Raw genomic sequence first — 111,862 nt, forward strand, 5'->3', positions numbered from 1 at the left:
CAATGATGTAATTTGGGCAATTACAACAAGAGCTGATGCAGCAAGAGATACTACAATAATCAATAATGTCCCAACAGATACACTTGATCCAGCATCACCACTTGTTAATTTAGGTTCTAAGATGGGAATTGACGCAACACAGAAAACAAAAGAGGAAGGATACGAAAGAGAAATTCAACAACAAGTAAAAGTGGATGAAGAAACAAAGAACTTAGTTGATTCGAAATGGTCTGACTATGGGCTATGATACAGATATAGGATTATAGAAATTATCTCTCTCTTCAACTGAGTAACCAATTTGATGAATTGCATCTACAATTATTTTATCAGTAAGTTCAGTTGAGCGTGCACCAGTGCAAGAAACCACTTCTTCTCCAATCAAAGTTCCACCAAAATCATCAGCGCCATACTGTAAAGCTAATTGTGCCATACCTATACCATTTGTCAACCATGAGGATTGAATATGAGGAATAAGTCCATCAAAGATCAATCTAGATATTGCAATCATTTTCAAAAGTTGAATTCCACCAGTACCATATTCAACTAAACCTTCTTCATGCATCAAAGTATTGTTTGGCTCAAAGTTCCATGGAATAAATGCCATAAATCCTTTAGTTTTTTCTTGTAATTTTACTAGTTTGTAAAAGTGTTCAACAATATCATTTTTGTTTTCCACATGACCATACATCATCGTTGCAGAAGATGGGATTCCAAGAGAATGAGCTTCATCCATAATTCGAATCCAAGCATCACTGGAGATTTTCTTTGGACTAATAATTTCCTTAACTGAATCAGTTAAAATTTCAGCTCCTGCACCAGGCATTGATTGTAAGCCAGCATCTTTGAGTCTTGATAAAATTTCTTTTGTGGAGGATTTTTCAACTCTTGCAATCATATCTATTTCGGATGTAGATAATCCATGAACCCCAACTTTAGGGAATTTTTCTCTAATCATTCTAAAGGCATCTTCATAATATTCAATTTTCAAATTTGGGTTATGGCCACCTTGAATCAAGACTTGACGGATCTTAAACATATCCCATGCAGCTTTGACTCGAGATTCAATTTGGTCCAGGGTTAACGTATAAGAATCATCAGCGCCAGGAGATCTGTAAAAGGCGCAAAACTTGCAATCAGTAATACAGACATTAGTATAATTCAAAATAATATTATTTACAAAAGATGCTTTTTTTCCAAATTGCTTTCGTGTCAAATGGCTAGATACTAGTCCCATCAGATGAACATCATCAGATTCCAATAACCTAATACAGTCTTCAGGTCCAGGCCTTTTTCCATTAAGAGAGTTTTCTAGAATATCTTTAATGTCACTTTTTTGGAGTTGTTCAGTTGTCTGACTCAATTGCCTTTCATCCTTTGGAATTTCTATTTAATCCTTGATAGAAAAAGCAATTGAGAGTTTGTGCTCAAATCTTAATGAATTTGAGATTAGGGGTTCACGTTATTTTTAAGTAGGGCACAAAAAGCAGATCCACTCATGGTATCAGGTAACCAAATTAGACTTAATCGAATTCTTAGAAAGGGAAGAATGTTATGTATTCCAATGGATCATGGGATTTCAAATGGTCCTATTGAGGGTCTTGAAGACCCAGCATCAACAATTTACAAATGTGAAGGTCACGGCCTTACAAGTGTAATAATTAACAAAGGAATTATCAAATCATTACCAAAACCACCTAAAGTTGGAGTTTTAGTTCATTTTTCAAGTAGCACCGCATTGTCATTATCACCTAATCGAAAAATGCTTACAGGTACTGTAAAAGAAGCAGTTGCATTAGGAGCAGATGGAGTTTCATTACATATCAACATTGGAGGAAAAGAAGAACCAGAGATGTTAGAGCAGTTAGGATTAACTGCAGATCAATGTCATAGATGGGGAATGCCACTCTTAGCAATGATGTATCCAAGAGGAGAGAACGTCAAAGATCCACATGATCCGGAAATTGTTGCACATGTTGCAAGAATTGGAGCAGAATGCGGAGCAGATATTGTTAAGACATTATACACAGGAGATATTGATTCATTTTCAAAAGTCGTAAAGAGTACACCGGTTCCAATTGTAATTGCAGGTGGGCCAAAAGCAAAAACAGATTTAGATATTCTTCAAATGACTGAAGATGCCATGACAGCAGGAGCAAAAGGTGTCACATATGGTAGAAACATCTTTGCACATAAAGCACCTGAAAAAATGGTAGAAGCATTAGCTGAAATAATTTTCAGAAAAGGCACAGCAAAGGAAGCAATGAAGAAAATTGAGTAAAAGTAGAGAATTAATTATTTCACCTAAAGGTTCACAGGCACAATTATCCAAGCTTTTGCCACAATTAGAAGAAGAAGGTATCAAAATGATATACCTTGATCCAAAAAAAATAGGTAAGAAAAAAACAAAATTGCAAACAGTCTATCCATCAAACAATGCCAATTATGTAATTCTTGAAAAAGAAAATGCAACAAAACCAAAGGGCAAAAAAGTTGGAAGAAAATTCCAAGTATTATCAAATACAGATATTGAAGATATCTTAACTATTGCAAAAAAAGGATTAGATTTTGTAGTTGTTGAAGTTAAAGACTGGAAGATAATTCCATTAGAAAATATAATTGCAAAACTACACAAGATACATACCAAAATTTTTGCAATTGCAAGAACACCTGAAGAAGTTCGAAAAATGTTTTCAATCCTAGAAGTAGGAGTGGATGGGGTTATTTTCAGCACATCATCAATTAATGAAGTTAGAGAAGCAATGGTTTACTTGGGAACTAGAAGTTTCGATATGAAACCTGCAAAAATTATCGATATTAAAGAAGTGGGAGATGGAGAAAGAGTCTGCGTAGATACTGCATCAATGCTTCACAAAGGAGAAGGAATGTTAATTGGAAGCAGATCAAACTTTTTGTTTTTAGTTCATAATGAATCAGTGGGTTCATCATTTACATCACCAAGACCATTTAGAGTAAATGCAGGAGCAGTACATTGTTACACATTATCTCCAGATGGAACAACCAACTATTTGTCAGAAGTAGAAACAGGTTCAGAGGTATTAATTCTAAATTCCAAAGGAAAAGCAAGAAGAGCAACTGTAGGAAGATCAAAGATTGAAAGAAGACCAATGTTAATGATTAAAGCAAAAGCCGGAGGAGAAATCGGAGGAATAATTGCACAAGATGCAGAGACAATTCGTTTTGTGAAACCAAACGGACAACTAGTATCAGTTACACATCTCAAGAAAGGGGATACAGTAATGGTTCACTCAAAACCAGCAACGGGCAGACATTTTGGTATGGAAGTTTCAGATGAGTATATTCTAGAAAAATAAAATGAAATACAAAACTTGTGTATCCATTGCAGAAAAGACACCTAACAAAGTAAAACAGACATTAAAAATTGCTTTAAAGAAATCAGATTTTGTCGAGATAAGATTTGATTTTCTAAAAATCGAACAAATTCCAGAGACATTAGAACTAGTCAAAAAAGATTTGAAAAAATCGGTTTGCACATTAAGACCAAAAACAGAGGGAGGACAATTTCCAGGAAATGAGAAAGAGAGAATTGCAATAATTAAATTGATTGCAGAATACAACCCATTCTTACTAGACGTGGAGTTTAACACCCTGAAAAAAAATGCATTATTAGCAAAGTACCTAAAATCAACAAAAACAAAATTACTTGTGTCTTGGCATGATTTTAAAAAAACTCCAAGTTCTGTGGAATTAAAAAAGAAAATGAGTCAAATGAGTAAATTCTCAAACTTTGTGAAAATTGTCAGCAGTGCAAAATCAACTGATGATTCAACAAGAATGCTCGAATTATACAGTAAAAGGGGGAAGAATAATCTAATTTCATTTGCCATGGGAGATCTTGGTAGAATTTCAAGAATTTTGTGCCTGTATTTAGGCAGTCCATACACTTACGTCTCCCTAGGAAAACCAGTTGCACCAGGTCAGTTCAGTGTTGATGAGGCAAATAAAATCATCAACTTAAAAAAATAATCATCACATCAATTGAGAGTTTAAATCAATCATATTACGCGGAGATGTTATGGGAAAAACATTTGCAGTGATTGGAGATCCAATTAACCACTCTTTATCTCCAAATATCCACAGCGCAGCATTCAGGGAATTGAATCTTGATTGTTCATACATTGCATATAGAATTCCAAAAGATGAATTAGAAGAGGGAATAGAAGGTTTGAAAAAAATCAAAATTGATGGATTTAATGTTACCATTCCTCATAAAGTTGAGATGATGAAATATTTGGATAAAATTGACGAATCATGCAGTCTAATTGGGGCAGTAAATACTGTTGTGAATAATGACGGGGTGTTAAAAGGATACAATACTGACATGGATGGTTTTCTAGAACCATTAAAGAAAAGAAACATAGACATTGCAAATTCAAATGTTCTTTTACTAGGTGCAGGAGGAGCTGCAAGAGCTATCATTGCAGGTTTTGCAAAAGAAAAAGCAAAAAGCATTACAATTGCAAATAGAACAATAGAAAAGGCAAATAATCTAGCAGAATTTGCAAAAAAGATCAGCCTTAATGCAAATACCATAACGATTGATGAGGTAAATGAATCAGCAAAAAATTACAATATCATTGTCAATGCAACGTCAATAGGATTACAAAATGAATCGAGCCCAATATCACTTGAAGGGATTAACGAAAACACAGTTGTCTACGATATTGTATACATGCCAATGAATACAGATTTTCTAAAAAAAGCAAAAGAAAAAAACGCCATTATTATTTTTGGATATGAGATGTTACTAGGTCAAGCAGTAAGAGCGTTTGAGATTTGGCACAATATGGAAGCACCTTATAATGCCATGAAAAAAGCACTTTTAGGAGGATTTTGATGGCAAAAGCAAAGGCTACCGTTCATGGAGCAGTTTCAATAGTAAATGCGATTGCAAACCAAAAAGGAGCAACATTAGGAATAGATCTAAAGGTTGAAGCAATTGTTGAAACATCTCCTGGAAAAGGCATAATCATTCAATCAGAAAATAAAACTCTTAGTTCGCGCCTAATTAACAAGACAGTTGAAAAAATTGTTTCAAAAAAAGATCTTGATGAAAACAAGATTACAATTACATTAGAATCAGAAATTCCTACAGGATACGGATTGAAAAGTTCTAGTGCAATATCATCAGCAGTTGCACTAGGATGTGCAAAAATTTTCAAATCAAAATTTACTGATCAACAAATTTTACTTGCAGGTGTTGAGGCATCAATTGAATCAAAAGTAAGCATCACAGGGGCGTATGACGATGCATGTTCATGTTACTACGGAGGGTTTAACGTTACAGATAATGCAAAGAAGAAAAGAATGAGTTTTGAAAAAGGGCCATCGAATTTAATTGCAGTAATTTTTATTCCAAAAAACAGAAAACGAGGAAATCTAAAAAAACTCAAAGTACTATCGTCAGTTTTTGATCATGCTTGGAATTTAGCAAAAAAATCTAACTATTGGGAAGCGATGATAATTAACGGATTAGCTACAGCATCAATTCTCAGTTCAAGTCCAGAAATAATTACAGGATTAATTGAAAAAGGAGCTTTAGGAGCATCGGTTTCAGGAAATGGTCCAGCAATTGCAGCAATTACAAAAAAAGAAAATGAATCTAACATCAAAAAAGTATTTTCAACATTAGAGGGAAACATCATAGTTTCAAAAATCAGTAACAAAAAGGCTGAAGTTCATGAAGTGTAAAATAGAAAAATCTACAATTTCAGGACAAATAGTTTGTCCCCCAAACAAAAGCTATACACATAGAGCAATATTTCTTGCATCACTTGCAGGAGATAATAGTAAGGTGGAAAACGTATTGTTATCAGCAGACACTCTTGCAACAATTGAAGCATGTAAGAAATTTGGTGCAGTTATAGAGATAGAGAATTCATCAATAATTGTCAAAAATCCCATAAATTTTGATAAAATCGTGCCTGAAATCAATACCGAGAATTCAGGAACAACAATTAGAATTGCCTCAGGAATTGCAGGTTTATTTTCTGAAGAGATTACTTTGACAGGGGATGAGAGTTTACAAAAAAGACCCATGCAGCCCCTATTAGATGCATTATCAAGCATAGGAGCACAATGTCAATCAACAAATGGTAAACCACCAATCAAAATCAAGGGGAAGATTTCAGGAGGAGATGTAACAATTCCAGGGAATTTCTCCAGTCAGTTTATTTCTGCATTATTAATTACTGCACCACTGACTGAAAAAGGAATCAATCTTTCGATAAAAGATAATCTAGTATCAAAACCATATCTGGATGCAACAATTGCAACAATGAGAAAATTTGGAGTTAGCGTACAAACACTAATCCCATACAAAAGATACAATATTTCACCACAGATTTACAATCCAACAACTTTTACAGTTCCAATTGATTTTTCTAGTCTTGCATTATTATTATCTGCAGCAGTTCTTAACGGAGATGAAACAACAATCAAAGGAAATATTGGGAATTTACCTCAAGGAGACGAGGTCTTTATCGACATACTAGAGCAGTTAGGAGTTACAGTAAGTATTGATGAAGATGAAATTAAAATTAAATCACCTGAAACACTAAAGGGAGGAAGATTCGATTTGAGTAACTCTCCAGATCTTTTGCCACCATTGGCAATACTTGCATTAAATTCAGAGAGTCCAATTGAAATTGTCAATGTAAAACATGCAAGATTAAAAGAAACAGATAGAATTGCAATAACATCAAGAGAATTAGTGAAACTTGGAATTAAAGTTCAGGAGAAAGAAGATGGTTTAGTTTTAGAATCAACTGGAAATCCTAATGGTGCAGAATTAAATTCCGAGAATGATCACAGACTTTTCATGGCATTTTGTATTGCAGGAATGTATGTTGGAGACTGTATTGTAACAGATCCAGAATCAGTTCAAGTTTCGTATCCAAACTTCATCGAAGAGATGAACAAAATTGGAGCAAAAATTCAATCAGAATAAGTTTTCAAAAAAAATCAACTAAAAGGGATAAAGGCGCGACCTTGTATAGGGTGAAAAGCATTCTCCACACCCTCAACGCTTTTGCGTAGATAACATGTATTTTTCGCAAGGCCGCGCAAATTATGCAGTAAAAATTGCACGTTTTTCCATGTATTCTATATGTTATTATTATATTTAAGAATATATTAAAATAATTTCATAAAAATAGGCTATATTTTATAAATTATAATCATACCAGAATTAATTGTAAAAAAGAATCCAAAACAGTAGGAATTTTTCTAAAGAATCCGAATGAGGAATTATAAGCATCATTTAGCTTTGATATTATGTTGCCGGGAAGTTCTATTGGTCAGCGTCTTGTGTTGACAAGTTTTGGGGAGAGTCATGGAAAATCTATTGGAGCCGTTTTAGATGGTTGTCCTGCAGGATTAGAAATTGATGAAAAAGATATTCAAAAAATGTTAGATCAAAGAAAACCAGGGCAAAATATAATTTCAACTCAAAGAAAAGAAGGAGACATAGTAGAGATCATCTCAGGAATTTTCAGGGGGTACACAACAGGTGCACCAATAACAATGGTAATTTGGAACAGTGATCAAAAATCAAAAGATTATGAAAATTTGAAAACAAAACTCAGACCAGGGCATTCGGATTATCCAGCCATGATGAAATACAATCAATATAATGATCACAGAGGAGGAGGAAGATTTTCAGGAAGATTAACTGCAACACATGTGATGGGAGGTGCAATTGCAAGGAAACTTCTAAAAGTAACTTTAGGAATTGAAACAAATTCTTTCACATCACAAATTGGAAAAATAAAGATGGAAAGAGAATTTAATGAAAAAATGATTAATTCAATTTATAAAAACGAAGTAAGATGTCCTGAAGATAAAACAGCAAAAATAATGAGAGCGAGTATTTTGGATGCAAGAAAGAGAGGAGATTCACTAGGAGGAATAATTGAATCAGTTACGACAAACGTTCCAGTCGGATTAGGGGAACCAATTTTTAGTTCATTAGAATCAGATTTGAGTAAAGCAATGTTTTCTATTCCATCAGTTAAAGGAGTAGAATTTGGGTCAGGATTCAAAGGGTCGGAACTTTTCGGTTCTGAAAATAATGACCTGTATACTGTAAAAAGAGGTAAAATTGTAACCAAGACAAATAATTCAGGAGGAATTCTAGGAGGAATTTCAAATGGTATGCCAATTACAATGAGAATTGCATTCAAACCAGCATCATCAATTTCACAAAAACAAAGTACAGTAGACATCAAGACCAAAAAAGAGACCACACTCCAAGTGAAGGGAAGACATGACCCATGTGTTGTTCCAAGAGCCCCACCTGTAGTAGATTCTCTTGTAGCATTAACAATTGCAGATCATGCACTAATTTCAGGTCAAATCAAGCCTGTTTTGTAAGAAAATGTCAGATATTAACGATTTACGGAATAAGATGGACGAAGTAACTCTTCAGATGGTAAAGTTACTAAAAACTAGAACAGATATCGCAAAGGAGATTGGTGAAGTAAAGAAAAACATCGGCAAGGGGGTCACTGATGAAACACGTGAAGACAATCTTCGCGGAAAAGTGATTTCAGTATGTCAAGAGATAGGATTGGATGAAGAAATCGCTACAAAGTTTTTGAATTTTCTATTAAACGAATCAATCAAGGTTCAATCATCAAATAAACAAACTCATCTTTCAATATTTCTTAAAGCAAAGGAATTGGAACAACAAGGAAAACACATTATCCATATGGAAGTAGGAGAACCAGACTTTTTGCCACCAACAATTGTAAAAGATGCATTAGAAGAAGTGTTTGAGAAAGGATTTCTAAAATACGGACAAGCAAAAGGAATGCCAATATTTAGAGAAGCATTAGCAAAGCATGCAAATAAAAAATTTAATGCAAATGTAACTCTAGAAAACATCATAGTTAGTCCAGGTGCAAGATTCTCCATATTTACTGCAATAACAACTCTACTAAATCCAGGAGACGAGATGATTGTAATTGAACCCGCATGGCCCGCATACAAAGATTGTGCATTAAATTCAGGAATCAAAGTCAGAACGATAAACACATCTTTTGAAAACAAGTGGGAGCCATCCACAGAACAAATAGAAAATACAATTAATTCAAATACAAAAATGATAGTCTTGAACTATCCTAACAATCCAACAGGAAAAATTCTTCCAGAAAAATTACAAGATCAAATTATTGAAATTGCAAAGAAAAATAATCTGTATGTATTAAGTGATGAGATTTATTCTGAATATGTAAAATCAGAATGGAAAAGTGTTTTGAGTTATAATTATGAAAAAAGTATTGTAACACAATCATTTTCGAAATCCCATGCCATGACAGGTTTTAGAATAGGATATGCAATTGCAGATACAGAGATTATTGAAAAAATGGCAAAATTAGAAGCATTATGTCTAACTAATGTATCAGAACCAATTCAATACATTGCCATGAAAGCATTGGAAGCAGATACGTCCAACAATAATAAAACAGTCCAAAGTAGACTAGATGTGTTGATTCAAAAAGCAAATGAGATGAATCTAGATATTGTTGTTCCAGAGGGGGCAATGTACATCTTTGCTCGAGTCAATAAAGAAGGGTTTGATGGAGTACAATTTGCAAATAATACACTTGAAAGAGGTTTAGCAGTAGCTCCAGGAGAAGGATTTGGAGATTACAAAAATTTCATAAGAATTTCAGCATGTCAGGACGAGAAGACACTAATTGAGGGAATGAATATACTAAAGGATATCATGAGTGAAGATCAATGAAGAAAGTTACAGTTATTGGAGCAGGAGGGCAAATGGGTCAATGGTTTGCCAAATATTTTGCAGACAAAGGATTTGAGGTAACAGGTTTTGATTCAGAAAACAAAATTCCCGGCAAGGGAATAATACCATCAGATTCTCTAGTAGGAGCAATTCTCAAGGCAGATTATGTAGTCTTATGTACTCCAACAAGAAGAACACCAGAAATCATTAGACTAATTGCAAAAGAAATGAAAAGAGGAACATACCTTATTGAGATTTCATCTGAGAAATCCAAAGTTGTTTCATCATTATCAAAAATGCCTGCAAAGATCAATCCAATTTGCATTCACCCAATGTTTGGACCAGGAGTAAAAACAATAAAAGGTCAAAACATAATTTCAGTCCCAATCAAAGATGCAAAAAAAGAATTAACCGTAGCAAAATCATTGTTTGAAGGAGCTAATTTTGTTACAATTGATGCAGTTGAACATGACAAAAAGATTGCAGTCATTTTAGGATTAACTCATTTAATGAATTTGGTTTTTGCAAACATTGTTTCAAAAGATGAAAAAATGTTACTTACAGAAAAAATGTCAGGTACAACTTTCAGAGTTCAGAAAACATTAGCAGAAAGCATCATGACGGAATCCCCGGAATTAATTGAAACTATAATTGCAAATCCTGAAATCCGTAGAGTTGCAGAAGAGCTTTGGAAAGACATTGGAAGGTTACTAACAGCAGTTCAAGAATCTAAAACGGAAGAAGTTGTAAATTACATTAAAGATTGCCAAGATAGATTAGCAAAACATACAGACATCAATGAGTCTTACAAGAAACTAACAAAGATGGTCAAAGCCGTTGAAAAATAACGGGCATGCGCTCAACAAAGATAGTTACTTCTTTCATCAGAGACAATGAGAAATTATTAATTCTAAAACGAAGTCAAGAAGTCAAAACTATGAAGGGATTGTGGGCAGGGATAAGTGGAATTATAGAAAAAAATGAAGAGCCACTCAATAGAGCAAAAATTGAAATTTTCGAAGAGGTCGGAATTACAGAAAATCAAATAACTTTAGTAAAATCTGCTGAAGAGATGAGAATTAACTCACCACAATATCAAAATCATGAGTGGGAAATTTTTCCGTTTTTATTTGAAGCAAAAAACCCAACCATCAAACTCAATTGGGAAAATTCGGATTTTAAATGGATTAAGGTTGAGGAATTGAAAGATTATGAAACAGTTCCCAGTCTTGAAAAAGTATTATTCAATTTGTTGTAGATTTTCGTTTTCTTTTTCATATTTTTTTTGTTGAGGCAGCATCATGTAAACACATGCACCTCCGCACATAGTACAAGGAACATTATTACCAGGATGTTGTCCGGTTCTGCTGTGAATTTTTGCAGCTTCCTCAGGGTCAATAGATAATGCAAGTTGTTTTTCCCAGTCCAAAGTACGACGAGCTTCAGTCATCTCCATATCCCATTTAATCGCTTTATCACGAATTTTCACAAGATCACCTGCATGTGCTGCAATCCTATATGCAATTAATCCAGCCTTTACTTCATCAGCATTAGGTAATGCAAGATGTTCTGAAGGAGTAAGATAACATAGAAGATCAACACCTTCGCTTGCAGATACAGCTGCACCAATTGCACTTGCAATGTGATCATGTCCAGATGCAACATCAGTTACTAATGGACCAAGAACATAGTATGGGACATCTCCAATCAAAGATTTTGCAAGTCTGACATTTGCTGCAACTTCATTTAGAGGAACATGTCCTGGACCTTCAACCATCACTTGAACATCTTGTTCATGTGCACGCTTAGTCAATTGTGAAATATTGATCATTTCTTGAACTTGTAATTCATCATGGGAATCCAAGATAGAGCCAGGTCGAAGTGCATCGCCAAGGCTAAAAGTAACATCATATTTCTTAGCCATTTCTACAAGATAATCATAATGAGTCAAGTATGGGTTTTCTTTGTCGTGTTTTAGCATCCATGCAGCAGTAATAGTACCACCTTTGCTGACAACACCACCATATCTTTGAACTTTTAGAATTCTTTTTGCGATGTCTTTAGTAATGCCACAATGTATAGTCGTATAATCAACACCGTCCTTTGCATTATTTTCAAATGCATTTAGATAATCATCTTCAGTAAGGTTCAAAGGATTTTTGTGTACTTCAACACCATAATTGTATGCTTCATAAATTGGAACAGTACCAAAAGTTATTGGTGCAGTTTCTAACAAAGTTTTTCTAATATGCTTTACATCACCACCATCACTAAGATCCATCATAGTATCTGCGTGATATTTTACTGCAACCTTTGCTTTTTCAATCTCTTCTTCAAGATTAACATTTAATGTAGAAGTCCCAATGTTTACATTAACTTTAGTTTTCAAGCCTTTGCCAATTCCAACATTATGAATTTTTTGAGGTCGGCAATTATTACTTGGAATAATAATAGAACCCTTTGCAATTTTTGGAATTAGCCAGTCAAGAGTGACATCTTCATCTTTTGCAACTTGTTTCATTTCATCAGTTGCAACACCGCGTCGTGCGGCAGTCATTTGAGTTGCCATAGAATAATCTATACTTTTGCCTGATTTAAACAATCATAAAGTTACAGAACTTTATTAATCGCTTGAGATTTTATTTACAATATATTAAAAAACAGATCGACTTTAAATGGAATAATACGACATTATATCTTGTGAGAACTATCAGAGAATGCAGGCATTGTGGGAGAGAATTTTACAGTATAAAAGATGAATTTTGCTCATTTGATTGTGTGACCCAATCATCAGCATGAATTCAGTTCAGATTTAGTTCTTTTTGAAGTAAAGATTTCTCAGATCGGATTTTTGAAATTCTATCTAAAATAGGCTTGATTATACGCTCAGAATCAGGAGAATTTACAAAATTTTGTTTTATATCATAAACTCTTTGTGATAATTCCAGTTCAGCATTTATCAACGAAATGTATTCTCGTAGTTTTTGATTTTCAGATTTTAAAGAATTTATTTCAACCATATCATCTCGGAGGACTCCAGCTTTCCTCTACAGAATCAGCAGTGTTTCCAGTAACAAGATATTGTTTTCCACATTTGAAACATTGCCACAAAAATTTTCCTTCTTTTTTTGTTTGATATTGCATGGGCAATAAACATACAGTACAACGTAATTCTTCTGGAGGAGAATCATCAATCATTGGAATTTCAGTCATCAGTACAAAATAAACTTCAGACTATAAAACACATATGATAAAAATTGAAGAGTAAAACAAATCAAAAAGAAAAATAGATTAGTGTTCGAAATAAGAAAACAGTGTGAACATACTTTCTATTGGAGGATCTGATCCATCATCAGGGGCAGGAATTCAAAGTGACATTAGAGTATTTTCAAAATTAGGAGTACATCCGTTAACTGCAATAACTGCAATTACAAGTCAGAATACGTCAAAATTTGGAATTGTTGAACCAGTATCACCCAACATGTTAAAAAAACAACTAGATTCAATATTTTCAGATTTTAAAATTGATGGAATAAAAATTGGAATGGTGTATAACTCAAAAATTATTAAAATAATATATCATCAATTAAAAAAATTAAAAATTCCCATTGTAGTGGATCCAGTGATAAGATCAACAACAGGAGGATACCTAATAGAAAACAATGCAACAAAAGATTTTCAAAAATACATCATACCTCTTGCTACAATAATCACGCCAAACAAATCAGAAGCAGAATTTCTTACAAAAATAAAAATTTCAACAAAAAATACGCCTGAAAAAGTAGCAAAAATAATCCAAGGTATGGGAGCAAAAAATGTTGTAATTACAGGATTTGAAGAAAAGAAAAACAAGGTTTCAGATTTTGTGCTAGAGAAAAATAGAAAATATATCATTTCAGGAGAGAAAATTCCAAAAACCAACCATGGAAGTGGATGCATTCATTCAGCAGTGATAATACATTCACTTGCAAAAAAGAAAAGTGTCAAAGAATCACTATATTTTGCAAAGAAATTTACACAAAATTCAATAAAAAATGCAAAAAAAATTGGAAAAGGAATTGTAATTACAGATATACAAAGTAAGAAAGGGATTGAAGAAGATCTATCATCAGCAATTAACAAATTTACAGCCATGAAAGAAATTTACAAAAATATTCCAGAGTGTCAAACAAACTTTGTATTCTCAAAACAAAAACCAAGATCTACAAAAGATGTTTTGGGCATTTCAGGTAGAATTGTAAAAGCAGGAAAAAACGTGCTTGTTGCAGGAGATTTGAAATATGGAGGTTCAAAACATGTTGCAACTGCGTTATTATCAATGAATAAAAAATATCCAGAGATTTGTTCTGCAATTAATTTAAAATATCAAAATACAACGCTATCAAAAATTAAAAAATTAAAACTAACAGTTAGTAGTTACGATCGTAGTAAAGAACCCAAGAATGTAAAAATTCAAGGCTCTACAATTAGATGGGGAATAAATTCTGCAATCAAAAATTCAAAAACAATTCCAGATGTTATTTATCATAAAGGAGATTTTGGAAAAGAACCGATGATCATTGTTTTTGGAAAAACACCAAAGGATGTTTTAGAAAAAATATCAAAAATTAAAGGATGAAATTCCAGTATCAAATCATCCTTGAACATAAATACTCAAATACGAAATGATACTTGTGAAGGCAGTAATTTTAGCAGGAGGTTTAGGTACAAGATTACGTCCACTAACACTTAAAACTCCAAAACCTATGTTGCCATTAGGGAAAAAACCAATTCTAGAGCATCTAATTGACTGGAATAAAAAAAATGGTGTAAAGTCAATAGTGCTGTGTGTAAGTTATCGTAAAGAAAAAATTCAAGATTATTTCAAAGATGGAAAAAAATTTGGGGTCAATATAGAATATGCAGTTTCAAAAAAACCACTAGCAACTGCAGGTCAACTCAAAACAGCTGAAGAATTTATCGATGATACTTTTGTTTGTGTGTATGGGGATTCAATTTTTGATTTTAGTCTTAGAAACATGATAAAACAACACAAAGCAAAGAAAGCATTTACAACTATGAGCCTATATGAATACAAAACCAATTTGGAATATGGAGTAATCAATACTTCAAAGACAGGTAAAGTAACAAGTTGGGAAGAAAAACCAGAGATTAAAGCAAATATCAACATGGGATGTTATGTCATGGAACCAGGCATTTTGAAATACATTCCAAAAAACAAACCATACGGAATGGATGATGTAATCAAAAAAGCAATGAAGAATAAAAAATTAGTTAGTAGTTTTGTTACAAAAAAAGGATTTATGGATATTGGAAATAAAGAATCATACAAACAGGCAAATGAAGAATTTGCAAAGAAATCTAAAAAGAGGTAAAAAATGAGTGAACCAATAATAAGAAAATTAGGAATTGATGATTTGCAAAATGGATTTCTCACTACATTGGATTCATTAAGAAAGGCAAGTCATATTGACAAAGATAAGGCAGAAAAAATTTTCAAGAAAATTGATTCAAATCCAGATTATACAATAGCAGTTGCAGAGATAGATGGAAAGATAGTTGGATCTACCACACTATTGATTGAACAGAAATTCATTCACAATGGAGGATTAGTAGGTCATATCGAGGATGTAGTTGTGGACAAAAATTTCCAAGGGCAAAAAATTGGAGAGAAAATTATGAAATATCTTCTTGAAATTGCCAAAAACCAAGGCTGCTACAAGACAATTTTAGATTGCACTGAGGATGTCAAACCATTTTATGAAAAATTAGGATTTAAACAAGTTGCAAATGAATTAAGATTTGATCACGTTTAGAAATATTCTTTTTTTGGACGAGGTTTTCTGACTTTCATCAAACGTATTCCAAAATAAATTACAGGTGCAGATAATGCCATAAACAAAGGCGGCATAATCAAAACAGTATCTGTAATGTATGGTTCAGCAATTTTATCAATTAGAGTTTGAGAAAATGCCATTCCAGTAAGTAAGATAAGTCCATCTGCAATAAGCATGGCACCTATTTTTTTAGAACCATAATACTTTGACAAAATGAATGCAACTGCAGCTAAAATTCCTCCAGGTGCAATGGTTATTGAAATGAATTGAAGAAGTTTTGGATTTGCAAAATTATCAGGATCAATTGGAAGATCAGAAGTGTTAGGATCATCAAACATGAACATGTAAAGTGAACTAACTACTAGAACAAATAGTACAAAAAACGCAATACTTCCAAGTCCTAACCATTTTTCAAGTTGCATAATACATCAGATATTTAGTTGAATAATAAACTATTCAGAATCATACAATTCCAACTAGATTAGCTAGTTCTTTTCTACAGGCAGCACCAAGTTTTTCTGCAGCCTCTTCAGGAGAAACATCATTTAAGAAAATTCCATATCCACGTTCTAAGCCAGACCAGGATTTTGTGATTGGGTAAATTTCAATATGCCAATGAATCTGTCTACTATTTTTCTTCTCAGGAGAAAGGTGAAAGACTAGGTTGTATGATACATTTTTGATAGTTTGAGATAATCCCCCAAGAGTTGCCCTTAGAATTAGGGATAAATCATTGATTTCTTTTTGAGTGATTTTTGAGAAACTTGTTGTGTGTTTCTTTGGTGCAATCCAAAACTCATAAGGATAGGATGGAGACCAAGGGCAAAATGCGATAAAGCCTTCAGTTTGAAGAACCTGTCTAGGACCACTAATTTCCTCATTAACAGTCTGACACATTGGGCACACACCCTTTTCATTTAGAATTTTGTGGGATGCCTCTGCCTCCTCTTCAATGATTGGAGGTATTGTAGAGAATGTCAATATGTTAAGATGAGGATGAGGTGTGGTGCTACCAGAGAGTTCTCCTTGATCAGCATAAATTGAAACGTATGTTACTCCTTTTTGAGTATAAAGCCATCTTAATCGGTCTTGAACAACTACTAAAATGTTGGACCACTGTTCAGTATCAATTGTTGCAAAAGTATCTTTTTGGTTTGGAGAAGCAACAACAATGTAATGATATCCATATGCAGGTTCACTGTAAAATGGCCTATCACTGTAGGAGTTTTCAGTGTCAATTGATACAATTGGATTTTTGCTTTCAAAAACTCGGATTGACCATCCTTCAACAAATTCATCATCACTATCTTGTAATCTTTGTAGCATTCCATCTTTTGCAACAAGAGACAAAACAGAAGGATTTGTCATGGATTCATTTCCAGGAGCAAAAGGAGATTTTTTTGAATCTTTAACTTTGTCATCTTTTTTTGAGACAATCATGAAACGCTCAGAAACATAATCTTTGCGCATATCTCCCATAATTGTAATTAGAAGTAAATGTCTGTTAAAACGTTTACTAAGATCCAATGACATCTCAAATTAGAAAATATTTTTGTAAAAAATTTCTAAAAAATAATAAAATACGAATTTCATCAAAAAATACTTCTTTTCAGAAATTAAAAAAATAATGTTCATATTGTTTTGATCGCAAAATTTGTTGCAAGCTTTAAAGGAGAGCACTAGGTCTGGATTAAACAGAGGGAGATCATGGATAATTCTGATATTCATATGATTTACGTTCTTTTAGATGGTGTAGGAGACCTTCCACATCCAGATTTAGATGGAAAAACACCATTAGAGGCGGCAAATACCCCAATTTTAGACAAAATTGCAAGTAATGGGGCAATTGGCGAAGTGATTTCTGTAGGAAAAGGCATTGCACCTGAATCAGATATTGCAGTATTCAACATGTTAGGATACAAATTCAAACATGAAGATTATGCAGGTAGAGGAGTAATTGAGGCAATAGGAATTGGCATTGATTTTAAAGATGGAGATCTTGCATTAAGAGGAAATTATTCGACCTTAGATGAACAGGGAGTCATCATTGATAGAAGAGCAGGACGACATATTGAAAAAGAAGATGCAGATGGAATAGCAAAAGAGATTGAAGAGAAGATAAAGTTCTCAAATCCAGATACATCAGTGGTAGTGTCACCAACAATTGGTCATAGAGTGACGGTTAGAATTAGAAACAATTCAAAGAAATTATCATCAAAAATTACAAACACGGATCCAGCATATAGTAACATTGGAGGTATGGGAGTAGCAAAAGCTGTTGGGGATTTTTTGAAGATTGAAAAATGTTTACCTTTAGAAGATATTGAAGATGCAAAATCAACTGCAAATACAGTAAATGAATTCTCAGAACAAACAATAAAAATTTGTAAAGAAAGTCAAATTAACAAAAAACGAGAGGAGCAAGGAAAAAAGAAGCTCAGTTGTATTTTACTTAGAGATGCAGGAAACAAGTATCCAGATGTAATACCAATTAATGAAAAATATGGTATGAATTTTTCATGCATTGTAGATATGCCAGTAGAGTTAGGAATTTCAGAAGTACTAAAAATGAAAGCTTTTGAAGCCGGAGGATTAACTGATTATGAAGAAAAAGCAAGAGTTGCCGCTAAAGCAATGGAGACTCAAAATTCAATCTATGTTCATCTTAAAGGTCCTGATGAGTTCGGACATGATGGCGATGCCATAGGTAAAATGAAAAATATTGAGGAGATTGACCAAAGATTTTTCAAAACACTTGTTGAAAACATAGATACTAACAAAGTAGCAATAGTAATTTCAGCAGACCATTCAACGCCATGTATTAACAAAGGACATAGTGACGACCCAGTTCCAGTATTAGTGTCAGGAGACTTTATTAAAAAAGACGGAACAACAAGAATGACCGAAGAGCAAGCAAAGAAAGGAAGTATTGGTCTTCTTCAAGGTGCAGAAGTTGTCACAAAATCTTTAGAATTAATCAAATCTCAAACGTAGTTAACTTATTTTTTTGTTGCATTTCCATTGCTTTAGTTCTGATCATATCTACATCAATAGAATGATATGTAGAGGGAGAAGTTCCTAATTTCTCTAGTACCCTTCGAAGCATTCCAATTCCAATGCTCAATTCATCCTTTTGAGCATGTGCAAAAGCAACAGCCATTAGAATAATTCCTTGAACAATTTCTTTTTCTCGCCCAAAACATTTTTTCCAAACACCTTCAAATGCTTCATGACTTTCCCAGAATCTTTCATTGTTAAAATAGAATATTCCATCAGTGATTCCTTTTTCTTTATCTATTTCTTCTTCAAAGACATGGCGAATATTATCAATAGGACCAATTGGAGATAGTTTTTCAATTAATTTATCAAGATCTTCTTTTTCAACAGACACATCTAATTCAACAAATTTTTTGGCAATTCTGGCAACTCTGATTGAAGCATTCATGTCAGATGCCAGATCTCTTGCTTTGTAAACGACTTCGCGTGAATGTTCAGGACCATAACGAGTATTTTTTAAATGCAGCATGTATCGTTCCATAGTAGGATTTACCTCAGATTTTCTTAAATTTCTTATCTATTTCAATCAAGGTTTATATGAAATATCTAAAGGATTTTGGGTACATGTCCATAATTGAGACCGTTACAGACGTAGATAACACCTTCCTATCCAGAAGAGAGCTTACATGTAATTTTGCAGGATTGGCAGGAAAACTCAAAAAACTTGAGGCAGTAGACATGATTACTAAAGAATTCAAACTTGATGGTAAAGTAGTGATCCCAATGAGATTACAAACTCATGTTGGAAAGCCAATTGTAACAGGAACTTTCTTTGTTTATGAAGATGAGGGATTGGCTAAAAAACACGTAAACCCAACAATTTTCTCAAGATTAGAAAAATCAAAAGCAAAACTTGCAGAAGCCGAAGCAGCAGCACAAGAAGCTCCTGCTGAAGAAGCTCCTGCTGAAGAAGCTCCTGCTGAAGAAGCTCCTGCTGAAGAATCCAAAGAAGAGGAGAAAACTGAATAATGGCAGGTAAGAAAGGTTCCAGTCCAAATGTATATTCATACTACAAAGTAGACGGAGACAAAGTTTCAAGAATTAAAAAAATTTGTTCAAGATGTGGTAAAGGAGTTTTCATGTCTGAACACAAAGATAGACACACATGCGGAAAATGTGGATTAACAGAATTTAATCAATAAAATATTTTCAAATCAATATAATTTCTTTTTACGTATCTTAGAACTCTTTTCTTCTAATTGTTCAATTTTAGAAACAAATGCAGGATCAAGTTTAATTTTTGAAAGAGCATCTGCAGGTAATTTTACAGTGTTTGAATCTAAAGAAATGTTAGTTTTAGGAAGATTTCGATCAATCCAAAATTTTGTAACCTTATCTTCAAGTTTATAATCACGGAACCCAGCTGGAAATTTTTTTGTTATGTGATTTAACAATGTACGATCTTTGAATACAACTCTAGGTTCAAACAACCTAGTTTCGTCACTGTATACGTTTTCAAATAGATTTCCAGAGATTTCATCGGATAGCAACTCCATCTTTGAAATTTTTCTTATTAATTCTAAAAAATGTAGAAACTCATGTGCCAAAATTGCATGTATTGTACCTTTGAGACCATATGCCACCAGAGGTGCAGAAATTTGAATGACAACCTGAAATTTATCCTCAAATACAACAGGAATAGTTCTTGCAAATAAAATTCCATATTCATAAGAATTTGGATTAGGAGAAGAGATTACCAGAGAGGGTTCCACATATGCTACAGGATAACGTATTCCAGATGCTTTTTCAATTCTGTTAATTCCTGCAATAGTAATTGGAAAACGTTTGAGTGTAAGATCATACACATCATCAGGAATAATTCCTTTAGAATGTGCATCTTTGAAGCGTACTAGTGGATCCAATATCATCCCTCGACAATTTTGAATGTAAAAAGGTTGATTTGATTAAGATCTAGGTTTTCCAGATTTTGCTTTCTTTTTTCTTCGTGTTTCTGCTCTTTGATCAGCATGTCTTTGATGTTTACCTTTTTTTCTTATCGGCATGACATTTTGAAATATTCAGAGCTAGTTAATTGTTATCATTTTACTTCAACGTCATGAAAATCAAATTCAAGGCATTTACAGGGAATATTAAGAGTCTGACTTATTCCAGGAGAAACATCATCGCCAGTAACAAACCGTTTTACAGGTAAGCCGCCTTCAAACTTGAAAAATAATGTAAAAGAAGTATCGTCATGTTTCTTGTGTTTTATGGAAAATATTTTTTTCTCAGAGCGTTTTCCAGATTTCTCATAAACAACAATAGGGTTTTGAGTGAGATTTTTTAATTTCTGCAAAAGTTTCGAATCAATCTTTGAAGAAGTGGAAATTTTTGCCTCAACTGATGAATTAAATTTCAGAGGTTTTTTTGGAGAGTCAAGAACAATTTTCAGATTATTAACTTTGGTATGTTTTAGATTTACAGAAGATACTCTCAGATTTCGTTTGTGAGGGTTTTGAATTTTGACAAAAAATGGTCGTCCCGTACCCAAAACTAAGCTTGATTTATCCTCACCACCAATCCAGGTGAATTTAGCAGTGGTTCCACCTAATTTTTTAAAAAGAAATTGGGATATTTCTCCTTCAACACTATCATACTCAGTGATTCCATGAAAATCACAAATTCTACATCCTTTACCAGAACAATTTGAACAAGATTTTTGTTTTTGCAAAAAACCTCGTATCGATTTAACATATCTTCCAGATAGAGTCAAAGATTTGGATCTTATATCACAAGACTCATCTTTTAGATTGACAGTAAAAACAATTTCAGGATCCAAATAATCAAATGTTTTCTGGGTTTTTTTAGAAAACAGTTTTCCTAATTCTTTTGTGATATCAGTCTTTATTCCATCAATTCCTTTTAGTTTGTATTTAGACCGTACAATATCATCTCTGTCTATAATTGAGGGTTTTATTATTGCACCAACACTAAATGAAGAATAAGAGTAGGAAGATGCAGAATCAAGCATCATATTCAAAAAATAATTCAAATTATCAAATAGATTTTTACAAATGTAACATCTTTGAGCAGATTTTAAATTTTTCTTTAGTTTTTTTCCAAGAAGTTTGTTTGATGAAAGATGGAGTTGTTTTGAAAACAACCGTCCTAGACAATGTTCACATAAATCATATTTTTTTAATATTTGGTTTGCGATGGGAATAATTTTCTGATAAGTAGTCATTTTAGAGGGAAGATCGTTTTTACGGTTAGCCCAATCCCATTCTTCTAAGAGTGCCTTGCATCTGTCTACCTTTTGAGGCCTTCATCATATTCTTAGAATTTTTATAATTTTTCATCAATTCTTTAACTTCACCCTCAGGCCAACCTGAACCACGTGCAATCCTTTTGATTCTAGAGGAATTCAACAATCCTTCTGGGTCTGCCTTTTCTTGAGTAGTCATACTTTGAATAATGTATCTCCATTTTGAAACTCTATCTTCCATTTGATTTACTTGGTCATCTTTTACCATTCCAGAAAGACCAGGCATACTTTCAAGAATTCCCTGCAACGAACCCATTTTAGTTACTTCTTCTAACTGAGAAAGAAAATCTTCCATGTTCATTTTTCCACTAGAAATTCTTTTCATTCTATCATCATCACTTTCACTTTCCAAACGTTTTGCCAAATCCAAAACAGCTTGAATATCACCCATCCCTAACAGACGTCCAACAAACCTTGTTGGAGAGAATTTTTCTAAATCATCAATTCGTTCACCAGTACCAATGTACATAATTTGTGCACCAGTTGCAGCAGATGCAGCTAATGCACCACCGCCCTTTGCAGAACTATCTAGTTTTGTAATTATTACCCCACCGACAGGAATTGTTTTATGAAATGCTTCAGCTTGATTGAAACATTGTTGTCCAATTGTTCCATCAATTACAAGCAGTGCTAAATCAGGATCTGCAACTTTGTTAATTCTATCCATCTCTTCAAGAAGATCTTTTTCTTCTTTGTGACGTCCAGCTGTATCAATCAGAATAACATCCAATGGTTGCCCTTCAAAATGTTTTAGACCATTTTTTACAATACTAGGAGAGTCTTTGTTATTTTCTTCACCGTATACTTCGACGTTTGATTTTTCACACATTGTTTTTAGTTGTACTAATGCACCAGGGCGGTAGGTATCAGCTCCAATAACACCAACTTTGTATCCTTGCCTAGTCAAGAATTTAGCAAGTTTGGATGCAACAGTGGTTTTACCACTCCCTTGAATTCCAAGCAAAATGATTTTGTTTTGTTTTCCAGGTTTAAAATCAAATTCAGATTCGTTTCCAAGTAGATTTGCAAGTTCATCATATAGAATTTTGACAATGTGATCTTTTCGAGACAGGCCTGGAGGGGGAGTCTCATTGAGAGCACGTTCTTCCAAGTGTTTTGTGATTTCAAGTACCAATCTCACGTTAACGTCAGATTGTAATAGGGCTCTTTGAACATCCTTTGAGAGTTCTTTTATTAATTCCTCATCTATTCCTGAGGATTTTACAATCTTCTTGATTGCGTCACCTAAACTACTCTTAAGTCCATCAAGCATTGTAATTCAATTCCGCATCCACTATTTCAAACCTTCCTCTATAACCATCCCATTTTTTTTCTGCACGATTAATTTTGATCGAGTTAGAAAATAAAGGGCAATCAATTACAAATGTTTCAGCTTCACCACCTTCAAAATTTAAATTAAATCCAAACTTGTCAGAAAGTTTTCTTAAAGTTTCAATTTCAGAATGTCCAATTGTTTTTCCCAACCACGAATCATCCAATCCATCAGAAGACACAGTGATCATAATGAAAACAAAGTTTGCATCAAGTAAATCATTCATGTATTGTTCAGGCTCTAAACCCCACAAAGGTGCAACTACAGTCAAACCATATTTTGAGCAAACTTTTTCAAATTTTTCTTTTTGAAAATTACTTTTGATTCCACCATGTACTATTCCTTCAATATCATACTTATTTTTGGCAGTTTTTAGTAAATTTTCCAATAAAGAAAGTTCATCTTTTGTATCATTAGAATTAGAATCAATTGTAATTTGTGGAATTTGCATTGATTTTGCTTGTAGTTTTGTCCATTGTATATTTGGGTGATGAAGTAAGTGACTTTCGTCAGATTTTGTAAATACACTTAGAAGACATTTAATTTCATGCCCTTGTTTTTGTGCCAAATGTATAGCATAAGTGCTGTCTTTTCCACCAGAAAACAGAGAAGCAAGTTTCATTTTATAAAAAAATCAATCCAACAATTGTTTAAGTTTATTCAAAGGACGCTTCAACACTCATAATCGTCATCATAAATCAGACGGCTTTTCCGATAATCATCAGCATCCAGACTATGTCTTAATGCGCATGATTTTAGTTTTGTCCATTACAACCCAGTATTCTACATTTTGTCCGTTTTCTAGTTTTCCTTTAACTTCATCATCAATCAATGTAACATCAATTGTTTCAAAAGTTTCAGAATCCATTAGTTGAACAGTATCACCAGTCATGGAGATAATTTGTCCTACTTTTTTGTTAATCATAGGTACATGGATTTGCATGCTGACAGGTCCTACGTGTGGTCTTTTTTGACCATCAAAAATACCCTCAGCAACAATTCTGGCTTTTGCTGCACCGTGTTTTCCTGGTTTTGATGTATCATATTCTACGATTCTACATGGTTCGCCACTTGGTTGATCTGAATGTGGCAGTAAAATGTAAGACCCAATCTTTAATGAACCAAGATCAGAAGGTTTGCTCATGCAAAAATAGTTTTTGGTCGAATATTTAACTTTTCTACTTTAGTTGTTCTAAAATTGAAAGGCTCATCAAATTTGTCATTGCAAGGCCTTTTCTGTTAGCATCACGTCTTGTTTGATCACAGTATTTTTTAACACTTTGATGACTCTTTTCACTGGCAACTTCAATAACAATGATATTTTCAGAATAAGGGAATGTGAATTTGGAGGGATTTTTACAAAATGTTTCCATGTTTCCCATTCCTGCAGACTCGATTTGGTCTTTTTTTACCAATAAATGAGCAATTTCAGAAACATCGTCATCTTCACCATATTCCAAATAATAGACAGATACAAAATTGACATCCCCTAGAACTTCATGTTGGAATAGATCGTCTTTTACATTAAAGACAAAAGATGTTTTTTCTTGATTATTTTCAACAAGATCATCTGTAATTTTTGCACTGTCTTTGAATTTAGCTAAAAGATAATGGTTAGTAGAATCTGAAAAATAGGGTTTGCTTTCAGATGAAAATGTACCAGTAACAAAATACAATCTTTCAATATTTTTTGAGTTCAACCATAATTCTTTTAGTTCAATTGACTCATGGGTATGAAGATAAGGGGCACAAACATAACCAGAATAAGATAGTTTTAGTTCAGACATTAAACAATCAACATTTTTGAAGAGTATTTATGCTTATATTGATAAGTCGATCAAATCGCTACGATAGTTTTTTAATAGCAGTAAACTTCGTTTTTCTTGTCCCGTGGTAGCTCAGCCTGGTAGAGCTTCCGGCTGTAGTTGTTGGCTTTAGATGGCTGACCGAATAACAGCATATCAGGCATACAGAAACCGGGTTGTCGGTGGTTCAACTCCGCCCCGCGGGACCACATAATATTCTATAAAAAAATAATTGTAAAAATAATAAAAAGATAGACTAGGTTAAGAAAACATAAGATGAAATCTTAAATTAAAAATTCATTGTCTACTCTGTTTTTTTGACTTTTTGTGCTGCTGGGCCTTTTTTGCCTTCACCGATTTCAAACTCGACTTTATCGCCTTCGTTGATGAATCCGTCTACATCTGTTTTGTGAACAAATAGATCGTCTCCACCTTCTCTTTCAATAAAACCAAAGCCCTTAGTACGGTTAAACCATTTTACGGTACCTTGTTCCATTTAGTTTTGAAATGATTTCCTCACTATATTAACTAAGGTATTTAATTAGAAATCTTTTGGAATATGTCCATTTTCCTTTAGCCATTCAACTTGTGGAAGTGTAAATCTCCAAACAATGTCGCCTTTTTCAGCTTCGTTAAAGTCCCATGGTGCAATAATTACAATATCATTATCTCTTATCCAAACTCTTCTCTTTAATTTTCCTCGAATTCTACCGCGTCTTGTAACATTGTCGGTACATTTGATTAAGACATTTTCACCACCAAGCATCTTGAGAACTCTGCCAAAGAGTTCACCTTCTTCAGGAAGACGGATTTCTTTTAATGCACTTTCACTTTTAACTTGGCGCTTACCCATGATAGTAATTTACATTATTAGCATATAACTGATAGGTTTTTGATTTTCACAATAAGTTTTATGCGTTAAAATCAGAAAGAAATTATGGAATTCCATTGTATTGATGAGTGTTCTCAATGCTGCATTGAAAGAGAATACTATCCCAGTAAAAAATTTGGAAAGATTGGAGTGCTCATATTACCAGATGAAAAAGAAAGAATGGAAAAATTAGCAAAGGAAAATAATGTAGATGTCAAAATTTTACCTAGAATAGGAATTTCAAATGATAGAGACACAATTCCAACTAAAATTTTAGCATATCAAATGATGGGAATTGAAAAAAATGGAAATACTTGTCCGTTCTTAGATACAAAAAGTGGAAACAAATCACCCCATAATGGATTCCCATGTAAAATTTATGAGGATAGACCTCTTGCATGTAGAACATACCCACTAATTGAATCAGAACCAATCACACTTGATGAAAAATGTAAATTTTGTAAAGAGTTCAAAACAGCAAATGAGAATCTAAATTCTGAAATTGAGTCTTTGTTAAAAATCAAAGAACATATGAATACAGAGATGCCGTTTATTTGGAGATTTGCAACAGAGGTTGGAGAAGACCAAGATAGCAATCTGTTTGAAACTGGTTGGTTCTTAGAAGAATAGACATTCATGGCACAGGTATAGAATTAGCCAAAAATACAAAAGGCATGAGAATTCATAACAAGTATGAGTGAAGATGCTTGGTCTAATTTAGACAAAGTAGATCAAAAAATCATTGAAATTCTTAACAACAATGCAAGAACGCCATCAAAGGAAATTGCTTCAGAATTAGAAAAGTCAGGACATGATGTTTCGGACAGAACGATTAGAAAAAGAATAGAGCGTTTGGAGAAAAGTGGAATCATCAAAGGATACAAAGCAGTTCTAACAGATGTTTCTGGAATTAACAAGTATCAATCAGTTATGATGAAACTAAAACCATCAAAATCACTTGAAACAGTTAGAGATTCCATTATAGAATTTGTTAAAAAATTAAACAATTACGTTCTTGTTGCAAATATGGAAGGAGAGTGGAATATGCAAGTAATTGTACAAATTGAATCTGAAAAAGATAACACATCAGAAAAAATTGTAGAGAAGTTTTCTGAAGAGTTAATTGATTATAGAATTAATGAAATAGACATCAGAGAGGTAAACATTCTCAATATGTCACTTTTATTATTGTAGTAGAGCATATTCAGTTTCGGCTACATCTATTGCCTTTTTGACTTCATCAAGAGTGAAAGGTTTCTGTATAAATGCAGATACACCAGAACTAAGTGTTTTGTTTACACGTTCAGTAGTTTTTTCATCAGCAGTAATTACTACAATTTGCAAATCTAATTTTTCCTTAAGTAATTTTTCTGCAACAGCATCACCTTCTAGATCAGGTAACCCCATATCTAAAAGAAGTATAGGATGTTTTCCTTCAGAGAATAAATTTTTACATCCTTTAACACCAGTCTTGCCATTTTCAAAAACATGAATATCAGAGTAACCTAATTTTTCAACATAAGTTTGTAATTTTAGTGCTATAGCTTTACTGTCATCAATAATTACAATAGGTCTTGTAATTTGAAGAGGTTCTGAAAACATTGTTTTTGCCTTTTGATAAGTATCTCTTGCTTTGTCAAATTTTCCCAAACTCAAAAAACATTTAGAAGCACAAAGTAATGCACCCTTTACATTATCTGCATCTTTTTGTGTAGAATATTTCAAAAATAAATTTCCAGCTTCTGTGATTTCATTTTCAGATTCTTTTCCATGTTGTTTTTTACATTCAGCAGCTAACAAATACAGTAATGCAGACTTTACAGGTTCTGATTTTTTTACAGATTCAGCTTGATTGGTAAATAAAGTATGAGCAGTAATGAATTGTTTATTTTTTAGATGAGCTAATGCAACTTCACTGCCAGTTTTAACATCCAATATTCATCATAGTGTTTTTTGATTTAATAAGATTTACAATAATCAATTATGGGTTAATAACTGCACGTCCAAGGATCTTACGTGCTTTAAGATCTTCTAATGCAGTATTTGCTTCATCAAGAGAATATCTTTTTGAGATAACTGGATTGATGGTTCCTTTTCTTGCAAGCGCAAGTAATTCCACCATATCATTATAGTTTCCAGTGTATGCACCTTGAATTGTAATTGATTTGAGTGGAACAGTAACAAGAGACAACTCCAAAGAACCACCAAACAATCCAACTAAAACAAGATTTCCTCTTTTTCTCAATACTGTCAAACCAGTTTTTACTGTAGGAGGAGCATTAACAAAATCAACAACACTGTCTGCGCCCTTATCATTACATATTGACATTATTTTTTGAACAGTATCAGGATCTTTAGAATTTACAGTAAAGTGAGCACCCATTTCTTTGGCAGTTTCTAATTTTGCATCATCTAAATCAACACAAATAATTTTTGCATCAGTGATCTCACTAGCAATTTGAACACCCATCAATCCTAATCCACCAGCTCCAACAATTACAATAAATTCTGGAGAATTTTGGTTTGCTTTTTTGATAGCAGTGTATGCAGTAAGTCCAGAACATGCAAGAGAAGTTGCAGAATCAGGATCAACACCATCAAGTTTTGCTAAATATTTAGAATTAGGAACTAAAACATAATCAGAATAACCACCATTTTGAAATAATCCCATTGATTTTGGAGTATCACATAGATTTTCATTTCCAACTTTACATGCAGGACATTCACCACAACCCATCCATGGAAAAACTAGTACATCATCACCTACAGAAACATTAGAAACATTTTCTCCAATTTCTTCAATAGTTCCAACAATTTCATGACCAGGTGTTACAGGATACTTTACACCTCGATCAGTAACTTTCAAAAATTGACCATCCCCAAGATCATATCCACCCTCCCACAGATGCAAATCACTATGACATACACCCTCAGATTTTACCTTAAGTAAAACTTGAGTTCCAGAAGGTTTTGGGTTTTCAGATTCAGATATCGTAAGAGGTTCATTTGGACCTGGAATTCGAGCAGATTTCATGAAATGACTTTTGTGATTAACAATATAAGAGTTGACTGGAAATGAGAAAAAAATAGAGCCCTTAGATATTATTGAATAGGAAGAGAATATTTGTGTGAGTGAGTCACCTACACCCGATAGTATTTCTCAAGAACCAGTAAACATTCTCTTTAGTCCTCAATCAGTTGTTAAAAAAGACGTGTGGGAGATTGATTTAATCCAAATTTTGAATTTATTAATAAAAATTCTTGAAAAATCAGGTAAGAAAGATCTCAAAGTAGCAGGAATGGCAGCTTTATCATCATCACTGATTTACAGAATGAAAGTTGAAAGTATTTTTGCATTACAACGAGCAGCAATGCAGAAAAAACCAATGCACCAAAGAACAGATGTAGATATTGATTTAATCGACATGCCATACAGACACGAATCAACATATCCAGTATCATTAGATGATTTGTTAGGATTATTACAAAATCTGATTGGTACAATTGCAAACCCTCAATCAAGAAGAAATAGACAGGTGGAGATCGAGCCAATCGAAGCACCAGACTTTCAAGAATATTTTATTTCACTTGAGAGTATAATTGGAAAATACGAAGACTTGGTTATGAAAAAAATTGCAAGTACAGGATTTGGATTACTCCAAAATATAATTGCAGAATTAGACGCAGTAGATTCAATCAGATGTTTCTTTGCAATATTGTTTTTGGCAAGAGATCAAAAAGTGGATTTAGAGCAAGTTGAAGATGATATTAAAATCACAATGATAAAAGAAGAATTAACAAACTGATCAAAAATGAAGAAAGGGTTTCTTTAACTATATTTTCAAGGATGGACAAATAATTGGCTAAAATCGAAAACATGGATGAGGCAACAGCTAGGGTAGAAGCTGCACTTTATTCAGCAGGCAGACCTCTACGAGTAGAAGATATTATTAGAGCCTCAGGCACAGAGTCAAGAACAAAGACATTAGAAATTCTTCAAAACATTATGAAAAAGACAAAGTCTGCCTTTAAAGCACTTGAAGTAGTCATACTTCCGGATGGATCCTATGTAATGCAACTAAAACCAGAATATAGCGCCACAGTCAAAAGATATGCTTCAAAACCAGTTCTTCCAAATGCCACCCTTAAGACATTATCATATATTGCATATCAACAACCAATATCATCAAAACAACTTGTAGAAGTTAGAGGTTCTGGAGTTTATGCACATTTGAAAGAACTAAGACAACTAGATTACATAAGTCATCAAAATGTTGGCAGAATCAAAATTTACACTACAACAGAAAAATTCCAAAAATATTTTGGAATTCAAGGAGATGTTGAAGATCTAAAACAGAGATTATTCTCAAAGGTAAGAAAAACTGCAAGTGCAAGACATACAAATCCTGTACCTCAAATAGCATCAGAAGTAAACTAAGCAAATTTTTTAGTTTAAGGCTAATTTTTTGCGTTTTGTATAAATTAGAGTGATTCAGACAAGTTTTCGTGAGAAAATCAGTAGAGAATTTAGCAACCAGTAAAACAACTGGAGGAAGAAGACATCCACTTAGAATTAGACGAAAGTATGAAACTGATAGATATCCAAATGAAGCTGTAACAGGAGCTCAAGTAACAGTAACAAGACATGTTCGTGGAAAGAATAGAAAAACAGCTGTTAAAACAATTGATTTTGTTAACCTTGCAACAGGAGATGCAAAAGTAAAGAAAACAAAAATTCTCAAAGTATTAGACAATGCAACAAACAATGATTACAAAAGAAGAGGCATCATTACAAAAGGTGCAATACTTGAAACACAAGAAGGTAAATGCAGAGTTGTTTCAAAACCAGGACAAAACGGAATCGTTAACGCAATTTTAGTTAAGGAATAAAATGAAGGATTACGAACACATCGTAATCTGGTTGGATTATTTCAACAAGAATTTAAAAAAATCAAAAGGTAGAAGATTAGGATTAGAGAGATGTGTTTTTGATCCTTCATTGAAAGAATTGATGGATGCAGCAAAATCGGCAGGGTTTGAAATCACAGAATCAGATGACAAAGTAAGATTTCCTAAAAGACCATTTGTCAGGTCAGGATACATTGTTTTACCAAAAGGATCCTCCAAGACAAAAATTCTTAACAAAATTTCCGAAAAACTTGTTGCAAAAAGGTCCAAACAATCAAAATAAAATCAAATCTAGCTCTTAGCTAAAGTAAAGTTGACAGAAGTCTATGATAAGAATATCATGATTAGTGTTTTTAATTGCAGGAGGTAGGCGAAATAATGCACCTAGCCGGTAGTGGCAGGGTAATCATTCAACTATCTAACAAATTAGTTGAAGGACAGATACTCTGCGACGAAAAGGGAACTAGAGTTGCAAAAGTAATGGAATTGATTGGTCCAGTAAGGAGACCATTTGCATCCGCAACTCCGTTAACAAACAACATCAAAAAATACATTGGCAAAAGTGTTTTCGCAACAGAACATTCTCCTGACAATTCAAAGAAAAAATTTAGGAGAAGAAGAAAATGAACATACTAGAAAAACAAAACTGTCCTGAATGTCAGGCAACAGTAGTTAATGACATGCAGAACGGTGAAATAATCTGCTCTGGTTGTGGCGTAGTAGTCGATGATCAAGTAGCAGATTATGGTCCAGAAACAATAAGTTCGAATCTCGAAGACAAAATGAAGTTAGCAAGAGCAACCGGACAAACAACTTATTCCCAACACGATTTGGGAATTACAACTGAGATAGCAATTAGTACAAAGGACTTTAGTGGAAAAACAATCAACCACGAAGTTGCAAACCAAATGCACAATCTCAGAAAGTGGCAACAAAGAGTAAGAGTGTCCACACCAAAAGAAAGACGACTTGCAAATGTTTTAACAAAAATGGGAGAAACATGTGATGGTCTAGGTCTTTCAAAGAATGTGTTGGAGACTGCTTCTATGATATACAGAAACTTGGATGGACATGTTGATGTGAAGGGAAAGTCAGTAGTAAGCATTACAGCAGCTACAATTTACATGGCATGCAAACAATGTGATGTAGTAAGATCACTAGAAGAAATTATTCGTGGAATATGTCCACCAAAAGATGTTAAATCAAAAACAAAACTTGCAGCAAGATACTATAGAACCATGGTAATGGAAATGGGACAATTAACTGCCCCAGTTGTAACCATGGACAAATACATCTCAAAGATAGCAAACATGACACAAACTGAGGTCAGAGTTGAGAGACTAGCCTTAGAAATAGCAGAGAAAACAAAAGACAGTAGCATTGCAGATGGAAAAGCTCCAAATGGAATTGCTGCAGCATATCTCTATGTGTCATCAGTCCTACTTGGTCAAAACGTGCTCCAAAGAGACGTTTCAAGTATTGCAGGAGTAACTGAAGTTACTATCAGAAATAGATGTAAAGAGATTCTAACAAATTACAAACTCAAAATTACTTTGAGACCATCTCTGGCCAAATATTAACACCCCCCCCTCTTTTCATTTTATTATCAAAACTACACGTTAGGATTAGCTAAATTTCGTCGGTATTATATATAGAAACAAAACATTGCGCAACATGGCAGTTCTTGAAATCAAAGACCTTCATGTAACAAGAGAAGGAAAAGAAATTCTCAAAGGAGTTAATTTGAAAACAGGACCTGGAGAAGTTCATGCCATTATGGGACCTAACGGTTCAGGAAAAAGTACATTAGCTTACACATTACTAGCACATCCAAAATACGAAGTAACACAAGGAGATATTTTATTGGACGGAGAGAGTATTTTAGAATTAACTGCTGATGAAAGAGCAAAGAAAGGATTATTCTTAGGATTTCAATATCCAACAGAAGTTTCAGGTGTAGGATTTTCTCATTTTCTCAGAACAGCTTACAACTCTCTAAGTAAAGCACTTGAAGGTGATGATAGAGAAGTGTTTATCACAGTAAGAGAATTTCAAAAATATCTTAAAGAGAATTTAGAAAAAGTTGGATTAAAAGAAGAATTTCTTTCAAGATATCTTAACGAGGGTTTCTCAGGAGGAGAGAAAAAAAGAGCAGAAGTATTACAAATGGCAGTACTGAAACCAAAAATTTCAATTTTAGATGAACCTGACTCGGGCTTAGATATTGACGCAGTTCAAGCAGTTGCAAAAGCAATTAGTCAAGTTTCAGGCAAAGACGCAACAGTGATTGTCATTACACACTATGCAAGAATTCTAAAATTCCTAGACAAACTTGACTTTGTTCACGTATTTGCAAGAGGTAAAGTTCTCAAAACAGGAGATGCATCTCTTGCAGACAAACTCGAATCAGAAGGGTATGATTGGGTTTTAGAACAAACTGCATGATTAAATTGTAAAAAAAATTCATTATCAAATTGATTTACAAAGTTCAAGTAGTGTTTTCTAAAGAATTTTTTCAAGTCGAGGATGGAGAAATAACTATTGGAATAAAATCAAAACCAATCAAAGGGGAAGCAAACAAAGAAGTCATCAAAAAAATCGCAAAACATTTTGGAGTTACTACATCACAAGTTAAAATAAAGTCAGGGCATAAATCAAAAGAAAAAATCATAGAAATCTCACAGTAGAAAATCTAGTTTTTGTTTAAATAGGGTTTTCAAATTGTACAGAACATGTCAGAGAATAATGAGCAATATTATTTCAATTTCTCATTTTTCAAAGTTGATCCAAAATGGAGATGGATGGCAGATTTAGCAAAAGAAGAATCTGCAAAAGAAGTAGAGAACATTTTAAAAAACTCAGGAATAAGATATAGGGCATATTCTAATTTAGGATTAAGAGATGATGCAGACTTTCTACTATGGTTTGTTGGAAATTCATTAGAAGAAATTCAAAAGGCCATCGAAAAATTATACAAAACTGTTTTTGGAAAATATATCATTCCATCTAGAACATATCTATCATGTTCAAGGCCATCAATCTATGTAAAAGGACAAGGGAAAGAACATGGATTCGTTACAGGAATGGAGCCAAAAAAACATGTGATAGTATATCCATTTACAAAAACTCGAGAATGGTATCTCTTACCTCAAGAAAAAAGACAAGAGATAATGGATGAACATATTGAAGTTAGTAAAAAATATCCACAAGTAATTCTAAACACAACATACTCGTTTGGAATTCATGATGAAGATTTTATGTTAGCATTTGAAGTTGACAATGTTAGGGACTTTCAAGACTTGATAATGGATTTGAGGGAAACCCAAGTTTCATCATACGTAAAAAATGACATTCCCATGATTGTTTGTATCAAAAAGGATATTGTGCCACTAATTTCCAGTTTAGGATAGAATTTCAAAGGTGCAAATAGCGGATAAACATAAATGAAGAAATTTTAAACATCTCTTAAAATCAAGGTGTGAAAGATGAAATACAAAAAACTAGGTAAGAGTGGAATCGAAGTTTCTGAGATAGGATTTGGTGCATGGAGTATTGCTTTAGATTGGTGGGGAAAAAAAGTTGAAGAAGATGAAGCTAAAAGAATGCTAAAAAAAGCATATGATTTAGGAATTAATTATTTTGAAACTGCAGATATGTATGGGAAAGGAAAAAGTGAGAAATTAATCGGCGAAGTTTTCAAAGGAATGAGAGATGAGGTTGTTATTTCAACAAAATATGGTTATGATTTTTCAAATGTTGAGCAAATCGGACATGCAGAATTACCACAAAACTATAGTCCAGAATATACAAGAAAAGCAGTTGATGCATGTTTAGAAAGATTGCAAACAGATTATCTTGATTCATTAGGATTGCACAATCCAAAATTACATCATGTGAGAAATGATGAGACCTTCAAGACTATTGATGAATTAATGGATGAAGGAAAGATCAGAGCAGCTCAAGTTGCATTGGGTCCAGCAATAGGATGGACACAAGAAGGGCTTGAAGCAATGGATAGAAAAAGCATATCATCAATTCAAACAGTTTACAATATCTTAGAACAGACTCCAGGAAATGAGTTAATTCAAAAAGCTGAAAAAGAAGACGTCGGAATTCTTGTTAGAGTTCCAGATGCATCAGGAATTCTAACTGGAAAAGTAAAAGCAGATACTGTAATTCCAGCAAATGATCATAGAAAAGATAGAAAGATGGAATGGAGAAAATCAGCATTAGAAAAAGTAGAACAATTCAGACCAATTGCAGAACGTAACGGATTAAACATTACAGAATTTGCAATTAAATTCATTTTATCAAAGAATAAGATTGCATCAGTGTTACCTACTGTTGTAAGTGAAGAAGAAATCGAAATGTTTGCAGCAATTTCTGATGGAAAATATTTGAGTTCTTCAGATATGAAAGAAATTGATGATTTGTACAACACATGGCCAGAATACGAATTAAAAGCAACACCACAAGCAAGTTAATTTGCAAATGGATTTTTCAATAGATTCTCAAAAAACTCTAGAAGTTATAGAAAGAATGAAGCTTGCCAAAATAGGAGAATACAAAAAATGGGAAGCAATAATTAAAAAAATAAAAAAAGACATTCCTCTAAACCAAGGAGAATTAGAATATTATACTAATTTAACACGAATTTACAAAGATTCCACTATTACAAGTAGAAGTAAGATTTACCACACGAAATTATCAGAACATGATGAAAAACCTCCATGTAAAGAGTGTGGGGAAAGTTCATTATTTTATTGCAATATGAACGACCAATATTTTTGTACAATTCATGTCGTAGGACATGATGAAAATGAGATTTAGGAAGCAGGGACTTTTTCTTCTAAAGAGAAAGAGTTTTCAACAAAATACTCCACACGAGTTTTTTTGAATTCACGTGAACTAAAGAGAATTTTATAATCATCAACATGAATTTGATCCTGAATTGTCTTTGCCATTTCATTTGCCTCATCATGAGTTTTACAATGAATCATTGAAAAAACATTGTAAGGCCAGTCGGGATATGTAGGACGTTCATAGCAATGACTAACTTGAGGAAAAGCACCAAGTTGTGCACCAACATCAGAAATTTTATCTTCAGGAACTTTCCATACAATCATCCCATTTGCAGTAAATCCAACTTGTCTGTGTCTTAATATGGCAGCAAATCTTCTCATCACTCCAATTTCTTCATAGTGTTTCATCTTTTCAAATAATTCATTTTCAGTTATTCCAAGATTATTTGCTGCTTTGACAAAGGGTTCATCGACGATATCCATATCTTTTTGCAATTCACGGATGAAGTTTTTGTCTTCTTCAGTTGGTTCAAATTTTACATTTTTGATTTCTTTCTTTTCTTCAGTTGGAGCAACATCATGTTTTTTTTCATCAACCATGTCTAATTTTACACCAATTTTGAAGAGTTGTAAAGTAGGAAGCATTCGTACTTTTTTAATTCCTTTTAACACATTGAATTTATCAAGTTCTGTTTTCAAATCAGAGCCGGGTGGAACAGCTAAAGTAAACCAAAGATTGAATTGGTGATCACGTTCATAATTATGACTAACGCCAGGATGTCGATTAATTTGACTTGCAACAGATTCTAGTTTATCATGTTCAATTTCCATAGCAACCAAAGAGCTGGTATAACCAAGTTTTCTAGTATCAAAAATTGCACTGAGTTGTCGTAAAACACCAATTTCTTTAAGTTGTTTAAGACGCCTTTTTACAATTTCAGGAGTAGTATCAAACTTCTTTGCAATTTCGTCAAAAGGTCTAGTAACAAGAGGAAATGTCCATTGAATTTCATTAAGAAGTTCTTTGTCTAGTTCATCCATAGATGTCATATGACAAGGACTCCCTCATTCAATTAAAAATGTAGCTGGTAGTACATGTAGAAATTTTAATACATAAATAGAAATCGAAGGGTTTTTGATCGATGATAGTAGACCTAAACCTTCAAGACAAATCAGTAGTTGTGATTGGGGGCGGAAATGAAGCGCAAAAAAGAATCAATTCTTTGATTAGACAGGGGTGTGACATTACAATAATTAGCGATAAAATCATTCCACAAATTACAAAACTTGTCAAATCAAAAAAAATTCAATTAATAAAACAAAAAATCCAAGATACTAAATTCATTTCAGAATTGAACCCAGATATCATAATTACAACAACTAATGATAAAAAATTAAATCAAAAAATCATCAATGCGGGAAAAAAGAAAAAAATCATTACATATAGTTCAGATAATCCTGAAGAAAGTGATTTCTCAAATCCTGCCATAATTGATTTTGAAAAAATGATTCAAATTGCAATTTTCACAGGAGGGCGAAGTCCTGCAATGTCAAAAAAACTCAAAAAAAAATCAGAAGAGGTGTTTAAAAAAATCATTACAAAAGAAGACATTGGACAAATCAAAATTCAAAAGATCGCAAGAGATATTGCAAAAGAGAAAATTGCAACTATAACAGAAAGAAAAGCATGCCTTCGCAGTATCATGACTGATAATGAGATTGATCAGTTAATAAAAGACGGTCAGATGAAAAAAGCTGAAAAGAGAGCCATTACAATAGTGAGGAATTGGAAATGAATCAAAATATCATTAATGCACGTGTGACTTTTCGTAATTCACCAATCCATATTTTAGAACAATTTACAATAAAAGACATTGAAGAGGCATATGAGCAATTCAAGAGACATTCAGGATTAGATGAATGTGTCATAATTCAAACATGTAACAGAATTGAATTGTTTGGAAAATCAAAAAATCAAGAAATAGACAAGATAAAGAAAACATGGGCATCATTAACAGAATTGGAAGAACAAGTTTTTGATGAAAACATGGAAGTAGAAGAAAATCAAAATGCTTTGCATCATTTATTGAAACTAACTTCAGGCTTGGATTCCATGGTATTAGGAGAAGAGCAAATTCTAGGTCAAATAAAAAACTCCATTACTTCTGCAAGAGAGAAAAAAGCATCAGGTCAACATCTTAACACATTATTTGACAAGGCAATCAAGATAGGTACCAGAATCAGAAACTCCAGTGGAATTGGTAAAGGTGGGATATCAGTAGGTTCAATGGCAGTAAAACTTGCAGAAGAAAACATTGATGAGTTAAAAACAAAAAAAACATTATTGATTGGAACGGGTGAAGTTTCCACACTAGTTGCAAAATCATTACAAAGACGAGGTTATGCATTTGATGTTACCAGTAGAACACTTAGCAGATCAGAAACATTTTGTGAGACCATGGGAGGAAATCCAGTCAAATTTGAAGAAGTTCTTTCAGGATTTGATAATTATGATGTGATATTTGTTGCAACAACTGCCCCATATTTTCTTGTAACATATGAACGAATTACAGAGGCAATGAAAGATAAAAACAAAGGAATGATGATTTTGGATTTATCAAATCCAAGAACAGTGGATGAAAAAGTTGCAACTATTGGAGGAGTAAAATTGATGAATCTTGATCAAATTGCAGAAATGGTTGAAAAGAACATGAATGCAAGATTAAACAAGGTAAAAACCGTTGAAAATATAATTAACGAAGAAGTATCTGTATTAGAAGCCTCAATGAAAAGACTGGAAGCAGAACCACTGGTAAAAGATGTGTTCAAGAACATTGAATCACTTAGAGCAAAAGAGTTGCAAAAGGCACTTCAGATGTTAGACGAAAAAGATGAGAAAAAAATCAAAATTATCGATGAGTTAACTAAAGCAGTAGTTGAGAGCATTGTTTCAACACCGATGAACAATATCAGAAAAGCTTCTGAGCAAGGCAATCCAGAGGTAGTAGATTTAGCAAGCAAACTCTTTGACTATAAAAAAGAAGAACAGACTGACTAGGATTATATTTTACCCAAAGAGAATTTCTAATATGTCATTTCCAACCAGACGTCTACGTAGATTAAGAACATCAGGTAAAATGAGAGAGTTGGTTCAGCAGACCACACTTTCTCCAAAAGATTTCATTTGTCCAGTATTTGTTCAAGAAGATCTAAAGACAAGAACCAAAGTTGAATCAATGACAGCAATTGAAAGACTACCATTAGAGGATGTTAACGATGAAGTTGGAACCATTAGTGATTTAGGTATTCCTGCAATAATGTTATTTGGAATTCCAACTCAGAAAGATGATGCAGGTTCTTCTGCATTTGATGACAATGGGATTGTACAAAAAGCAATTTCTCAGATTCGAGAAAACTTTGGAGATAAGATGGTAATTATGGCAGATGTATGTTTATGTCAATTTACATCCACAGGACATTGTGGAATTATTCAAGGAAATAAAATTGATAACGATACAAGTTTAGAAACACTTTCAAAGATTGCAGTAAGTCAAGCAAAAGCAGGAGTTGACACAGTTTCACCTTCTGCAATGATGGATGGTCAAGTTGCAGCGATTAGAAAAGCACTTGATGATGAAGGATTTTCAGATGTCTCAATAATGTCTCATTCTGCAAAACATCGTTCAAACTTTTATGCACCATTTAGAGATGCAGCTGAATGTGCACCAAAGTTCGGAGACAGAAAAACATACCAGGTTCCATATACAAATGCAAGAGAAGCAATGATGGAGGTAGAAACAGACATCAATGAAGGAGTAGACATTGTTATGATAAAACCTGCATTATCATATTTGGATTTAATTGCAGAAACAAGAAGAAAATTCAATGTTCCAGTTGCAGCATACAGTGTTTCTGGAGAATACGCGCTGGTAAAGGCCGCTTCACAGTTAGGATATGTCAATGAAAAAGACATGACAGAAGAAATACTGTATTCAATAAAGAGAGCGGGGGCAGATATGATAGTAACTTATTTTGCAAAATCTGCTTCAAAATTTCTTCAAGAATCATGAGAAACGACGAACGTTACGAGATTCAAAGGGCATTTGATTTACTTCCACATGTCATTGGTGCAAGTTGGGCTTCAGTTGAATTCAGAATGAAAGGTATCAAAAAACCTACAAGAGAAGAATTCCGTGAAAAAACTCTAGAGTACCTAAAGATGGTCGAACCAGTCTTTGAATCATATCCTAATGATGAGGAATTTGATGCAATTCGAAAATATATCGATTTTAGAAAAAATGAGGAATATGAAAAGATAGTTTCAGGATTGAATAAAGAGATTGAGAAGAGATACGATAGATATGTCGATTATGGTTAAACTTCTTGTTTTAGTTGTTTAAGATAGTCTTTTAGAATTCTTGTTCTTCTTTTTGCCTCAATCTTTCCAGATTTTGTATTCATGAGAGATTCTAGTTTAAGCAGTTTCTGAAAGAAATGGTCCACAGTCCATGTGTTGTCATCAGGACTTCTTTTTTTACAAAATGGGTCATTGATGTTGTAAAAAGGTCTCTTTAAAGAGCCACCTGTAGCAAAAACCCGAGCAATACCAATTGCGCCTAAGGCATCTAATCTATCTGAATCTTGGAGAATTTTTCCTTCAATAGTTTCAGGGGTTTTCTTTTGAGAGAAACTATGATCACGAATAGCATCTGAAATTATTGTAATTTCATTTTCATCAAAGTCATATTTTTTTAGGATTTGTTTTGACTTTTTTGCACTCTCAATTGAAGACATTTTTGAGCGCTTATCAGATTTCGGATAAGAGATAATATCATGTAATAATACAGCACTTAAAACTAATTTCTCATTTGCGTTTTCTTTTTTGCAGATTTTTTGTGCAGTTTTGTATACTCTCATAATATGCTCAAAGTCATGAGCAGGATCATTTACCATAATTTTTTTTATATCTTGTTTAAGTAATTCAAGAACGTTCATTTAGAATCTCCATATTTTTGGTTTGACAAATTTAATTTTTCTCTGAGTAATTAATACTGTCCAATTAATAGATGCAAATAGAACAATGACTCCGATTCCCACACCATCAATTAATAAAATTCCAGTTAAGCGATCCTCAAAGATTTCCAAGAAAGGTTGTAAAACAGCATTCCCAAAGTAAATCATTATGATGTATGAAATAGTTCTTCCAAACCAAAATCCAACATAGATACCAATACTTTTTGCACGCATCAATCCATAAGTGATAAACAACATATTGCTTGGCAGAGGGGTTGCGCCAAAAAGAAATGATGCAAGCAAATAACCATATTTTTTGTGATTAAGATAATCACCAATTATGTCAAGATTTGATTTTTGTTCTTCCCCAACGAATTTTCTAAATAATCCACTAATCTTTTTGAGAAAGAACCTACCAATAGTGGCACCCGTTGCGCCAACCATAGCAAGAAAAACTACATTCAAGCTAGGATCAAGAAGGTAAAATGAGGTCAATACAATCCAGCTTGGAGGCATTAAGATTGGAGATGCATTTACAAGAATTAATGCAAGAAAAATTCCAAGATATGATAATTCTCCAAAAATTTCAAAAATATCTACCATCTTTCAAAGAATATGCTAGTTTTTTTGCTTCTAAACCCTTGGATCAGTATGCAGTCACAAAAAAATTTCATTATGATCTAAAAAATTAAAAAAATTACATGTTTTTCAAAACAATGATCAGGTATTGTAAAAAATTGGATCAATCATGCAATATCTTTATAAGCAAATTATGCCTATAGTTAGGCATGTCCGAGATTGTTTGGAAGTGTTTTAGATGCAATCTATCTTTCAAGGACGAAGATGTGGCAGAAATGCACAAACAAATTTCAGAACATTCTGTAAGCAAAGTTAAAGCAATTGTAGCATAATTTCAAAAATTTACAATTTTGTAGAAAATATAGTGCAGAGAGTGGGATTTGAACCCACGAACTCCTAAAAGAAGGGATTTCCTATTTTGGAAGATCTTGAGTCCCTCTCGGTTGACCGGGCTTCGATATCTCTGCAATGAGAATGGACAAAGAGCAGTATTTTTCGATTACTATTTTGACAGATTTGAAAAATGATCTATTAATTTGAAGAAATTTTAACAAAGCTTATAATCGTGCGCAGTAGACTCAAAAACACATGGCAGAATTCATACCAATTTCACAAGTAAAAAAAATGCGAAGTGGAATAAATGCTAAGGCAGAAGTAAAAAGCAAAGGAGATCCAAGAACTGTTAATCTAAAAAGTGGAGGAACAGTAGATGTCTGTGATGCTGTTATAGCTGATGGTGAAACTGAAGATGACCAAATGAAATTGACATTATGGGGAGATGACATCAAAGCAGTGAATGTTGGGGATGTTGTTGTAATCACAAATGGATACACCAATGAATTCAAAGGTGAAGTCTCTTTAACAAAGGGCAAATTTGGTCAGATGGAAGTAAATCCTCAATAATTTCTTTTATTATCATAATTATTTTTCAGATCAACTAGAATTACTATAATGCCAATTATCAAAACAATAACACCCAAAATTAACAAAAAACCAGACACCATCAAAGGTAGAACCATATTCATAACAGGAGAATCAGGATTTGTAAAAGATTCAGAATTTTCTGGATCCTCAGAAAACATGACAATTACAGTGACATCATCAGTACCAAGATTTTGGATTTCAAGATTTAATGTGTCAGATTGAGATATTTCTAATACTTCAAAAAGAATGGGTTCATCTTGTACAAATGTTCCATAGTCATCACCAAAAATATTTGTGATTGTTATAGATAATTTATCCCCAGCCTGATAATCAAGAATTTGAATACCCCACAAAATAGGAATGTCAGAAGAATAAGTGGAGTAAGAAAAATAGGCTGAATCATCAGGCATGATTTGAATTTCATTAGAAATTTCATCAAACATACCTTCAAACAATGAAGATACAAACAAATCACCAGGACCAGTAACATTAGTTGGGATAGCAGACACAGCAATTGAAAGAGAAATAATTACCAAAACTATTCCAGAGACGGCAATTACAGGTCCATGTTTTTTCATCACTGAAATTCAGATAAAACCTGCTTTAATATCATAGGAAATTAAACGAAGAAATATTTTTTCTAACGTTTTCGTTTCTTTTTAGCTGCAGTTTTTCTTGCTGGTTTCTTTTTAGCTGCAGTTTTTCTTGCTGGTTTCTTTTTAGCTGCAGTTTTTCTTGCTGGTTTCTTTTTAGCTGCAGTTTTTCTTGCTGGTTTCTTTTTAGCTGCAGTTTTTCTTGCTGGTTTCTTTTTAGCTGCAGTTTTTCTTGCTGGTTTCTTTTTAGCTGCAGTTTTTCTTGCTGGTTTCTTTTTAGCTGCAGTTTTTCTTGCTGGTTTCTTTTTAGCTGCAGTTTTTCTTGCTGGTTTCTTTTTAGCTGCAGTTTTTCTTGCTGGTTTCTTTTTAGCTGCAGTTTTTCTTGCTGGTTTCTTTTTAGCTGCAGTTTTTCTTGCTGGTTTCTTTTTAGCTGCAGTTTTTCTTGCTGGTTTCTTTTTAGCTGCAGTTTTTCTTGCTGGTTTCTTTTTAGATGCAGTTTTTTTCTTATCTAGAATTTCTTTTAATTTTGAGGATGCTTTCTCTAATGCTTTCTTTGCAGATTCTTCAGATTTTTTTCTGATTTCCAATTCTTTAACAAATTTTTCAGCTGCTTTCTTACTAGACATCATTGTCTCACGCAGAGAGGGTTTTGATTGAGATTGTTTTTGAATTTTAGTAGAAAGTTTTGATTGTATGCTATCGAATTTGGCAACATCATCAGTGATTTTTTTTGCAGTTTTTTGTCTGCTTTTAATTTCAGAAGTTAACTCCTCAACACGGTCTGTTAGTGAGCGTAATCGAGATTCAGCAAGTTGTTTTTCTTCAGGATTTTCAGAAAATTCAATTTCCTGTTCAGTTTGCTCAATGGCTTCTTTTTCCCTAGTTAGACGCTCTTCAGCAGTCTGAATTAGTCTTTGGATACTTTCCAATTGGGAATTTTTTTGATTTAAAACGCTAGAAACATCTGAAGCATCTTCTTTCTCAGATTCTATTTTTCTGTCAATAGAGTTAAGACCTGATGAAGAACGTCTATGAGCTGAAAGAACTTCTTTGAGTTGTTTTTCTGCTTTTTTTCTTAGTTTAGTTGCTTCTTGTTGTTTTTTACGCAGTTGCAAAACTGTTTTTTCTAATGATGCCAATAATTCAAACAAACCAAAAGAGTCGATTAAGTTGTTAATATAATCATGATTTGACTTACCAGTTAAGAAAATTAACTAATAATGATCGCAAATATCATTTTTTAAAAAATATTAGTCAAGATATCTGACTATTACTATGGATTTTCATCCAAAAGACTTGCCAGTAACAAAAACATATGATCTCAAAGACGAAAAAGATGCATCAAATGCGGTTGAAGACATGGTGAGTGTTGGATTTCAAGGTAAAAAAGAAGGATTTCGAGTTTTAATGCCAAAAGAATCCAAACTTGCAAAAAGAATCGGATATACAGTAACCACTGGAGTCACTCATGGATTAAGACAAAAAAATGAAATTCGAGATATCAGATATTGGACATATCATCATGATGATGAACATTATGCAATAGTTTTGATTAGTAATTCAGCATTAACAGAGTTAGGTTTTTGATTTGTCAAAAATTTTGTATAGTTTTGTTCTATTTGCCATAACGCCGGCAAGCATGATTCCAATAACTGTTCCACCTATCACATCCATCGGATAATGCTGTAAAACATAGATTCGACTCAAAGAGATCATTACAGGATATAAGAACAGTAAATACGCACCCCTGGGGAATCGTTCAGATAATGCATACCCCAAGATAATTCCAAATATCATAGCTCTGGCAGCATGCCCAGATGGGTAAGAGGCATCAAATCCACCCTCACAGAAGAGGGCAAAAGTGTCACGACTGATTTCTACAGGGAACTCTACACCCTCATAATCAAAATCAGGTCTATCACGATCAATTCCACATTTTATGTATCCAGTAAGGAGAGTAGACAATACAATCAATATCATCAGGGTAATTCCTATCCTTCTGGTTTTTGGAATAATTAACATCACAATTCCAAAGACCAACATGTTAAAAACATCGCCACTTTCTGTAACATACTGCATTATGATGTCAAGTGTAGGATTTCCAACATTTTGAGAGAAAAACGAAACTATACTTTGATCAAAACTTTCAGTAATTCCAGAGTACACTAATCCAGTTAAAATCAAAAATAAAATTGTCAGCAATACAAATGAACGAGACCTAATATCAAAAAGCCAGTTTTGCAATCAATCAAACTCCATATACGCATCTTTTAATTTTTGTCAATAGATAAGTTTTGGAAATCATTATTTTTGAAAATAAAGTTTACAGAATAATTCTGATCGGCTCAAAGAATTTAACCAAGTGCATAATAGAAAAGTCGTGAAGGTACTCACACTTGATGATTTTGACTTAAAAGGTAAGACCATTTTTTTGAGAGTGGACATGAACTGTCCAATAGACCCAGAAACTATGGAAATTTCAGGTACCAAAAGAATTGAAGAAGCCATAGAAACACTACAATCACTAAAAGAAGCCAAAGTAGTTGTTGCATCACACCAAGGAAGAGTTGGGAATAATGATTATACTGGAATGGACAAACATGCAAAAGTTCTTGAAAAATTAATGAATAGAGAAATAAAATATGTTGAAGACGTTATTGGTGAAGCTGCACAAAATGCAATTAAAAATTTAGAGAATGGAGACATTCTACTTTTGGATAATCTGAGATTATGTGCTGAAGAAAATTATGAATTTACTCCAGAGAATGCAGCAAAAACAATCATGGTAACTAGATTAGCAAAACTATTTGATCTCTGTGTGTTGGATTCATTTCCTAGTGCACACAGATCACATCCGTCAATTGTCGGATTTCCACAAGTATTACCTGCATGTGCAGGAAGAATAGTTGAAAGAGAAGTTAGAAATCTTGATGAAATCATGACTGTTGCAAAGGCTCCTCATGTCATAGTTTTAGGAGGATCTAAAGTTCCAGATAGGCTTGAGGCAATCAAATTACTTATTCAAAACGGCAGAGCAGATCATGTCTTACTAACAGGATTGATTGGAAATGTATTCATGCGTGCACAAGCCAGGATCAAATCATCACTTGGAATTAAAAGAGAAGAAGAAGTCGTTGCAAAAGCCCACACATTGATAGGAGAGTATCCAGACGTCTTTGCAACACCAGTAGACATTGCAATTGACAAAGATGGTGAAAGAGTAGAGATGGATGTAAGAGAGATGGGCAAAGGTGATAAGATTTTTGATTTAGGTCCAAAAACTGTAGAATATTATTCAAAATTAATTGCAGGTGCAGGAACAGTATTCATTAGTGGTCCAGCAGGATTTTTTGAAAAAGAAAATTTTAGTTTTGGAACGAAAGCATTACTAACTGCAGTAGCAAATTCAATGGCAACAACAATTGTTAGTGGAGGTCACTTAACAACAGCATTGAAACAACAAGGATTAGCAGATAAAATTAATCACATTAGTACTGCAGGAGGAGCACTTGTTCTATATCTCACGGGAGAGAAATTACCAATGATAAAAGCATTAGAAGATGCTAGAGTAAAACACCAATCTAAATAGTAGATTTACACGAAGAGTTTGGACAAACTCGTTCTTCAGATTTTCCAAGAAAGACGTCCTGATCACAAGCATTGCAATGTAATTTTTCAACGGTATCAAATAGTTTCAGATGAATGGTAGTAAAATTCTGAGCAACATTTCTTGCAAGACCAGAATCACAAAGATCATTGACAAAAGTTTCGATATCATCAATTATCCATGAAGGATCAATGTCACCATTTGCTTTGAGAATTTCAAATATGGAGTCATTTGTAAAAATAGTATCAATTTCATTGAATTTCTCAAATATTATTTTCCTTATTTGAATTTCAATTGGAGTTGTAGGCGTAAAACTCATACTAGTACAGGTTTGCTGCCTCTTCTTTTAATTTATCTACATCTTCTGAATTTTCAAGATGTTTTCCAATGTAGGTATAAAGAGCAGATTTGAGTACCTTTAGAGAAAGCAAAGCACATTTGATTCTAACTGCTTGCAAGTGTTCTAATCCCAATTCACTTAGGACATCATTTTTTTCAATATTTCTTACATCATCAAGACTTTTGCCTTTAGTGATTTCAGTCAAAACTGAAGAACATGCCATACAAATTGCGCATCCCTTACCATGAAATTTGATATCAGTCACTTTATTGTCGTCAATTTTCATATCAATGTCAATACTGTCACCACATAACGGATTTGAATCATGGAAGGTTACATCATGGTTTTCTATTTCACCATAATTTACAGGATTTCTTGAATAATCTACAATCATTTCATGGTAAATGTCAGCATTACTACTCATAACTTAAACACCTTTGCCACCGTATTTAATGAATTAACAAGTACATCAATATCTTCTTTAGTGTTGTAAATGTAAAAACTTGCTCTTGAAGTAGCTGCAACATTTAGTCTCTCCATCAAAACTTGTGCACAGTGATGACCAGAACGTACTGCAATTCCTTCTTCATCAATAATTTGTGCAACATCATGAGGATGCACATCTGCAAAATTAAATGAGATCACACCTCCACGTTTAGACATATCTTTTGTTCCATAGATATGAAGTCCTTTAACATTAGATAATTTTTCAATAGCATATTTTGTTAGTTCAATTTCATGTTCGCGGATATTATCCATTCCAATTTTAGTTAGATAGTCAACTGCTGCACCCAATCCTACAACATCAGCAATATTAGGAGTTCCAGCTTCAAATTTGTAAGGCAAGTCATTCCAAGTAGTCTCATATTTGTGAACTTCACGAATCATATCACCGCCACCGTGGAAAGGGCTCATTGTATTGAGCACAGATTTTCTAACCCATAGAACACCAATTCCAGTCGGACCCAGCATCTTATGGCCAGAAAATGCAAAAAAGTCACAGCCTAAATCTTCAAGGTCAACTTTCATGTGAGGAACTGCCTGAGCTCCATCTATCAAAGTAGGAACACCTGCTGCCTTACATTTTTCAATAATTTTTTTAGCATCAGTAATGGTACCAAGTACGTTAGACATTAGGCTAAATGTAACAAGTTTCACTTTACCGGTTGCAAGATGTTTGTCAAGATCATCTAGAATTAATTCACCATTGTCATCCATTCCAATGTATTCTAGTTTGGCACGTTTTTCTTGGGTAAGAAGTTGCCATGGAACAATGTTACTATGATGCTCATATTCAGTAGTGACAATAATATCGCCCTCATTGATGTGAGGTCTTCCCCACGCATATGCAACTAGGTTAATTGCTTCAGTGGTACCTCTAACAAAGATTATTTCTTGTCTATCTTTGATGTTAACAAATTTTGCAATTTTATCTCTGGTGTTCTCATAAGCTTCTGTTGCTTCTTCAGCTAATGCATAAACTGCTCTATGGATATTTGCGTTATGATTTTGATAATAGTCAGTAATAGCATCAATTACTTGATTTGGTTTTTGTGTAGTAGATGCATTATCAAGATAAACTAGATGTTTGTTATCGCGTACAGTCCTTTCAAGTATCGGAAAGTCTTTTCTTAAATTTTCAAATGAGGATTGAGTGCTTTGCAAATTTTAATTTCTCCTGTTATCGGTATTTGTAGTGTTGTTCAATTTCAGAATCTTCGTTATATCTTGTCTCTTCAATTTCAACGAATTTTGCTAGTTCTTCATCAGTGTTGATTGTTAATTCACGGTTTTCCCACTTTGATTCAATAAGATATGCAATCCATGCCCTCACTTGAAAAGACATTTTTCTTGATAATGGCTCCAAAAAGCCTTCAACAATAGTTCTTTCAGCCTCCTCATGACTCAAACATCTGGTTTTAAGGTAGAATATTTGCTCTTCATCAATTTGTGCTACAGATGCAGAGTGGGTTGCTTTAACATCATTTGTTAGAATTTCAAGTCCAGGAATTGCATCAGATTTTGCATTTTTGTCTAAGAGGATAGAGCGACCAGACAAAAAGGAATTTGATTTTGCAGCATTTTCTTTAATTCTAATCATTCCTTTGAAAAGAGATTTTGATCTGTTTCTTAGAATAGATTTTTCTACAACTCTAGCTTCAGTTGCAGGACTTTGATGGTTCATGTTTGTCTGAATATCAAAGTGTTGATCATTGTTTCCAAACACAACTTCAGATTCATTAGAAGATGCGCCAGTGCCATTAAGATAGTAATCAATTTTGTATCGAGATAATACAGAGCCAAATAATCCAGAATACCAATTTACCTTAGAATCTTGTGCCAAATCAGTTCTTCTAGTAGAGAAATTAACAGAGTTTTGGTCCATCATCTGTAAAGTTGTAATATTTAATTCGGCATTTGCTGCAACATTTGTGTTAAGTAATTCAAGGTATGCTTGCTGAGAATCAGCCTTTGGAGAGTATAATTCTTGAACAATAGATGCTTTACTACTTTCATCTGCAAAGATGACATTTCTAGATATTATGGATAATCCATCATCAGACAAGCAAGATAAGAAGTGAATTGGTTTTTCCACAACCAAGTTTTTTGGAATGTGAATAAACACACCAGAGTTGAATGCAGCATTGTTTAAGGCAGTAAATTTGTCATCATTGGAATTGGATGCCTCTAGTGCTTTTTTCACAAGTTCAAAATTGTTTTGAATTGCATCAGAGATAGAGGAAATAACCAAGCCCTGAGATTTTAGATCATCAGGAAGATTAATTCTGTGAATGTTAGTTCCTATTTGAATAATACAAATTTCATTTTCTAATTCTCCAAGTCTCCTTTGAAGAAAATCAGGAATTGTATCTCTTGTTGAAGAAGCAATTGAAATTTTTTCAGGGTTTAGTCTTTTTGCATCAGTATATTTATTGTAAAGAGGAGACATCTCAATTGGAAGTGTACTGTAAATTGAAAGAGAGTCCTTTCTGTAGTCTTTTAACCAGTCAGGTTCATTTCTGGATGAAGAAATTTCATTGATGTGAGATTCATCAATTTTAGATAGTGTTTCTTGAGACATTTTACCACAACCAATAGGATTATCCTACAGAATCATCCATCTCAAGTTTTATCAGACGGTTCAACTCTACTGCATATTCCATTGGAAGTTCTTTTGTAAATGGTTCCATGAAACCATTAACAATTAGAGACAATGCTTCTTCTTCTGTAAATCCTCTAGTCATAAGATAGAAGATTTGTTCATCTCCAATTTTTCCAACTGTTGCTTCATGAGTAATTGTTGCATCTTCCTGATTGATTTCCATGTACGGATAAGTGTCAGTCTTGGATGTATCATCAAGTAATAGTGCATCACATCTTACAGTAGATTTTACATTGGTAGCTCCTTTTGCCACATTGAGTAATCCTCTGTAAGTGGAACGACCATCCAATCTACTTACAGATTTGGATGTAATTTTAGAGGTAGTATTTGGTGCCAAATGAACCATTTTTGCGCCAGTGTCTTGGTGTTGACCCTTGCCTGCAAATGCAATAGAGAGTGTTTCACCATAAGCACGTTCACCCATAAGATACACTCCAGGATATTTCATGGTAAGTTTACTTCCAATGTTTCCATCAATCCATTCAACTGTTGCACCTTCATATGCATAAGCTCGTTTTGTTACAAGATTGTAAACATCGTTACTCCAGTTCTGGATTGTAGTATATCTTAGATGTGCGTCTTTATGTGCAACTAGTTCAACAACTGCAGAGTGTAATGACTCTGAAGAGTAAACAGGAGCAGTACAACCTTCGATATAGTGTACGTCTGCACCTTCATCTACAATGATCAATGTTCTTTCAAACTGACCAATGTTTTCAGCATTGATTCTAAAGTATGCTTGAAGTGGCATGTCAACTTTGACACCAGGTGGAACATAGATGAATGAACCACCACTCCAAACTGCACTGTTTAGTGCTGCAAATTTATTATCTTCAGGAGGAATGATTTTTCCAAAGTATTTTTTGAAAATCTCTGGATGTTCTTTTAATGCAGCATCAGTGTCTAAAAACAAAACACCTTGTTTTGCCAAGTCTTCTCTTAAACTGTGATACACAACTTCAGATTCATATTGTGCACCAACACCTGCCAAGAATTTCTTTTCAGCTTCTGGAATTCCTAATTTGTCAAAGGTATTTTTGACATCTTCAGGTACATCATCCCAGTTCTTTTCTGCTTTCTCAGATGCTTTTGCATAATAGTAGATATTTTGAAAATCAATGACACTGAGATCTCCACCCCAAGTTGGCATTGGTTTTTTCATAAAGATTTCAAAAGAACGTAATCTAAAATCAAGCATCCATTGAGGTTCATCTTTCATTTTACTGATGCCAATTACAGTATCCTTAGTCAGGCCTTTCTTGCTAAGGTGGACATACATTTCTGTAGAGTCCTTAAAATCATATTTTGAATAATCCATGTCAAGGTTTTCAGTTGCCATGAGCAAAATAACCCCGTTATATTATAAATACATGAGGAAAAGTAGGCAGAGCTAAATAGGTAGAGCTAAAGTCATCAGGTTTAGATTATTTTTTGATTTCATATTCAATGGTTTGTAAAAGATTTCAAAAGATTTGAGTTGATCATAAGACTTGCTAAAAAATCAAAATTAAGATTGTTTAGCAGATGCTGTTGCTTCTGGAGGAGAGTTGATTGGATCAACAGTTATCTTTACTGTATCAGTAGCTTGTCTTCCATTATCATCAAATACCTTTAATTCAAAGACCAGAACTTTGATTTCATTATTTGCAACTGTGGGGCTAGTAAATGATGGAGTCAAACTAGAGCTAGAAGATAAATTTACTTTTTCACCAGAAATTTGAGTCCAAGTAAATTTCAATGGTTGATTTTCAGGATCACTACCAGTTCCATCAAGAGAAACTCTTACATTTTCATTTACAATTCTATCATTTCCAGCATCAGCAATAATGTCTTGATTCAAAGTATTCTTTACAGTCAATACAAGACTATCAGATGCACTAAGTGTGCCATCACTGACAGTACAAGTTAAAGTGATTTTAGAGTCTTTTACAACACTTGGAGCAGTAACTGTAGTTTTTCCTGATGATGAATCAGTGAATTTAGCATTAGATTGAGTAGACCAAGTAAATGTTAAACTATCACCATCAGGATCTACTCCACTACACATGATATCAACTAGTGTATTTTCATAAACAGTTCTATCATCACTAGCAGTTGCAATAGGGGCACCATTTTCTGGAGATACGAATACTACAACTTGATCAAAGCCTTTTTGATCAGTAGTGTCAGTGACAGTCAATTGGAAAGAGAGACGTTTTGATTCAGAAGGTAGTACTTCTGGAGCTTTAAAGTTTAGAGATTTGCCAGATTTATTGAAATCCACCATATCACCAGATAGTTGTTTCCAAGAGAATGTGAGTTCATCACCATCAGCGTCGGCACCAGAACCAACAATGGTTACATCACTACCGCTAACTACTCTTTTGTCAGGTCCGGCTAAAGCACTTGGGGGAGAATTTCTATCAGTAACAAAGACAGTCATAGAATCTGAATCTGAATTTCCATGAGTATCAGTTACAGTAAGTTCGAAGACTAGTTTCTCAGACTCGGCAACTTTTGGTGTGAAAAAGTAAATTGAAAATGAAGCTCTTTCATAGAAGTCCACAGGGGTTCCAGATTTTTGAATCCAAGAATATTTTATTCTGTCACCATCTGGATCAGTTCCAGTTCCATCTATCTTTACAAGAACATTTTCAGTTTTAGTTTGATCAGGTCCTGCATTTGCAACAGGAGAGCCATTTGATGGTAATACCTTAACCATTGCTAAAGCATTTGCCCATCCATTTCCAGGAGAATAGCCGGTTACTTGGAATGACAAGATTTTTTCAGTATCACCAACTTGGGGGGCAATAAAACTTACTTCTTGACCACTGTAAGAACTAAGAGTTACAGAAGGGCCAATTAATTGAACCCATGTATATCGTATATCTGAACCATCTAATGTCTTACCAGTAGCACTAAGTGTAACATCATCTCCCTCATAGACAGTCTGAATTGGTCCAACATCTACAGAAATTCGTTTGTTATCAATAAGATTAGAAAACAAGAATACATTTACACTATCAGTTGCAGTTCCACCAAATCCATCATTAACAGTTACCTCAAAAGTTAGTGGTTCAAAATTTGAAAAATCCAGATAAATTGGTTGAAGTGTGATATGTTTTTCATTGGTGCTAACTAGATTAACGTCCTGACCAGCAGTTTGTTTCCATTTGTAAGTTAACACATCCCCATCAGCGTCAGAGGCAGTAGGAAATATGCTCATTGCATTGATGTTTTGTAATACAACTTTATCACGTCCAGCATCAATTACTGGAATGTGATTTTCAGGATTAACTATGACTTCAACAGTATCAGAGCTGCTTGCGCCAAGTGGATCAGTAATTGTTAGTTCAAATGTTAAAACTTTGATTTCACCATTTTTCACATCAGGTGCCATGAATGTTGGTTCAGGGACAGAATAGGAAGATAGTTTGACAGGTTCGCCATAAATTTGGGTCCATTTGAAGATGAGATCTTCATCATCTGCATCATAACCTTCACCTACCAGAGTCACCATTTTGTTTTCAATGACATCAACTGATTCTGCATGAACAAAATGATTTGAGACACTACCTACAGCAATCAATGTAAAAATCAAAGGTAGTAAAATAAGTAATTTCAACAGAAGTTGTAGATCTTTGAAGTATTTAACGAATATGGTGTTTTTTAATTAAAACAATTTAAAGACACAAAGTTCCACAAATGGAAATTAATTTGAAATTACGGATTTTAGTGAATCAAAAGAACCCTGAACAGTATGTACTTGAGACACAGTGTTTTGTACATTAAATTTTTTTAATTCATCAGCGGTGAAAGGTCCAATTGAGACAACAGATAATTTTTCCAACATTTGAACTAAAGCAGATTCATCAAAGTCCTTAGTCATTATTTCAAAAAAGCCTCTAACAGAAGATGCACTTGTAAACACTACACCATCAACCTTGTTTTGTGAGAACAATTCTCTAAATTCATTCCATTGTGTTGTGTCTCTAAATGCACATACATCATACAGATGAATTTCAAAAACATCAATTCCAATTTTGTTTAGTAATTCTTTGAGAAATGGGGTAGATGCGCCACTCCTAGGAACTATGACTTTTTTTCCAACAGCGTTGAGCTGTGTGAATAATTCTCCCACGCCAACTGACGAAAACGTTTCTGAAGGTTGATGATTTACTTTGATTCCCTGTTCCTCAAGGGCAATAGTGGTTTTTGGTCCAACTGAAATTACAATTGTGTTTGCAATTGCCAGTTGAAGAGTTTCAAGTTTTCCCAAGTCTTTTGCAGTATCAAAAAGTAATTTGACAGCTTTTGAACTCATAAAAACAGAGTAATCAGGATTGTATGATTTTACAGAATCTAAAAATTCATCGACAATTTTCTCCCCCTTGCTAACAAGTTCAATTGTTGGTAGTGCTATCGGAATTGCATTATTTTGTTTAGCAAGTGAAATGAATTCGGCAGCATCATCATGTGAACGAGTGATTGCTATAGTTTTTCCATCAAGCATTATTTCCACCCAATAGTTTCTGATAAATCAACAACATTTCCAATTATAATATTAGCAGGAGGAGTTATTTTATTTTCTTTAACTTTTTTTGCAATGTTTGTGACGGTTCCTTTGATCATTTTTTGTTTAGGAGTAGTACCGTTTTGAATTACTGCAACGGGGGTTTTTTTATCCATACCACCTGCAATGAGTTGTTTACAAATAATATTGATTCTAGACAAGCCCATCATTATTACTATGGTGTCAACAGACTTTGCAAGTCGTTTCCATTTTACAATCTCTTGTTTCTTTTCAGGATCTTCATGGCCAGTTACAAAGACTACAGATGAGGCATATTTTCTATGAGTAAGAGGAATTCCAGCATAAGTGGCAGAGCCGATTCCAGAAGTAATACCTGGAACAATTTCGTATTTTACTTTATTTTCTTTAAGGAATTCAGCTTCTTCGCCACCACGTCCAAAGATGATAGGATCTCCTCCCTTTAGTCTAACAACATTCTTTTTTGATTTTGCATATTTTACCATCAAATCATTTGTGGTGTTTTGATGAGTAGTGTCATCACCTACTGCTCTACCAACATAGACTTTTTCAGCTTTTTTTGGAATCATTGAGATGATTTTTTTGCTTACCAGTCTATCATACAAAACGACATCTGCCTTTTGCAATAATTCAACTGCACGAAGTGTAATCAGCTTACTGTCTCCAGGTCCTGCTCCAACAAGATACACTTTTCCTGTCATGCCTTATTCCACTCCTCTACTTTTTCTCTCCAATTTAATGCAAGATCATTTACACCCTTCTCACGTAATTCTTCTCCTGCACTTTGACCAAGAGATTTGGGGTTGTTCTTATCTCCAGTTTTACTTACGTGAAGAGATTGTTTTCCATCAACAGAAAAAGCTGTCACAGTTAAAGTCATCTCAGACCCATTAGACCTTGCATATGCCCCAACAGGGAATCGGCATCCAGAATCAACAAAGTCAGATAATGCACGCTCTGCCTCTATTTCTAAACGAGAATCAGAATCTTCAATTTTTTTTAGCATCTCAATTGTTTTTGAATCATCTGCTCTTGCAACAATGGCTATTGCACCCTGGCCAGGAGATGGTGAAAAATCATCAGTGGACAATTCTGTATATTTTACATTTACATCTAATCTAGAAATTCCTGCCTTTGCAAGAACTATTGCATCATAGTTTTCCCCAGACGCTTTTTTGATTCGAGTTTCAATGTTTCCACGAATTGGTTTTACTATAACATCAGGTCTTTTTCGAGATACTTGTACTGCTCGTCTAAGTGAACTTGTTCCAATTACTGCTCCAGATTTGATGGAATCAAGAGTAGAACCATCTGAGGAGATAAACACATCATTTACAGTTTCTCTTTTAGGAATACAAGCTAGAATCAGATTTTCATCTAATTGAGAAGGAACATCCTTTAGACTGTGAACTGCAAAATCGACTTCTTTTTGCGCAACCGCCCTGTCAATTTCTTTTTCAAAAATTCCTTTTTGATCTATTGTAAATAGAGGTCTACTGTCAATATCACCTTTTGTTGTAATTGTTTTAATTTCATATTCAGTATCAGGATTTACTTTTTTTAATTCCTCTATTACCAAGTTCGTTTGAGCAATTGATAATTGACTTCCTCTTGCACCTACAACATACTTCAATTTTTCACCGATTTTAGAGCCAAATGATATGCATCAAGTGTTTTGTTTAGATCATTTTCTGTATGTGCATCAGACAAGAAAACTACTTCAAACTGAGAAGGCGCAATGAATATTCCTTTTTTGAGTAGAGTGTTGAACATCTTTTGGAATTTCTTTGCGTTTGCTTTCTTTGATGTTTCATAGTTTGTAACAGGTTTATTTGTAAAAAAAATCTGGAACATTGATGCTGTAAAATTAATTTGGTGAGGAATGCCCATATCAGTTGCCATATCATCTAAAGCAGTAGAAAATAGAAGGTTGAATCTTTCAAGTTTAGAGTATAGTTTGTTTTTGAGTTTGTTTATGGTCTTAATTGATGCAATTGCAGCACTTACTGATATAGGATTTCCAGCAAAGGTACTTGCCTGATAGACCTTACCACCGGGGGAGAGTAAATCCATTATCTCTTTTTTGCCACCCACTGCAGAAATGGTAAATCCATTGCTTAGAGATTTGGCCATGGTAGTAATGTCAGGTTTTATTCCAAAGTGCTCTTGCGCACCACCAGGTGCAACTCTAAATCCAGTAACTACTTCATCAAAGATTAATGGAATGTTGTTTTCTTTTGTAATCTTTCTCAAATCAGATAGAAAATTTTTCTCAGGCAGAATCAACCCCATGTTAGCTAGGATTGGTTCAACAATTACACCGGCAATGTCTTTATTTTTTTGAATTGTTTTTTGTAAATCTTCAATGTTATTGTATTGAACTACCAAAGTATTCTTTGATACTTCATCCAACCCACCATCAGAAACAGAAATGCCATTATGGGCAGAACCAGAACCAGCTTTTACTAAAACAGAATCATGAGCTCCATGATAACATCCTTCAAACTTGATTATCTTTTTCTTTTTTGTAAATCCACGTGCAAGTCTAATTGCAGTCATTGTTGCTTCACCGCCGGTGTTCATTAACCGAACTTTGTCAATTGAAGGAAAATTAGCAATGATTAGTTTTGCAAGTTCAGTTTCTGCTTCTGTGGGAGTACAGTAAAGAGTACCTTTTGCAAGTTGTTTTGAAACAGAATTAATAATCTCTTTTCTTCTGTGTCCCAAAAGTAATGCCCCATAGCCATTACAAAAATCGATTAGTTTTCTATTATCAGCATCCCAAATGTATGCGCCATCTGCCTTTTTTGTGAAAAATGGATATGGCTCAAAATATCTAACAGGACTGTTGACACCTGAGGGAGTTACTTTTTTGGCATCTGAGAATAGTTTAGAATTACTCAATACAAGGTGATGATTTTGGTCATTATTATTCGTAATTTGAGGTTCTTTGGGCTTGAAATTTGCCCCGAAATAGAAACGCCACAATAATGGTCCCCACAAAAGGAGCAGTCCAATATAACCACAAATCACTCAGAGTTCCAGATAATAAAGCAGGAGCAAGTGCTCTTGCAGGATTCATAGAAGCACCAGAGATGAATGCTAAAAACAAAATATCCAATCCAACAATACCTCCAATTGCAACACCACTAAATCCTCTCAATCCTTTTGTGTATACAACATAGAAAATCACTCCCATAAGCAATGCAGATGCCAATACTTCAACTGGAAAAATCAAAGATAATGAAAAATCATAGTTGGGTGCATTTGCACCAAGATTTGCTTTCTCACCAATTACTTTGAGAACAAACAACGAACCTAACAATGCACCAATAATTTCTGCTGCAAAATAATATAGAATCTGAATTTTTGTAATGTGGCCTGTGATATAATATCCAATAGTTACTGCAGGATTAAAGTGAGCTAGAGAGATTTTTCCAAAAGAATAGACACCAATTAGCAATGCAACAAATGGTGCAACTGCTGCAAAAGGAATTCCTAATTGTCCATCAAAAAATTCTGCATCATAAACAATAGATCCTGTTGCAAATACAACAAGAATGAATGTTCCAATTAACTCTACAGTAAAAATTTGTAAATTAGAATAAGCCATTTTTTATTTCTCAAGAGATTCAATTAATTGTAAAACTTTTTTTAAAATTTGATCACGAATCTCCCTAACATCATCAATTGGTTTTTCTTTAGGGTCAGAGATATTCCAATCAAGGACCTCATTTACAAATAACGCAGGGCATGATTCTTTATCCATACACCCCATGTTGATTGTTTTTAACGAAGTCTCAATCATTTCATTAGAAAGATTCTTTGGAGATTGTTGCATCATGTCAATTCCAATTTCTTTCATCACCTCAACAACTATTGGATTTAGTTGAGAAGAAGGGGCAGTACCTGCACTAATTACATCATATTTTGAGGGAGCATATTTTCGAAAAAATGCCTCAGCCATCTGGCTTCTACCGGCATTTTCTACGCATACAAACAGCACATTTTCCACACTATCACATAAATACAAGTTTATATAAATTTAAATTGATATGAATGGTGTTAGTCTCTTAAAGTGTATTTGTGATGAAACAAGATTTGAGATTCTAGAATTATTACAAAAAAACAAGGAATTATGCGTTAATGATTTTGTAGAAAAATTAGAAAAAGATCAACCACTAGTTTCACATCATCTCAAGACACTCAAAATATGCGGAATTGTAAAATCAAGAGATGAAGGAAAAAAGGCAATGTATGCAATTTCAAATAATCAGTTATCAGAATTAATATCAAATGTCACAAATGCAAGCAAAAAGATGCCAGTTTTGTGTTCAGATGATTTTTGTTGTTAGAATTTTTCAGGTCGTAGTACACCAACATCACTAACATAAAGAACAATAGCAAAATTTGCAAACAGAGTTCGGGATATTTCTTCTACGACATCTTGTAATTTTTCTTCTCTTAGAATTACTTCAACTTTGACATTCTTTTCATTTTTTAATCCCTGTCCACGCAAACCACGGGCACCATTTCCATCAACCTCATAAGTGGTGTATCCAGTAATTTCATGTTTTTTTAGAATTTCAATAATATTTTCTTGGGCTAAAATCTCACAGGTAATTGTTAATAGTTTGACATCGTATAGTTTCATCATAATCCCCCGTAATGAAATTGAATAAGTCTATCGCTCCTTCACCAGAGTGAACAAGTGTAGATATGGTAAACAGGATTGGTAATGTGACAATGATGTTAAATGGAAATGTGATTCCTAAAGCAGATGTGATATACAAACTTGGTTTTGCTTGAGGAATGGCATGACGTAAAACTGCAGGAGCAGCAATAAAAGAAGCACTAGCCATGAGCAAACCAAACATGACTGCACCTCCCACGCTCAATCCTAGTGCAGTTGATACTAAAACACCAATTATGCCATTGAATAGAGGAATAATTATAGCAAATGCAGTAAGAAAAATACCCACTTTTTTGATATCATCTAATCTTTGACCAGCAATTATTCCCATTTCAATCATGAAAATCACTATTGCACCAGTAAACATATCATCAAATACAATTTTGATTGGTTCAAATCCATCCTTGCCGATAATGTAACCAATCACAATACTACCAAGAAGAATAACAATTGCCTTTCCGGTAATGGAATCGTGTAGGACTTTGGAGAGTTTTGTCTTTGTTTGGGTTAACCCAATATCGATTTCGGAGGGATCAGTATCTGAAAAAGACTGTTTCTTTGCCCTGATCTGTTTTGCTACTGCCATATTTGTCATAAATATTGCTAGAATGAATGCAAGAGGTTCCAGTACTGCAAGAATTGCTGCAATGTATCCTTCAGACGACACTCCTTGATTTTTCAAAAACGACAATCCAACAGAAAAGTGTACTGCACCTACTGCACCATAAGTTGATGCTAGTGCGTAAGAATCAAAGAGATTGAATTTTCCTAATCGTCTAAGAATTTGATAGTGATTTAACGTAAACAACAATGACAATCCAATTGCAACAAACATTGGAATCAACATATTTTCAAATCCAGTGTTGCGCATCTCAATTCCTCCATGAAGACCAATTGCAGCTAAAAGATAGATAGGTAAGAATTCAGAAATCGCTTCAGGAATCTTCAAGTCAGATTTTATTCGAGCTGCAATAATTCCAAACAAGAAGAAAAGAATTATCGGAGTAAGAAGATTAGCTTGTATTAATTCTAGAATTTCCATGAAGATATTTCAGCCAAATTGTGCTTGAATAAAAATGAAAAGAATTAGACAGAGATGAAAAGATGAATCAAGTAAGTGAATCCAATTCCAAATGCTGCAGCACCAGGAATAGTGATTATCCATGCATAAATGATTTGTTTGCCTACTTTCCATCGTACAGCACGTTTTCTTCTAGCAGCTGCTGAGCCCATAATAGTTCCAGTAATTGCATGAGTAGTACTTGCAGGAATTCCAAAATATGCAAATATTGCAAGCATTAGACCTCCACCAGTTTCAGCACAAAATCCCTGATATGGTCTTAATCTTGCAACTTTGACACCAAGTGTTTTGATAACTTTGTATCCACCAAAGAAGGTTCCCAATCCCATAGCTGTAGCAGCAGCAAGAATTACCCAAATAGGCATTTCAAATTCTTCCATAAATCCTGTTGAGACTAAAATTAAAACAATTATTCCCATAGTCTTTTGTCCATCATTTGCACCATGAGTTAAAGCAAACCAACCTGAAGAAATTATTTGTAATTTACCAAAAGTTTTGTTTACAATAGCCGGCCGTCTGCTTGCAAAAATAGTAATTATTAATCCAGTTAAAAGTAAACCAAAAATTATCCCACCTATTGGCGCAATGACAATTCCTGCAAAAACTTTGGTCAATCCACCATAAACTAGTTTTTCAAAACCTAATCCAGCTATTCCTGCACCCATTATTCCACCAACAAGAGAGTGACTATTTGATATGGGCAATCCAAAGTAAGTACAAACTGTACTCCAAGTAATCGCACCTGCAAGTCCTCCAATTATCATATAGATTGTAATGTCATCCATGCTGACAATTCCTTTTGCAATGGTAGATGCTACTGCAACACCAAAAATAAAAGGTCCAACAAAATTTGCAACAGCGGACAAAGTAACTGCATGTAGAGGTTTGAGAACACGGGTTCCAATTACAGTTGCAACAGAGTTAGCAGAATCGTTGAATCCGTTAACAAAATCAAAGATTAAGGCGACAATTATTGCACCAATTGCTAACTCTAACATCTCATCACCTAGGTATATTTCAAAACAATATCTTCAACCACATCAGCTACATCAACACATCTGTCTGATGCAGTTTCTATGGATTCATAGATATCTTTAAGTTTGATAATATGGATTGCATCATTGCTTTCAAATAATTCTTTAATTGCATCTCTATACAAATCATCAACTTTATGTTCAATATCACTGGTGTTTCTACAGTGATCAATCATATCTTGTGGATTTTTTATGCGTTTTAGTTTTGATACCATATACTGAACCTCCTTTGTAGCTTTGTTAAGTTCTTCAACCATTGTTTGAGTAAAGGGTGGAGGAGATTCTATTTTGTAGCTGTACAACCTAGCAGCAATTCCATCGACAAAATCAATAACATCATCTATTTTTGACGCTATTCTTTGCATATCTTCCCGATCTAAAGGAGTGATGAAAGTTTTGTTTAGTGCTGCAAAAATTTCACGAGTATAAACGTCGCCTTCACTTTCTAGTCGACGAACTTTTTCCATTTTTTCTAGGTTTCCTAAATCATTTAGATATTCAATCAATGCTTCAGAGGTTTCTACGGCCTTTGATGCCAAATCATTTAGAATTGTTAGAATTTCATTTTCATTGGATTTTACCCAAGATAACCATTGTCCCATAGTTTTGCAGATGTAATATTGGAATTAAGACTAGTGAACATACAAACTATTGTTCTATATAGAAACATGATTCAAGACAGATCATAAAATGATCGTAAACATAGAAACTTTTCAATAGAAAAATAAAAGAAAAAAAGAGTGAGATTACTCTACGTAAAATCCACGTTCCCAACGATCAGTGTTTCTAAGATCGTTTGAACTTATGTTGTCTGCTTTTTGTACTTCAAACATTGCATCATAGACTGGATTGTTTGGGGTGTATCCTTGGCATTCAAAGTCAAAAATATTCTCTAATGCAAATTTGTTTTTGACATAGCTTTCCTCAGTATTTGGATCTGTTTCAACAACATAATCTGTTACTCTACAGTTAGAATAGTTGAATCCACGAATTACTTCACCATCAGATACAATTTCAACATCAATATCTGCAAGGTCTTTTAATGCAGTTCCCTTAACAGTTTGATATTTGATATTTTTATCTACGTAATTATACAGCATTGGATAATCACCTACAATTCCTCTCAATTCCAGTGTTGGAGCAACAGTTTTTCGTGTGAATTTTTGAGCAGCAACATCTTTGTCACCGTTTTCATTATCAACGTTTTCAGTTGTAGTCAACACTTCATTTTGTTTGAACATTGAGAATTCTATTGTTTCAATGCCATTAGGGAAAGTAAATGTTGTAATTACATCTAAGCCTTGATCAGTGTTTTGCATAGATTCCATATAGACATTTGAGAGTTGGGTGACTTTCCAAATAGGAGTGTCACCACGTAGTTCATCATAGTACATGTTAATTGGAGTTAGTCCAGAACATGTGAACCTCATGGTATTGACTACTACAAATCCACTCTTTCCAGTAAAGCCTTCTTCTTTGTCAGAAACAGTATTAATTTGAGCATCACTGACAATACATTCTCTGAAATTAAATCCTCTTAGAGTTTCATCACCATTTGAAAATTCTACCTTAGCGTCAAAATCTTCATTTGATGCATAAGAGGTTCCAGAGATTGCTCGTGCATTATCAATTACATCGAAAAGTAATGGATAGTATTCCAAAATACCTTCAACTTCAAATTCTGCAACAACATTTTCAGATGAATCTTCATATGCTGAAACTAGATTAAACACAGGGAATTCAATTTTTTCTGCACCATCATCAAACATGAAAGTTACAGAAGTGCTTGTATCTTTTGCAAATGTAAATCCAGAGTCACCAAAATCAGTTAATGATTCTGTGGGCATTACAAATTCATTATTTGAATTTACACCACTACATACAAAGTCTATCTTATCAACAACTGCAAATCCAACTTCTTTGAAATAGCTCTCATAATCATTTGAATCCAAAGTTTCAACTTGATAATTATCAACTCTACAGTTGTTATAATCAAGAGATACTATAGACTCGCCATCTTTCATAAAATTAGCATCAACATCAAAGTATTTCATTTGATAATCAAATGCTGCATTTGAGAATCTGTATTTGTATGCCTCATCCATTGCTTCATGCAATAATGGAGATTTTGTAACAGTTCCTTCTACTGAAAATGATACTCCAGAGTCATCTACAAAGTTTTCACCCATATCAAAGACAGGAAAAGAATGTACCTCAACGCCATCTCTAAAGGTAAAAGTTAGTACTGGGACAACATCACCGATCATTTTGTATTCTCTGTCTTCTGCAAATACATTAGAAGTTCCAAATGATGCAAATGCAATTGTTGCAATAATGCTAAACACTGCAATGTTTTGTACGTTTTTGAAAGTCATTAATATGAAAAAGTGAAATTTTCATTATAAGTTGAATCATCATTCTCTATTTGTATAACAATGCAATAGATAGTCAACATGTTTCTATATAGAAAATAGCTTCAAAGACATTCTAAATCAATAGAATAAGTATTAAGAAAAATTATTCATTACAGTTTAGAAAGATGTTTTCTTTAGAATCATAGCAGTTGTCATTCTCAGAACCGCCATCAAGTACATCAGAGCCGGCTCCACCATAAATTACATCAAATCCTGAATCTCCTTTAAGAATGTCATGACCTCCGTTTCCACTAATGGTGTCATATCCATCATTACCATATACAACATCATCACCACCTCCACCAAAGATGCAGTCATTTCCTTCCATACCACTAATGATATCATTTCCTTCTAATCCAAAGATTAGATCATCACCAGAAGTTCCCTGAAGAACATCATTATCATCAGTTCCAATTATCATGTTGTAATCAGAGTAGATGTTTCCACATGCAAAGACTGTGATGTTTTGATAATCTTCAGATGTATTTCCAGCATTATCAAATGCAATCCATGTTACCTTGCTTACACCCAAAGAGAATGCCTCAGGAGCATTATTCAAAATTGTTTTAATTCCACTGTGTAAATCCTCAGCAATTGCATCACCTATTGATACAGGAGTAAATAGATCAGTTGCCTCTAATTTTATGTCACTTGGAGCCATAATTACAGGATCAATGTCATCAAATTCATATCCTTCAGTTATTTCTGGAACAATAATTTCTGTTGTATGAATAATTTTTGTTTCATCATAAAAGGGGGTTTCAAATGATTTTATTTTATGTGCAGCAGAATCCACTACCAATAATTCACCATGAAATCCCAATGCAATATCGGTTGGATCAACAAAAGAATTTCCAAATGGTCCTAGTTGTTCAAATATATCTAAACGTAAATCGTCATCAAGTTCAAGATGCAAAACTCTATTGTCTGCAGAGTTTATGACAAAAATTTTTCCATCAAAATCAACAGTGATTCCTTCAGGAGCAAAGACATAGTTTGTACTACGTAGTGGATAAGATTCAATCAAAATTCCATCAGAAGTAAATTTTTCAATTTTACGATTTCCCTTATCTGTAACATAGACATTTCCATTCTCATCAACTGCAATTCCAGTTAAAATAAGAAATTGATCATGATTCATACCACCAGAACCAAAAGACAATACAAATTCACCATCTGTGGTGAATTTCTGAATTCTGTAATTATCAGCATCTACAACATATACAAAATTAGAGTCTACTGCAATATCTTTAGGAGATTTTAATTCACCTTCATTATTACCATATTTTCCCCATTCATCTACAAAGATTCCATCAAGTGTAAATTTTTGAATTTTATGCAAGTTTTGATCTGCAACATAAACAAAATCAGAATCAACTGCGACACCAGAAGGATGATGAAATTGACCTGATAATTTTCCACTTTCTCCAAAGTTAAGAATGAATTCACCAGAACTAGAGAATTTTTGAATGCGTTTATTTCCTAAATCACTAATGTATGAATTTCCTTCAGCATCAACTGCGATAAATTGAGGGTATGAAAGATGGCCAGGAGTTGAGATTCCAAACTCGCCCCATTCGGCAAGAAAATCATAATCACCTGATGCAAATGAAGGAGTCATAGTACCAGATATCAAAATTACTGAAAGAATTATTGTGATTACAGGTACTGTGTTCAACAAATAGTAATCTCAAAATTTCTCAAAGATTAACAGAGTGAACAATTGTTTGATTTTTTGTCAACTTTATCTCAAAACGGTTTGTTTACTTCACGTGTAAACACATAGCTTGCAAGACCTACCATCACCAATACAAAGACAAAGATAATTCCAAGGCTAAGAAAAACAGACACCCCACCTTCAGACACACCGGTCATCATCTCTCGTACAAGCAAAACAGTATAGGTTACAGGGTTTAGTTTTGCGACAGTTGCAAGCCAATTTGGAAGTAATTCCAGAGGAAACAAAGCAGGGCTTAGCATAAACAAAGGCATGCCAAGGAAATTGATAATTCCCCAAAAAGTTTCCTGAGATTTTGCAGTGGCTGCAACCATTACAGAGATTCCAGAAAATCCTAAAGAAAACAAAATTACAATTGCCATAATTGGTGCAATCATGATTGGGTTTGGAAATGTTACACCAATTGCCAAAGCAATTCCCAAAATCAAACTAGCTTGCAAGGCCGCAATTAATGATATTGCAGACATTTTTCCTAGTGCAATTGCAGAACGAGAAATTGGAGATGTTAATGCCTTATTCATAAAACCATAACGTCTATCCCACAAAGTATTGACACCACCAAAGATACTAGTAAAAATTGCAGTAAGTATAATGACACCAGGTGCCATAAATTCAATGTATTCACCTTCAAAACCAACTGACTGAATTAGTGGTTGAGTTCCTGAAAAGGTATTTCCAATAACTATTATCCAAATTGCAGGTTGTATCAGTCTAATTAAAACACCACTTCGAGATTTTTTGTATCTCTTGAGTTCTCTCCAAAAAATCGTATAGGTATCATACATCAAAGTATTCATGCACGTAGCCTCTTCATTTTTGCGTGTTCTCGTTTTCGATTAAATGTTCCATCATCATCTCTAATTTCATGTCCAGTGTAAGAGATGAAAACATCATCAAGGGTTGGTTGAGTTAAAGAGATAGAAGTGATTTTGATTCCAATGTTGGATGAAATTTGAAAGACTTTTGGTATAACTTCGGTCCCATTTGATACAAAGAGAGTAAGTTTAGAACCATCCTCGTTGATTTTATTTACAGATTCTATTTTTTGAAGTTCAGACAAAAAGGAATCACGAGAAGGGTTTTCTTCAATTACAACTGAAATAACTTCATTTCCCATAGCATTTTTCATATTTTTAGGAGAATCAATTACCTGAATTTTTCCACCATCAATAATTCCAATTCTATCACAAAGTTGATCAGCCTCTTCCATGTAGTGAGTTGAAAGAAATATGGTCATCTCAAACTCATCATGAATCTTTTTGATATACTCCCAGATTTTTCTCCTAGTTTGGATATCCAATCCAACTGTAGGCTCATCAAGGAACAAAACTTTTGGCCTGTGGAGTAAACCTCCTGCAATATCCAGTCTCTTCCTCATTCCACCAGAGTAAGTTACAACAGATTCATTTTGCTTGTCAGATAGTTCAATTAAATCTAGAACTTCATCAATTCTTGAATCAATTTCATTTTTTGGGATATGATTGAGTTTTGCTTGCAATAAAAGATTTTCACGTCCTGTAAGATATTCATCAACAGTGGTTTCTTGTTGTACATATCCAATATTTTCACGAACCTTTTTTGGATCAGTCATTACATTGTATCCAGAAATCAATGCTTGTCCAGATGTTGGTTTTAACAAAGTTGTTAGAATCATCATTGTTGTACTTTTTCCTGCACCATTGGGTCCAAGAAATCCAAAGATTTCACCATTTTCAACAGTAAAGGAAATATCATTTACTGCAATTACATCACCAAATGATTTTGTCAGAGATTTTGTTTCAATGGAATACAACACATAGATCGCATTTTTCAATTATAAATTGCTAAGGATCCAACACCAAGCCACAAAAAAAATTTAAGGAGTGATTATAGAGTTGTTACATGAAAGGATTATGTCAGAAATGTCACTCATCAAATGTCGAGGTTACAGTAGAGGAAGGAATTCCTGTTTGTGGAAACTGTACTAAGAAAACAGAATAAGCAGATTTTTGAAAAAAAGAAATTAAAAAAGAATTATTCAAGATGTTTGAATTCTTCTTTGGTCATTCTTAAAATGACTTTTTCTCCAATTCCCCAAATTTCAGATTTGGATAGAATTTTTGAATGCATCAATCCGTCTGATACTTCGATTGATTCTAACTCATTAGTATCAGGGTTTCTATGCAATCTCTTAACTTTGCCAACTTTATTTTGGTCAATATCAGTTACCGGAATTCCTGTTCGGACAGGAGGTCTACAAAGTAGCAGTGTTTCTTCAGAGAATTTGTCAATATAATCATCTGAGAGAAAATAATCCTTGTTAAATCCTTGATGGATTGTAACACCAGATACGGTAAGTGTGTCCTGATTGATGTGAATGTGTTTGACTTTACCGTACTCTATTCCTTCTCTGTCTATTACTTTTTTTCCAGTAAATGTATCTGCAGTGGCCAAATTTGATGGCATTCCTTCTAGTTTTACTGACATGGTTTGAAATATTGGGATTTGTTTATCATACCAAATATCAGAAATTTCTATCAATGGGGTTAAATTACTTGACAGAAGAAAGTTACGCATGAAGATTTCAGAAGAGTTGTTTCGACCCATTCTTATCACCAGAGGAAGAAAGACAGGAAAAGAGCACGGAGTAATGTTAAGGGCAGTAAATCATAATGGAAAAATCTATTTTTCAAGACACAGGCCTGATGGAGACTGGTTTCAAAATGCCATTGCAAACCCTCAAGTAAAAATACAATACAAAGACTCAACATTTACTGGACAAGCAAAACTAGTTGAAGATGAAGAGTTGAATAGAAAAATTTCAGAGTTAAAATATCCAGGTGAAGAAAGAGCAAAAGAAAAAAGAGTTACAATAGAAGTGACACTAGACTAGTTTGATTTTTTAAATTTCCACAGATAGTAGATAGTCAAACCGCCCAAGATTATTGTGATTATTACAAATGGGATGGATAAATCAATACCAGAAACGCCTGAATCAATTGCCTTTTCTGAAATTTCCATACCTGCGGAGAGATCTTGTGATTCAGATTCCATCATTGGTGCGGATGCCATAATAGATTCTGCAGACTCATCAAAAGATTCGATACGTCTTGATTCTTCAATTGTAAACTGTTTGGTGTTTTCCAGTGTAACTGTTTTGTTTTGAAATGAAGCCAAGGACAATAATCCAGAAAGTCCAGTAGCAATTGCAAGTCCTGCAACTTTGTAGATATGTCTAAAAGAACGAACCAAAAGTTTACTCTCTTTAGTTTTTTCAGACAATTTTGGTGGAACAATCACAATGCTGAATTTTGTTGCAGAATAAACCTTCATGTCTTGAGATTTTGAGTTCTTTTCAATTTTTGAAATCTTTACAACACCCAAATCCTGTAATTTGTTAAGATGGTATTTTACTAGCTGAAGTGAAATGTCAGTCTTTTGCGCAATCTGATTTGCAGTCATCTCTTCATTGAACAATAATTGTAAGATTTCACGACTCGAATCATTTGTAAATAGTTCCCCAAATGACTTTATTTTATCATCATCTGTGGCTAGAATTTTGATTTTTTCAGTTAATCCATCATCTGGATTTTCAGCAGACATTAGAATTGAGTATGTGAATCTTGAATATGTAAGTTGTTTGGTAAAATCCCAATTTCACTAATCCTTTTATCTTAAACTACCAAGGAATAGTAATCACTAAAACTGATGAAACAAAAAAGATGATAAGAATGAGTTCAAAAACAATAATTCCAATTGCAGTAGCCATTTCGGTAATAGTAACAGCAGGAATTATGTATGCCATATCTTTTGATCAAGAACCACAAATTAGAGTTGTTACTGAAACCCTTGAACCAGAAGTAATCTATATTGACAAATCAATTTCTAAATTCTTTGAAGGAACAAACGACATAAAGAAAATTTCATCGCAAGAAGAACTAGTTTCAATCCTTGAAGCATCATCAATGTTTGGAGGAGGATTCTATGATCCAAGAGTAAGAAACATGGCAGTGGATGATATGGTAATGTTTGAGACAGCAGAGTCTACAGGAGTTCCAGTTCCTTCAGCAGAACCAATGCCAACTGATGGTGTTTCTAAAGTTCAAGGAGGAACTGATTATTCAACAACAAATGTTCAAGTGCAAAATGTCGATGAACCAGATTATCTCAAAAACGATAACAAGTATGTATACATTGTTTCAAGAAATACACTTTCAATTATTGATGCATATCCAGCCGAAGATGCAAAACTAATTCTCAAAATTGCACTAGACATTGAATCACAGTACATTCAGAACATGTTCCTCAATGATGATAGATTAGTGATATTTTACAATGGACAAAGTGATGATGAGATCATTCCACAATTTGACTTTATTCCAAGACCATCTTACAATCCAGTTACCCACGCATTAATTGTGGACATATCAGACAAAGAAAATCCTGAAATTCTCAAGGATTACTCTATTGATGGACATTTCAGAGATGCAAGAATGATTGGAGATTATGCTTACTTTGTTACAAATAACCACATCAACCACCAATACCCAAGACTTCCAGTAATAATGGAGGATTCGGTAAGAATCATGACACCTGATGCATTTTATTTTGATAACGTTGAAGAGTTTTCAAACTTTAGCACATTAACTGCTATTGATATTTTTGGAGACACAATAAACTCTGAGACATTCTTGATGGGGTATTCAGGTTCATTCTATGTATCTGAAAATAATTTCTATTTGACATATCAACAAAACATGCCATTTGGATATTATGAAAATTCATCACGCGATAGATTCTACGACGTAATTGTTCCATTATTGCCAAATGATATTCAAAATGAAATAAAGTCCATTCAAAGTGATTCCTCATTAAATGCATCACAACAATGGTCAAAGATTTCAGAATTGATGCAAGACTCCTATAACAATATGGATAAAAAAGAAAAAGAAATACTATTTGAAAAAATCAGAGAGGCACTAAACGAGTATGATGCAAAGATTCAGGAAGAAAATAGAAAGACCATCATTCATAAAATTTCAATTGATGAGGATAAAATAGAATATGTTGCAAAGGGAACAGTGCCAGGAAGGTTACTAAACCAATTCTCCATGGATGAGTCAGGAGACAGATTCAGAGTTGCAACAACAATTGAATATTATATTCAGCATGAAGGAATGGTTCGTTCTAATGCAGTGTATGTTCTAGATGAAGAACTTAACATAGTTGGAGAACTAGAAGATATTGCACCTGATGAGAGCATATTTTCATCACGATTTATGGGAGACAGACTATATTTGGTGACATTCCAGCAAATTGATCCATTCTTTGTAATTGATTTATCAACAGACACACCAAAAATTCTGGGAGAGTTAAAGATTCCAGGATTCTCAAATTACTTGCACCCATATGATGAAGAACACATCATCGGTATCGGTAGAGATACTAAAGAAATGGACAATGGAAGGGTTCAGCAATTAGGAGTAAAGATTGCATTGTTTAATGTAGCAGATGTAAGTAATCCCAAAGTTGTGGATGACTACATAATTGGAGATAGTTCAACCCAATCAGAATCACTGCACAACCACAAGGCGTTTTTCTTTGATAAAACAAGAAATGTTCTATCTATTCCAATTAGTTCAGATGTTGAAAGTCTAGATGACATTACAAGTTCCAAGATGTTTGCACCAGACTATAACAGATGGAGTGGATTTTACGTCTTTAATCTGGATAAGGTAGAGGGATTTAATGCAAAAGGAACCATTACTCATTCAGATAGCGATTGGAGATACTATGGAATGAATAGCGCAAGAACATTCTACATTGACGATGTGCTATACACAGCATCACAAGGATACTTGAAGATGAATTCATTTGAAGAACTAGATGAAATCAATTCAATAAAACTTGAGAACACTGGCAAGTTCATAGATTACATGGAAGAGCCAGTAATGGAACTAGAGCCAATTAGATAGAATTTCAAATCAAACAATGTGGATTATTGTACTTAGACCTCTTTTTTCCATTTCAACGTCATTTTCAATTTCATAAATGGTAACCGTAAATGAAATGACATCTCGTTGTTTTGCATTTTCTGCATGAAGTTTTAGATGAATATCCATAAGATCAAAATCTTCTTGCGGCAGATCTGTTTCATCCAAATATGCACCACATGTAGATTCTATTCTAAATCGGTCATCTTTGAAGTGATATCCCAGTCTCACTTTTCGGCCTTCTCTTCCGCTTGCCTTTACATTGACATCAATCACTCCAGGTTTTGCTTCAGTATAGCTTGGAGTTTTGTTTACAAAAACTCCAATTTGAAGAGGTTTTCCAGCAGTAGATTCTGCCATTTTTTGAATTCCATCATTCATAACAACATCAATTGCAGGAATTGATGTTGCTACTTTTGCAATCCAAGTATTTGTTTTAGTAATAGTTGCACGAATTCCTTCCCTTCTTCTCTTATCTTCATCTTCAGGTAATTTGTAATAATCAACCCAAGCCTCATAATCATGAGAAATATCCTCGATAAAGTCCATACATGTTCTTTGATAAGAATTCACATCAGTTGTTCTCTCTGACTCATCACCAATTCGCATAGAATCATCAGTTGGCATTGCCATATTCTAACCCAATCAAAGTTCTAAAAAAACCAATCTGGAAGAAAATTAATGATTATAATAGGAATTTCTTTTCAAAATAATCATGATATTTTCAGAATTAATTTTGGATCTTCAAAATGCATTGAAAAAAGACTTGGCACAGATTAGATTTCTCTTAAAGAAAAATCCTGCAATGGGGTACACAAGAATTGTAGACATTGGAAAAGAGGTAGGTAGAAAATACAACATCAAACTAGTTGTAAATTTTCCAAAAGAAGGAAGGATTGAAGAATTCGAGATGTATGGGAAAAGAGATTTGAGTTTGATTGTAGATTATGAAAGAAAACGATTTCCAATAGAAAGAGAGCAGATTAAACAAAAGGCATTAGAATTCTTGGGAGATGTTCAGACTGAAGATGCATACATGTACGAAAATAAAGAAGGGGTTAGAGTATTTGGAGAGAATTGGAAGATTGACATTTTGCCTCATTCAGTCCATATTTGGACAGAATTTGATGATAAAGTTACAGCATTTTGTAATTGGTTGATGGAAAACGCATACCAGATGAAAAAGAAATAGTCTATAATCTTTCCAGTTGATCAAGTAAATCATGAGCCTCATGATTTTTTGGATCAACTTTTAGAATTTGTTCACAACAATCAATGGCTTCAGATTTTTGTTCCAAGGCCAAGTGAACATTAGTTTTGAGTCTAAGCATTTCAATATCTGTTTGGTTGAGTTGGAATGCTTTTTCAAAATAGGGCAAAGCCTTTTTTGGTTCATCAACTAAAAAGTAGACACTTCCCATAATGAACATAAAATCATGATCATTAGAGTATTCAGATTCTAAACTTTTTCCCAGTTGGATTGCATCTTCATAATTTCCCTGAGTTATCAATTTTTTTATTTTTCGTTTAGGATGTTTGAAAAGACCAACCATTTTTCTTCAAAAAATTTTCAGTTATTCACAATTTGAATGTAGGTAATTATGAAGAAATTCTCATGATTCCTTCTTTGATTAAGAATTGAATTCCTTGAACAAAGGAGTTATCATCAATTGAGCCATCTGCCCACCATGCAGCGTTTTGTTTAATCCAGGATGGGATTTCATTGGAAGAGCCTGTACCTTGTGCAGTTGGAGGGATTTTCATTATTCCTTCTTTGATTAAGAATTGAATTCCTTGAACAAAGGAGTTATCATCAATTGAGCCATCTGCCCACCATCCTGCATTATTCTTAATCCATTCAGGTATTTTTTGAGGAGTTGTATCTACAGGAGGGACAACAGGTGTGCTTCCTTCACCAGCAAAGATAGTTACTGGAATTTCAACATAATCTGAAGAAGAAGAAGGTACAATTCCTTCAGGAGCTAATCCATAAATCCAGATAACATAATTTGCCTTACCTGGAGGTTCTTGAACCACCATATCCATTATGTATTGACCAGATGGAGAATAGAGATATTGTCTTCCTTCTTCTTGTGCCATAGAACGTAATGGAGTCAAGTTATCATCTACAACTAGAAAATCAAATTGCACTTGATTCAAAAATTCGGTGTCATCAAATTTACTGATAAATTTTATGAGCCATTGCATCTCACATCCTTGAACAGGTTCTTCAGGACCATAAAATACATGAATCTGGTAATCAAAATTAGATGTAGGTTTCTTTATAGCAACATCTCTTTCAAAGTCAGTATCACATCCTTGAGCTGAAAAAGTATCAGCAGTAGATACAATTCCTGAGAAAGGACTTGTAGAGACGTTTTCTTTGTAATCAAGTAATTCAAATTTGTATTCAGCTGGAGGAATTCCTTCAGATACATGAGTTAATGTATGAGCTTTTACAGGAAATGGAAACTCGTCAACAATCCATACTTTACTTAGATAACCACCAGTTTTCCAACCAATTTGAACAGTATCCCAAGTTCCAGATGAAATTGTAATTTCTTCTATTAGTTTAGGAAGAACTTGTTCTCCACCAATGTTTCCAATTTTTCCCCAAGAAGTAGCGCTAAATGCTTTTGGTCCTTTTCCACCTGCACTATCATCAGATGTTGCAAATGCAGATAACCATGCAACTGAGGATTTGAATGCACCTCTATACACACCTAATTCTGGACTTCCACCGGTTGGTTCAGGTGCAATCTTTCCTAATTCCATTTCACCAACAATTACTTTGTTACCATCATAAACAACAACTTCAGCTAACCACTTTGTCTCAGTCCCAACTTGCTTGTCACCTTTTATCCACATATCAAGACCAAATTCAGCACATTCTTTGTAGTCTACATGACACATGTTATAAGAAAAATAATCACCATGTTTGAGACCCTCTCCAACATACCAAGTTCCCTCTTTATCAACACCGCCAGATTGGATTTGAGCAAATGCCGAAGGGATCATCAATGTCCCTAAAAGGAACACCATAAGAATTGGAAGGAAGGATAGTTTATTCAAATCTAAAAAAAATTGTTAAAAGAGATAGTTAAACGTTATTCAACTTGGTTCAAATAAGCAAATATAGAGGAAAAGTTAGAGATTGACTAGAAATGTGCGAATGCTCAAAAGTTCACTTGTTTGAAGTAGAATTCAAGTTAGATGGAATGAATGTTGTTCCAACACACAAAAACTGTGGATACGCACTAGATTCAAAACAAAATGACAAATTCCAAAAAGAGTTAGTGAAATCTTGGGGATTTGATGAGGAAGACGAATAATTTTAAAAATAAAAGAAAAAATTGGAATAATCCAATTACATGTCTTTAGTAGCTTCTTTACAAACGTCAGTATTACATTTGCAGTCTGCACTACAGATGCAGTGACCTTGCATTGCACAATCACATGCATATTCTGGATCGCCGCTATCAGCTTCGCATCCACATGCTTGATCTGTCATGACAAATCATAATCATACTTATTTTAAAAGGTTAGTGCAAGTGTATAGAACCATTATTCTGAACATGTGGCAAGTAAAGCATTACAAGAGTTTTGGATCAAGTCAGCCTGGTGTAATAAAACATTAGAGTCAGCCTCAATGTCAAAAGCTGTTTTTAAGACATGAATAAGATCATGATTTCTACTCAGGGTGTTTTTGATTTTGATGAAATTTTCCTTATTGACATATCCCAGATAAAAATAACAGTCTGAAATCATGGAATTTTTTACAAAATAATCATGTTTTTGCTGAATAATTTGAGAATGATTATTCTTTTCAATCATATCAGAAAAGCCCATAGTAGATTTTACCATACGTTCAAGTAAAACAGGGGTTGCCCGTTCGATTCCAACTGTTTGTGTAACAACAGAGATGTGCTCATTAATTGGAGATTTTGCAAATTTTCTCAAAGAATCAAGCATGTGTGTTGGCCCCAATCTTTTGTTATTTAGAGAAGTGATTGCATCAGCCAGAAAAAATGCGGCGCATTTTTGCCAGCAAGGAGCAAAATCATCAGAGTTATCAATTGACTCTTTTGTCTTTTGGCAACAAAACATTGATTCGATCAAAGAGTTTTTTGCAAAATCAGCAAACAAAGATGGACGTTTTTCTTTAATTTTTGATAAAAACATTCGAAGTTCCCAAGAGGGGTCTTGAATAATTTGCAGATCAGCATATTGCAAAAGTTTCTTTGAATTTGTTTCAGAAAAAGTTCCATGATGAAGAACAAACATTTCATCATCAATTGAGATGATTTTGCTGAGTTCATCTTTGTCATCAAAGACAACAACATCATATCCACAAGAATCAAAAAAATTTTCAGAAACTCTACATCCACCCAAGCCTACAGGAAAATCAGATAAACCTAGTTTCTCAGGAATTTTTTGTAAATCCATGTAAAAGGATATTCTAGATTTTCTATAAATGACCTAACTCACAAAGTTTAACAAATTCATGTAAAGTCAAAACCTTTCCTTTAAATTGAGACAAAGGTTGTTTTGGATTAAGCTCCTATAGTGTAGTCCGGTTAAGCATACAGCCCTCTCAAGGCTGTGACCCGGGTTCAAATCCCGGTGGGAGCATTTTTCTAATTTTTAAAAAAATTGTTTCTTTAAATAACAAATTGATTAGACGGTACTAGTGGGATTAAGAGACATAGAACTAAAAGAAGAATATCGTTCAGACATTGATGATATTGTAGCAGAATTTTTCTTTCCATGTCTGGGGCATTGTATTGAATATGATAGATGTGTAGATTTTTTGTCAATTCAAACACTAGCCACAATTGCTATGGCCTTTGACAACTTTGCAATAGGAAAGGCAAAATTGAGAATGGTCACAGGACATAGGTTCAGAACAGAAGATCTTAATGTATTTACAAAACTCTTCTCTGAAAAATACACAAAATCATTTGAAGGGAAATTTATCAAAGATTCAAAAATACAAAAATTACAAAATATCGTTAACAAGGGTCAGATTGAATTAAAGATTGCAATTCCAAATTCTGAACAAATAGCAGACTCTTTTTCAGAAAGAATTGGGATATTTAGAGATGAAAAAGATGATGCGGTTGCATTTACAGGAACATCAAGAGAATCATTTTCTACTCAAACCAGAGACTTTGAATCAGTTGACGTATTTACATCCTGGAATGACAAATCAAGAGTAGCAAGAAAGATGAAAGACTTTGAAGAGTTGTGGGAAAACAAAACAAAACATTTGGAGGTTTATGATTTTATGTATGCTGAAGAAAAAAATCTGCTAAAATATTCTTCAGACTGGATTCTCAAAGATTAAATGATTCTTCTAGTCTTGCCTTATTTTCATAAAAGTTCATCTTGTTGATTTTGTAATAGATTACTTCACCACGACGTTCAATAACTGCAATTATTGGCTCCTTTCCCATTTGAGAAATCTCCTGAATCTTTTTTTGTAAATTCCCCATCTTTTCTTGTTGCCCTTCATTTAGACCAAATATCAAAAATTTTGCCCCTTTCTCACCAAAGTGCCCTCTTTCATACACTCTAAAATCAGAGCCAAATCCAAATCCATCTTTTACAACATAACCCCTATTTCTCAGATCACGATAGATCAGAAATTTGGTTAAAATTTCAGAATCAGTCTTTTGACAAATATTCATAAAAAAATCAAAATCGATTTGTTTTTTGCCTTTCTTTAGGATCAGTTTGTTCGTGTACAAGAGATAAAGAGCCTCAAATTGTTTAAGGAATAGTTTTTCTTTTTCAATTTCTCCATATCCCTTTAGTTCAAGTTCATGAATCATATTCTTATCAACAATACAGGCCTGATCTGAGACCAATGTGCCTCTAACTAAAGGGGTATCTTCCATGATGAAAAGAAAACCAAATGATTTCCATATAAGCATTGGAAAATACGAATGAATGTCTTCTAACCGTTAAAATATGGGCATTCAGGCATTATCATAACATGCATGGTGCTAATTATAGAGAAGGAAATGGTCAAGTCTTTACCAGAAGAAAGTACATCAAAGGTAAGCCACAAATTAAAATTGCAAAATTTCAAGGTGGTAAAAGAGGAACTTATCAGTATTGTGTACAATTATGCATTAATGAGAAAATGCAATTAAGACACATGGCAATTGAATCAACAAGATTGGCAGCAAACAAAACACTAGAAAAAACAACTGGTGAATCAGGATATTATTCAAGACTTAGAATTTATCCACATAACATGTTAAGAGAAAATAAACAAATTGCAACTGCAGGTGCAGACAGAATTTCAGAAGGAATGAGAAGAGCTTGGGGAAAAGCAACCAGTTTAGGTGCAAGAGTAAAAGAGGGTCAATGCATCATGGAACTTTACGTTAATGGTGACGCTCACTTGGCAGCAGCAAAGAAATCACTCAAAAGTGCATGTGTAAAATTACCAGGAACACCAACAATCAAAGTTGTTGAATGGAACAAACCATCACCATAGATTCTCCAAATCAGATTTCTTGTTTTGAATAAATTCTAAAAATTCTTCAAATTCAGTTTTTGTTGGATCTCTATTCAAAATCCGTTTTGACTGATAATAAAATGCATTGTAGATTCTCCCAACAACTATACCCAATGCAAAAGATTTAGAATTATCAATGTTTGACAACAGGGAAATTAATTGTTTAATTTCATCTTTGTTTGAAATTGTTTCTTGAATTTTTTCTTCAATCTTTTTTAGAAGAACTTTATCCATAGGGATTCTTCATTAAAATAGTTAAAAACAGTTTAATATCCAAATTCAGCCTCTAGGTTTGTTGCAGTTATAGTACAGTCTGGTTAGTACTCGTGCTTGCCAAGTACGTGACCCGGGTTCAAATCCCGGTAACTGCACCATTTATGGATTTTTAGGGATTAGAGCAGATTTTATAATTTCTAGTGCATCATGAGCTTTTTCAGGTCGAGGAAGTTGAATTGCAATAACATTATCTTTACCATATTGAGATTCAGGTGAGTTTAGTACAAGCATAGAGGTGTTAGCAAGTGCTTCAAAAAATTTCAGATCATTCTTTGCATTAATGAGAAATTTTTCAGTGATATTTCCAATTGAAAAAGTCAAAACAACTTCAACAAAGACATTTCCTAATCCATCTTGAAAAATATTCAAATCAGTGTTTACTGAAAATGGTTGTCCTTCAATTTTTGCTCTAATAGTTCCGTATTTTGTTGCATCAACTACTATGCACGGAGTTTCTTTTCCCTCAAAATCAAAAGTTGTGATGCCAGTATGGACTTGCTCTAGCATTCGTTTTAGTTCATCAGACATTGTCTTTTTCTAATTTGGGGATTATTTTATCCCCAGCTTTTACCATGAAAGGAGAAAGAAATGCAGTGATAATTGAAATTATACCAATTAGAGGGAACAAGAAAGCGCTCACTGCTCCAATATCAACACCAGCTTTTACAATTACAATTGAGAATTCTCCTCGTGGTGCACCCAAAGTAAATGCTGAACGAAGAGCTTTTCCACGTTTTTGTCTAAATAAAATATTTCCAAGCATATTTCCTCCAAATTTCATACCAGTAGCAACTGCAATCAATGCAATTGCTATCCAGATATAGTCTCCAAGTTGAGAGACATCCATCAATGCACCAACTGAAATAAAGAAGATTGCAACAAACATATCTTTAATTGGACTAGAAAGTAGTTTTGCAACTTCGGCAGATTTTGATTCTGCTACCAAAACTCCTGCCAAAAAGGCACCAATTGCGACTGATAATCCAACAATATTTGCAAACAAGGCATAACCAAAACAAACACCAAGAACACTAAGGAGTAAAATTTCACGGTGTTCTGCAGCAGCAACTCTATCAATTAGAGGAGGAATTACACGAGTTCCAACTGTAAAGGTTCCAACAATTAATCCAGTTGCAACTAAAACAACTACAATTATTGATTCAACAGAGACGGTTCCAACTAATGCAATTGACTGTAAAGATGAAATCAAAATAACTGCAATAACGTCTTCAACTATCAAAATACCTAATACAAGAATTGATGATTCTTTTTTGATCTTTCCCATATCTTCCAAAATTTTTACAATGATTGCAGTACTGGAAATTGATAATGCCGCAGAAATAAACAATGCATCCATAAATTCTAAACCCAAGGCAGTAGCAGTGTAAAACACTACACCTAATGTGGAGAACAATCCGATAGTTCCAACTCCAACTGCAACTCTACCTATACTTCTGATTTTTGCATATGGAAATTCAATTCCAATTACAAATAATAATAAAATTACACCAATCTCAGCAAAAAGATTCAATGCAGAGATATCAGATAAGATTCCAACCCCTTCTAAAACATCAGCAGACGGGCCACCTTCAGGCAACACCCAAGACCAAAATGGAGATAATGGTCCAATAAGCATCCCTGCAAAAAGATATCCAATGATTAACGGTTGCTTGATTTTGAAAAAGGCAAGAGTGACAACAGCCCCAATAATCATGATAAATGCCAAATCAGTAACAAATGATGTATGAGGAAGTTCAGGAGTAACTTGTTCAATCAAACTAGATACAGTATTGTTTAGTGAGCTTTGAATCCCACTAGGGTTTAGCTGTAGTGGGATGTTTTGCATGTTATCACTTAGCAAATTTGTTTAAAAATGATTACGGATTGAAAATTTAGAAATAAAATCACAAAAACTGCAAATAATTGAATGTAGGCTCAAAATTTCAAAAGGTTAATCTCTTTATTCCAAGCAGTCATTGTCAAAATGCAGAGTGATGATTAGGTCAACTGAATAAGATGTAGAGATATGACCTGGGGTATCTGACTGCATAATTGGTTACGTTGTCATTACCTCGCTATTAATAGTACGGTACCATACGGTACTATATGATTCAATGCGAATATTGTACAAGAGGCTTTATCGAAACAGCAAATGGTTTGGCTGAAAAGACCTTTCACGAGTTACTTCATGAACCAGAAGTGGTAAACAAGTAACTCTTTACATTTTTTATTTTAGACCTAACTTTTTTATCGTTAAATTTTTAATCCAATTAAGATGGCCACAAAAACTACAAAGAAAAAAACCACCACTAAAGCAAAAAAAGTTGCAAAAAAAGAACCTAGCCCATCAGCTTTACTAAAAAAAGTTGCATCAGTTTCAGATTCTAACAAAGCATTGCAAAAAGAGATCAAAGTAATGTCAAAGATTTTTGGAGAAAATCAAAAGGTCCTAGTGTCTATGAAAGGCATGATTGATTCATTAACATTAGCATTAGAACACATTCAAAAACAATCAAAACAACTTAACATAATTGAAGATGATACACAAAAGCTGTATGCAGGACTAAATCAAGTTAGAACCCAATCAAATCTAGTAACTAAAATAAACAATCAAACTGCAAAATTACAAGAAGAAATTAACAGAATTTCAGAGGAACAGAAATTATCAAAATCTCAAGAAATTAGTCAACAGGTAGAAGACAGTATGAATTCTATTAGAAATAATTCACAGATGATTATCAAGATTGCACAAAGAATAGATGAAGTAAGAGATGATCTAAGAAAAGTTTCAGGAAAAACAGATTCCTTTTTAGAAGTGGGTTCAGAAATGGACAAACTAAAAAACAGTATTGAAGAGATTTCAGGAAAAACTGCAAAACTTGAGACAGGAGCTCAGATAATTGAAAGTCTCAAACAAGAACTCTCAAAAATAACTGAAGGAGTTTCAAATAATTCCAATATCAATTCAGAATTAGATGCAATTAAGGTAACAATTGATGCCATATCATCAAAAGCATCAAAGATTGATTCACTTGGAGGAGTAATTGAGGGCTTAAAGCAACAATTTGAGACTGTTGCCACAAAGGCAAGTTCTGTTGATAATTTGAGCCTAGAATCAATAAAGGAACTGGCAGGCAAGATTGACAAAATAGAGACAGAGATTAACACATTATCCCATAGAGCAGATTCAACTGCATTTGTAGGCGAGGGTCTCAAATCAGTTCAAGAGGACCTCTCAGAATTCAAACAAAATGTATTTGATAAAACAAACAGTATTGAGCAAAAAATCTCTTCAGCATCAGATATGCTAAAAAGACAAGATGCAACAACTGCAGAATTTCATAAAAAGACAGAGAAATTGTTTGACGAGATGCAATCAGTTAGAAGTGTCACAGCCAAAGCTTCAGATGATTCATCAAAAGAAATGATGGCATTGTTAAAACTATCAGAATACCAATCAAACATCAGAATGAATGCTGAATCAAAGTATGGTGAAGCAAAAGATCTTGAAAAAATGGCATCTCAGACGGCAGATATTGTGAATCTATTTGACAGAATTTCAATAGAATCTGGTGAAAAAATTCCATTACCACATGAAGTAAGACAATGGGCAGTAAGTAAGATTCTGGATTGTGCAGATAGATGGGAAATTAGATTTAGTGATGTATATTCAATTTTAACAAATGCTATAGGACGAGACTTGTTAAAAGAAGCAGTAAGAGTTCAGCAGATTAGAGACATCTATGGAATTAGAGCTGTTGATGAAATTAGAAAGGATCTGAATATTTCTTAGATTCCAGTTTCGTCAACTTCTTTGAGTTGTTCTTTCTTTCTTTTGAGTGCTGCAAAGATTCCCAATAGTGCAGCAATCCAAACTGTTGTAAACAATAGATTTGCAACACTGACATACATGTAGGGAGTTGCATCCATAATGTTTGTTTTCAGTAAAAGAGCCCTATCACTTACATCCATCATTCCAGTATGATATGCAGAACTGTCTTTTGGAACAGTAGAAATTTTATCAACACTTGCAAGCATAGTGTCAAGGTTATCCTGAATTCTAACAAAGTTAGTAGATTCTGTGGAAAATAACCAAACAGGATTTTTAGAAATCAGTTCACCGTCAGCATTAGTTTTCTCAGGGATGAGATCATTTGCCATAATTCCATCCATATCAGCCTGAATTGCCATCAAATGTGCACGAATATCAGCAGGATCAGATGAACCAATGATACCATCCAGATTACCACGGATTCTATCAAGAGGATAGATGTCAACGCTATATCCATAAATTGCCATAAATCCTCCAAAAATAATTATTCCAACAATCCCAACCATGGAAAGTTTGTAAACTCTATTTGCCATCTTCTCTTTCTTGGTCATTACACGATTAACACTTGATTTATTTCTTTTAAATCGAGTATGAGAGAGGCTCAGATAGGCAATATAGAAGAATCCAACAGTTTGCAGTGCAATTATTGGAACAAAGATAGGATTGTTTGAAAATATTGAAACAAAGATTCCTAACATTCCATAAACGCCAAAGAAAATTTCAAGAAGTGTTACTTGAGAAAATGGTAAATTGTATGCATTATCTTTCCAATCATCTTTTGTTTTTAGAACACCGTATTTTGGAGTTCTAAGAAATTCATTCTTTTTTCCAAGTATTGCATCAAACACTGCAACGGTATTGTTTACAGACATTCCAGCATTATAGACTAGTAATGCAGGTAATATCTTGGCTTTTGATTTCCACGATTTGTGATACATGCTTTGTATAATCATAATGTACGCGCCAGGACCCATTGCAAGATATGTTGCAATTGTTATTGCAGGAAGAAAACTAATCACATAGAGATTTACTTGTCCTGCCAACAAAATAGGCAATGCCAAAAATTGGATTAGCATTAACGGGTAAACAATATGACGAGTAAGTTGAATAAAGGCTTGAATCTTTGCTTCAATTGCAATTTTTCGTTTGATTGCAATATCAGTTAGTAGTTTAATTGCACATTGGATAGAACCTTTAGCCCAACGAAATTGTTGTCTTTTTGCAGCATTCATCTGTACAGGTAACTCTGCATCAACTACAATGTCAGGTAAGAACACACATTTCCATCCTTTCATTTGCGCCCTGTAACTAAGATCAAGATCTTCAACCAGAGTTGCAGTGTGCCATCCACCAGCATCCTCAATACAATCACGTTTCCAGATTCCAGCAGTACCATTGAAATTCATGAAAAGATGAGAATTACTCTTTGCTTTTTGTTCAATTAGAAAATGAAAGTCAAGACTTAGTGCTTGGGCTTGGGTTATTGCAGAATAATTTTCATTGACATGACCCCAACGACATTGCACAAGTCCAATGTTTGATTTTGCAAAGTGAGGAATAGCACGTTTTAAGAACCATGTTGGAGGAATAAAATCAGCATCAAAAATTGCTACAAGTTCTGTATCAGTTGACTGCATTGCATGTTTTAATGCGCCAGCCTTGTACCCCTTTCGAGTTCCACGTCGAACATGTTCAATTTGGAAGCCTTTCTTTTTGTAATCATTAACAGTGTCTGCCAGTAGGTCTACAGTATCATCGTCTGAATCATCCAATACCATTATCCTCATTTTGTCTTGAGGATAATCCAAATTACATACAGAATCAACTAATCTCTTTGCAACGTACTTTTCATTGTAAATTGGTAATTGTATTGTAATTGAGGGAGTTCCCAAGTCAGCAGTTTCCAAAATATCTTTTCTTTTTCTTGAAAGAAATGCCAGATAGTAAAAATTGCAAGTATAGGCAGTAATTATTATGGCAGATAAAATAAACAGGTCAAAAACAAATGCAGTGAAAGGATTGAATGCCATATCCCTAATTTCCCAGAACCACTATTCGCTATTTATACTTGCAATAAATTTTCATTATTTTTGTTCAAATATCTTAATTGCTTGTGGAGGACAAACACCTTCGCATGCAAGACAAAAGATACAATCAGGTTCTTTAGACATTAGTGGTTTTTTGTCAGATGCAGGATTTCCAGGAGTGTCAAACCACTCATACACACCTACAGGGCATGCTTCAATACATCCACCATCTGCTACACAAATATCATAATCTACAGAAACAAATTCTCCCCAAACACCCATTATTCCATTGCTAGTTCCTTTTCTACCCCAAGTTTTGATTGTATGTTCGGGTGCTTCGTAAGGAGCAGAGGCCTTCATCTTTTGTTTGTAATCAACATCAATTGGTCCAGGCTTTGCACCATCAGGAATTTCGATGTCACCTTCATCTTCTTCTGCTTCTTCTTCAGTAGCCTCAACTGGTTTTGGTTTTGCACCAAGAACAATCTTTGCTAATGGAGTAAGGTCTTCAAGTTTTTGAATAGCTGCAACTTCAGAAATTTTCTCGGTCTTTGCAAAGTAAGAAATCATCTTGTCTGCCAAGATAGTATTACGCAAAATAGTATCAATTACCATTTTTGCAAAATGGTCTGCTTTCTTTCGGTAGTCTTTGACCCAGTTAGGATCACCAAATTTTTCAATTGGGAAAATCTGATAAATAATATCTACAACTTCACCAGTAACAATTTCAACTGTAACGGATAACTCAACTTCTTCGTATCCTTTTGCATCAGGATCATCCATGTTTTGTTCTGTCCAACGATAGGTTGCAAAAATTCTATCAGCATACTTGTCCATCTCAAAAGCCTTTTTGAGACCATCATGAACTGACTTTATCTCATTAGGGTCTTCTAGATTAATTGGTAATCTGTACAACCCAAGTTTGAATCCATGTAATGGATAGACTCCACGTTTTGCAGTAGGGGCTTCCATCGACCAAACTCGATCTTTGAGAAGTAAAGACATCTGAGTTTTCTCAATTGATTTTATTTAAAAAGGTTATCAGTCATCATCGTCAGGACATGTAAGTTCTCGTAGTTCCGTGTATTTTTTTTCCATTGCTTCAGCATGTACTGTAACTGCAGCAAGATCATAGGAATCTTTTGGAAAATACCACCTTATTGGAACCCAATGGCCAATGCCATCCATATCATGAATCATACCCTTGTCGGCCTTGACATTGAGTTTTTCATCAACAGATGTTTCCTTTACAGTAAGGCCTCGCTTTGTTTTATCCTCCATGACAAGATCATCATCAGAGTCTTTGATAAAATAAAAAGATCCCTTTTTTAAAACAGGGAGATCTAGTAACAATTTATTTTTCCACAGGGTTTCCTATCATGTTTCCCCATTCAGTCCAAGAACCATCATAGTTTCGGACCTTTGGATATCCAAGTAGGTATTTTAGAACAAACCAACTGTGTGAAGAACGTTCACCAATTCTACAATAACAAATTACATCTTTGTCAGGTGTAACTCCTTTTGGTTCATAGTTTTGTTTTAGCTCTTCAACTGTTTTGAAAGTTCCATCAGCGTCATTGACTGCAGTTGCCCATGGAATATTATTTGCGTCAGGAATGTGTCCACCTCTCTGTGCATGTTCCATTGGATACTCTGGAGGTGCAGTAATCTCTCCTGAAAATTCTGCAGGAGATCTGACATCAACCATAACGGTATCTTCTTTTCCAAGTGCACGGCTTACATCAAATAGATATGCACGTAGACCTTCATCTGGAGGTTGTGCAACATATGTAACTGATCCAAATTGGGGTTCGTCAGTCGTATAATCTCTATTTTCTAATTCCCATTTTTTTCTACCACCATTCATAATCTTTAGATTTTCGTGTCCATAGATTTTGAAAACCCAGAAAACAAATGCTGCAAACCAATTGTTAAAGTCACCATAAAGAACTACTTCAGTATCTTTTGTGATTCCATTTTTTGCCATTAACTCTTCAAATTTCTTTTTTGAGATAATGTCTCTTGTAACAGGATCATTAATGTCACGTTTCCACCAGATCAGACTGGCACCACTAATGTGACCTTTTTGATATCCATTCACAGGATCGTAGTCGACTTCAACTAATTTTCTATTTTCATTTGGGGGATTTTGTGAAACCCATTCCGTATCAACTAATACTTCGGGATGTGCGTAACTCATGTGATAATCGAAATCGTTTTCATACTTAATTGTTTTTCCAAAAAATATCATTTTTAAGTAAATGCCATTTCTAGAAAACTGCTTGAAACTACAAAACGTTGCAGTGGTAAGTAAAGTAGGAAACAAAGAATCCGAAAAAGCTGCAATGGATGTCGCAAAAAAATTATTGGCAAAAAAATCCAAGGTATATACAATATCACCAATTAAAGTCGAGGGCGCAAAGCAGATTGAAACTTTAGAGGATCTAAAAAAAATAAAACTAGACCTTGTAGTCACTTTGGGAGGGGATGGAACAACACTTCGAGTTTTTAGGAATTTAGATAATGAAACACCAATTTTAACAATTAATGTAGGTGGTAATAGAGGAATTTTAGCTGAAATCACAATTGAAGAGATAGATAATGCGCTAAATCAAATTCAAAAGGACAAATTTTTCTTGGACAAGAGAACAAGAGTTGTTGCATCTTGTGGAGGAAAAGAATTTCCACCAGCATTAAATGAGATTTTCATCAACAGAGCAAACTTGACAAAAACTGCAGAGATTGAAATTAAATTCCAAAATGATACGGTAACACAAAAAATGGATGGTGTAATTGTTGCAACACCAAGTGGTTCTACAGGACATTCATTTTCATTAGGAGGACCAATTTTGCATGAGAGTTTAGATGTATTGATAATTACACCAGTTGCACCAGTGTATAGATTAGAATCAATTGTTGTACCAGATGAGAAGATAGAGATTATCAGCTCACATGATTGCAACATTGTAATGGATGCACAAGTAGTAAAAACTGCAGGGTTTGAAGAACCAATAACAATCAAGAAACACAAAAAACCTGCTGTGTTTATCAGATTGAAAAAACGTGGATTAAGACAAATGAGTAAGCTTGGATTTTAGAATTTTAGATGCTAGTGCATTTTATGCAGGGGTTCCATTTAGATCATCTAGTGATTGTTATACAACATCACTAGTCTATGATGAAATCAAGCACATAAAGAAAAACCATGATGCATTGGGAACATTACTTGAGACAAATAGATTAAAAATTAGAGAACCAGATGTAAGCGCTACAAAAGCTGCTACTAGTGCTGCAAAGAACACTGGAGATTTTCCTCAATTATCAAAACAAGACTTGTCAGTCATTGCATTGTGTATTGAATTAAAAGGTGAGATAATCAGCGATGACTTTGCTATTTCAAATGTTGCACGCAATCTAGGCTTGAAGATTTCACCAATAATGACTCAAGGAATCAAAGATGTTGGAAAATGGGTGCATTATTGCCCAGGATGTAGAACTAATCACACAAGTGGAACAGAATGTCCTGTTTGTGGAACACCTCTAAAAAGAAAACTACTCAAAGAGCAATCTTAAGAATCATGCAAAGTTTTTTGGTTTGATTTTTTAAGATGTTTACTTTTTGTGTCAAGAACTTTTTTGATTTTTTTGGCTCTTGCCTCACCTAATCCTTCAACTTTTGCCAGTTCCGAAGTTGTTGCAGTAAATACTTTAAGAGGAGTGCCAAATTTTTCAAGCATTCTTACTGCAAATTTTTCTCCAACACCAGGTAGGCTACAAAGAGAAGACAATTGTTGTCGCTCCAAATCAGATGATTTTTTTATTTTTTTTAAGAATGGTCCTTTTGATGCATCTTTTCGAGAACACATAGAGACCAATAATTTTGCAGTATGTGCTGCACTTGGGGTAGGAATTACTGGAATTTTAAAATCAAGAACAACAGTAGAGATTGCACCATAAAAAATTAAAGGGTTTTCTGTAATCTCTTCGATTTCATCCACGTTACCCTCCATCAAAACAATTGGATGTTCAAAATGTTCTTTTAGTCTAGTACATTGATCAAATAACCTACCATCAAATACTGATGCCATTAAATCACGAATACTCTTTCGTTCCACTATTGTTTCAGGAGCTACAATATAATCTCCAATTGGAAGTGTTTTCATTTCAAGATTCAACCCAACAGATTTTAGTAGTTCAGGAATTCCACTTTTTTTCTCTCTTTCATCAACAATAATTCTCAGATTTTCTAATTTCACAAATATCTATGAAAAGAATTGTTAATATCTTATATGAAAATGGTTTCAGTTACTATTTTCTAGGATTATCTTCTGTTTTTGGCGCCTCAGAACCACCCTTCATCATTTCCGTGATTTTTGCTTCTTGTTCTTTGAGAGTTTCTTTGACACGTGTTTCTTGTTTTTCAAGGACGGTTGCACGAGTTTTTGCCATCTCTTGTTTTTCTTCTAATTCATCAACCAAGTCTTTTTTTGTTGATTTTAACAAGACAGTTCCTGCTTGCTTGTAAACTGCATCAGCATCACCAACTTTTTTTAATTCTTCAAGGGCTTTCTCGGTTTCAGCCTTTTCCATCTCAAGATGTTGTTTTTGAGTCATGATTGATTGGAGGTTTTGCTGAGATTGTTGTAGTTTCATCAATTGTTCTTGAAGCCATGGAGGCATTTGTCCTGCAGACATGACTTAACACAATTTTTGTTTCATTATATCTTTAACTGTAATCATAATACTGTCACGCATAGATTCTCAATCAATAGTTCGGAAGAATTACGGTAAATGTGGTAGGATTGTTTTTTGCATAAATTACCCCTTTGTGATTTTTGACAATATTTTTGCAGCTTGCCAATCCCAACCCAGTTCCGGATTCCTTGAAAGTTACTAGAGGCTCAAAGATTTGGTCTAGTTTATTGTTAGGAATACCATTACCAGAATCTATAATCTCGATTTTTGTTTCATTTGGACTAGTATTAACACGAATCTCAATTGAGCCATTATTTTTGATTGAATCTAACGCATTTGAAATCAAATTAATGAAAAGTATTTCAAACTGAGTACGATCACATTTGATTAGAATTGATTTTTCGGGTAAAGTTACTTTGATTGAATCAGGTATTTTTAATCTATCAAGACAATCTTCTAAAATAGATTTTAGATCCCATAATTTTAGTTCAGGTTCTTTTGATCTGACAAAATCCATGACATCATTGATTTGATGAGACATTCTCTGAATTCCTTTTTCAATTACATCTAATTTTTCAACAGTTTCTTTCTCAGTTACTTTTGATTTTAGTAATTGTGTGCTCATATTGATGTAAGAAAGCGGATTTCTCATGTCATGAGCTAATCTAGAGGATAGTTCGCCTACTGTTGCCAATTTTTCCATTTTCAGAGTTTTCTTGAATTCATTTTTGAAAATCTTTGAAATTAAAATTACCATCATCACATGAACTGCAACATTAATTGCCACTAATACGGATTGCAAAATAAGCAGGGTGCGAGATAAATTATCAGTCATCAACCCTATTTTACTAACTAGAACATCAGATGATCTAATCAACACCACAGAGTTAACCTCTAATGAAGTTACATCTAATGGAGAAAGAGTTTGAGAGGCAGTTATTGATTGAAAATGTTCAAAATCAGATTTCATTATTTGAAAATGAAAGTAAACTTGTTCCCATTCGGGATAAAATTGTTCATTAAGAGGATCTAGTTTAAGACCATTTTCTTCCCCACCGTTTTTTAAAAATAAAATATTTTGTTCTAATAATTCCAATTGTTTTTCTGGATTTGCATCAGGGAAATTTAGATATCCATAGTCTTTTACTTCATTCAAAAACTGACTAGTAAGTAATCGGTTTTTTCCCGCAACATTGACAGAGTTTCCTAGTAATGAAAATTGAGATTCCCAAATAGCAACACTAAGAAAACTTCCCATGATTAAACCGATTTGGCACAATACAATAACTGTGATTTTTGATTTAGAGTTCAAGAAGACAGATCAAAAATTCTAAAAATAGTATTTATTCTTTCACAGACTCTATGGTGTCATTACTTGCTTGAATTAATCTCAGAGTAGAGTTTAGGTTTGCTCTCAAATGAGGAAGATGTTCAGATTCTACAGAGATTATTATTTTTTTATCTAGTTTGATTTCAGTTTTGACTGGATTTTCAGGATAAAATTTGTTATCAGTATTTACAGAATCAAAAATTGCTTTTGTGTTGTCTTTTGCATCAACTGTAATTTTTGCACTAAATTTTAACGTCATATGCAGTTCCAGCTACTTTGAAGCTACATTTTTTACAAGACCAAATTCCTACAGCATCTCTGCCAAATGTTTGTGAACCACATTCAGGACATGCCCTTTTTTGTTTTAATTGAAGATGAATTTTGGTGTATTCTTTTCGAATTTTAATTCCGTATCTTGCACCAAGACCTTTGAGTGATTTCTTACCTTTTGCCATTTTATTGACCTGCCTGCTGAGCTGCTTTTAATTTTTCTCTTATTTTTGCGCCTACTCTGACTGAGATTTCACCACATTGGACAATTTCTTCCATAGTGAATCCATCATCACCACCCTTCTGTAAAGCACAGATATTTCCATCAGAATCACTAGTAATTGTAATTCTTGCATCCATACTTGCCCATTCATCACCGTTAGGATCAACTATGATATGTTTTCCAATTTTAGCCATAGTTACAGATACTGGGATGGTAGTAATTGGAACGGCAACCTCTTCACCTTCAACTAGTGTAGGAGTTTCATCTACCCAATTCCATTTTGGACTTTTAGATGAGAGTAGTGCAGCAGTTGCAGCATAAGAACATGCATCAAATAGATTACCATCATAATCAACAACAACATTATCTGCAAAAACACCAATCACAGACTTGTCTTTTTCAATAACTAATTGAGAAACATCAATCATGTGACTTTCTCTGATTCCTCTATCCACAACTCTAGCTAGTTCAATTACTTCAGGTCCTGGAGGTCCTGTTTCAACTGTAGGATGTGAAAGGGGTAATAATTCAGCAGTACAAATGAAAAGACCTTTGTCACCAGTATCAGGGAAAGGCCTATCAGGTTGGATTTTTACTCCGCAAACAACTTCAGTATCTCCTAATCGAACTCTTGCAGAACCGTTTGCTTTTGGAATTGCATTGGTTTCAATTGAAATTTCTCTTGCTTCATCAAGAGCTCTTCCATCAACTCTTTTTCCTTGTTCTAACAAATCAAGAATTTGATTTCTCTTTAATTCATCAATAACAGTATGTGAAGCCATTTCCTACTCTCCTTTATTTCCAAAATATTTGTCGTTGAGTGCTTTCTTTTGTAATTCATAAACTAGTTTGCATCCATCCACTCCAACTTGAACACATTTTTTGTATTCTTCAGGAGTGAGTACGCCATCTAATTGCAATAGTGTTATTTTTTCAAGATTTGGCATATAACCAATTGGCATGTCTGCTTGACCTGCTTGATCTTCTTCATTGTTAACATCAAGAATTACAGTGTCTGCAACTTTTCCTGCTGCAATTGCTGCAACCATGTCTCTCATTGGAATACCTGCATCAGCTAATGCAACAGATGCTGCAGTAAGTGCGGCACATCTAGTTCCACCATCTGCTTGTAAAACTTCGATAAATACATCAACTGCAGTTCTTGGGAATTTATCTAACATAACTGCAGGCTCTAATGCTTCTTTGATAACTTTGGAAATTTCAATCTCTCTTCTTGAAGGAGCTGGGTTCTTTCTCTCACCAACAGAGAATGGTTCCATGTGATATCTAACTCTCAAAATACCAGTGTCAGTGTCAGACATGTGTTTTGGGTGAACATCTCTTGGACCAAAAACTCCAACTAGAATTTTGTTATCTCCAAATTCAATGTAAGATGAACCATCTGCATTTTTGAGTCCACCAGCTTTAATCATAATTCGACGTGGTTCGTCCACTGTACGTCCATCACAACGTTTTCCATTTTCGTCCATAAGGACCATTGTTGCTTCTCGTCCACCCATTATGATTCACCTTTTTTATCTAACATTTCTTTCACTTGATCAGTCAAATTTGCAACGTGTGCTTGCTCATTAACCATTTGAATTGCTTTTTTAGCCTTTAATAATCCCTCTGGGGATTCGCATGAAACTACAACCCAGCCATTTTGACCAATGGTAACTGCAGCGTCAGTAGCCTCTTCAATCATCTGAATCATACTACCTTTCTTTCCAATTAGGCGTGGAACTTTGCTTGGAGAGATTTCCATCAAAACTCCAGAATCAATCTTTCCCAAATCCCTATCAGAAATTGAAACTAAGGGATCTCGTGTTCTGTCAAAATTTGCAATTCTTGCAGCTACAAGATCTCCGGTTTTTAGTTTAGTTGCAAGTTCGTCAGCATGAGCTGAAAAGTCACGCCCAAAGACGTCTTGTGCTGGCAAAAACCCAACATAGCATGAGTTGATATCTAATTCCCAAGACAATGACGTGTGTGAGTTGACTTTGCCAATTACAAGATCATTGATTTTTGGAATATATTTTCCAGTTAATGGGATTACACGAACAGAGTCATCATAAATTTCAGAAATACCAATAGTGGTGGAAATTATTTTGTTTCCATCAAGTATTACATTTTGTTCAGGTCTAAAAGGTCCTGTTGTTACAACATCACCAGGAATAACGTATTTTCTCTTATCTGCCATTATTGCATTACCTCAACTGAAGCAGAACCTTTGGTTATAGAACCTAATCTGTCTATCACGTTTGGCCTTGCTGCAGCGGGTATTTCAAGTATTGCTTTTAGAGAACCATTATTTTGCCATTCTTCTTTTTTTAGAGAACCTACAGACTTTAGAACAGCATATGATTGTGAAGCATATTGTGCAGGGATAATAATCTCCAATTCCAAGTTTTCAGATTTTAGAGCAATTATTGAACGAAGTTTATCTACAATATCTTTTACTTGTTCATCTACACTTTTTTGAGGATCAACTGAAACTCTTCCATCTTTCATTGCTTGCTCAACTCTCAAAGGTGGATGAGGCAAGTGAGTTTTAGGATCGACATAGGTCTTTGCAATGTATGCAACAATCTGTTTTTTCTTGTCTTCAATCATTTTTCGTCTTTGATCAGTTGTAAGATTAAGATCACCTTTTTGCATAATTATTTGAGCAATCTCAGTTTGATCTTCGGTTTTGAAAGCTTTGAGTAATTTTTCAGTTGAGGGCTTTGTGCCTTTTCCTGAATCAGTGTAGATGTCTTCTGAAACTAAAATTGCAGAAATATCTTTTTTCTTTCCAAGCTTGTACTCTAATGCTAGATCAGGTTTTACCAATATCTCAAATTTCTCTCCTTCAAAAGAGAATCTTGCAACTGTTACATCGGCCATTTCTAATGAATCTACGATAATTTGGTATTTATCTCTACACACAGTAAACGATTCAAAAATTACTTCAAATTTGCAATTATGGGAAATTAAAAGAAAATCTGTCTAATTATTAATTAATTCAAGTATTTTTTTGATAATACTAGTATGGTCAGCATCAATTTCAGTTGTGATCATCAAGAGATGTTTGTCATCAATAGGAAATGTAATTCGTTTAATTTTATTATATTCAGCTAGAGCATATTTTGCAGGACCTATTTTGTGTTCAATGTTTTTCCGAGTTTGCCATCTTTGTGATGCATAGTAGTGCATCATCTGGAGTTCGTCATCACTTAGAATTGGAGTTATTTCTGATCTAAAACCACCGGCAATCTTAACACCAGTGTTATTTTGAATTGCAGCATATCTGATTGAGGAATCTAGATTTAGAATATCTAAATACAGTTTTTCAAAATCCATGGTTTTTCTTGAAAAAATACAGACTTAAGCATATCTTCAAGAATTCAAAATAGACAGGATTCACACTCAAAACTAGCTAGATTTTTATGTGGACTTTAAAGATTTTCTTCAAGATTTGTCATCCTTAGAAGTAATTAGTAAAGATAATCAAAAAATAGCTTTAAAGCTAAAAGGCGTGCCATTACAATATGCAAATGCCCTTAGAAGGGTTTGCTTAAATGGTGTTCCAGTCTTTGCAATTGATACAGTTGACATTATTGAGAATTCATCAGTATTACCAGATGAAGGTCTAGCACACAGATTAGGTCTCATACCACTCAAAACAGATTTGAGCAGATTTAACGAGCCATCAAAATGTGACTGCCAAAGTGAAACAGGATGTTCAAACTGTAAAGTAATGTTAGTACTAGATTCTGGAGATTCAGACGTTACAAGAACGGTTCTATCAAACGAACTTTCTTCTGAAGATGACTCTATCAAGCCAATTTCAGACAAGATTCCAATTTGTGAACTTGCACCAGGTCAAAAAATCAAAGTTGAGTGCTATGCAAGACTAGGACGCGGTACAGAACATGCAAAATGGAACTCTGCAAACATTTCAATGTTAACTGAGACAGACAAGGAAGATGAGAGAATTCTCACTGTTGAATCAACGGGTGCACTTAATCCTGAGCAGATCATCATATCAGGAGTAGAAGAAGTAGGTAACAGATTGGTCGAATTCAAAGATACAATCGAGCAAATCAGCGAATAGAAAGCATATACGTTATATTTGGGTTTTAAACCGCATTATTCACATGACTAATCAAGTAGTTATACGCATGGCAAAGGATCTAAAGTCAGCATCAGCTAAAAATGATGCTCCAATTTGGGCAAAACTAGCTGAATATGCATTAAAACCATCTATTGCTAGAAGAGACATAAACTTGAATAAAATCGCTAAACTAACTAAAGAAAACGATACTGTAGTATTTCCAGGCAAAGTTCTGGGAACCGGTAATGTGTATCATAAAATCACATTATGTTCATTTTCAATTTCAAATTCTGCAGCTTCCAAAATTATTGAAAACGGCGGAAAACTAATCAGTTATTCAGAACTAATTGAGCAAAACCCAACTGGAAAAGGAGTGGTATTACTTGGCTAATCAAGAGACAGTTGTTAGAACCGATAGACCAATTGTTGTAGATGCTACAGACCACATTGCTGGTAGATTATCATCAAATGTTGCTAAATTACTAAAACAAGGACACAGAGTTTCGCTTGTAAATTGTGAGAAAATCATGTACAGTGGAACAAGATCAAACTTGATCAAAGAATATAGAGAATTTTTAGAAATTAACAGTATCATTAATCCAAAACACGGACCTGTTCACTACAGAAGACCAGACACAATCATCACAAAAATGATTCGTCAAATGTTACCATATGATAGAAAACCATCAGGAAAAGAATCAATTAAAAGATTAAGAGCATACATTGGTTCTCCAAAAGAACTAAAATCACTTGAGAAAACTCAATTTGAGAAAGCAAAAATTAAAAAATCTGCATCAAACTATACCACAATGGGAGAATTGTGCAGAGTGATAGGGTGGACTGAATGACAACACCAAAAACTGAAATCTATTTTGCAACTAGAAAAACATCTAGTGCACATGTTTACATTACTAAAGGACAAGGCAAAGTTAGAATTAACAACGTACCAGTTGAAATGATTCCACAAGAGACTGCTCGTGAAGTAATTTTAGCACCACTAGAAATTACAGGCGATTTAAGAGATAAAATCGATATCTCAGTTAGAGTAAGAGGAGGAGGTTTCATGGGACAGGCAAGTGCTGTTGCAACTGCAATATCTAGAGCACTAACAGGATGGACAAAATCAAAGAAAGATCCAAAAGATCACCCATTCCCAAAATCAACCAGAGAAGACCTTAGAAAGAGAATCACAGATTATGACAAATATCTAATCAGCGGTGATGCCAGAAGAAAAGAACCAAAGAAGTTCGGCGGACCTGGCGCAAGAAGAAGAAAGCAAAAATCATACCGTTAGACTGTGAAGGCAATAATTTTAGCCGGTGGCAAAGGCACACGAGGCAAGCCATATACAGAATTCTTTCCAAAAGCAATGACTCCAATTTATGGAAAGCCAGTCATCGACTATGTGATAAGATATCTTCAAAAATTCAATTTCATAAAAGAGATTATTATAATTTCGGACTTTGACGGTCTTGGTGGACAAATCAAAAACTATTATGAAAGTCAAAAAAACATCTCCTTTGTTCAAGACTCACAAAGTGGAACTGGTGGCGATTTGTTACACATTGAGAAAAAACTCAAAGGTGAATCTGAATTTGTATTATGGTTTGTAGATAATTTATGTGCAATAGATCTCAAAAAGATGAAAGAGACATTTGTAAAAAAGAAGAGTTCTGCATGTATTGCAACTAGAACAAAAAGAAAAGAGGAAACAGGATTTGCAATAGTAAAAGATGGAATCATCACCGAATTCAAAGAAAAGCCAGTAATGAAATTACAATTATCTGAATGCTTAGGAATCTATATGCTTGGAAAAGATATTATTCAAAAAATCAAGGCAAAGAAAAAACAAAAAGAGATCAATCTATCATATGATATATTACAACAACTATCAAAAGAAGGAAAGATTAGTGCTTTTGATATTGGCGATAAAGAATGGCTGGATGCAGAATCACCTTCACACTTAGAGAGAAATCAAAAAACTGTAAAAAAGATCATAAAACAGATGGGACTGTAGACTGTTTTTCAAATTCAGAAATCTTATCTTCAAATTGATATGTTTGTGCAATGTCATCTAGTCCTTCTAAGAGAATTTTCTTTTTATGAGAATCAATATCAAAATGTATCTCTTCAGAAGAAGTTTTGATTATTTGATTTTCTAAATCGACCTCTATTGGATTTGGTTCTTGTTGTAGTTTTTCTACAAGAGGTTGTTCCAAAGAAATTGGCAAAATTCCATTTTTGAAGCAATTACTAAAGAAAATATCAGCAAATGAAGGTGCAATAATTACTGAAAAACCATAGTCTTGTAGTGCCCAAACTGCATGTTCCCTGCTTGAGCCACATCCAAAATTGTCCCCTGCAACGAGTATTTTTGAATTATTATACTTGGAGTCATTTAATACAAAATCGGATTTTGGTTTTTCGTTTTCATCATATCTCCAATTAAAGAACAAAAACTTTCCAAAGCCAGATTTTTGTACTAGTTTTAGAAATTGTTTTGGTACAATTTGGTCAGTATCCACATTAACTTTGTCAAGGGGAGTAACAATGCTTGTTGTTTTTTTAAATGGTTCCATACTAATCCAAATCCATTTTTCTTACATCAACAAAATGTCCTTTTATTGCAGCAGCTGCTGCCATTACAGGACTAACTAAATGAGTTCTTCCACCAGTTCCTTGTCTACCTTCAAAGTTTCTGTTCGAAGTACTTGCACACCGTTCCCCAGGAGATAAAATATCAGGATTCATTCCAAGACACATGCTACATCCAGCTTCTCTCCATTCAAAATTAGCATCAGTAAAAATTTTATCAAGACCCATATCTTCAGCTTGTCTTTTTACCATTTGTGAACCAGGGACTACCATTGCACGAACATTTGGAGAAACTTTCTGTCCTTTGACTACTTTGGATGCTTCGATTAAATCTTCTAGTCTTGCATTTGTACAAGAACCAATGAATACTCTATCAATTTTTATTTCTTCAATTGGTGTTCCAGGTTTAAGATCCATGTAGTCAAGTGCTTTTTCTGCACCTTTCTTTTGGTTAGAGTCACCCTTTGAAAATTCATCAGGGGTAGGAATTGTTTCAGTTACATCACAAGTCATTCCAGGATTTGTCCCCCAACTAACTTGAGGTGCAATATCATCAATATGTAATGTGAACTGCTTTTCAAATTTAGCATCATCATCAGTTTTTAGATTTTCCTTCCAATATGTTACAAGAGATTCATAGTTTTTTGGGGTGTATTGTCTGCCTCGGAGATACTCGTAGGTCTTCTCATCAGGTGCAATTAATCCAGCACGGGCACCAGCCTCAATTGACATGTTACATATTGTCATTCGCTGCTCCATTGAAAGGTCTTCAATACCCTCACCACGATACTCGATTACTGTTCCAGTTCCACCGCCAGTCCCGATATTTTTGATTATAGACAACACAATATCTTTAGCAGTTACTGCATGAGGATTCTTTCTCTTTCCTTCCACTCTAATTTCAAAGGGTTTTGGTTTTTCTAGCCACAAAGTTTGAGATGCCAGGACATGTTCTACCTCACTTGTGCCAATTCCAAATGCAAGGGCACCAAATGCACCATGAGTTGACGTATGACTATCTCCACAAACAATTGTAGAACCAGGTAAAGTGATTCCCAATTGAGGGCCAATGACATGAACTATACCCTGGTTGGGACTGTTAATATCAAATAGTTTTATTCCAAAATCTTGACAGTTTTTTTCTAATGTTTGAATTTGAATAGATGATGTTTGGTCTAAAATTGGAAGGCCTCTATCGGTTGTAGGAACATTATGATCCATTGTAGCAATGGTAAGATCGGGTCTTCGTACCTTTCTGTTATTCATTCTAAGACCATCAAATGCTTGTGGAGAAGTTACTTCATGGACGAGATGTCTATCAATGTAAATTAATGAAGGGCCAGATTCTTTTCCAACTACCACATGAGCATCCCAAATTTTTTCAAAAAGTGTTTTTCCCATTTTAAATCCTATGGCTTGTAATTAAAAAGTCCACCAGCTTCAATTATTTTTCCAATAATTTCAGAGAAAGGTTTCATCTTGTATGTTTGGTTTTTTGTCAAATTCTTAATTTCGTTTTTACTGATATCAATATCAAGTTCATCTCCTTCAGAGATTCCATTGTATGCATCCTCTTCAATTTCAATGGGTAACAAAAATGCACCATCAACAGAATTTCTATAAAAGATTCTTGCAAAAGATAATGCCAATACAGCTTTGATTCCAGAATGAGATAGTGCAATTGGGGCATGTTCTCGTGATGAACCACATCCAAAATTCTTTCCAGATAAAATAAAATCACCTTCCTTTACTTTTGAATGAAAATCAGGGTCTAGTCCCTCCATTGCATGTGTTGCAAGTTCAGCATAATCATGAACCTTAAGATATTGACCAGGAATAATCACATCAGTGTCGATGTTATCTCTTTCATATTTTATGACATTTCCCTTCATTGTAAATCCCTCGGATCAGTAATTTTACCAGTAACTGCAGAAGCTGCTGCAACCATAGGAGATGCAAGATATGTTTCAGATTCAACATGGCCCATCCTACCAGGAAAATTTCTGTTGGTAGTGCTTATGCAGATTTCGTTTTTTGCCAGTACTCCCATATGGGCACCACAGCAGGCACCACATGTTGGAGGGCCTACGGTCACTCCAGCATCTAAGAAAATTGTAAGTAATCCATTTTCCATAGCACGTTTGTAAATTGAGATGGATGCTGGAAGAATTTCTGTTCTGATCTTTACTGTCTTTCCTTTGAGTATTTTTGCTGCAGCCTCCAAGTCTTCATATTTTGCTCCAGTACAAGAACCGATGTAGGATTTGTCTAGTTCTACGGATGGAGCTTCTCGTACCACTGCAATATTTTCAGGAGAAAATGGTTTTGCAACAAGAGGTTCCATCTCAGATGCTTCGTATTCGTATACATTTGCATATTGTGCATCGTCATCGCCTTTGAATACTTGGGCGTTTGTTGCACCTCTACTTGAAAGATAATCTACAACTTTTTGATCAGCTTCAACAATTCCATTCTTTGCTCCAGCTTCAGTAGTCATGTTACAAAGTGTCAATCTACTTTCAACTGACATATCATCAATTCCAGAACCACCAAACTGCATTGTTCTATAATTACCACCATCAGTTCCAATATCACCAATAATCTTCAAGATTACATCTTTTGCCATCACATGATCTGGGAGTTTTCCATTTAGTTTGAAATAATCTGTTTCTGGAACCTTAAACCAGATTTGTCCGTTAAGTAAAACATATGCAATATCGGTATGTCCCAATCCACATGCAAAAGCACCAAGTGCACCAGTAGTATTTGTATGCGAATCACCGCCAACATATACATCACCAGGCATTACCATTGCCTCTTCATGAGATAATGTGTGACAAATCCCATACTGACCCATTCCATATTTGAAATGCTTTTCAATTCCATAGTTTTTTGTAAAATTTGATAATTTTACAATATTTTCAGCAGATACTTTTTCAGCAGAAGGGACAAAGTGATCTTCTGCTACCCATACCTTTGAGGGATCCCAGAGTTTACTAACATCAACACCTTTGTTTTTTAATTTGTCAAATACCTTAAGAACTCCAGGTCCTGAAACATCATGAACCATTACTTTGTCGACCTTTGCAAAAACTACATCATCAGGTGCAACTTGTGATTTTCCTGATGCGCGAGCAAGAATCTTCTCTACAATGTTCATGATCAAAAACCACCTTTTTAGAGATTAAAAGCTTTTCAGAACAATAAAAAAGAAAAAGAACACACAAGGTATTGTGCAATTAACGGTTTTACCACTTTTAGCAGACAGAATGAATGAGAAATTTGATGTTTTTGAGGTATTTCTCAAAACATTAGAAAAAAACAAGGAAAAATTACAACATGGAGATGTTTTAGTAATTTCAACAAAATACATCTCAAATTCTCAAGGAAGAATTGTAGATCTTAAAAATATCCAAATTTCAAATGAAGGACTAGATATCTCAAGAAAATACCAACTAAAACCAGAAATTGCCGAAGTTGTAATTAGAGAATCAGATAAAATTTTTGGTGGTATTGGAGGATTCATTATTACATCATCAGATAACATTATGGCACCTAATGCAGGAATTGACAAATCTAATGCAAAAAAAGGTAAAGTGATTCTTTATCCAGAAAACCCATACTTGGTAGCAGAGCAACTCCGAAGGAAAATATTTTTGAGAATGTCAATACATGTTGGGATTATTTTAGTCGATAGTAGATTGATGCCTGCAAGAATTGGAACATCTGGTGTTGCAATTGCTTGTGCAGGTATTGAACCAGTGTTAGATATGAGGTCAAAGAAAGATCTGGATGGCAATCCACTTAAAGTGACATTTCAGGCAGTTGTAGACAACTTGGCAACAATTGCAAATCACAAAATGGGTGAAGGTGCAGAATTAAAACCATTTGCAATAGTTAGAAATTCTGGTGCAACCCTCACAGATAGAAAAATAAATTCATCAGAGATGGCAATAGACCCAGATCAATGTGTATATGTTAGAGGCCTATCAAATCCACCAAAAAATCGGTAATGTTGTTCTGCTTTAAATAGAGGTATTTTGTCCACCAAAATATTGGAATATCGTACAACATATCCAAAGACAGTATCATTTCTTGATGGATTAAAACACAAGATCGATGTTGACAGTAAAGAAGGTGTAGAACAACTTCATGTTGTTGTAAAGAAGAGCTTTGATGAAATGATGAAGATTTTCACTAACGAGGGATTTACCAAAGTAAAATTTGAACACAAACAACCTGACCAAATAGGAAACGGTCTTAATTTGAAACTAAAGAAACCATGGGAGATGCATGTAAGGATGGTAGACCTCAAAAAAGGATTAATTGGAATTCATGCAGAAGTAGAAGTATCAAGAGATTATCTTCAGCACTTGTTTTCCCAAAGAACTCCAGTTGTTTATGAAGTAGAAGAGATTCTAAAAAAATATCAAGTTGAATATAGTATTTGGCATGATAAAATTAAGAAAAATGTTCATGCAATTGTAGATAATTATAAAGTAAAACTTGCAACTCCGGCAATTCCAGTATTTGCATGGAAGCCAATGTTATTTGTCATTGGAACTGTTGCAGCATTTTATGGTTGGAAATATTTTAACACAATACTTTAGGTTAAACCCCAAGAGATTCAGCTTTACTTAGTTCTAGAAAGACCTTATCTCCAACAGATAGACCCATGTCTTTGTATTCATGCATCTCTAGTTTTAGTTGAGTAATGCCGCCTTGCATTCCCATTCCTCCGCCCATTCCAGAAAGCATCTTGTTGAGGTCTTTCATCATATCATTCATGTTTGAAAATCCCATAACTTTTGGACTACCAAAAGGAGATTGAGGATTCTGGGTTCCTTCTTTAAGATCTTTTACAGAAGACAAGGATACGATGACATATGGTGCACCATCAGGGGCAGCATCAATACTTCTTACTACATACTCTTTTTTCATATCTAAAGTGACTGACGCTCCATCTAATTTTAATTTTGAGGTCAATTTCTTCTAGTTTTGAGATGTTGAAGCTTTAATTACAATTTTTGAGACTAAAAATTATTGACTGAAAGTCTTACAACTACATTACGATACTATGGGATTTCACCGTGGGAGATAGAAGTATTGTATGGATTTCTAAATTCTCATTTTACCATTAATCAAGAAGAGATTGAAGCAGATGATGAAGATTTTGTGAGTTTCTTAGATGTAAATATACCACTTACATTCAATGATGCGTTCTTTGAGTGGTTTGATTTCAAGCGTTGGGAAAAGGTAAAGGCAGTATTCAAAGAGATGAAGAGAAGACGAGGTAGCGGAAATGCATTAAAGATTGTAATTAATTTCTCAGGTATTCCAAAGATTGGATTTACAATTGACACAGAAGATAAACAATGGTTTGATAACGCGGTAGAAAAAATTGATTCGGTGTTGGAATTATTGCCATATCATCTTGATCCACAAAAAATTCCAGCTGAAATAACGGAAGTACATTACAAATTTGATTCAAAATCAGTCAGATGGAGATTAAACACTGCATCATCACCGCAGAAACAATTTTCGTTTAAAGGGGATGTTTGGAAAGAAGTTATCTAAGATCTTTTTGTATTGGTTCTAGTAATCCATGTAATTCCTTGTATTTTGATTCTAAAAATTCTAAAGCATTTTCAAGTTTTTTTGATTTTCCATATTTGTAGCGGATTAATTCACGATGATGCCAGTATGACTTTCCATCTTCAACTGAAAGTGTTGTAAAATAATCAGTACCTTTTAGATTATCAGGCAGCTTGATGTCATGTGGAAATAACATATCGACAATAAACCATTCATCACCATCAGGGTAGTCAGCACCAGTTTCTACATCAAAGAAGATGTGTAACAAATCAGATTGCATAAGACCATCATCGTTTATGGCAGGATGTTTTATGGCAGATTTTTTAAAATCTAAATTTACCAGTTGGGGTTCAAAAAATCCCTTGATGATGGATTTTCTAAAGATAGTATTTGCCTCGTTGATATTCAAATGCAAAATACACTTCTACAAAACTTGCCTATAACCTGTTTGGTTTTGAGAAAGATTAGACTTCTAGCGAGTCTAAGATGTGAGAGATATCGGTGTTAGGTAATCCGTTTTTTGTAATATTTTGTTTTGCAGGTGGGTTTTCCAAGTAATTTGGAATTTTGTCTCTTAATCTAACCGTATAAGGAGTAATGATTTCATTTTTGTAAAATACACCAATTGGAATCTTGTTTCCCCATTCAAGAGATTTGATTAAGGCCTGTGTGAGTCTTTCATTGACTTCTGCTTCTTCATTATAATGTACAACAGGGTCATATCCGTGTTCTTCAAGTTTGTAAATTCTTGAATGTCTTTTTTGTGCTTCATCCATCAAATCAGATCCAGCATACCAATCTCTGGTGTTAAGGTCATTGTAAGTTGGACAGGGTTGTAAAACATCCAAAAATGAAAGGCCTTTGTGATTTACTGCTTGAATAATTAAATCTTTGAGGTGTCTGACATCATAAGAGTAACCTCTTGCAACAAAGGTAAATCCACTTGCAACTGCCAATCCAATTGGGTTAACATTGTAATTTGTGTTTGGGGACGGAAGAGATTTTGTTTGTTCTCCAAGTTTTAGTGTAGGAGATGCCTGTCCCTTTGTTAATCCATAAACTCCATTATCAAAAATAATGTATGTCATGTTTACATTACGTCTTCCTGCTGCAACAAAATGACCTGCACCAATTCCAAGACCATCACCATCACCTCCAACTGCAACTATAGTCATCTCAGGATTTGCAATTTTAGCACCCTGTGCAAATGTCAATACTCTTCCATGCAGAGTATGAACACCGTATGTATTGATGTAGTGGGATGTTTTACCCGAACAACCAATTCCAGAAAATATTGCAGTCTTGTCTCTTTCTACCCCTATTTCAGCTAATGCCATCTGAATGGCATTAACTATTCCAAAATCACCGCAGCCTGGACACCAGTCATTATGAACATCAGTCTTGAAATCAGCCATCTTAAGCGCCATGCATCAAAACCTCCCTTTTGTCTGCTTTGTGTTCAATAATTTTCTTAAGTGAATCATAAATTTCAGTACTAGTCATTGCTCTTCCGGTGTATTTTAAGATAGAATAGTCAATGTTTCTTTGCACATTTTGTTTGAACAATTTTCCTAGTTGTGCAGAGTGATTTGCTTCAACATCAATGATTGTCTTTGCATCTTTTAGTAGAGATGAAACATACTCACTAGGAAATGGATGTAATAGTTTTAGTTGTACAAATCCAATAGAGATTCCTTCTTTTTTGAGCATTTCGATTGCGTCAATAATCGGTCCCTTTGCAGACCCCCATGAGATTACAGTGTATTCTTCAATACCAAAGGATACAGCCTTTTCCACATCTGGAATTTCTTTTAGAATCAAGTCAAGACGAGACATTCTTTTGTCCATCATATTTGCACGCAAAATTGGATCTTCTGTGATGTGTCCTTTTTCATCAGATTCATCACCAGTATTCCAAAATATTCCGTTATCAATCCCCAACCTAGAACGAGGAGAAACACCATCATCAGTAAATGCAAATCTCTCATATCCATTTTCAACTTTGTCTAAGAGTTTTCCACGATTAATTGTGATTTTAGACGGATCAAATCGATTACATGTCACAACAGAACTTGCAATGAATTTATCCATTAAATGAATAACTGGAACCTGAAATACGTCAGCATAATTGAAAACATTTCCAGTATCATAGAAACTCTCTTCAACATCACCTGAAGCATAGACAATTTTTGGAAAATCACCATGTCCTGCAAAAACTGAAAATAGCAAATCATCTTGTCCGTGTCGGGTTGGCAAACCAGTTGAAGGTCCACTTCTTTGATAATTTGTAATTACTACAGGCACCTCATTTATGCCTGCCCAGCCTAACATTTCAGTCATCAAGGCAAATCCAGGTCCAGAAGTACAGGTTGCAGAACGTGTTCCAGTCAATGCACTGCCTATAGCCATACCCATGGCACAAATCTCATCTTCAGTTTGGATTACTGCGGTAGAACCAGGGCGGTCATCAATTATTTCCAGTATTTCATTGGATTCTAAAAATACAGATTCATCTGAAGCGGGGGTAATTGGATAATAGGGTTGCATTCTACAACCACATGCCATCTTTCCCAATGCAGTTCCTTGGAATCCTTGAACCAAAAGAGTTCCCGGTTCTTTTTGAGTTCCAGTTAAAGTGTGATTGAATTCATCAAACTTTGCAGTAGCATAATTATAAGAATAGTTTGCAGTTTGTTGATTAATTTTTGCAATCTCTTGTTTCTTGGAGAAAATTGTTCCAATTGTTTTTTGCAAAGAATCAGGAGGCATCTTAACTAATCCTAATGACAAAGAAACACCAATTACATTGAACATTCGAATTAATCCCTTTAGACGAGGATTTTCAGTTTCTTCTGCTAGTGCTTCAAGAATTGCTTTAAAGGATACTGGGTATAGTTTCACACCATTTTCTTTTGCAATTTCTAAAACACCTGCAATTGAGAATGGTTTATTCTTTGATTCAAGTTTTTTATGGAGTCGTTCTCTAAATGGTGCATCAAGTGTATGGACTTTGTCAGTAGTAGTATCCTCAAGAGCAGAGTCATAGATTATTCCACCGCCAGAGATTACTTCATCATAATGACGAAAAATAGTTTCAGCGTCAAAGGATGCCATCAAGGTTACATCATTTATGTTTGAATGTATTTTTTGATCAGATATTCTTACTGTAAAGTAGCTGTGTTCACCTTTAATATTAGAATAGAATTCTCTTTTCCCAAATACTTGATATCCCATCTCAGCACATACTCTTGAGAATATGTTTGCGCCAGACTCAACTCCACTGCCTTGAGGACCTCCAATAAGCCATGTAAAATCAGTAGAACTCATAGCATATCACCTATGAAACGAATAGTAATAGTCAGTTTTACCAAATTCTCATCCTCCAGTTGCTGCATCAAATAATGCACATTTGCATTCATCTCGCTCTCCACAATAAGGACAGACACAAACACATTTTTCAATAGAATTTCCACATTCGACACAAATTGCAAATTCTTCTTCCTCTTTTGCTTCAGAAGACATAAAGAATTTAGAAAGAAATCGTATAAATGGTTTGAGATAAATCTCACATTTATGAGAAAGAAAGTGTTTCTGACAAGAACACTTCATGATTTTGCTTTAAAGGAGTTAAAGAAAAAATATCAAATCGAAGTTAATCATGGAAAAATTCCAATTCCTCAAACAAAATTACGATCAAAAATTAAAGATGTTGATGGATTGATCTGTTTTCCATATGATATAATCAACAAAGAAACAATTGATTTGGCAAAAAATCTCAAGGTCATTAGTACCTATAGTGTAGGTTTTGATCATATCGATACAAAATATGCAAAAGAAAAAAAGATCAGAGTAGGATATACTCCAGAGGTTTTGACTGATGCAACAGCAGATTTAGCTTTTTCGTTATTACTTGATTCATTAAGAAGGGTTTCAGAGGGAGACAGAATAATTCGCAGCGGTAAATGGAAAGTAATCTACGGCGCACATGATTATGTAGGATTAGATCTACAAGGAAAGACACTTGGGATTTTGGGGTTAGGAAGAATTGGAAAAACACTTGCAAAAAGAGCCAAAGCATTTGATATGAATATAATTTATCATAACAGAAATCAGATACCAAAATCTAAAGAAAAATCTCTAGGTGTAAAATACGTCTCATTTGAGAGATTAATCTCACAAAGCGATGTGATTTCTATTCATGTTCCACACACAAAAGAAACAGACAAGATGTTTAACATTAAAGTATTTAGAAAAATGAAAAGTACATCATTTTTGATCAATACCTCAAGAGGTAAAGTAGTCAATGAAAAAGACCTTGTAATTGCATTAAAGAAAAAGATCATTGCAGGGGCAGGATTAGATGTGTTTGAGCAAGAACCAATAAGCCAAAATCATCATCTTGCAAAATTTCAAAACGTAGTGTTGGCGCCACATATAGGCAGTTCAACTAAAGAGACGCGTTCCAAGATGGCTGAAATTACCGTAAAAAATCTCAATCTAGGAATGAATGGAAAAAAACCGATCTATTCAGTAGGATACTGAATTTCACGCCCAAGTTACCATCAAAAGAAATGTGGAGTTTTTATATCTAAAAGGTAGATAATAATCAGATTGAAAAAATTCAAACATACAAACGAAGAATTAGAATTAGCTAAACTACAATCTGAAAAAGAAAAGAAGAAGAAATCTCAAGAATAATATTTTTTCTCCTTGTCTTTTTCAGACAAGGTTTTTTTTAAAATTAATTTTAGAAGAAAACTTTTGGTTCATTTGTTCATACAATTTTTTTCTTTCAGGAATCAATGTTTTAGAATCATCATACATTTTTGTAAAAAATGCTGCCAAAACTCTTTGGTTATCTTTATTGTAAAATCTTACACTAAAACTTGTACGTTCTGGTTTTATTTCTTTTATAAATTCTGCATGACTAATCAATTCCGAATCAATATGCATGTGTGCAGGATCATCATTTTCGCCAAGAGTAATCCATTTTTCTTTTTGTTTAATACTAAGAGGGCTTCTAACCTCGCTGGTAACACCCTCACTTTTTACAACAAATAAAACATTCTCAATTTTAACAATGTCAGATAATAACTCAAAAAGCAATATTATCAAAAAGATTAGAAATTATTTCAGTTTTTACTTCGATTCATGTCAATTTGAACAAAATCATCCTCATCACCATGAATACAATCAGTTCCTACTGCTTTTACAGGTGAAAAAGTAATTTTTCCATCATGAATTTTACCTTCTTTTTGTAAAAATCCAATTTTTCCAGACACAATCTGTTTGTGTATACCACAGGTTACGCCAACCATGTACTCATCTTTGCCATCCACAATAGATACAATAAATTCAGGGGGACTGGGGCACTGTTTTCCTTCTTTGCTTACAGAGCACCTATCAGGTAACACGATTTTATTTTAAATTTGATTGGATATTAACCTTGATTGCTACAGACTCCATTTATTATCAACTAGAAAGAAATTAAGTTGAAAATAGTTGAATCATAATTTTGACGTGGTAATTATTGGTGGAGGTATTCTTGGCACATCTTTGTCATATTTTCTCTCATTTCTAAACAAATCAAAAAAAATAGCAGTAATAGAACAAGCACAAAATGTTGCATTTCATACCAGTGGCAGAAACACAGGTAAAATACATGCACCGTATCTCTACAATCCTGAAAAGAAAAAGCTATTTGCAAACGCAGCATTTCATGGATTTGACATGTGGGAGAAATATTCCAAACTACATGACTTGCCGTTTAAAAAAGATGGAGTAATAGAAGTTGCACTAGACAATAAAGGAATCAAAGTTTTAGAAAAATATCTCAAATGGGCAAAACAAAATGGGTTAGAAGAAAATGACATTGAGTTAATGGACAAATCAGAGATTAAAAAAATTGAACCAGAGATAAAATGCGAAGCTGCACTTTATGTTTATAGAGATGGTTCTGCAGATTATTCAAAATATACACAATCATTAATGGAAGACAGTAAAGAAAATGGAACAACATTTCTTTTAGATACCAAAGTTACAGAGACAAAAAAAGAAAATGGAAAATGGAGAATAAAACTAAATCAAGAAGATGAAATTATTACAGAATTTTTAATCAATGCTGCAGGAGGAGAAGCAGTAGACATTGCGCATGATGTTGGAGTTGCAACAAAACTTACTGATGTTCATTTCAGAGGAGAATATTGGAAAGCACCAAAACAATACAACAAACTAACAAAGACTAGCATCTATTCAGTACCAGAATTTCCAGACTATCCATTCTTAGATCCTCATTGGATAATTCGAGTTAATGGAAGTTGTGAGATAGGACCCAATGCCGTTCCTGTTTTTAGCCCATATGGATACAACAGATCTGAAAACATTAAGGAATTTGTTCCAAAGATGTTAGAGATGATAGGTTCAGGTGCAAGAAAGGCAATCTTCGACAAACAATTCCAAGAACTTGCAATGAATGAGATACAATCATCAATGTCAAAGTCAGCAATGGTTGAAAGAGTAAGAAGATTCTTGCCAAAGATTGATCCAGACAAAATTACAGAAAAAGGAACAGCAGGTATTCGTTCTTCTATAATTAATGAGAAAGGAAAGTTCGAGCCAGACGTAATTTTGCTTGATGATTCATCATCATTTCATATTCTAAATTATAATTCTCCAGGAGCAACAGGGGCATTACCATTTGCAGCGTATATTGTAAATCACCTCCACAAATCAGGACTATTTGTAAATGAAACTACTGATGCGCAGTGTGGACCATGGAAATTCTCTGAAATTATTGAAAAAATAGAGAAAAAGTAAGACACCAAGATTTTAAAGATGTGGTAAATCTTTAAACATGTTTTTTTAAAATATCAGTAATTATTTTAGAAAAGCTAACCGTTGTTGCAGTTTTTTTATTTCTGCAGATTGTTTTTCTCTTAATTTTTTGTAAAGTTCATCATCGATAAGCAATGTAACTCTCTTAGACATGTTTTCTTTGCGTGTTTTCCATATTTAATGTACATGTGTTTTTACGGATTTATAGAAGCAGATCAAAATTTAGATTAATTCAGAAAACTAAACTAGTAAATAATCTAACATAGATTACGTTTTTGCTTACCTAAAGAACATTTGGGGTCAGAATTACTATCATCGCCGCCATCACTAGAACCAGGAGAATAATTTATTGCAGCTAATGCATCAACTTTGCCATAACCAGTAGAACTGTCAAAACCAGTAGAACCAATATCAACTGCAGTATTTCTCAGAGCTTCTTGAATTTGCAGAGGAGATAGAGTAGAATCATTTTCAATCATCAATGCAATTACTCCAGATACTACAGGAGTTGAAAAACTAGTACCAGAACCTATACCATATCCGCCACCATTCATTGTAGAATAATCATTTACGCCTAGTGCTACTACATCCACAGAACGACCAGTGCCTGTAAAGTATGCAGGAGAATCAGTTGAGTCAATTGCTCCGACTGTGATAACATCAGAAATACAACCAGGAATTGGAACGCCTAAGCTACCGTCATTTCCAGCAGCAGCAACAACAGTAACACCATTAGAAATTGCATTTTCTACGGCGTTAGTCATTGCAGGATAAGCTCTATCACAGTTTTTGCCTTTGTAGAGATTAGGATACACTGAACCAAGACTCATGCTAATAACATCTGCATCACTGTTTGCAACAACATGATTTATTGCAGCTACAGTATCACTAAGGTATCCACCATTAGGACCGAGAACTTTACCAACCCAAATTTGAGCATTTGGTGCAGAACCTAATCCTGAAGGATCAATAATGCCATCAGAGGTTATTAGACCAGAAACAAATGTTCCATGCCCATGATCATCATCATAACTAGTAGTGTAATCAACAAAGCTTTTTCCACCAACAATAGAAGATGAAAGTTCTGTATGAGTACTATCGATACCAGTATCTAAAACTGCAACGGTAACACCACTTCCAGATAAACCAGTTGTTTGAACATTAGTTGCTTTTATTTGAGCATTAGCAGTAATATCAAGTGCAAAAACTTCAATGTCTTGTTGTAATCCCATTAATCGTCCAATAGAAGGAGGACAATCAAGTGCACTCATTTCTTCAAAAACATACTTTACTGAGCAACCTTTGGATTCATACACTTCAAGTATTGAAGAATCTGTTGTAGGAGTTACAAATCTTCCAATGTTAGGAACATGTTCAGGTAATGCAGATACATTAATTGCAATACCACTAGAAAGTAAAATTGAGAATAGACCAATTACAGCAAAATATTGTAAGGACTTGACCATAGATGTTGCTTCAGAAATATCCATTTAACCTTTACGTAGAAACAATACTACAACATATGATTCAAAAAGATCTAAAATGGCGCCGGGAGGGAGATTTGAACTCCCGTTCCCTTGCGAGAACGCGCTTTATGGTTAACAATTTCCAGGCGCGCGCCCTACCAGGCTAGGCGACCCCGGCACAAGTCTTGCGACAAATCTAGTTTTTAGAATCTGATTATAAATTGTGTTACTACTTCCAAATTGTTATTGTAGTTGAACGTTCTACTTTGTCCCCTACTGGATCAAATCCTTTTGCAGAAATCTTGTAAAGACCTTCCAGGGTGTTATCACCATCATTTTTGATTTGATCCCAAACAAATTCAACTTCATCATTTGGTTTTAGTTCTGATTCTACTTGTGCAGATATTGGAGTATACATCAATATTCCAGAAAGTCCAGTTATTCTCAATCCATATGATGTGTCAGAAAATGTCAATGGAACAGTTCCAGTGTTGATGATTTTAATTTTAATCTCTTCACCCTTCTTAAAATCAAATTTTTCAGTAACAATTGAAATTCCAGAGCCGTCAACGTAAACAAGTTGACTGGTGTTTTTTACATCGATTAGATAAATTCCAAATGTTAATCCTGCAATCACACCAATTCCAATAAAGATAACAAGACTTTTTGAGAGCAATTTTTATTCTTTGGAAGAGGGTTTTGTTCTCCATTTTTTAGGATAAGTGTTTGGAGCCATGATTATTCTCT

General features: G+C 34.1%; 140 protein-coding genes and 5 tRNA genes (2 of these 145 only partly in view). 61 read left to right on the forward strand and 84 right to left on the reverse strand.

What is annotated here, in order from left to right; genetic code table 11:
* Nucleotides 1–247 carry the 3' portion of a menaquinone biosynthesis decarboxylase gene (locus Nisw_RS02090; protein ID WP_141976089.1) on the forward strand. 1,196 nt of this gene lie to the left of the window's left edge, so the window shows 247 of its 1,443 coding nt (coding positions 1,197–1,443); its start codon lies off the left edge, out of view; it ends in the stop codon at nt 245–247.
* Here Nisw_RS02090 and mqnC read toward each other — a convergent pair.
* Nucleotides 242–1,360, reverse strand: coding sequence for a cyclic dehypoxanthinyl futalosine synthase (gene mqnC, locus Nisw_RS02095; RefSeq protein WP_141976091.1), 1,119 nt, complete (start codon nt 1,358–1,360; stop codon nt 242–244). The genes Nisw_RS02090 and mqnC overlap by 6 nt on opposite strands.
* A gap of 135 nt (nt 1,361–1,495) precedes the next feature.
* On the opposite strand from mqnC, the gene Nisw_RS02100 reads away from it, so the two are divergent.
* The 10 genes from Nisw_RS02100 (at nt 1,496) to Nisw_RS02145 (ending at nt 11,045) form a co-directional block, all read left to right on the forward strand.
* The gene (locus Nisw_RS02100; RefSeq protein WP_141976093.1) at nt 1,496–2,278 is read left to right on the forward strand and encodes a 2-amino-3,7-dideoxy-D-threo-hept-6-ulosonate synthase; all 783 of its coding nucleotides are present in this window, start codon (nt 1,496–1,498) and stop codon (nt 2,276–2,278) included.
* Complete coding sequence (locus Nisw_RS02105; RefSeq protein WP_141976095.1) at nt 2,271–3,332, forward strand: 3-dehydroquinate synthase II; 1,062 nt, start codon at nt 2,271–2,273, stop codon at nt 3,330–3,332. Before Nisw_RS02100 ends, Nisw_RS02105 begins: the two co-directional genes overlap by 8 nt.
* Before the next feature lies 1 nt (nt 3,333).
* The gene (gene aroD / locus Nisw_RS02110) at nt 3,334–4,005 is read left to right on the forward strand and encodes a type I 3-dehydroquinate dehydratase (RefSeq protein WP_141976097.1); all 672 of its coding nucleotides are present in this window, start codon (nt 3,334–3,336) and stop codon (nt 4,003–4,005) included.
* A gap of 49 nt (nt 4,006–4,054) precedes the next feature.
* On the forward strand, nt 4,055–4,876 hold the full coding sequence (gene aroE / locus Nisw_RS02115) for a shikimate dehydrogenase (RefSeq protein ID WP_141976099.1): 822 nt from the start codon (nt 4,055–4,057) through the stop codon (nt 4,874–4,876).
* The gene (locus Nisw_RS02120) at nt 4,876–5,730 is read left to right on the forward strand and encodes a shikimate kinase (protein ID WP_141976101.1); all 855 of its coding nucleotides are present in this window, start codon (nt 4,876–4,878) and stop codon (nt 5,728–5,730) included. The genes aroE and Nisw_RS02120 overlap by 1 nt, the downstream gene beginning before the upstream one ends.
* A complete protein-coding gene (gene aroA, locus Nisw_RS02125; RefSeq protein ID WP_141976103.1) occupies nt 5,720–6,988 on the forward strand; it encodes a 3-phosphoshikimate 1-carboxyvinyltransferase in 1,269 nt (422 codons plus the stop codon). The genes Nisw_RS02120 and aroA overlap by 11 nt, the downstream gene beginning before the upstream one ends.
* Before the next feature lie 326 nt (nt 6,989–7,314).
* Entirely contained in the window at nt 7,315–8,412 is a 1,098-nt protein-coding gene (aroC, locus tag Nisw_RS02130; protein WP_141976105.1) for a chorismate synthase, read from the forward strand.
* Nucleotides 8,413–8,416: 4 nt separating this feature from the next.
* Complete coding sequence (locus Nisw_RS02135; RefSeq protein ID WP_185736648.1) at nt 8,417–9,787, forward strand: aminotransferase class I/II-fold pyridoxal phosphate-dependent enzyme; 1,371 nt, start codon at nt 8,417–8,419, stop codon at nt 9,785–9,787.
* Nucleotides 9,784–10,635: a prephenate dehydrogenase/arogenate dehydrogenase family protein gene (locus Nisw_RS02140; protein WP_141976109.1), complete on the forward strand. Its 852-nt coding sequence runs from the start codon at nt 9,784–9,786 to the stop codon at nt 10,633–10,635. The genes Nisw_RS02135 and Nisw_RS02140 overlap by 4 nt, the downstream gene beginning before the upstream one ends.
* A 5-nt stretch (nt 10,636–10,640) precedes the next feature.
* The gene (locus tag Nisw_RS02145) at nt 10,641–11,045 is read left to right on the forward strand and encodes an NUDIX domain-containing protein (protein WP_141976111.1); all 405 of its coding nucleotides are present in this window, start codon (nt 10,641–10,643) and stop codon (nt 11,043–11,045) included.
* On the opposite strand, the gene thiC is transcribed toward Nisw_RS02145, so the two are convergent.
* From thiC to Nisw_RS02160, 3 genes are all read right to left on the reverse strand, one after another.
* Entirely contained in the window at nt 11,028–12,356 is a 1,329-nt protein-coding gene (gene thiC, locus Nisw_RS02150; RefSeq protein ID WP_141976113.1) for a phosphomethylpyrimidine synthase ThiC, read from the reverse strand. The genes Nisw_RS02145 and thiC overlap by 18 nt on opposite strands.
* 232 nt (nt 12,357–12,588) lie before the next feature.
* A complete protein-coding gene (locus Nisw_RS02155) occupies nt 12,589–12,807 on the reverse strand; it encodes a hypothetical protein (protein WP_141976115.1) in 219 nt (72 codons plus the stop codon).
* Nucleotide 12,808: 1 nt separating this feature from the next.
* Nucleotides 12,809–13,000 carry a hypothetical protein gene (locus tag Nisw_RS02160; RefSeq protein ID WP_141976117.1) on the reverse strand — a complete coding sequence of 64 codons (192 nt, stop codon included), beginning with the start codon at nt 12,998–13,000 and terminating at the stop codon, nt 12,809–12,811.
* 103 nt (nt 13,001–13,103) lie between these two features.
* Between Nisw_RS02160 and thiD the strand changes: the two genes are divergently transcribed.
* From thiD to Nisw_RS02175, 3 genes are read left to right on the forward strand one after another with little or no spacing between them, the layout of a single operon-like run.
* A complete protein-coding gene (gene thiD / locus Nisw_RS02165) occupies nt 13,104–14,405 on the forward strand; it encodes a bifunctional hydroxymethylpyrimidine kinase/phosphomethylpyrimidine kinase (protein ID WP_141976119.1) in 1,302 nt (433 codons plus the stop codon).
* A gap of 55 nt (nt 14,406–14,460) precedes the next feature.
* Nucleotides 14,461–15,162, forward strand: coding sequence for a nucleotidyltransferase family protein (locus Nisw_RS02170; RefSeq protein ID WP_141976121.1), 702 nt, complete (start codon nt 14,461–14,463; stop codon nt 15,160–15,162).
* 3 nt (nt 15,163–15,165) lie between these two features.
* On the forward strand, nt 15,166–15,603 hold the full coding sequence (locus Nisw_RS02175) for a GNAT family N-acetyltransferase (RefSeq protein WP_141976123.1): 438 nt from the start codon (nt 15,166–15,168) through the stop codon (nt 15,601–15,603).
* Here the strand turns inward: Nisw_RS02175 and Nisw_RS02180 are convergent.
* Nucleotides 15,600–16,046: a hypothetical protein gene (locus Nisw_RS02180; protein ID WP_141976125.1), complete on the reverse strand. Its 447-nt coding sequence runs from the start codon at nt 16,044–16,046 to the stop codon at nt 15,600–15,602. The genes Nisw_RS02175 and Nisw_RS02180 overlap by 4 nt on opposite strands.
* A 40-nt stretch (nt 16,047–16,086) precedes the next feature.
* Nucleotides 16,087–17,103, reverse strand: coding sequence for an HIT domain-containing protein (locus tag Nisw_RS02185; protein ID WP_141976127.1), 1,017 nt, complete (start codon nt 17,101–17,103; stop codon nt 16,087–16,089).
* Nucleotides 17,104–17,331: 228 nt separating this feature from the next.
* Here Nisw_RS02185 and Nisw_RS02190 point away from each other — a divergent pair, with 228 nt between their 5' ends.
* Nucleotides 17,332–18,618, forward strand: coding sequence for an alkaline phosphatase family protein (locus Nisw_RS02190; protein ID WP_185736649.1), 1,287 nt, complete (start codon nt 17,332–17,334; stop codon nt 18,616–18,618).
* On the opposite strand, the gene Nisw_RS02195 is transcribed toward Nisw_RS02190, so the two are convergent.
* Nucleotides 18,602–19,162, reverse strand: a complete 561-nt coding sequence (locus Nisw_RS02195) for a DUF309 domain-containing protein (RefSeq protein WP_141976129.1) — start codon at nt 19,160–19,162, stop codon at nt 18,602–18,604. The genes Nisw_RS02190 and Nisw_RS02195 overlap by 17 nt on opposite strands.
* An 83-nt stretch (nt 19,163–19,245) precedes the next feature.
* Here Nisw_RS02195 and Nisw_RS02200 point away from each other — a divergent pair, with 83 nt between their 5' ends.
* Both Nisw_RS02200 and Nisw_RS02205 read left to right on the forward strand, forming a co-directional pair.
* On the forward strand, nt 19,246–19,650 hold the full coding sequence (locus Nisw_RS02200) for a hypothetical protein (protein WP_141976131.1): 405 nt from the start codon (nt 19,246–19,248) through the stop codon (nt 19,648–19,650).
* Nucleotides 19,650–19,823 (forward strand): 30S ribosomal protein S27ae, encoded by a 174-nt coding sequence (locus Nisw_RS02205; RefSeq protein WP_141976133.1) that lies wholly within the window; start codon nt 19,650–19,652, stop codon nt 19,821–19,823. The genes Nisw_RS02200 and Nisw_RS02205 overlap by 1 nt, the downstream gene beginning before the upstream one ends.
* A 12-nt stretch (nt 19,824–19,835) precedes the next feature.
* Here the strand turns inward: Nisw_RS02205 and Nisw_RS02210 are convergent, their stop codons facing one another.
* From Nisw_RS02210 to Nisw_RS02235, 6 genes are all read right to left on the reverse strand, one after another.
* Nucleotides 19,836–20,549, reverse strand: coding sequence for a hypothetical protein (locus Nisw_RS02210; RefSeq protein WP_370510670.1), 714 nt, complete (start codon nt 20,547–20,549; stop codon nt 19,836–19,838).
* A 170-nt stretch (nt 20,550–20,719) separates the two neighbouring features.
* Nucleotides 20,720–21,865: a tRNA pseudouridine(54/55) synthase Pus10 gene (locus Nisw_RS02215; protein WP_141976136.1), complete on the reverse strand. Its 1,146-nt coding sequence runs from the start codon at nt 21,863–21,865 to the stop codon at nt 20,720–20,722.
* Between the two features lie 25 nt (nt 21,866–21,890).
* A complete protein-coding gene (locus Nisw_RS02220; protein ID WP_141976138.1) occupies nt 21,891–23,219 on the reverse strand; it encodes a signal recognition particle receptor subunit alpha in 1,329 nt (442 codons plus the stop codon).
* Entirely contained in the window at nt 23,212–23,901 is a 690-nt protein-coding gene (locus Nisw_RS02225) for a diphthine--ammonia ligase (protein ID WP_141976140.1), read from the reverse strand. Before Nisw_RS02225 ends, Nisw_RS02220 begins: the two co-directional genes overlap by 8 nt.
* Nucleotides 23,902–24,012: 111 nt before the next feature.
* Complete coding sequence (locus Nisw_RS02230) at nt 24,013–24,423, reverse strand: translation initiation factor IF-5A (protein WP_014962830.1); 411 nt, start codon at nt 24,421–24,423, stop codon at nt 24,013–24,015.
* 34 nt (nt 24,424–24,457) lie between these two features.
* Nucleotides 24,458–25,066 carry a hypothetical protein gene (locus Nisw_RS02235; protein WP_141976142.1) on the reverse strand — a complete coding sequence of 203 codons (609 nt, stop codon included), beginning with the start codon at nt 25,064–25,066 and terminating at the stop codon, nt 24,458–24,460.
* 100 nt (nt 25,067–25,166) lie between these two features.
* Here Nisw_RS02235 and Nisw_RS02240 point away from each other — a divergent pair.
* A tRNA-Tyr gene (locus Nisw_RS02240) sits at nt 25,167–25,293 on the forward strand.
* Nucleotides 25,294–25,388: 95 nt separating this feature from the next.
* Here the strand turns inward: Nisw_RS02240 and Nisw_RS02245 are convergent.
* Both Nisw_RS02245 and Nisw_RS02250 read right to left on the reverse strand, forming a co-directional pair.
* Nucleotides 25,389–25,580, reverse strand: coding sequence for a cold-shock protein (locus Nisw_RS02245; RefSeq protein ID WP_014962828.1), 192 nt, complete (start codon nt 25,578–25,580; stop codon nt 25,389–25,391).
* A gap of 45 nt (nt 25,581–25,625) precedes the next feature.
* The gene (locus tag Nisw_RS02250) at nt 25,626–25,937 is read right to left on the reverse strand and encodes a translation initiation factor eIF-1A (RefSeq protein ID WP_012214909.1); all 312 of its coding nucleotides are present in this window, start codon (nt 25,935–25,937) and stop codon (nt 25,626–25,628) included.
* An 84-nt stretch (nt 25,938–26,021) separates the two neighbouring features.
* On the opposite strand from Nisw_RS02250, the gene Nisw_RS02255 reads away from it, so the two are divergent.
* Together Nisw_RS02255 and Nisw_RS02260 are read left to right on the forward strand one after the other, a co-directional pair.
* A complete protein-coding gene (locus tag Nisw_RS02255) occupies nt 26,022–26,585 on the forward strand; it encodes a YkgJ family cysteine cluster protein (RefSeq protein ID WP_141976144.1) in 564 nt (187 codons plus the stop codon).
* Nucleotides 26,586–26,648: 63 nt separating this feature from the next.
* Complete coding sequence (locus Nisw_RS02260) at nt 26,649–27,149, forward strand: Lrp/AsnC family transcriptional regulator (RefSeq protein ID WP_141976146.1); 501 nt, start codon at nt 26,649–26,651, stop codon at nt 27,147–27,149.
* On the opposite strand, the gene Nisw_RS02265 is transcribed toward Nisw_RS02260, so the two are convergent.
* Both Nisw_RS02265 and Nisw_RS02270 read right to left on the reverse strand, forming a co-directional pair.
* A complete protein-coding gene (locus tag Nisw_RS02265) occupies nt 27,141–27,890 on the reverse strand; it encodes a response regulator (protein ID WP_141976148.1) in 750 nt (249 codons plus the stop codon). The two genes, Nisw_RS02260 and Nisw_RS02265, sit on opposite strands and share 9 nt — an antisense overlap.
* A gap of 46 nt (nt 27,891–27,936) precedes the next feature.
* On the reverse strand, nt 27,937–28,989 hold the full coding sequence (locus Nisw_RS02270; protein ID WP_141976150.1) for an alcohol dehydrogenase: 1,053 nt from the start codon (nt 28,987–28,989) through the stop codon (nt 27,937–27,939).
* A gap of 94 nt (nt 28,990–29,083) precedes the next feature.
* Between Nisw_RS02270 and Nisw_RS02275 the strand changes: the two genes are divergently transcribed.
* From Nisw_RS02275 to Nisw_RS02325, 11 genes are all read left to right on the forward strand, one after another.
* The gene (locus tag Nisw_RS02275; protein ID WP_141976152.1) at nt 29,084–29,761 is read left to right on the forward strand and encodes a chromosome segregation protein ScpA; all 678 of its coding nucleotides are present in this window, start codon (nt 29,084–29,086) and stop codon (nt 29,759–29,761) included.
* Between the two features lie 53 nt (nt 29,762–29,814).
* A complete protein-coding gene (locus Nisw_RS02280) occupies nt 29,815–30,393 on the forward strand; it encodes an SMC-Scp complex subunit ScpB (protein ID WP_141976154.1) in 579 nt (192 codons plus the stop codon).
* Between the two features lie 68 nt (nt 30,394–30,461).
* On the forward strand, nt 30,462–30,845 hold the full coding sequence (locus tag Nisw_RS02285; protein ID WP_141976156.1) for a 30S ribosomal protein S8e: 384 nt from the start codon (nt 30,462–30,464) through the stop codon (nt 30,843–30,845).
* Nucleotide 30,846: 1 nt separating this feature from the next.
* On the forward strand, nt 30,847–31,146 hold the full coding sequence (locus Nisw_RS02290) for a signal recognition particle subunit SRP19/SEC65 family protein (RefSeq protein WP_141976158.1): 300 nt from the start codon (nt 30,847–30,849) through the stop codon (nt 31,144–31,146).
* A 95-nt stretch (nt 31,147–31,241) separates the two neighbouring features.
* Entirely contained in the window at nt 31,242–31,490 is a 249-nt protein-coding gene (locus Nisw_RS02295) for an H/ACA ribonucleoprotein complex subunit GAR1 (RefSeq protein ID WP_255430859.1), read from the forward strand.
* Nucleotides 31,487–32,443 (forward strand): transcription initiation factor IIB family protein, encoded by a 957-nt coding sequence (locus Nisw_RS02300; RefSeq protein WP_141976162.1) that lies wholly within the window; start codon nt 31,487–31,489, stop codon nt 32,441–32,443. Before Nisw_RS02295 ends, Nisw_RS02300 begins: the two co-directional genes overlap by 4 nt.
* Before the next feature lie 94 nt (nt 32,444–32,537).
* Nucleotides 32,538–33,308: a Fe-S cluster assembly ATPase SufC gene (sufC, locus tag Nisw_RS02305; protein ID WP_141976164.1), complete on the forward strand. Its 771-nt coding sequence runs from the start codon at nt 32,538–32,540 to the stop codon at nt 33,306–33,308.
* Nucleotides 33,309–33,337: 29 nt separating this feature from the next.
* A complete protein-coding gene (locus Nisw_RS02310; RefSeq protein WP_141976166.1) occupies nt 33,338–33,550 on the forward strand; it encodes a DUF167 domain-containing protein in 213 nt (70 codons plus the stop codon).
* Nucleotides 33,551–33,595: 45 nt separating this feature from the next.
* A complete protein-coding gene (locus Nisw_RS02315) occupies nt 33,596–34,273 on the forward strand; it encodes a chlorite dismutase family protein (RefSeq protein WP_141976168.1) in 678 nt (225 codons plus the stop codon).
* Nucleotides 34,274–34,348: 75 nt separating this feature from the next.
* Nucleotides 34,349–35,347, forward strand: a complete 999-nt coding sequence (locus Nisw_RS02320; RefSeq protein WP_141976170.1) for an aldo/keto reductase — start codon at nt 34,349–34,351, stop codon at nt 35,345–35,347.
* 7 nt (nt 35,348–35,354) lie between these two features.
* Nucleotides 35,355–35,693 carry a hypothetical protein gene (locus Nisw_RS02325; RefSeq protein WP_141976171.1) on the forward strand — a complete coding sequence of 113 codons (339 nt, stop codon included), beginning with the start codon at nt 35,355–35,357 and terminating at the stop codon, nt 35,691–35,693.
* Here the strand turns inward: Nisw_RS02325 and Nisw_RS02330 are convergent.
* Nucleotides 35,690–36,706, reverse strand: a complete 1,017-nt coding sequence (locus tag Nisw_RS02330; protein ID WP_141978453.1) for an Lrp/AsnC family transcriptional regulator — start codon at nt 36,704–36,706, stop codon at nt 35,690–35,692. The two genes, Nisw_RS02325 and Nisw_RS02330, sit on opposite strands and share 4 nt — an antisense overlap.
* A 101-nt stretch (nt 36,707–36,807) precedes the next feature.
* Between Nisw_RS02330 and Nisw_RS02335 the strand changes: the two genes are divergently transcribed.
* From Nisw_RS02335 to Nisw_RS02350, 4 genes are read left to right on the forward strand one after another with little or no spacing between them, the layout of a single operon-like run.
* Nucleotides 36,808–37,461 (forward strand): bifunctional precorrin-2 dehydrogenase/sirohydrochlorin ferrochelatase, encoded by a 654-nt coding sequence (locus Nisw_RS02335; RefSeq protein ID WP_141976173.1) that lies wholly within the window; start codon nt 36,808–36,810, stop codon nt 37,459–37,461.
* Complete coding sequence (hemA, locus tag Nisw_RS02340; protein WP_185736650.1) at nt 37,458–38,723, forward strand: glutamyl-tRNA reductase; 1,266 nt, start codon at nt 37,458–37,460, stop codon at nt 38,721–38,723. The genes Nisw_RS02335 and hemA overlap by 4 nt, the downstream gene beginning before the upstream one ends.
* Nucleotides 38,724–38,754: 31 nt before the next feature.
* On the forward strand, nt 38,755–39,735 hold the full coding sequence (gene hemB, locus Nisw_RS02345) for a porphobilinogen synthase (protein WP_141976177.1): 981 nt from the start codon (nt 38,755–38,757) through the stop codon (nt 39,733–39,735).
* Complete coding sequence (locus Nisw_RS02350) at nt 39,732–40,043, forward strand: hypothetical protein (protein WP_141976179.1); 312 nt, start codon at nt 39,732–39,734, stop codon at nt 40,041–40,043. The genes hemB and Nisw_RS02350 overlap by 4 nt, the downstream gene beginning before the upstream one ends.
* On the opposite strand, the gene Nisw_RS02355 is transcribed toward Nisw_RS02350, so the two are convergent.
* Together Nisw_RS02355 and Nisw_RS02360 are read right to left on the reverse strand one after the other, a co-directional pair.
* Nucleotides 40,040–40,660, reverse strand: a complete 621-nt coding sequence (locus Nisw_RS02355) for an HD domain-containing protein (protein WP_141976181.1) — start codon at nt 40,658–40,660, stop codon at nt 40,040–40,042. The two genes, Nisw_RS02350 and Nisw_RS02355, sit on opposite strands and share 4 nt — an antisense overlap.
* Complete coding sequence (locus Nisw_RS02360) at nt 40,661–41,281, reverse strand: hypothetical protein (RefSeq protein WP_141976183.1); 621 nt, start codon at nt 41,279–41,281, stop codon at nt 40,661–40,663. It lies immediately after the preceding gene.
* Nucleotides 41,282–41,466: 185 nt separating this feature from the next.
* Between Nisw_RS02360 and Nisw_RS09310 the strand changes: the two genes are divergently transcribed.
* The gene (locus Nisw_RS09310; protein WP_255430824.1) at nt 41,467–41,589 is read left to right on the forward strand and encodes a hypothetical protein; all 123 of its coding nucleotides are present in this window, start codon (nt 41,467–41,469) and stop codon (nt 41,587–41,589) included.
* A 33-nt stretch (nt 41,590–41,622) separates the two neighbouring features.
* Here Nisw_RS09310 and Nisw_RS02365 read toward each other — a convergent pair.
* A tRNA-Leu gene (locus Nisw_RS02365) sits at nt 41,623–41,724 on the reverse strand.
* Nucleotides 41,725–41,845: 121 nt separating this feature from the next.
* Here Nisw_RS02365 and Nisw_RS02370 point away from each other — a divergent pair.
* The gene (locus Nisw_RS02370) at nt 41,846–42,160 is read left to right on the forward strand and encodes a DNA-binding protein (protein WP_012214888.1); all 315 of its coding nucleotides are present in this window, start codon (nt 41,846–41,848) and stop codon (nt 42,158–42,160) included.
* On the opposite strand, the gene Nisw_RS02375 is transcribed toward Nisw_RS02370, so the two are convergent.
* The gene (locus tag Nisw_RS02375; RefSeq protein ID WP_141976185.1) at nt 42,154–42,759 is read right to left on the reverse strand and encodes a hypothetical protein; all 606 of its coding nucleotides are present in this window, start codon (nt 42,757–42,759) and stop codon (nt 42,154–42,156) included. The two genes, Nisw_RS02370 and Nisw_RS02375, sit on opposite strands and share 7 nt — an antisense overlap.
* 62 nt (nt 42,760–42,821) lie before the next feature.
* Nucleotides 42,822–43,913 (reverse strand): histone H1-like repetitive region-containing protein, encoded by a 1,092-nt coding sequence (locus tag Nisw_RS02380; protein ID WP_255430825.1) that lies wholly within the window; start codon nt 43,911–43,913, stop codon nt 42,822–42,824.
* Nucleotides 43,914–44,049: 136 nt separating this feature from the next.
* Here Nisw_RS02380 and Nisw_RS02385 point away from each other — a divergent pair, with 136 nt between their 5' ends.
* Nucleotides 44,050–44,361, forward strand: a complete 312-nt coding sequence (locus Nisw_RS02385) for a hypothetical protein (RefSeq protein WP_141976189.1) — start codon at nt 44,050–44,052, stop codon at nt 44,359–44,361.
* On the opposite strand, the gene Nisw_RS02390 is transcribed toward Nisw_RS02385, so the two are convergent.
* A complete protein-coding gene (locus Nisw_RS02390; protein ID WP_141976191.1) occupies nt 44,350–45,018 on the reverse strand; it encodes a phosphatase PAP2 family protein in 669 nt (222 codons plus the stop codon). The two genes, Nisw_RS02385 and Nisw_RS02390, sit on opposite strands and share 12 nt — an antisense overlap.
* A 118-nt stretch (nt 45,019–45,136) precedes the next feature.
* On the opposite strand from Nisw_RS02390, the gene pgk reads away from it, so the two are divergent.
* Complete coding sequence (pgk, locus tag Nisw_RS02395; RefSeq protein ID WP_141976193.1) at nt 45,137–46,363, forward strand: phosphoglycerate kinase; 1,227 nt, start codon at nt 45,137–45,139, stop codon at nt 46,361–46,363.
* Here the strand turns inward: pgk and Nisw_RS02400 are convergent.
* The 12 genes from Nisw_RS02400 to Nisw_RS02455 form a co-directional block, all read right to left on the reverse strand.
* Nucleotides 46,356–46,700, reverse strand: a complete 345-nt coding sequence (locus tag Nisw_RS02400; RefSeq protein ID WP_141976195.1) for a hypothetical protein — start codon at nt 46,698–46,700, stop codon at nt 46,356–46,358. The two genes, pgk and Nisw_RS02400, sit on opposite strands and share 8 nt — an antisense overlap.
* 1 nt (nt 46,701) lies before the next feature.
* Nucleotides 46,702–47,145, reverse strand: coding sequence for an iron-sulfur cluster assembly scaffold protein (locus tag Nisw_RS02405; RefSeq protein ID WP_141976197.1), 444 nt, complete (start codon nt 47,143–47,145; stop codon nt 46,702–46,704).
* Nucleotides 47,142–48,386 (reverse strand): cysteine desulfurase, encoded by a 1,245-nt coding sequence (locus Nisw_RS02410; protein WP_141976199.1) that lies wholly within the window; start codon nt 48,384–48,386, stop codon nt 47,142–47,144. Before Nisw_RS02410 ends, Nisw_RS02405 begins: the two co-directional genes overlap by 4 nt.
* Nucleotides 48,387–48,402: 16 nt before the next feature.
* Nucleotides 48,403–49,803, reverse strand: a complete 1,401-nt coding sequence (gene sufD / locus Nisw_RS02415) for a Fe-S cluster assembly protein SufD (RefSeq protein WP_141976200.1) — start codon at nt 49,801–49,803, stop codon at nt 48,403–48,405.
* A 19-nt stretch (nt 49,804–49,822) separates the two neighbouring features.
* Nucleotides 49,823–51,223 carry a Fe-S cluster assembly protein SufB gene (gene sufB / locus Nisw_RS02420; RefSeq protein WP_141976202.1) on the reverse strand — a complete coding sequence of 467 codons (1,401 nt, stop codon included), beginning with the start codon at nt 51,221–51,223 and terminating at the stop codon, nt 49,823–49,825.
* Nucleotides 51,224–51,391: 168 nt separating this feature from the next.
* Complete coding sequence (locus Nisw_RS02425; RefSeq protein ID WP_141976204.1) at nt 51,392–53,488, reverse strand: Ig-like domain-containing protein; 2,097 nt, start codon at nt 53,486–53,488, stop codon at nt 51,392–51,394.
* A gap of 87 nt (nt 53,489–53,575) precedes the next feature.
* Nucleotides 53,576–54,376 (reverse strand): uroporphyrinogen-III synthase, encoded by an 801-nt coding sequence (locus tag Nisw_RS02430; protein ID WP_141976206.1) that lies wholly within the window; start codon nt 54,374–54,376, stop codon nt 53,576–53,578.
* Nucleotides 54,376–55,116, reverse strand: a complete 741-nt coding sequence (gene cobA, locus Nisw_RS02435; protein WP_141976208.1) for a uroporphyrinogen-III C-methyltransferase — start codon at nt 55,114–55,116, stop codon at nt 54,376–54,378. The genes Nisw_RS02430 and cobA overlap by 1 nt, the downstream gene beginning before the upstream one ends.
* Entirely contained in the window at nt 55,113–56,048 is a 936-nt protein-coding gene (gene hemC, locus Nisw_RS02440) for a hydroxymethylbilane synthase (RefSeq protein ID WP_141976210.1), read from the reverse strand. The genes cobA and hemC overlap by 4 nt, the downstream gene beginning before the upstream one ends.
* A complete protein-coding gene (hemL, locus tag Nisw_RS02445; protein WP_185736651.1) occupies nt 56,045–57,319 on the reverse strand; it encodes a glutamate-1-semialdehyde 2,1-aminomutase in 1,275 nt (424 codons plus the stop codon). Before hemL ends, hemC begins: the two co-directional genes overlap by 4 nt.
* 25 nt (nt 57,320–57,344) lie before the next feature.
* The gene (locus Nisw_RS02450) at nt 57,345–58,028 is read right to left on the reverse strand and encodes an MIP/aquaporin family protein (RefSeq protein WP_141976211.1); all 684 of its coding nucleotides are present in this window, start codon (nt 58,026–58,028) and stop codon (nt 57,345–57,347) included.
* A gap of 3 nt (nt 58,029–58,031) precedes the next feature.
* Nucleotides 58,032–58,382 carry an arsenate reductase ArsC gene (locus Nisw_RS02455; RefSeq protein ID WP_255430827.1) on the reverse strand — a complete coding sequence of 117 codons (351 nt, stop codon included), beginning with the start codon at nt 58,380–58,382 and terminating at the stop codon, nt 58,032–58,034.
* Nucleotides 58,383–58,470: 88 nt separating this feature from the next.
* Between Nisw_RS02455 and Nisw_RS02460 the strand changes: the two genes are divergently transcribed.
* Nucleotides 58,471–58,770, forward strand: coding sequence for a helix-turn-helix transcriptional regulator (locus tag Nisw_RS02460; protein ID WP_141976215.1), 300 nt, complete (start codon nt 58,471–58,473; stop codon nt 58,768–58,770).
* On the opposite strand, the gene Nisw_RS02465 is transcribed toward Nisw_RS02460, so the two are convergent.
* The 9 genes from Nisw_RS02465 to Nisw_RS02505 form a co-directional block, all read right to left on the reverse strand.
* Nucleotides 58,767–59,069: a DUF3240 family protein gene (locus Nisw_RS02465; RefSeq protein ID WP_141976217.1), complete on the reverse strand. Its 303-nt coding sequence runs from the start codon at nt 59,067–59,069 to the stop codon at nt 58,767–58,769. The two genes, Nisw_RS02460 and Nisw_RS02465, sit on opposite strands and share 4 nt — an antisense overlap.
* Nucleotides 59,029–60,150, reverse strand: coding sequence for a sodium-dependent bicarbonate transport family permease (locus tag Nisw_RS02470; protein ID WP_141976219.1), 1,122 nt, complete (start codon nt 60,148–60,150; stop codon nt 59,029–59,031). The genes Nisw_RS02465 and Nisw_RS02470 overlap by 41 nt, the downstream gene beginning before the upstream one ends.
* Nucleotides 60,151–60,194: 44 nt before the next feature.
* Entirely contained in the window at nt 60,195–61,187 is a 993-nt protein-coding gene (locus Nisw_RS02475) for an inorganic phosphate transporter (RefSeq protein ID WP_141976221.1), read from the reverse strand.
* Between the two features lie 8 nt (nt 61,188–61,195).
* On the reverse strand, nt 61,196–61,825 hold the full coding sequence (locus Nisw_RS02480; protein ID WP_141976223.1) for a DUF47 domain-containing protein: 630 nt from the start codon (nt 61,823–61,825) through the stop codon (nt 61,196–61,198).
* Between the two features lie 144 nt (nt 61,826–61,969).
* On the reverse strand, nt 61,970–63,598 hold the full coding sequence (locus Nisw_RS02485) for a hypothetical protein (RefSeq protein ID WP_141976225.1): 1,629 nt from the start codon (nt 63,596–63,598) through the stop codon (nt 61,970–61,972).
* Between the two features lie 142 nt (nt 63,599–63,740).
* Nucleotides 63,741–65,315, reverse strand: coding sequence for a 6-bladed beta-propeller (locus Nisw_RS02490; RefSeq protein WP_255430829.1), 1,575 nt, complete (start codon nt 65,313–65,315; stop codon nt 63,741–63,743).
* Between the two features lie 71 nt (nt 65,316–65,386).
* Nucleotides 65,387–66,172 (reverse strand): ABC transporter permease, encoded by a 786-nt coding sequence (locus Nisw_RS02495; protein ID WP_141976227.1) that lies wholly within the window; start codon nt 66,170–66,172, stop codon nt 65,387–65,389.
* Nucleotides 66,169–67,167: an ATP-binding cassette domain-containing protein gene (locus tag Nisw_RS02500; RefSeq protein WP_141978459.1), complete on the reverse strand. Its 999-nt coding sequence runs from the start codon at nt 67,165–67,167 to the stop codon at nt 66,169–66,171. Before Nisw_RS02500 ends, Nisw_RS02495 begins: the two co-directional genes overlap by 4 nt.
* 221 nt (nt 67,168–67,388) lie before the next feature.
* Nucleotides 67,389–67,895, reverse strand: a complete 507-nt coding sequence (locus tag Nisw_RS02505) for a PRC-barrel domain-containing protein (RefSeq protein ID WP_255430831.1) — start codon at nt 67,893–67,895, stop codon at nt 67,389–67,391.
* A 34-nt stretch (nt 67,896–67,929) separates the two neighbouring features.
* Between Nisw_RS02505 and Nisw_RS02510 the strand changes: the two genes are divergently transcribed.
* Entirely contained in the window at nt 67,930–68,247 is a 318-nt protein-coding gene (locus Nisw_RS02510) for a nitroreductase/quinone reductase family protein (protein WP_141976229.1), read from the forward strand.
* Here the strand turns inward: Nisw_RS02510 and Nisw_RS02515 are convergent.
* Complete coding sequence (locus Nisw_RS02515) at nt 68,244–68,957, reverse strand: winged helix-turn-helix domain-containing protein (RefSeq protein ID WP_141976231.1); 714 nt, start codon at nt 68,955–68,957, stop codon at nt 68,244–68,246. The two genes, Nisw_RS02510 and Nisw_RS02515, sit on opposite strands and share 4 nt — an antisense overlap.
* 128 nt (nt 68,958–69,085) lie before the next feature.
* Here Nisw_RS02515 and Nisw_RS02520 point away from each other — a divergent pair, with 128 nt between their 5' ends.
* Entirely contained in the window at nt 69,086–71,329 is a 2,244-nt protein-coding gene (locus Nisw_RS02520; RefSeq protein WP_141976233.1) for a beta-propeller domain-containing protein, read from the forward strand.
* Nucleotides 71,330–71,338: 9 nt separating this feature from the next.
* Here the strand turns inward: Nisw_RS02520 and Nisw_RS02525 are convergent, their stop codons facing one another.
* Complete coding sequence (locus tag Nisw_RS02525; RefSeq protein ID WP_141976235.1) at nt 71,339–71,980, reverse strand: hypothetical protein; 642 nt, start codon at nt 71,978–71,980, stop codon at nt 71,339–71,341.
* A gap of 82 nt (nt 71,981–72,062) precedes the next feature.
* Between Nisw_RS02525 and Nisw_RS02530 the strand changes: the two genes are divergently transcribed.
* Nucleotides 72,063–72,539 (forward strand): hypothetical protein, encoded by a 477-nt coding sequence (locus Nisw_RS02530; RefSeq protein ID WP_141976237.1) that lies wholly within the window; start codon nt 72,063–72,065, stop codon nt 72,537–72,539.
* A gap of 1 nt (nt 72,540) precedes the next feature.
* Here the strand turns inward: Nisw_RS02530 and Nisw_RS02535 are convergent, their stop codons facing one another.
* Together Nisw_RS02535 and Nisw_RS02540 are read right to left on the reverse strand one after the other, a co-directional pair.
* Nucleotides 72,541–72,900: a tetratricopeptide repeat protein gene (locus tag Nisw_RS02535; protein WP_141976239.1), complete on the reverse strand. Its 360-nt coding sequence runs from the start codon at nt 72,898–72,900 to the stop codon at nt 72,541–72,543.
* Nucleotides 72,901–72,946: 46 nt separating this feature from the next.
* Nucleotides 72,947–74,389, reverse strand: a complete 1,443-nt coding sequence (locus Nisw_RS02540; RefSeq protein ID WP_141976241.1) for a peptidase — start codon at nt 74,387–74,389, stop codon at nt 72,947–72,949.
* Nucleotides 74,390–74,511: 122 nt separating this feature from the next.
* Between Nisw_RS02540 and Nisw_RS09075 the strand changes: the two genes are divergently transcribed.
* On the forward strand, nt 74,512–74,679 hold the full coding sequence (locus Nisw_RS09075) for a hypothetical protein (protein ID WP_185736652.1): 168 nt from the start codon (nt 74,512–74,514) through the stop codon (nt 74,677–74,679).
* Nucleotides 74,680–74,714: 35 nt separating this feature from the next.
* Here the strand turns inward: Nisw_RS09075 and Nisw_RS09080 are convergent, their stop codons facing one another.
* Both Nisw_RS09080 and Nisw_RS02545 read right to left on the reverse strand, forming a co-directional pair.
* On the reverse strand, nt 74,715–74,858 hold the full coding sequence (locus Nisw_RS09080) for a hypothetical protein (RefSeq protein ID WP_185736653.1): 144 nt from the start codon (nt 74,856–74,858) through the stop codon (nt 74,715–74,717).
* A 53-nt stretch (nt 74,859–74,911) separates the two neighbouring features.
* Nucleotides 74,912–75,793, reverse strand: a complete 882-nt coding sequence (locus Nisw_RS02545; RefSeq protein WP_141976243.1) for a hypothetical protein — start codon at nt 75,791–75,793, stop codon at nt 74,912–74,914.
* Between the two features lie 111 nt (nt 75,794–75,904).
* Here Nisw_RS02545 and Nisw_RS02550 point away from each other — a divergent pair.
* Both Nisw_RS02550 and Nisw_RS02555 read left to right on the forward strand, forming a co-directional pair.
* Nucleotides 75,905–75,979, forward strand: a tRNA-Glu gene (locus Nisw_RS02550).
* Between the two features lie 58 nt (nt 75,980–76,037).
* On the forward strand, nt 76,038–76,694 hold the full coding sequence (locus tag Nisw_RS02555; protein WP_141976245.1) for a DNA repair helicase: 657 nt from the start codon (nt 76,038–76,040) through the stop codon (nt 76,692–76,694).
* On the opposite strand, the gene endA is transcribed toward Nisw_RS02555, so the two are convergent.
* Nucleotides 76,684–77,247: a tRNA-intron lyase gene (endA, locus tag Nisw_RS02560; protein WP_141976247.1), complete on the reverse strand. Its 564-nt coding sequence runs from the start codon at nt 77,245–77,247 to the stop codon at nt 76,684–76,686. The genes Nisw_RS02555 and endA overlap by 11 nt on opposite strands.
* Before the next feature lie 98 nt (nt 77,248–77,345).
* Here endA and Nisw_RS02565 point away from each other — a divergent pair, with 98 nt between their 5' ends.
* The gene (locus tag Nisw_RS02565) at nt 77,346–77,855 is read left to right on the forward strand and encodes a 50S ribosomal protein L16 (protein WP_141976249.1); all 510 of its coding nucleotides are present in this window, start codon (nt 77,346–77,348) and stop codon (nt 77,853–77,855) included.
* Here Nisw_RS02565 and Nisw_RS02570 read toward each other — a convergent pair.
* Nucleotides 77,847–78,110, reverse strand: coding sequence for a hypothetical protein (locus Nisw_RS02570; protein ID WP_141976251.1), 264 nt, complete (start codon nt 78,108–78,110; stop codon nt 77,847–77,849). The two genes, Nisw_RS02565 and Nisw_RS02570, sit on opposite strands and share 9 nt — an antisense overlap.
* Nucleotides 78,111–78,173: 63 nt before the next feature.
* On the opposite strand from Nisw_RS02570, the gene Nisw_RS02575 reads away from it, so the two are divergent.
* Nucleotides 78,174–78,250: transfer RNA gene (locus Nisw_RS02575), tRNA-Gly, on the forward strand.
* A gap of 1 nt (nt 78,251) precedes the next feature.
* On the opposite strand, the gene Nisw_RS02580 is transcribed toward Nisw_RS02575, so the two are convergent.
* Together Nisw_RS02580 and Nisw_RS02585 are read right to left on the reverse strand one after the other, a co-directional pair.
* Complete coding sequence (locus Nisw_RS02580; protein WP_141976253.1) at nt 78,252–78,680, reverse strand: hypothetical protein; 429 nt, start codon at nt 78,678–78,680, stop codon at nt 78,252–78,254.
* Nucleotides 78,673–79,998, reverse strand: a complete 1,326-nt coding sequence (locus Nisw_RS02585; protein WP_141976255.1) for a cation:proton antiporter — start codon at nt 79,996–79,998, stop codon at nt 78,673–78,675. The genes Nisw_RS02580 and Nisw_RS02585 overlap by 8 nt, the downstream gene beginning before the upstream one ends.
* A 429-nt stretch (nt 79,999–80,427) precedes the next feature.
* On the opposite strand from Nisw_RS02585, the gene Nisw_RS02590 reads away from it, so the two are divergent.
* A complete protein-coding gene (locus Nisw_RS02590; protein WP_185736654.1) occupies nt 80,428–81,945 on the forward strand; it encodes a chemotaxis protein in 1,518 nt (505 codons plus the stop codon).
* Here the strand turns inward: Nisw_RS02590 and Nisw_RS02595 are convergent.
* Genes Nisw_RS02595 through Nisw_RS02610 form a run of 4 tightly spaced genes read right to left on the reverse strand, consistent with a single transcriptional unit; the run spans nt 81,942 to nt 86,211 of the window.
* Nucleotides 81,942–84,014, reverse strand: coding sequence for a glycosyltransferase (locus Nisw_RS02595; protein ID WP_141976259.1), 2,073 nt, complete (start codon nt 84,012–84,014; stop codon nt 81,942–81,944). The two genes, Nisw_RS02590 and Nisw_RS02595, sit on opposite strands and share 4 nt — an antisense overlap.
* Before the next feature lie 54 nt (nt 84,015–84,068).
* Complete coding sequence (locus Nisw_RS02600; RefSeq protein ID WP_141976261.1) at nt 84,069–85,016, reverse strand: ferredoxin family protein; 948 nt, start codon at nt 85,014–85,016, stop codon at nt 84,069–84,071.
* A 36-nt stretch (nt 85,017–85,052) separates the two neighbouring features.
* A complete protein-coding gene (locus tag Nisw_RS02605; RefSeq protein WP_141976263.1) occupies nt 85,053–85,364 on the reverse strand; it encodes a hypothetical protein in 312 nt (103 codons plus the stop codon).
* A gap of 1 nt (nt 85,365) precedes the next feature.
* Nucleotides 85,366–86,211, reverse strand: a complete 846-nt coding sequence (locus tag Nisw_RS02610) for a sulfurtransferase (protein ID WP_141976265.1) — start codon at nt 86,209–86,211, stop codon at nt 85,366–85,368.
* A 61-nt stretch (nt 86,212–86,272) separates the two neighbouring features.
* Between Nisw_RS02610 and Nisw_RS02615 the strand changes: the two genes are divergently transcribed.
* Nucleotides 86,273–87,109, forward strand: coding sequence for an NAD(+)/NADH kinase (locus Nisw_RS02615; RefSeq protein ID WP_141976267.1), 837 nt, complete (start codon nt 86,273–86,275; stop codon nt 87,107–87,109).
* Nucleotides 87,099–87,584 (forward strand): NOB1 family endonuclease, encoded by a 486-nt coding sequence (locus Nisw_RS02620; RefSeq protein ID WP_141976269.1) that lies wholly within the window; start codon nt 87,099–87,101, stop codon nt 87,582–87,584. The genes Nisw_RS02615 and Nisw_RS02620 overlap by 11 nt, the downstream gene beginning before the upstream one ends.
* Here the strand turns inward: Nisw_RS02620 and Nisw_RS02625 are convergent.
* The 10 genes from Nisw_RS02625 to Nisw_RS02670 all read right to left on the reverse strand — a co-directional run bounded on the left by Nisw_RS02625 (nt 87,581) and on the right by Nisw_RS02670 (nt 93,871).
* Nucleotides 87,581–88,267, reverse strand: a complete 687-nt coding sequence (locus tag Nisw_RS02625) for an ERCC4 domain-containing protein (protein WP_185736655.1) — start codon at nt 88,265–88,267, stop codon at nt 87,581–87,583. The two genes, Nisw_RS02620 and Nisw_RS02625, sit on opposite strands and share 4 nt — an antisense overlap.
* Nucleotides 88,268–88,319: 52 nt before the next feature.
* On the reverse strand, nt 88,320–88,706 hold the full coding sequence (locus Nisw_RS02630; protein WP_141976273.1) for a prefoldin subunit beta: 387 nt from the start codon (nt 88,704–88,706) through the stop codon (nt 88,320–88,322).
* A gap of 70 nt (nt 88,707–88,776) precedes the next feature.
* On the reverse strand, nt 88,777–90,018 hold the full coding sequence (locus Nisw_RS02635) for a PAS domain-containing sensor histidine kinase (protein WP_141976275.1): 1,242 nt from the start codon (nt 90,016–90,018) through the stop codon (nt 88,777–88,779).
* A 31-nt stretch (nt 90,019–90,049) separates the two neighbouring features.
* The gene (locus Nisw_RS02640) at nt 90,050–90,295 is read right to left on the reverse strand and encodes a KEOPS complex subunit Pcc1 (protein WP_141976277.1); all 246 of its coding nucleotides are present in this window, start codon (nt 90,293–90,295) and stop codon (nt 90,050–90,052) included.
* A complete protein-coding gene (locus Nisw_RS02645; RefSeq protein WP_141976279.1) occupies nt 90,279–90,491 on the reverse strand; it encodes a 50S ribosomal protein L37 in 213 nt (70 codons plus the stop codon). Before Nisw_RS02645 ends, Nisw_RS02640 begins: the two co-directional genes overlap by 17 nt.
* 1 nt (nt 90,492) lies before the next feature.
* Nucleotides 90,493–91,311, reverse strand: coding sequence for an exosome complex protein Rrp42 (gene rrp42, locus Nisw_RS02650; protein WP_141976281.1), 819 nt, complete (start codon nt 91,309–91,311; stop codon nt 90,493–90,495).
* A gap of 3 nt (nt 91,312–91,314) precedes the next feature.
* On the reverse strand, nt 91,315–92,049 hold the full coding sequence (gene rrp41 / locus Nisw_RS02655) for an exosome complex exonuclease Rrp41 (protein ID WP_141976282.1): 735 nt from the start codon (nt 92,047–92,049) through the stop codon (nt 91,315–91,317).
* Nucleotides 92,049–92,729, reverse strand: coding sequence for an exosome complex RNA-binding protein Rrp4 (rrp4, locus tag Nisw_RS02660; RefSeq protein ID WP_141976284.1), 681 nt, complete (start codon nt 92,727–92,729; stop codon nt 92,049–92,051). Before rrp4 ends, rrp41 begins: the two co-directional genes overlap by 1 nt.
* Nucleotides 92,729–93,415, reverse strand: coding sequence for a ribosome assembly factor SBDS (locus Nisw_RS02665; RefSeq protein WP_141976286.1), 687 nt, complete (start codon nt 93,413–93,415; stop codon nt 92,729–92,731). Before Nisw_RS02665 ends, rrp4 begins: the two co-directional genes overlap by 1 nt.
* A gap of 102 nt (nt 93,416–93,517) precedes the next feature.
* Nucleotides 93,518–93,871: a DUF6659 family protein gene (locus Nisw_RS02670; protein ID WP_141976288.1), complete on the reverse strand. Its 354-nt coding sequence runs from the start codon at nt 93,869–93,871 to the stop codon at nt 93,518–93,520.
* An 88-nt stretch (nt 93,872–93,959) separates the two neighbouring features.
* Here Nisw_RS02670 and Nisw_RS02675 point away from each other — a divergent pair, with 88 nt between their 5' ends.
* From Nisw_RS02675 to Nisw_RS02695, 5 genes are read left to right on the forward strand one after another with little or no spacing between them, the layout of a single operon-like run.
* Nucleotides 93,960–94,625, forward strand: a complete 666-nt coding sequence (locus Nisw_RS02675) for a DNA-directed RNA polymerase subunit D (protein WP_141976289.1) — start codon at nt 93,960–93,962, stop codon at nt 94,623–94,625.
* A gap of 43 nt (nt 94,626–94,668) precedes the next feature.
* The gene (locus tag Nisw_RS02680) at nt 94,669–95,016 is read left to right on the forward strand and encodes a 50S ribosomal protein L18e (RefSeq protein ID WP_141976291.1); all 348 of its coding nucleotides are present in this window, start codon (nt 94,669–94,671) and stop codon (nt 95,014–95,016) included.
* The gene (gene rplM / locus Nisw_RS02685; protein ID WP_141976293.1) at nt 95,009–95,473 is read left to right on the forward strand and encodes a 50S ribosomal protein L13; all 465 of its coding nucleotides are present in this window, start codon (nt 95,009–95,011) and stop codon (nt 95,471–95,473) included. The genes Nisw_RS02680 and rplM overlap by 8 nt, the downstream gene beginning before the upstream one ends.
* Nucleotides 95,470–95,919: a 30S ribosomal protein S9 gene (rpsI, locus tag Nisw_RS02690; RefSeq protein WP_012214808.1), complete on the forward strand. Its 450-nt coding sequence runs from the start codon at nt 95,470–95,472 to the stop codon at nt 95,917–95,919. Before rplM ends, rpsI begins: the two co-directional genes overlap by 4 nt.
* A gap of 3 nt (nt 95,920–95,922) precedes the next feature.
* Nucleotides 95,923–96,642 carry a nucleotidyltransferase family protein gene (locus Nisw_RS02695; protein ID WP_141976295.1) on the forward strand — a complete coding sequence of 240 codons (720 nt, stop codon included), beginning with the start codon at nt 95,923–95,925 and terminating at the stop codon, nt 96,640–96,642.
* On the opposite strand, the gene leuD (Nisw_RS02700) is transcribed toward Nisw_RS02695, so the two are convergent.
* The 4 genes from leuD (Nisw_RS02700) to Nisw_RS02715 are packed head-to-tail and all read right to left on the reverse strand — an operon-like array spanning nt 96,620 to nt 100,380.
* Nucleotides 96,620–97,204, reverse strand: a complete 585-nt coding sequence (leuD, locus tag Nisw_RS02700) for a 3-isopropylmalate dehydratase small subunit (protein ID WP_141976297.1) — start codon at nt 97,202–97,204, stop codon at nt 96,620–96,622. The two genes, Nisw_RS02695 and leuD (Nisw_RS02700), sit on opposite strands and share 23 nt — an antisense overlap.
* Before the next feature lies 1 nt (nt 97,205).
* Nucleotides 97,206–98,621 (reverse strand): 3-isopropylmalate dehydratase large subunit, encoded by a 1,416-nt coding sequence (gene leuC, locus Nisw_RS02705; RefSeq protein WP_141976299.1) that lies wholly within the window; start codon nt 98,619–98,621, stop codon nt 97,206–97,208.
* 8 nt (nt 98,622–98,629) lie between these two features.
* Nucleotides 98,630–99,112, reverse strand: a complete 483-nt coding sequence (gene leuD / locus Nisw_RS02710) for a 3-isopropylmalate dehydratase small subunit (protein WP_141976301.1) — start codon at nt 99,110–99,112, stop codon at nt 98,630–98,632.
* Nucleotides 99,109–100,380 carry a 3-isopropylmalate dehydratase large subunit gene (locus Nisw_RS02715; protein ID WP_141976303.1) on the reverse strand — a complete coding sequence of 424 codons (1,272 nt, stop codon included), beginning with the start codon at nt 100,378–100,380 and terminating at the stop codon, nt 99,109–99,111. Before Nisw_RS02715 ends, leuD (Nisw_RS02710) begins: the two co-directional genes overlap by 4 nt.
* 73 nt (nt 100,381–100,453) lie before the next feature.
* Between Nisw_RS02715 and Nisw_RS02720 the strand changes: the two genes are divergently transcribed.
* Both Nisw_RS02720 and Nisw_RS02725 read left to right on the forward strand, forming a co-directional pair.
* The gene (locus Nisw_RS02720) at nt 100,454–101,233 is read left to right on the forward strand and encodes a coenzyme F420-0:L-glutamate ligase (RefSeq protein WP_141976305.1); all 780 of its coding nucleotides are present in this window, start codon (nt 100,454–100,456) and stop codon (nt 101,231–101,233) included.
* A gap of 42 nt (nt 101,234–101,275) precedes the next feature.
* The gene (locus tag Nisw_RS02725; protein ID WP_141976307.1) at nt 101,276–101,830 is read left to right on the forward strand and encodes a hypothetical protein; all 555 of its coding nucleotides are present in this window, start codon (nt 101,276–101,278) and stop codon (nt 101,828–101,830) included.
* A gap of 1 nt (nt 101,831) precedes the next feature.
* On the opposite strand, the gene Nisw_RS02730 is transcribed toward Nisw_RS02725, so the two are convergent.
* Complete coding sequence (locus tag Nisw_RS02730; RefSeq protein ID WP_141976309.1) at nt 101,832–102,161, reverse strand: hypothetical protein; 330 nt, start codon at nt 102,159–102,161, stop codon at nt 101,832–101,834.
* 102 nt (nt 102,162–102,263) lie between these two features.
* Here Nisw_RS02730 and Nisw_RS02735 point away from each other — a divergent pair, with 102 nt between their 5' ends.
* Entirely contained in the window at nt 102,264–102,797 is a 534-nt protein-coding gene (locus Nisw_RS02735; RefSeq protein ID WP_141976311.1) for a hypothetical protein, read from the forward strand.
* Here Nisw_RS02735 and Nisw_RS02740 read toward each other — a convergent pair.
* The 4 genes from Nisw_RS02740 to Nisw_RS09085 are packed head-to-tail and all read right to left on the reverse strand — an operon-like array spanning nt 102,790 to nt 106,337.
* Nucleotides 102,790–103,230 (reverse strand): hypothetical protein, encoded by a 441-nt coding sequence (locus Nisw_RS02740; RefSeq protein WP_141976313.1) that lies wholly within the window; start codon nt 103,228–103,230, stop codon nt 102,790–102,792. The two genes, Nisw_RS02735 and Nisw_RS02740, sit on opposite strands and share 8 nt — an antisense overlap.
* A 49-nt stretch (nt 103,231–103,279) precedes the next feature.
* The gene (locus Nisw_RS02745) at nt 103,280–104,242 is read right to left on the reverse strand and encodes a 2-oxoacid:ferredoxin oxidoreductase subunit beta (RefSeq protein WP_141976315.1); all 963 of its coding nucleotides are present in this window, start codon (nt 104,240–104,242) and stop codon (nt 103,280–103,282) included.
* Nucleotides 104,232–106,142 carry a 2-oxoacid:ferredoxin oxidoreductase subunit alpha gene (locus Nisw_RS02750; RefSeq protein WP_141976317.1) on the reverse strand — a complete coding sequence of 637 codons (1,911 nt, stop codon included), beginning with the start codon at nt 106,140–106,142 and terminating at the stop codon, nt 104,232–104,234. The genes Nisw_RS02745 and Nisw_RS02750 overlap by 11 nt, the downstream gene beginning before the upstream one ends.
* Before the next feature lie 48 nt (nt 106,143–106,190).
* Nucleotides 106,191–106,337 carry a hypothetical protein gene (locus tag Nisw_RS09085; RefSeq protein ID WP_182126628.1) on the reverse strand — a complete coding sequence of 49 codons (147 nt, stop codon included), beginning with the start codon at nt 106,335–106,337 and terminating at the stop codon, nt 106,191–106,193.
* A 51-nt stretch (nt 106,338–106,388) separates the two neighbouring features.
* Between Nisw_RS09085 and Nisw_RS02755 the strand changes: the two genes are divergently transcribed.
* The gene (locus Nisw_RS02755; RefSeq protein WP_141976319.1) at nt 106,389–107,357 is read left to right on the forward strand and encodes a D-glycerate dehydrogenase; all 969 of its coding nucleotides are present in this window, start codon (nt 106,389–106,391) and stop codon (nt 107,355–107,357) included.
* Nucleotides 107,358–107,534: 177 nt separating this feature from the next.
* Here Nisw_RS02755 and Nisw_RS02760 read toward each other — a convergent pair whose 3' ends face one another.
* A complete protein-coding gene (locus Nisw_RS02760) occupies nt 107,535–107,921 on the reverse strand; it encodes a ChuX/HutX family heme-like substrate-binding protein (RefSeq protein ID WP_141976321.1) in 387 nt (128 codons plus the stop codon).
* A gap of 26 nt (nt 107,922–107,947) precedes the next feature.
* Nucleotides 107,948–108,229, reverse strand: a complete 282-nt coding sequence (locus tag Nisw_RS02765; protein WP_141976323.1) for a hypothetical protein — start codon at nt 108,227–108,229, stop codon at nt 107,948–107,950.
* Between the two features lie 88 nt (nt 108,230–108,317).
* Here Nisw_RS02765 and Nisw_RS02770 point away from each other — a divergent pair, with 88 nt between their 5' ends.
* Complete coding sequence (locus tag Nisw_RS02770) at nt 108,318–109,631, forward strand: NAD(P)/FAD-dependent oxidoreductase (RefSeq protein WP_141976325.1); 1,314 nt, start codon at nt 108,318–108,320, stop codon at nt 109,629–109,631.
* Between the two features lie 275 nt (nt 109,632–109,906).
* Here Nisw_RS02770 and Nisw_RS02775 read toward each other — a convergent pair whose 3' ends face one another.
* From Nisw_RS02775 to Nisw_RS02790, 4 genes are all read right to left on the reverse strand, one after another.
* Entirely contained in the window at nt 109,907–111,139 is a 1,233-nt protein-coding gene (locus Nisw_RS02775) for a S8 family serine peptidase (RefSeq protein WP_141976326.1), read from the reverse strand.
* Between the two features lie 53 nt (nt 111,140–111,192).
* Nucleotides 111,193–111,293, reverse strand: a tRNA-Ser gene (locus Nisw_RS02780).
* A gap of 51 nt (nt 111,294–111,344) precedes the next feature.
* Nucleotides 111,345–111,791, reverse strand: coding sequence for a hypothetical protein (locus tag Nisw_RS02785; protein ID WP_141976328.1), 447 nt, complete (start codon nt 111,789–111,791; stop codon nt 111,345–111,347).
* A gap of 3 nt (nt 111,792–111,794) precedes the next feature.
* Nucleotides 111,795–111,862, reverse strand: partial view of an RNA-guided pseudouridylation complex pseudouridine synthase subunit Cbf5 gene (locus tag Nisw_RS02790; RefSeq protein WP_141976330.1) — the end only. It continues 931 nt past the right edge of the window; 68 of the gene's 999 nt are visible here — the last part of the coding sequence; its start codon lies off the right edge, out of view; it ends in the stop codon at nt 111,795–111,797.

The organism is Candidatus Nitrosopumilus sp. SW, assembly GCF_006740685.1.
Lineage (GTDB): Archaea > Thermoproteota > Nitrososphaeria > Nitrososphaerales > Nitrosopumilaceae > Nitrosopumilus.

Bases quoted from the DNA above. Each gene is read 5' to 3' on its own strand.
- Nisw_RS02100 (WP_141976093.1), top strand. From the start codon at position 1,496: ATGGTATCAGGTAACCAAATTAGACTTAATCGAATTCTTAGAAAGGGA.
- aroD (WP_141976097.1), top strand. From the start codon at position 3,334: ATGAAATACAAAACTTGTGTATCCATTGCAGAAAAGACACCTAACAAA.
- aroE (WP_141976099.1), top strand. From the start codon at position 4,055: ATGGGAAAAACATTTGCAGTGATTGGAGATCCAATTAACCACTCTTTA.
- Nisw_RS02120 (WP_141976101.1), top strand. From the start codon at position 4,876: ATGGCAAAAGCAAAGGCTACCGTTCATGGAGCAGTTTCAATAGTAAAT.
- aroA (WP_141976103.1), top strand. From the start codon at position 5,720: ATGAAGTGTAAAATAGAAAAATCTACAATTTCAGGACAAATAGTTTGT.
- aroC (WP_141976105.1), top strand. From the start codon at position 7,315: ATGTTGCCGGGAAGTTCTATTGGTCAGCGTCTTGTGTTGACAAGTTTT.
- Nisw_RS02135 (WP_185736648.1), top strand. From the start codon at position 8,417: ATGTCAGATATTAACGATTTACGGAATAAGATGGACGAAGTAACTCTT.
- Nisw_RS02140 (WP_141976109.1), top strand. From the start codon at position 9,784: ATGAAGAAAGTTACAGTTATTGGAGCAGGAGGGCAAATGGGTCAATGG.
- Nisw_RS02145 (WP_141976111.1), top strand. From the start codon at position 10,641: ATGCGCTCAACAAAGATAGTTACTTCTTTCATCAGAGACAATGAGAAA.
- thiC (WP_141976113.1), bottom strand. From the start codon at position 12,356: ATGGCAACTCAAATGACTGCCGCACGACGCGGTGTTGCAACTGATGAA.
- Nisw_RS02155 (WP_141976115.1), bottom strand. From the start codon at position 12,807: ATGGTTGAAATAAATTCTTTAAAATCTGAAAATCAAAAACTACGAGAA.
- Nisw_RS02160 (WP_141976117.1), bottom strand. From the start codon at position 13,000: ATGACTGAAATTCCAATGATTGATGATTCTCCTCCAGAAGAATTACGT.
- Nisw_RS02175 (WP_141976123.1), top strand. From the start codon at position 15,166: ATGAGTGAACCAATAATAAGAAAATTAGGAATTGATGATTTGCAAAAT.
- Nisw_RS02180 (WP_141976125.1), bottom strand. From the start codon at position 16,046: ATGCAACTTGAAAAATGGTTAGGACTTGGAAGTATTGCGTTTTTTGTA.
- Nisw_RS02185 (WP_141976127.1), bottom strand. From the start codon at position 17,103: ATGGGAGATATGCGCAAAGATTATGTTTCTGAGCGTTTCATGATTGTC.
- Nisw_RS02190 (WP_185736649.1), top strand. From the start codon at position 17,332: ATGGATAATTCTGATATTCATATGATTTACGTTCTTTTAGATGGTGTA.
- Nisw_RS02195 (WP_141976129.1), bottom strand. From the start codon at position 19,162: ATGGAACGATACATGCTGCATTTAAAAAATACTCGTTATGGTCCTGAA.
- Nisw_RS02200 (WP_141976131.1), top strand. From the start codon at position 19,246: ATGTCCATAATTGAGACCGTTACAGACGTAGATAACACCTTCCTATCC.
- Nisw_RS02205 (WP_141976133.1), top strand. From the start codon at position 19,650: ATGGCAGGTAAGAAAGGTTCCAGTCCAAATGTATATTCATACTACAAA.
- Nisw_RS02210 (WP_370510670.1), bottom strand. From the start codon at position 20,549: ATGATATTGGATCCACTAGTACGCTTCAAAGATGCACATTCTAAAGGA.
- Nisw_RS02215 (WP_141976136.1), bottom strand. From the start codon at position 21,865: ATGACTACTTATCAGAAAATTATTCCCATCGCAAACCAAATATTAAAA.
- Nisw_RS02220 (WP_141976138.1), bottom strand. From the start codon at position 23,219: ATGCTTGATGGACTTAAGAGTAGTTTAGGTGACGCAATCAAGAAGATT.
- Nisw_RS02225 (WP_141976140.1), bottom strand. From the start codon at position 23,901: ATGAAACTTGCTTCTCTGTTTTCTGGTGGAAAAGACAGCACTTATGCT.
- Nisw_RS02230 (WP_014962830.1), bottom strand. From the start codon at position 24,423: ATGAGCAAACCTTCTGATCTTGGTTCATTAAAGATTGGGTCTTACATT.
- Nisw_RS02235 (WP_141976142.1), bottom strand. From the start codon at position 25,066: ATGTCTGAACTAAAACTATCTTATTCTGGTTATGTTTGTGCCCCTTAT.
- Nisw_RS02245 (WP_014962828.1), bottom strand. From the start codon at position 25,580: ATGGAACAAGGTACCGTAAAATGGTTTAACCGTACTAAGGGCTTTGGT.
- Nisw_RS02250 (WP_012214909.1), bottom strand. From the start codon at position 25,937: ATGGGTAAGCGCCAAGTTAAAAGTGAAAGTGCATTAAAAGAAATCCGT.
- Nisw_RS02255 (WP_141976144.1), top strand. From the start codon at position 26,022: ATGGAATTCCATTGTATTGATGAGTGTTCTCAATGCTGCATTGAAAGA.
- Nisw_RS02260 (WP_141976146.1), top strand. From the start codon at position 26,649: ATGAGTGAAGATGCTTGGTCTAATTTAGACAAAGTAGATCAAAAAATC.
- Nisw_RS02270 (WP_141976150.1), bottom strand. From the start codon at position 28,989: ATGAAATCTGCTCGAATTCCAGGTCCAAATGAACCTCTTACGATATCT.
- Nisw_RS02290 (WP_141976158.1), top strand. From the start codon at position 30,847: ATGAAGGATTACGAACACATCGTAATCTGGTTGGATTATTTCAACAAG.
- Nisw_RS02295 (WP_255430859.1), top strand. From the start codon at position 31,242: ATGCACCTAGCCGGTAGTGGCAGGGTAATCATTCAACTATCTAACAAA.
- Nisw_RS02300 (WP_141976162.1), top strand. From the start codon at position 31,487: ATGAACATACTAGAAAAACAAAACTGTCCTGAATGTCAGGCAACAGTA.
- sufC (WP_141976164.1), top strand. From the start codon at position 32,538: ATGGCAGTTCTTGAAATCAAAGACCTTCATGTAACAAGAGAAGGAAAA.
- Nisw_RS02315 (WP_141976168.1), top strand. From the start codon at position 33,596: ATGTCAGAGAATAATGAGCAATATTATTTCAATTTCTCATTTTTCAAA.
- Nisw_RS02320 (WP_141976170.1), top strand. From the start codon at position 34,349: ATGAAATACAAAAAACTAGGTAAGAGTGGAATCGAAGTTTCTGAGATA.
- Nisw_RS02325 (WP_141976171.1), top strand. From the start codon at position 35,355: ATGGATTTTTCAATAGATTCTCAAAAAACTCTAGAAGTTATAGAAAGA.
- Nisw_RS02330 (WP_141978453.1), bottom strand. From the start codon at position 36,706: ATGGATGAACTAGACAAAGAACTTCTTAATGAAATTCAATGGACATTT.
- Nisw_RS02335 (WP_141976173.1), top strand. From the start codon at position 36,808: ATGATAGTAGACCTAAACCTTCAAGACAAATCAGTAGTTGTGATTGGG.
- hemA (WP_185736650.1), top strand. From the start codon at position 37,458: ATGAATCAAAATATCATTAATGCACGTGTGACTTTTCGTAATTCACCA.
- hemB (WP_141976177.1), top strand. From the start codon at position 38,755: ATGTCATTTCCAACCAGACGTCTACGTAGATTAAGAACATCAGGTAAA.
- Nisw_RS02350 (WP_141976179.1), top strand. From the start codon at position 39,732: ATGAGAAACGACGAACGTTACGAGATTCAAAGGGCATTTGATTTACTT.
- Nisw_RS02355 (WP_141976181.1), bottom strand. From the start codon at position 40,660: ATGAACGTTCTTGAATTACTTAAACAAGATATAAAAAAAATTATGGTA.
- Nisw_RS02360 (WP_141976183.1), bottom strand. From the start codon at position 41,281: ATGGTAGATATTTTTGAAATTTTTGGAGAATTATCATATCTTGGAATT.
- Nisw_RS09310 (WP_255430824.1), top strand. From the start codon at position 41,467: ATGTCCGAGATTGTTTGGAAGTGTTTTAGATGCAATCTATCTTTCAAG.
- Nisw_RS02370 (WP_012214888.1), top strand. From the start codon at position 41,846: ATGGCAGAATTCATACCAATTTCACAAGTAAAAAAAATGCGAAGTGGA.
- Nisw_RS02375 (WP_141976185.1), bottom strand. From the start codon at position 42,759: ATGAAAAAACATGGACCTGTAATTGCCGTCTCTGGAATAGTTTTGGTA.
- Nisw_RS02385 (WP_141976189.1), top strand. From the start codon at position 44,050: ATGGATTTTCATCCAAAAGACTTGCCAGTAACAAAAACATATGATCTC.
- Nisw_RS02400 (WP_141976195.1), bottom strand. From the start codon at position 46,700: ATGAGTTTTACGCCTACAACTCCAATTGAAATTCAAATAAGGAAAATA.
- Nisw_RS02405 (WP_141976197.1), bottom strand. From the start codon at position 47,145: ATGAGTAGTAATGCTGACATTTACCATGAAATGATTGTAGATTATTCA.
- sufD (WP_141976200.1), bottom strand. From the start codon at position 49,803: ATGTCTCAAGAAACACTATCTAAAATTGATGAATCTCACATCAATGAA.
- sufB (WP_141976202.1), bottom strand. From the start codon at position 51,223: ATGGCAACTGAAAACCTTGACATGGATTATTCAAAATATGATTTTAAG.
- Nisw_RS02430 (WP_141976206.1), bottom strand. From the start codon at position 54,376: ATGCTTGATGGAAAAACTATAGCAATCACTCGTTCACATGATGATGCT.
- cobA (WP_141976208.1), bottom strand. From the start codon at position 55,116: ATGACAGGAAAAGTGTATCTTGTTGGAGCAGGACCTGGAGACAGTAAG.
- Nisw_RS02450 (WP_141976211.1), bottom strand. From the start codon at position 58,028: ATGGCTTATTCTAATTTACAAATTTTTACTGTAGAGTTAATTGGAACA.
- Nisw_RS02455 (WP_255430827.1), bottom strand. From the start codon at position 58,382: ATGGCTGAGGCATTTTTTCGAAAATATGCTCCCTCAAAATATGATGTA.
- Nisw_RS02460 (WP_141976215.1), top strand. From the start codon at position 58,471: ATGAATGGTGTTAGTCTCTTAAAGTGTATTTGTGATGAAACAAGATTT.
- Nisw_RS02465 (WP_141976217.1), bottom strand. From the start codon at position 59,069: ATGAAACTATACGATGTCAAACTATTAACAATTACCTGTGAGATTTTA.
- Nisw_RS02470 (WP_141976219.1), bottom strand. From the start codon at position 60,150: ATGGAAATTCTAGAATTAATACAAGCTAATCTTCTTACTCCGATAATT.
- Nisw_RS02475 (WP_141976221.1), bottom strand. From the start codon at position 61,187: ATGTTAGAGTTAGCAATTGGTGCAATAATTGTCGCCTTAATCTTTGAT.
- Nisw_RS02480 (WP_141976223.1), bottom strand. From the start codon at position 61,825: ATGGGACAATGGTTATCTTGGGTAAAATCCAATGAAAATGAAATTCTA.
- Nisw_RS02485 (WP_141976225.1), bottom strand. From the start codon at position 63,598: ATGACTTTCAAAAACGTACAAAACATTGCAGTGTTTAGCATTATTGCA.
- Nisw_RS02495 (WP_141976227.1), bottom strand. From the start codon at position 66,172: ATGAATACTTTGATGTATGATACCTATACGATTTTTTGGAGAGAACTC.
- Nisw_RS02510 (WP_141976229.1), top strand. From the start codon at position 67,930: ATGAAGATTTCAGAAGAGTTGTTTCGACCCATTCTTATCACCAGAGGA.
- Nisw_RS02515 (WP_141976231.1), bottom strand. From the start codon at position 68,957: ATGTCTGCTGAAAATCCAGATGATGGATTAACTGAAAAAATCAAAATT.
- Nisw_RS02520 (WP_141976233.1), top strand. From the start codon at position 69,086: ATGAGTTCAAAAACAATAATTCCAATTGCAGTAGCCATTTCGGTAATA.
- Nisw_RS02525 (WP_141976235.1), bottom strand. From the start codon at position 71,980: ATGGCAATGCCAACTGATGATTCTATGCGAATTGGTGATGAGTCAGAG.
- Nisw_RS02530 (WP_141976237.1), top strand. From the start codon at position 72,063: ATGATATTTTCAGAATTAATTTTGGATCTTCAAAATGCATTGAAAAAA.
- Nisw_RS02535 (WP_141976239.1), bottom strand. From the start codon at position 72,900: ATGGTTGGTCTTTTCAAACATCCTAAACGAAAAATAAAAAAATTGATA.
- Nisw_RS02540 (WP_141976241.1), bottom strand. From the start codon at position 74,389: ATGGTGTTCCTTTTAGGGACATTGATGATCCCTTCGGCATTTGCTCAA.
- Nisw_RS09075 (WP_185736652.1), top strand. From the start codon at position 74,512: ATGTGCGAATGCTCAAAAGTTCACTTGTTTGAAGTAGAATTCAAGTTA.
- Nisw_RS09080 (WP_185736653.1), bottom strand. From the start codon at position 74,858: ATGACAGATCAAGCATGTGGATGCGAAGCTGATAGCGGCGATCCAGAA.
- Nisw_RS02545 (WP_141976243.1), bottom strand. From the start codon at position 75,793: ATGGATTTACAAAAAATTCCTGAGAAACTAGGTTTATCTGATTTTCCT.
- endA (WP_141976247.1), bottom strand. From the start codon at position 77,247: ATGGAAGATACCCCTTTAGTTAGAGGCACATTGGTCTCAGATCAGGCC.
- Nisw_RS02565 (WP_141976249.1), top strand. From the start codon at position 77,346: ATGCATGGTGCTAATTATAGAGAAGGAAATGGTCAAGTCTTTACCAGA.
- Nisw_RS02570 (WP_141976251.1), bottom strand. From the start codon at position 78,110: ATGGATAAAGTTCTTCTAAAAAAGATTGAAGAAAAAATTCAAGAAACA.
- Nisw_RS02580 (WP_141976253.1), bottom strand. From the start codon at position 78,680: ATGTCTGATGAACTAAAACGAATGCTAGAGCAAGTCCATACTGGCATC.
- Nisw_RS02585 (WP_141976255.1), bottom strand. From the start codon at position 79,998: ATGCAAAACATCCCACTACAGCTAAACCCTAGTGGGATTCAAAGCTCA.
- Nisw_RS02590 (WP_185736654.1), top strand. From the start codon at position 80,428: ATGGCCACAAAAACTACAAAGAAAAAAACCACCACTAAAGCAAAAAAA.
- Nisw_RS02595 (WP_141976259.1), bottom strand. From the start codon at position 84,014: ATGGCATTCAATCCTTTCACTGCATTTGTTTTTGACCTGTTTATTTTA.
- Nisw_RS02600 (WP_141976261.1), bottom strand. From the start codon at position 85,016: ATGTCTTTACTTCTCAAAGATCGAGTTTGGTCGATGGAAGCCCCTACT.
- Nisw_RS02610 (WP_141976265.1), bottom strand. From the start codon at position 86,211: ATGAGTTACGCACATCCCGAAGTATTAGTTGATACGGAATGGGTTTCA.
- Nisw_RS02615 (WP_141976267.1), top strand. From the start codon at position 86,273: ATGCCATTTCTAGAAAACTGCTTGAAACTACAAAACGTTGCAGTGGTA.
- Nisw_RS02630 (WP_141976273.1), bottom strand. From the start codon at position 88,706: ATGTCTGCAGGACAAATGCCTCCATGGCTTCAAGAACAATTGATGAAA.
- Nisw_RS02640 (WP_141976277.1), bottom strand. From the start codon at position 90,295: ATGACGTTAAAATTTAGTGCAAAAATTACAGTTGATGCAAAAGACAAC.
- Nisw_RS02645 (WP_141976279.1), bottom strand. From the start codon at position 90,491: ATGGCAAAAGGTAAGAAATCACTCAAAGGTCTTGGTGCAAGATACGGA.
- rrp42 (WP_141976281.1), bottom strand. From the start codon at position 91,311: ATGGCTTCACATACTGTTATTGATGAATTAAAGAGAAATCAAATTCTT.
- rrp41 (WP_141976282.1), bottom strand. From the start codon at position 92,049: ATGGGTGGACGAGAAGCAACAATGGTCCTTATGGACGAAAATGGAAAA.
- rrp4 (WP_141976284.1), bottom strand. From the start codon at position 92,729: ATGGCAGATAAGAGAAAATACGTTATTCCTGGTGATGTTGTAACAACA.
- Nisw_RS02665 (WP_141976286.1), bottom strand. From the start codon at position 93,415: ATGGCCGATGTAACAGTTGCAAGATTCTCTTTTGAAGGAGAGAAATTT.
- Nisw_RS02670 (WP_141976288.1), bottom strand. From the start codon at position 93,871: ATGGATTTTGAAAAACTGTATTTAGATATTCTAAATCTAGATTCCTCA.
- Nisw_RS02680 (WP_141976291.1), top strand. From the start codon at position 94,669: ATGACTAATCAAGTAGTTATACGCATGGCAAAGGATCTAAAGTCAGCA.
- rpsI (WP_012214808.1), top strand. From the start codon at position 95,470: ATGACAACACCAAAAACTGAAATCTATTTTGCAACTAGAAAAACATCT.
- leuD (WP_141976297.1), bottom strand. From the start codon at position 97,204: ATGGAACCATTTAAAAAAACAACAAGCATTGTTACTCCCCTTGACAAA.
- leuC (WP_141976299.1), bottom strand. From the start codon at position 98,621: ATGGGAAAAACACTTTTTGAAAAAATTTGGGATGCTCATGTGGTAGTT.
- leuD (WP_141976301.1), bottom strand. From the start codon at position 99,112: ATGAAGGGAAATGTCATAAAATATGAAAGAGATAACATCGACACTGAT.
- Nisw_RS02715 (WP_141976303.1), bottom strand. From the start codon at position 100,380: ATGAACATTGTAGAGAAGATTCTTGCTCGCGCATCAGGAAAATCACAA.
- Nisw_RS02730 (WP_141976309.1), bottom strand. From the start codon at position 102,161: ATGAAAAAAGAGTATGTAGTAAGAAGTATTGATGCTGCCCCTGATGGT.
- Nisw_RS02745 (WP_141976315.1), bottom strand. From the start codon at position 104,242: ATGGCGCTTAAGATGGCTGATTTCAAGACTGATGTTCATAATGACTGG.
- Nisw_RS02750 (WP_141976317.1), bottom strand. From the start codon at position 106,142: ATGAGTTCTACTGATTTTACATGGCTTATTGGAGGTCCTCAAGGCAGT.
- Nisw_RS09085 (WP_182126628.1), bottom strand. From the start codon at position 106,337: ATGTCTTCTGAAGCAAAAGAGGAAGAAGAATTTGCAATTTGTGTCGAA.
- Nisw_RS02755 (WP_141976319.1), top strand. From the start codon at position 106,389: ATGAGAAAGAAAGTGTTTCTGACAAGAACACTTCATGATTTTGCTTTA.
- Nisw_RS02775 (WP_141976326.1), bottom strand. From the start codon at position 111,139: ATGGATATTTCTGAAGCAACATCTATGGTCAAGTCCTTACAATATTTT.